Annotated in this window: 118 protein-coding genes (2 of these 118 running past the window's edge); 48 read left to right on the top strand and 70 right to left on the bottom strand. The window is 41.1% G+C overall.

Annotated elements, in window-relative coordinates; genetic code table 11:
* Positions 1–1,046, bottom strand: the 5' portion of a protein-coding gene (locus OFN98_RS01815; RefSeq protein ID WP_442867877.1) for a S41 family peptidase. It extends 301 nt beyond the left edge of the window; 1,046 of the gene's 1,347 nt are visible here — the first part of the coding sequence; it begins with the start codon at positions 1,044–1,046; the stop codon falls past the left edge of the window.
* A 184-nt stretch (positions 1,047–1,230) separates the two neighbouring features.
* On the opposite strand from OFN98_RS01815, the gene OFN98_RS01810 reads away from it, so the two are divergent.
* The gene (locus OFN98_RS01810) at positions 1,231–3,807 is read left to right on the top strand and encodes an ATP-dependent Clp protease ATP-binding subunit (RefSeq protein ID WP_270874785.1); all 2,577 of its coding nucleotides are present in this window, start codon (positions 1,231–1,233) and stop codon (positions 3,805–3,807) included.
* A 33-nt stretch (positions 3,808–3,840) separates the two neighbouring features.
* Here the strand turns inward: OFN98_RS01810 and OFN98_RS01805 are convergent, their stop codons facing one another.
* Both OFN98_RS01805 and OFN98_RS01800 read right to left on the bottom strand, forming a co-directional pair.
* Positions 3,841–4,185, bottom strand: coding sequence for a hypothetical protein (locus tag OFN98_RS01805; RefSeq protein WP_270874786.1), 345 nt, complete (start codon positions 4,183–4,185; stop codon positions 3,841–3,843).
* A 14-nt stretch (positions 4,186–4,199) separates the two neighbouring features.
* The gene (locus tag OFN98_RS01800; protein ID WP_270874787.1) at positions 4,200–5,240 is read right to left on the bottom strand and encodes a hypothetical protein; all 1,041 of its coding nucleotides are present in this window, start codon (positions 5,238–5,240) and stop codon (positions 4,200–4,202) included.
* A 111-nt stretch (positions 5,241–5,351) separates the two neighbouring features.
* Here OFN98_RS01800 and truD point away from each other — a divergent pair, with 111 nt between their 5' ends.
* The 4 genes from truD (at position 5,352) to OFN98_RS01780 (ending at position 8,200) form a co-directional block, all read left to right on the top strand.
* Entirely contained in the window at positions 5,352–6,452 is a 1,101-nt protein-coding gene (truD, locus tag OFN98_RS01795; protein WP_270874788.1) for a tRNA pseudouridine(13) synthase TruD, read from the top strand.
* 37 nt (positions 6,453–6,489) lie between these two features.
* The gene (locus OFN98_RS01790; RefSeq protein ID WP_270874789.1) at positions 6,490–6,915 is read left to right on the top strand and encodes a hypothetical protein; all 426 of its coding nucleotides are present in this window, start codon (positions 6,490–6,492) and stop codon (positions 6,913–6,915) included.
* Between the two features lie 115 nt (positions 6,916–7,030).
* The gene (locus OFN98_RS01785) at positions 7,031–7,468 is read left to right on the top strand and encodes a hypothetical protein (RefSeq protein WP_270874790.1); all 438 of its coding nucleotides are present in this window, start codon (positions 7,031–7,033) and stop codon (positions 7,466–7,468) included.
* Between the two features lie 81 nt (positions 7,469–7,549).
* Positions 7,550–8,200: a hypothetical protein gene (locus OFN98_RS01780; RefSeq protein WP_270874791.1), complete on the top strand. Its 651-nt coding sequence runs from the start codon at positions 7,550–7,552 to the stop codon at positions 8,198–8,200.
* 110 nt (positions 8,201–8,310) lie between these two features.
* Here OFN98_RS01780 and OFN98_RS01775 read toward each other — a convergent pair whose 3' ends face one another.
* The 3 genes from OFN98_RS01775 to OFN98_RS01765 form a co-directional block, all read right to left on the bottom strand.
* Complete coding sequence (locus tag OFN98_RS01775; RefSeq protein ID WP_270874792.1) at positions 8,311–8,946, bottom strand: hypothetical protein; 636 nt, start codon at positions 8,944–8,946, stop codon at positions 8,311–8,313.
* A 112-nt stretch (positions 8,947–9,058) separates the two neighbouring features.
* The gene (locus tag OFN98_RS01770) at positions 9,059–10,438 is read right to left on the bottom strand and encodes an FAD-linked oxidase C-terminal domain-containing protein (protein WP_270874793.1); all 1,380 of its coding nucleotides are present in this window, start codon (positions 10,436–10,438) and stop codon (positions 9,059–9,061) included.
* Positions 10,431–11,156 carry a plasminogen-binding N-terminal domain-containing protein gene (locus OFN98_RS01765; RefSeq protein ID WP_270874794.1) on the bottom strand — a complete coding sequence of 242 codons (726 nt, stop codon included), beginning with the start codon at positions 11,154–11,156 and terminating at the stop codon, positions 10,431–10,433. The genes OFN98_RS01770 and OFN98_RS01765 overlap by 8 nt, the downstream gene beginning before the upstream one ends.
* 129 nt (positions 11,157–11,285) lie before the next feature.
* Between OFN98_RS01765 and OFN98_RS01760 the strand changes: the two genes are divergently transcribed.
* Genes OFN98_RS01760 through OFN98_RS01720 form a run of 9 tightly spaced genes read left to right on the top strand, consistent with a single transcriptional unit; the run spans position 11,286 to position 18,918 of the window.
* Entirely contained in the window at positions 11,286–12,455 is a 1,170-nt protein-coding gene (locus OFN98_RS01760; protein ID WP_270861835.1) for a peptidoglycan DD-metalloendopeptidase family protein, read from the top strand.
* 8 nt (positions 12,456–12,463) lie between these two features.
* Positions 12,464–13,846 (top strand): magnesium transporter, encoded by a 1,383-nt coding sequence (mgtE, locus tag OFN98_RS01755; protein ID WP_270868286.1) that lies wholly within the window; start codon positions 12,464–12,466, stop codon positions 13,844–13,846.
* Positions 13,831–14,421: an NUDIX domain-containing protein gene (locus tag OFN98_RS01750; RefSeq protein WP_270859030.1), complete on the top strand. Its 591-nt coding sequence runs from the start codon at positions 13,831–13,833 to the stop codon at positions 14,419–14,421. Before mgtE ends, OFN98_RS01750 begins: the two co-directional genes overlap by 16 nt.
* Positions 14,422–14,470: 49 nt before the next feature.
* A complete protein-coding gene (locus OFN98_RS01745) occupies positions 14,471–15,094 on the top strand; it encodes a trimeric intracellular cation channel family protein (RefSeq protein ID WP_270859031.1) in 624 nt (207 codons plus the stop codon).
* Positions 15,091–16,257, top strand: coding sequence for an aspartate aminotransferase family protein (locus OFN98_RS01740; protein WP_270874795.1), 1,167 nt, complete (start codon positions 15,091–15,093; stop codon positions 16,255–16,257). Before OFN98_RS01745 ends, OFN98_RS01740 begins: the two co-directional genes overlap by 4 nt.
* Positions 16,254–17,210, top strand: a complete 957-nt coding sequence (locus OFN98_RS01735; RefSeq protein WP_270874796.1) for an SAM-dependent methyltransferase — start codon at positions 16,254–16,256, stop codon at positions 17,208–17,210. Before OFN98_RS01740 ends, OFN98_RS01735 begins: the two co-directional genes overlap by 4 nt.
* Positions 17,210–17,566 (top strand): hypothetical protein, encoded by a 357-nt coding sequence (locus OFN98_RS01730; RefSeq protein ID WP_270874797.1) that lies wholly within the window; start codon positions 17,210–17,212, stop codon positions 17,564–17,566. The genes OFN98_RS01735 and OFN98_RS01730 overlap by 1 nt, the downstream gene beginning before the upstream one ends.
* Positions 17,553–18,128 (top strand): 16S rRNA (guanine(966)-N(2))-methyltransferase RsmD, encoded by a 576-nt coding sequence (rsmD, locus tag OFN98_RS01725; RefSeq protein ID WP_270874798.1) that lies wholly within the window; start codon positions 17,553–17,555, stop codon positions 18,126–18,128. Before OFN98_RS01730 ends, rsmD begins: the two co-directional genes overlap by 14 nt.
* 28 nt (positions 18,129–18,156) lie before the next feature.
* Positions 18,157–18,918: a TIGR02757 family protein gene (locus tag OFN98_RS01720; protein WP_270874799.1), complete on the top strand. Its 762-nt coding sequence runs from the start codon at positions 18,157–18,159 to the stop codon at positions 18,916–18,918.
* A 25-nt stretch (positions 18,919–18,943) separates the two neighbouring features.
* On the opposite strand, the gene OFN98_RS01715 is transcribed toward OFN98_RS01720, so the two are convergent.
* The 5 genes from OFN98_RS01715 to brnQ all read right to left on the bottom strand — a co-directional run bounded on the left by OFN98_RS01715 (position 18,944) and on the right by brnQ (position 23,719).
* A complete protein-coding gene (locus OFN98_RS01715) occupies positions 18,944–19,099 on the bottom strand; it encodes a hypothetical protein (protein WP_270859037.1) in 156 nt (51 codons plus the stop codon).
* A gap of 9 nt (positions 19,100–19,108) precedes the next feature.
* Positions 19,109–20,062 (bottom strand): UDP-3-O-(3-hydroxymyristoyl)glucosamine N-acyltransferase, encoded by a 954-nt coding sequence (lpxD, locus tag OFN98_RS01710; RefSeq protein ID WP_270874800.1) that lies wholly within the window; start codon positions 20,060–20,062, stop codon positions 19,109–19,111.
* An 8-nt stretch (positions 20,063–20,070) separates the two neighbouring features.
* Complete coding sequence (ilvN, locus tag OFN98_RS01705; protein ID WP_270859039.1) at positions 20,071–20,541, bottom strand: acetolactate synthase small subunit; 471 nt, start codon at positions 20,539–20,541, stop codon at positions 20,071–20,073.
* Positions 20,542–20,550: 9 nt separating this feature from the next.
* Entirely contained in the window at positions 20,551–22,239 is a 1,689-nt protein-coding gene (locus tag OFN98_RS01700) for an acetolactate synthase large subunit (protein WP_270874801.1), read from the bottom strand.
* A gap of 163 nt (positions 22,240–22,402) precedes the next feature.
* Positions 22,403–23,719, bottom strand: a complete 1,317-nt coding sequence (brnQ, locus tag OFN98_RS01695; RefSeq protein ID WP_270874802.1) for a branched-chain amino acid transport system II carrier protein — start codon at positions 23,717–23,719, stop codon at positions 22,403–22,405.
* A 145-nt stretch (positions 23,720–23,864) separates the two neighbouring features.
* On the opposite strand from brnQ, the gene radA reads away from it, so the two are divergent.
* The 4 genes from radA (at position 23,865) to OFN98_RS01675 (ending at position 28,962) form a co-directional block, all read left to right on the top strand.
* Positions 23,865–25,214, top strand: coding sequence for a DNA repair protein RadA (gene radA, locus OFN98_RS01690; RefSeq protein ID WP_270869621.1), 1,350 nt, complete (start codon positions 23,865–23,867; stop codon positions 25,212–25,214).
* Between the two features lie 43 nt (positions 25,215–25,257).
* A complete protein-coding gene (locus OFN98_RS01685) occupies positions 25,258–27,642 on the top strand; it encodes a heavy metal translocating P-type ATPase (RefSeq protein WP_270874803.1) in 2,385 nt (794 codons plus the stop codon).
* Positions 27,639–27,863, top strand: coding sequence for a cbb3-type cytochrome oxidase assembly protein CcoS (ccoS, locus tag OFN98_RS01680; RefSeq protein ID WP_270859044.1), 225 nt, complete (start codon positions 27,639–27,641; stop codon positions 27,861–27,863). The genes OFN98_RS01685 and ccoS overlap by 4 nt, the downstream gene beginning before the upstream one ends.
* Before the next feature lie 325 nt (positions 27,864–28,188).
* Positions 28,189–28,962, top strand: a complete 774-nt coding sequence (locus OFN98_RS01675; protein WP_270874804.1) for a hypothetical protein — start codon at positions 28,189–28,191, stop codon at positions 28,960–28,962.
* A 478-nt stretch (positions 28,963–29,440) separates the two neighbouring features.
* On the opposite strand, the gene thyX is transcribed toward OFN98_RS01675, so the two are convergent.
* Positions 29,441–30,064, bottom strand: a complete 624-nt coding sequence (gene thyX / locus OFN98_RS01670; RefSeq protein ID WP_270874805.1) for an FAD-dependent thymidylate synthase — start codon at positions 30,062–30,064, stop codon at positions 29,441–29,443.
* A 129-nt stretch (positions 30,065–30,193) separates the two neighbouring features.
* On the opposite strand from thyX, the gene OFN98_RS01665 reads away from it, so the two are divergent.
* On the top strand, positions 30,194–31,546 hold the full coding sequence (locus OFN98_RS01665) for a sodium-dependent transporter (RefSeq protein ID WP_270874806.1): 1,353 nt from the start codon (positions 30,194–30,196) through the stop codon (positions 31,544–31,546).
* Positions 31,547–31,572: 26 nt separating this feature from the next.
* Positions 31,573–32,910, top strand: coding sequence for a sodium-dependent transporter (locus OFN98_RS01660; protein WP_270874807.1), 1,338 nt, complete (start codon positions 31,573–31,575; stop codon positions 32,908–32,910).
* A 53-nt stretch (positions 32,911–32,963) separates the two neighbouring features.
* Here OFN98_RS01660 and OFN98_RS01655 read toward each other — a convergent pair whose 3' ends face one another.
* The 23 genes from OFN98_RS01655 to OFN98_RS01545 form a co-directional block, all read right to left on the bottom strand.
* A complete protein-coding gene (locus OFN98_RS01655) occupies positions 32,964–34,028 on the bottom strand; it encodes an acyltransferase family protein (RefSeq protein ID WP_270876575.1) in 1,065 nt (354 codons plus the stop codon).
* A gap of 559 nt (positions 34,029–34,587) precedes the next feature.
* Positions 34,588–35,112 carry a hypothetical protein gene (locus tag OFN98_RS01650; RefSeq protein ID WP_270874809.1) on the bottom strand — a complete coding sequence of 175 codons (525 nt, stop codon included), beginning with the start codon at positions 35,110–35,112 and terminating at the stop codon, positions 34,588–34,590.
* A 15-nt stretch (positions 35,113–35,127) separates the two neighbouring features.
* Positions 35,128–36,660 (bottom strand): bifunctional phosphoribosylaminoimidazolecarboxamide formyltransferase/IMP cyclohydrolase, encoded by a 1,533-nt coding sequence (gene purH / locus OFN98_RS01645; protein WP_270874810.1) that lies wholly within the window; start codon positions 36,658–36,660, stop codon positions 35,128–35,130.
* A gap of 39 nt (positions 36,661–36,699) precedes the next feature.
* Entirely contained in the window at positions 36,700–37,593 is an 894-nt protein-coding gene (locus OFN98_RS01640; protein WP_270874811.1) for a DnaJ domain-containing protein, read from the bottom strand.
* A gap of 2 nt (positions 37,594–37,595) precedes the next feature.
* Positions 37,596–39,788 (bottom strand): phosphoribosylformylglycinamidine synthase subunit PurL, encoded by a 2,193-nt coding sequence (purL, locus tag OFN98_RS01635; RefSeq protein WP_270874812.1) that lies wholly within the window; start codon positions 39,786–39,788, stop codon positions 37,596–37,598.
* A gap of 53 nt (positions 39,789–39,841) precedes the next feature.
* Positions 39,842–40,594 (bottom strand): glycosyltransferase family 2 protein, encoded by a 753-nt coding sequence (locus tag OFN98_RS01630; protein WP_270874813.1) that lies wholly within the window; start codon positions 40,592–40,594, stop codon positions 39,842–39,844.
* A complete protein-coding gene (locus OFN98_RS01625; protein ID WP_270874814.1) occupies positions 40,591–41,382 on the bottom strand; it encodes a polysaccharide deacetylase family protein in 792 nt (263 codons plus the stop codon). Before OFN98_RS01625 ends, OFN98_RS01630 begins: the two co-directional genes overlap by 4 nt.
* A complete protein-coding gene (locus OFN98_RS01620; protein ID WP_270874815.1) occupies positions 41,379–42,374 on the bottom strand; it encodes a glycosyltransferase in 996 nt (331 codons plus the stop codon). The genes OFN98_RS01625 and OFN98_RS01620 overlap by 4 nt, the downstream gene beginning before the upstream one ends.
* The gene (locus OFN98_RS01615; protein ID WP_270874816.1) at positions 42,371–43,420 is read right to left on the bottom strand and encodes a glycosyltransferase family protein; all 1,050 of its coding nucleotides are present in this window, start codon (positions 43,418–43,420) and stop codon (positions 42,371–42,373) included. Before OFN98_RS01615 ends, OFN98_RS01620 begins: the two co-directional genes overlap by 4 nt.
* A complete protein-coding gene (locus OFN98_RS01610) occupies positions 43,417–44,598 on the bottom strand; it encodes an O-antigen ligase family protein (RefSeq protein ID WP_270874817.1) in 1,182 nt (393 codons plus the stop codon). Before OFN98_RS01610 ends, OFN98_RS01615 begins: the two co-directional genes overlap by 4 nt.
* Positions 44,595–45,686: a glycosyltransferase family 4 protein gene (locus tag OFN98_RS01605; protein ID WP_270874818.1), complete on the bottom strand. Its 1,092-nt coding sequence runs from the start codon at positions 45,684–45,686 to the stop codon at positions 44,595–44,597. Before OFN98_RS01605 ends, OFN98_RS01610 begins: the two co-directional genes overlap by 4 nt.
* Positions 45,683–46,576 carry an ELM1/GtrOC1 family putative glycosyltransferase gene (locus tag OFN98_RS01600; RefSeq protein ID WP_270874819.1) on the bottom strand — a complete coding sequence of 298 codons (894 nt, stop codon included), beginning with the start codon at positions 46,574–46,576 and terminating at the stop codon, positions 45,683–45,685. Before OFN98_RS01600 ends, OFN98_RS01605 begins: the two co-directional genes overlap by 4 nt.
* Positions 46,576–47,457, bottom strand: coding sequence for a lysophospholipid acyltransferase family protein (locus OFN98_RS01595; protein ID WP_270874820.1), 882 nt, complete (start codon positions 47,455–47,457; stop codon positions 46,576–46,578). The genes OFN98_RS01600 and OFN98_RS01595 overlap by 1 nt, the downstream gene beginning before the upstream one ends.
* A gap of 57 nt (positions 47,458–47,514) precedes the next feature.
* Positions 47,515–48,846 (bottom strand): tRNA uridine-5-carboxymethylaminomethyl(34) synthesis GTPase MnmE, encoded by a 1,332-nt coding sequence (gene mnmE / locus OFN98_RS01590; RefSeq protein WP_270874821.1) that lies wholly within the window; start codon positions 48,844–48,846, stop codon positions 47,515–47,517.
* Complete coding sequence (locus OFN98_RS01585; RefSeq protein ID WP_270874822.1) at positions 48,846–49,583, bottom strand: Jag N-terminal domain-containing protein; 738 nt, start codon at positions 49,581–49,583, stop codon at positions 48,846–48,848. The genes mnmE and OFN98_RS01585 overlap by 1 nt, the downstream gene beginning before the upstream one ends.
* Positions 49,573–51,156 (bottom strand): membrane protein insertase YidC, encoded by a 1,584-nt coding sequence (gene yidC, locus OFN98_RS01580; protein ID WP_442868107.1) that lies wholly within the window; start codon positions 51,154–51,156, stop codon positions 49,573–49,575. Before yidC ends, OFN98_RS01585 begins: the two co-directional genes overlap by 11 nt.
* 2 nt (positions 51,157–51,158) lie before the next feature.
* Positions 51,159–51,488: a membrane protein insertion efficiency factor YidD gene (yidD, locus tag OFN98_RS01575; protein WP_270859068.1), complete on the bottom strand. Its 330-nt coding sequence runs from the start codon at positions 51,486–51,488 to the stop codon at positions 51,159–51,161.
* On the bottom strand, positions 51,485–51,790 hold the full coding sequence (gene rnpA / locus OFN98_RS01570) for a ribonuclease P protein component (RefSeq protein ID WP_270859218.1): 306 nt from the start codon (positions 51,788–51,790) through the stop codon (positions 51,485–51,487). The genes yidD and rnpA overlap by 4 nt, the downstream gene beginning before the upstream one ends.
* Positions 51,791–51,804: 14 nt before the next feature.
* On the bottom strand, positions 51,805–51,939 hold the full coding sequence (gene rpmH / locus OFN98_RS01565) for a 50S ribosomal protein L34 (protein WP_270859069.1): 135 nt from the start codon (positions 51,937–51,939) through the stop codon (positions 51,805–51,807).
* A 101-nt stretch (positions 51,940–52,040) separates the two neighbouring features.
* Entirely contained in the window at positions 52,041–53,399 is a 1,359-nt protein-coding gene (locus OFN98_RS01560) for a TolC family protein (protein ID WP_270874823.1), read from the bottom strand.
* 2 nt (positions 53,400–53,401) lie between these two features.
* Positions 53,402–55,330, bottom strand: coding sequence for a MacB family efflux pump subunit (locus tag OFN98_RS01555; RefSeq protein ID WP_270874824.1), 1,929 nt, complete (start codon positions 55,328–55,330; stop codon positions 53,402–53,404).
* A gap of 16 nt (positions 55,331–55,346) precedes the next feature.
* The gene (locus OFN98_RS01550; protein ID WP_270874825.1) at positions 55,347–56,531 is read right to left on the bottom strand and encodes an efflux RND transporter periplasmic adaptor subunit; all 1,185 of its coding nucleotides are present in this window, start codon (positions 56,529–56,531) and stop codon (positions 55,347–55,349) included.
* A 132-nt stretch (positions 56,532–56,663) separates the two neighbouring features.
* Positions 56,664–57,521 carry an EamA family transporter gene (locus tag OFN98_RS01545; RefSeq protein WP_270872831.1) on the bottom strand — a complete coding sequence of 286 codons (858 nt, stop codon included), beginning with the start codon at positions 57,519–57,521 and terminating at the stop codon, positions 56,664–56,666.
* A gap of 155 nt (positions 57,522–57,676) precedes the next feature.
* On the opposite strand from OFN98_RS01545, the gene glmU reads away from it, so the two are divergent.
* The 9 genes from glmU (at position 57,677) to OFN98_RS01500 (ending at position 65,483) form a co-directional block, all read left to right on the top strand.
* Positions 57,677–58,978, top strand: a complete 1,302-nt coding sequence (gene glmU / locus OFN98_RS01540) for a bifunctional UDP-N-acetylglucosamine diphosphorylase/glucosamine-1-phosphate N-acetyltransferase GlmU (protein ID WP_270874826.1) — start codon at positions 57,677–57,679, stop codon at positions 58,976–58,978.
* Positions 58,971–60,152, top strand: a complete 1,182-nt coding sequence (coaBC, locus tag OFN98_RS01535; RefSeq protein WP_270874827.1) for a bifunctional phosphopantothenoylcysteine decarboxylase/phosphopantothenate--cysteine ligase CoaBC — start codon at positions 58,971–58,973, stop codon at positions 60,150–60,152. The genes glmU and coaBC overlap by 8 nt, the downstream gene beginning before the upstream one ends.
* Before the next feature lie 3 nt (positions 60,153–60,155).
* Positions 60,156–60,833 (top strand): polyprenyl diphosphate synthase, encoded by a 678-nt coding sequence (gene uppS, locus OFN98_RS01530; RefSeq protein ID WP_270874828.1) that lies wholly within the window; start codon positions 60,156–60,158, stop codon positions 60,831–60,833.
* Positions 60,833–60,961 carry a hypothetical protein gene (locus OFN98_RS01525; protein ID WP_270874829.1) on the top strand — a complete coding sequence of 43 codons (129 nt, stop codon included), beginning with the start codon at positions 60,833–60,835 and terminating at the stop codon, positions 60,959–60,961. The genes uppS and OFN98_RS01525 overlap by 1 nt, the downstream gene beginning before the upstream one ends.
* A 5-nt stretch (positions 60,962–60,966) precedes the next feature.
* A complete protein-coding gene (locus OFN98_RS01520) occupies positions 60,967–61,986 on the top strand; it encodes an acyltransferase (protein WP_333720402.1) in 1,020 nt (339 codons plus the stop codon).
* 109 nt (positions 61,987–62,095) lie between these two features.
* Complete coding sequence (locus tag OFN98_RS01515; RefSeq protein WP_270864535.1) at positions 62,096–62,848, top strand: prepilin peptidase; 753 nt, start codon at positions 62,096–62,098, stop codon at positions 62,846–62,848.
* Entirely contained in the window at positions 62,841–63,872 is a 1,032-nt protein-coding gene (locus tag OFN98_RS01510; RefSeq protein WP_270874830.1) for an LptF/LptG family permease, read from the top strand. The genes OFN98_RS01515 and OFN98_RS01510 overlap by 8 nt, the downstream gene beginning before the upstream one ends.
* Before the next feature lies 1 nt (position 63,873).
* The gene (truA, locus tag OFN98_RS01505; RefSeq protein WP_270864537.1) at positions 63,874–64,575 is read left to right on the top strand and encodes a tRNA pseudouridine(38-40) synthase TruA; all 702 of its coding nucleotides are present in this window, start codon (positions 63,874–63,876) and stop codon (positions 64,573–64,575) included.
* Between the two features lie 92 nt (positions 64,576–64,667).
* Complete coding sequence (locus OFN98_RS01500) at positions 64,668–65,483, top strand: hypothetical protein (RefSeq protein ID WP_270864538.1); 816 nt, start codon at positions 64,668–64,670, stop codon at positions 65,481–65,483.
* A 293-nt stretch (positions 65,484–65,776) separates the two neighbouring features.
* Here the strand turns inward: OFN98_RS01500 and OFN98_RS01495 are convergent, their stop codons facing one another.
* From OFN98_RS01495 to OFN98_RS01470, 6 genes are all read right to left on the bottom strand, one after another.
* Entirely contained in the window at positions 65,777–66,583 is an 807-nt protein-coding gene (locus OFN98_RS01495) for an energy transducer TonB (protein ID WP_270874831.1), read from the bottom strand.
* Complete coding sequence (gene exbD, locus OFN98_RS01490) at positions 66,576–66,959, bottom strand: TonB system transport protein ExbD (RefSeq protein ID WP_270866139.1); 384 nt, start codon at positions 66,957–66,959, stop codon at positions 66,576–66,578. Before exbD ends, OFN98_RS01495 begins: the two co-directional genes overlap by 8 nt.
* 1 nt (position 66,960) lies before the next feature.
* Positions 66,961–67,374: a TonB-system energizer ExbB gene (exbB, locus tag OFN98_RS01485; protein WP_270859086.1), complete on the bottom strand. Its 414-nt coding sequence runs from the start codon at positions 67,372–67,374 to the stop codon at positions 66,961–66,963.
* 217 nt (positions 67,375–67,591) lie between these two features.
* Entirely contained in the window at positions 67,592–68,167 is a 576-nt protein-coding gene (locus OFN98_RS01480) for a cytidylate kinase-like family protein (protein ID WP_270859087.1), read from the bottom strand.
* A gap of 9 nt (positions 68,168–68,176) precedes the next feature.
* Positions 68,177–68,869 (bottom strand): LrgB family protein, encoded by a 693-nt coding sequence (locus OFN98_RS01475; protein ID WP_270866138.1) that lies wholly within the window; start codon positions 68,867–68,869, stop codon positions 68,177–68,179.
* Positions 68,866–69,249, bottom strand: a complete 384-nt coding sequence (locus OFN98_RS01470; RefSeq protein ID WP_270861882.1) for a CidA/LrgA family protein — start codon at positions 69,247–69,249, stop codon at positions 68,866–68,868. Before OFN98_RS01470 ends, OFN98_RS01475 begins: the two co-directional genes overlap by 4 nt.
* Positions 69,250–69,394: 145 nt before the next feature.
* On the opposite strand from OFN98_RS01470, the gene OFN98_RS01465 reads away from it, so the two are divergent.
* Positions 69,395–70,582 carry an ammonia-forming cytochrome c nitrite reductase subunit c552 gene (locus OFN98_RS01465; RefSeq protein WP_270874832.1) on the top strand — a complete coding sequence of 396 codons (1,188 nt, stop codon included), beginning with the start codon at positions 69,395–69,397 and terminating at the stop codon, positions 70,580–70,582.
* Positions 70,583–70,656: 74 nt separating this feature from the next.
* Here the strand turns inward: OFN98_RS01465 and OFN98_RS01460 are convergent, their stop codons facing one another.
* The 8 genes from OFN98_RS01460 to OFN98_RS01425 form a co-directional block, all read right to left on the bottom strand.
* Positions 70,657–70,896 (bottom strand): hypothetical protein, encoded by a 240-nt coding sequence (locus OFN98_RS01460; RefSeq protein WP_270869658.1) that lies wholly within the window; start codon positions 70,894–70,896, stop codon positions 70,657–70,659.
* Positions 70,897–72,936 (bottom strand): TRAP transporter permease, encoded by a 2,040-nt coding sequence (locus tag OFN98_RS01455; RefSeq protein WP_270874833.1) that lies wholly within the window; start codon positions 72,934–72,936, stop codon positions 70,897–70,899.
* 8 nt (positions 72,937–72,944) lie between these two features.
* Positions 72,945–73,886: a TAXI family TRAP transporter solute-binding subunit gene (locus OFN98_RS01450; RefSeq protein ID WP_270874834.1), complete on the bottom strand. Its 942-nt coding sequence runs from the start codon at positions 73,884–73,886 to the stop codon at positions 72,945–72,947.
* Between the two features lie 74 nt (positions 73,887–73,960).
* Complete coding sequence (folP, locus tag OFN98_RS01445; RefSeq protein ID WP_270874835.1) at positions 73,961–75,097, bottom strand: dihydropteroate synthase; 1,137 nt, start codon at positions 75,095–75,097, stop codon at positions 73,961–73,963.
* Positions 75,097–75,714 (bottom strand): DNA polymerase III subunit delta', encoded by a 618-nt coding sequence (locus OFN98_RS01440; RefSeq protein WP_270874836.1) that lies wholly within the window; start codon positions 75,712–75,714, stop codon positions 75,097–75,099. Before OFN98_RS01440 ends, folP begins: the two co-directional genes overlap by 1 nt.
* On the bottom strand, positions 75,711–76,244 hold the full coding sequence (locus OFN98_RS01435; protein ID WP_270874837.1) for a HobA family DNA replication regulator: 534 nt from the start codon (positions 76,242–76,244) through the stop codon (positions 75,711–75,713). Before OFN98_RS01435 ends, OFN98_RS01440 begins: the two co-directional genes overlap by 4 nt.
* Positions 76,244–77,449 carry an aspartate kinase gene (locus OFN98_RS01430; protein ID WP_270861890.1) on the bottom strand — a complete coding sequence of 402 codons (1,206 nt, stop codon included), beginning with the start codon at positions 77,447–77,449 and terminating at the stop codon, positions 76,244–76,246. Before OFN98_RS01430 ends, OFN98_RS01435 begins: the two co-directional genes overlap by 1 nt.
* Positions 77,449–77,913, bottom strand: coding sequence for an RNA pyrophosphohydrolase (locus OFN98_RS01425; protein WP_270859098.1), 465 nt, complete (start codon positions 77,911–77,913; stop codon positions 77,449–77,451). Before OFN98_RS01425 ends, OFN98_RS01430 begins: the two co-directional genes overlap by 1 nt.
* A gap of 113 nt (positions 77,914–78,026) precedes the next feature.
* Between OFN98_RS01425 and hemW the strand changes: the two genes are divergently transcribed.
* The 5 genes from hemW to OFN98_RS01400 are packed head-to-tail and all read left to right on the top strand — an operon-like array spanning position 78,027 to position 82,494.
* Entirely contained in the window at positions 78,027–79,085 is a 1,059-nt protein-coding gene (gene hemW, locus OFN98_RS01420; RefSeq protein ID WP_270874838.1) for a radical SAM family heme chaperone HemW, read from the top strand.
* A 57-nt stretch (positions 79,086–79,142) separates the two neighbouring features.
* Entirely contained in the window at positions 79,143–79,643 is a 501-nt protein-coding gene (tatB, locus tag OFN98_RS01415) for a Sec-independent protein translocase protein TatB (RefSeq protein ID WP_442868106.1), read from the top strand.
* Between the two features lie 3 nt (positions 79,644–79,646).
* The gene (gene tatC, locus OFN98_RS01410) at positions 79,647–80,432 is read left to right on the top strand and encodes a twin-arginine translocase subunit TatC (protein WP_270871982.1); all 786 of its coding nucleotides are present in this window, start codon (positions 79,647–79,649) and stop codon (positions 80,430–80,432) included.
* Positions 80,432–81,448, top strand: coding sequence for a tRNA preQ1(34) S-adenosylmethionine ribosyltransferase-isomerase QueA (gene queA, locus OFN98_RS01405; RefSeq protein WP_270874839.1), 1,017 nt, complete (start codon positions 80,432–80,434; stop codon positions 81,446–81,448). Before tatC ends, queA begins: the two co-directional genes overlap by 1 nt.
* The gene (locus OFN98_RS01400) at positions 81,445–82,494 is read left to right on the top strand and encodes a hypothetical protein (RefSeq protein WP_270859102.1); all 1,050 of its coding nucleotides are present in this window, start codon (positions 81,445–81,447) and stop codon (positions 82,492–82,494) included. The genes queA and OFN98_RS01400 overlap by 4 nt, the downstream gene beginning before the upstream one ends.
* 45 nt (positions 82,495–82,539) lie before the next feature.
* On the opposite strand, the gene rpsR is transcribed toward OFN98_RS01400, so the two are convergent.
* The 6 genes from rpsR to OFN98_RS01370 form a co-directional block, all read right to left on the bottom strand.
* Complete coding sequence (gene rpsR / locus OFN98_RS01395) at positions 82,540–82,800, bottom strand: 30S ribosomal protein S18 (protein ID WP_270859103.1); 261 nt, start codon at positions 82,798–82,800, stop codon at positions 82,540–82,542.
* A 13-nt stretch (positions 82,801–82,813) separates the two neighbouring features.
* Positions 82,814–83,401, bottom strand: a complete 588-nt coding sequence (locus tag OFN98_RS01390; RefSeq protein WP_270861896.1) for a single-stranded DNA-binding protein — start codon at positions 83,399–83,401, stop codon at positions 82,814–82,816.
* Positions 83,402–83,412: 11 nt separating this feature from the next.
* Positions 83,413–83,820: a 30S ribosomal protein S6 gene (gene rpsF / locus OFN98_RS01385; protein ID WP_270859105.1), complete on the bottom strand. Its 408-nt coding sequence runs from the start codon at positions 83,818–83,820 to the stop codon at positions 83,413–83,415.
* A gap of 109 nt (positions 83,821–83,929) precedes the next feature.
* A complete protein-coding gene (locus OFN98_RS01380; protein ID WP_270874840.1) occupies positions 83,930–84,913 on the bottom strand; it encodes a DNA polymerase III subunit delta in 984 nt (327 codons plus the stop codon).
* Positions 84,913–86,835 (bottom strand): RNB domain-containing ribonuclease, encoded by a 1,923-nt coding sequence (locus OFN98_RS01375; RefSeq protein ID WP_270874841.1) that lies wholly within the window; start codon positions 86,833–86,835, stop codon positions 84,913–84,915. The genes OFN98_RS01380 and OFN98_RS01375 overlap by 1 nt, the downstream gene beginning before the upstream one ends.
* The gene (locus tag OFN98_RS01370) at positions 86,832–87,632 is read right to left on the bottom strand and encodes a hypothetical protein (RefSeq protein WP_270874842.1); all 801 of its coding nucleotides are present in this window, start codon (positions 87,630–87,632) and stop codon (positions 86,832–86,834) included. The genes OFN98_RS01375 and OFN98_RS01370 overlap by 4 nt, the downstream gene beginning before the upstream one ends.
* A gap of 108 nt (positions 87,633–87,740) precedes the next feature.
* Between OFN98_RS01370 and ilvC the strand changes: the two genes are divergently transcribed.
* The 8 genes from ilvC (at position 87,741) to OFN98_RS01330 (ending at position 95,349) form a co-directional block, all read left to right on the top strand.
* A complete protein-coding gene (gene ilvC, locus OFN98_RS01365; protein ID WP_270861900.1) occupies positions 87,741–88,763 on the top strand; it encodes a ketol-acid reductoisomerase in 1,023 nt (340 codons plus the stop codon).
* A gap of 2 nt (positions 88,764–88,765) precedes the next feature.
* Positions 88,766–89,857, top strand: a complete 1,092-nt coding sequence (locus tag OFN98_RS01360) for a divergent polysaccharide deacetylase family protein (protein ID WP_270874843.1) — start codon at positions 88,766–88,768, stop codon at positions 89,855–89,857.
* Complete coding sequence (locus OFN98_RS01355) at positions 89,841–90,632, top strand: DNA-processing protein DprA (RefSeq protein ID WP_270874844.1); 792 nt, start codon at positions 89,841–89,843, stop codon at positions 90,630–90,632. Before OFN98_RS01360 ends, OFN98_RS01355 begins: the two co-directional genes overlap by 17 nt.
* A gap of 19 nt (positions 90,633–90,651) precedes the next feature.
* Positions 90,652–91,044 carry a Holliday junction resolvase RuvX gene (gene ruvX, locus OFN98_RS01350; RefSeq protein WP_270864924.1) on the top strand — a complete coding sequence of 131 codons (393 nt, stop codon included), beginning with the start codon at positions 90,652–90,654 and terminating at the stop codon, positions 91,042–91,044.
* A 36-nt stretch (positions 91,045–91,080) separates the two neighbouring features.
* The gene (gene proB / locus OFN98_RS01345; protein WP_270874845.1) at positions 91,081–92,199 is read left to right on the top strand and encodes a glutamate 5-kinase; all 1,119 of its coding nucleotides are present in this window, start codon (positions 91,081–91,083) and stop codon (positions 92,197–92,199) included.
* Positions 92,200–93,447 (top strand): glutamate-5-semialdehyde dehydrogenase, encoded by a 1,248-nt coding sequence (locus OFN98_RS01340; protein ID WP_270874873.1) that lies wholly within the window; start codon positions 92,200–92,202, stop codon positions 93,445–93,447. It abuts the gene before it with no gap.
* A gap of 10 nt (positions 93,448–93,457) precedes the next feature.
* On the top strand, positions 93,458–94,231 hold the full coding sequence (gene proC / locus OFN98_RS01335; RefSeq protein ID WP_270874846.1) for a pyrroline-5-carboxylate reductase: 774 nt from the start codon (positions 93,458–93,460) through the stop codon (positions 94,229–94,231).
* Positions 94,232–94,458: 227 nt separating this feature from the next.
* Positions 94,459–95,349, top strand: coding sequence for a DMT family transporter (locus tag OFN98_RS01330; protein WP_270874847.1), 891 nt, complete (start codon positions 94,459–94,461; stop codon positions 95,347–95,349).
* Between the two features lie 9 nt (positions 95,350–95,358).
* Here the strand turns inward: OFN98_RS01330 and OFN98_RS01325 are convergent, their stop codons facing one another.
* The 15 genes from OFN98_RS01325 to mnmG all read right to left on the bottom strand — a co-directional run bounded on the left by OFN98_RS01325 (position 95,359) and on the right by mnmG (position 111,011).
* Positions 95,359–95,922, bottom strand: coding sequence for a hypothetical protein (locus OFN98_RS01325; protein ID WP_270874848.1), 564 nt, complete (start codon positions 95,920–95,922; stop codon positions 95,359–95,361).
* A gap of 35 nt (positions 95,923–95,957) precedes the next feature.
* Positions 95,958–97,553: an arginine--tRNA ligase gene (argS, locus tag OFN98_RS01320; RefSeq protein ID WP_270874849.1), complete on the bottom strand. Its 1,596-nt coding sequence runs from the start codon at positions 97,551–97,553 to the stop codon at positions 95,958–95,960.
* A 3-nt stretch (positions 97,554–97,556) separates the two neighbouring features.
* Complete coding sequence (locus tag OFN98_RS01315; RefSeq protein WP_270874850.1) at positions 97,557–97,760, bottom strand: Sec-independent protein translocase subunit TatA/TatB; 204 nt, start codon at positions 97,758–97,760, stop codon at positions 97,557–97,559.
* A gap of 9 nt (positions 97,761–97,769) precedes the next feature.
* Positions 97,770–98,384 carry a guanylate kinase gene (gene gmk / locus OFN98_RS01310; RefSeq protein ID WP_270861909.1) on the bottom strand — a complete coding sequence of 205 codons (615 nt, stop codon included), beginning with the start codon at positions 98,382–98,384 and terminating at the stop codon, positions 97,770–97,772.
* Positions 98,385–100,256, bottom strand: coding sequence for a hypothetical protein (locus tag OFN98_RS01305; RefSeq protein WP_270874851.1), 1,872 nt, complete (start codon positions 100,254–100,256; stop codon positions 98,385–98,387). It abuts the gene before it with no gap.
* A gap of 58 nt (positions 100,257–100,314) precedes the next feature.
* The gene (locus OFN98_RS01300; protein ID WP_270874852.1) at positions 100,315–100,956 is read right to left on the bottom strand and encodes an ABC transporter ATP-binding protein; all 642 of its coding nucleotides are present in this window, start codon (positions 100,954–100,956) and stop codon (positions 100,315–100,317) included.
* Between the two features lie 2 nt (positions 100,957–100,958).
* Positions 100,959–102,017 (bottom strand): translation elongation factor Ts, encoded by a 1,059-nt coding sequence (tsf, locus tag OFN98_RS01295; protein WP_270861912.1) that lies wholly within the window; start codon positions 102,015–102,017, stop codon positions 100,959–100,961.
* Positions 102,017–102,811 (bottom strand): 30S ribosomal protein S2, encoded by a 795-nt coding sequence (gene rpsB, locus OFN98_RS01290; RefSeq protein ID WP_270860623.1) that lies wholly within the window; start codon positions 102,809–102,811, stop codon positions 102,017–102,019. The genes tsf and rpsB overlap by 1 nt, the downstream gene beginning before the upstream one ends.
* Before the next feature lie 551 nt (positions 102,812–103,362).
* The gene (locus tag OFN98_RS01285) at positions 103,363–103,914 is read right to left on the bottom strand and encodes a uracil-DNA glycosylase family protein (protein ID WP_270874023.1); all 552 of its coding nucleotides are present in this window, start codon (positions 103,912–103,914) and stop codon (positions 103,363–103,365) included.
* Positions 103,915–103,977: 63 nt separating this feature from the next.
* Entirely contained in the window at positions 103,978–104,853 is an 876-nt protein-coding gene (locus tag OFN98_RS01280) for a polyphenol oxidase family protein (RefSeq protein WP_270876574.1), read from the bottom strand.
* Positions 104,817–105,440 carry a riboflavin synthase gene (locus OFN98_RS01275; protein WP_270876573.1) on the bottom strand — a complete coding sequence of 208 codons (624 nt, stop codon included), beginning with the start codon at positions 105,438–105,440 and terminating at the stop codon, positions 104,817–104,819. The genes OFN98_RS01280 and OFN98_RS01275 overlap by 37 nt, the downstream gene beginning before the upstream one ends.
* A gap of 54 nt (positions 105,441–105,494) precedes the next feature.
* Positions 105,495–106,469, bottom strand: a complete 975-nt coding sequence (gene bioB / locus OFN98_RS01270; RefSeq protein WP_270876572.1) for a biotin synthase BioB — start codon at positions 106,467–106,469, stop codon at positions 105,495–105,497.
* Between the two features lie 102 nt (positions 106,470–106,571).
* A complete protein-coding gene (locus OFN98_RS01265; RefSeq protein ID WP_270876571.1) occupies positions 106,572–106,895 on the bottom strand; it encodes a c-type cytochrome in 324 nt (107 codons plus the stop codon).
* A gap of 108 nt (positions 106,896–107,003) precedes the next feature.
* On the bottom strand, positions 107,004–108,566 hold the full coding sequence (locus tag OFN98_RS01260; RefSeq protein WP_270874028.1) for a cyclic peptide export ABC transporter: 1,563 nt from the start codon (positions 108,564–108,566) through the stop codon (positions 107,004–107,006).
* 573 nt (positions 108,567–109,139) lie between these two features.
* A complete protein-coding gene (gene mnmG / locus OFN98_RS01255) occupies positions 109,140–111,011 on the bottom strand; it encodes a tRNA uridine-5-carboxymethylaminomethyl(34) synthesis enzyme MnmG (protein WP_270874029.1) in 1,872 nt (623 codons plus the stop codon).
* 91 nt (positions 111,012–111,102) lie between these two features.
* On the opposite strand from mnmG, the gene OFN98_RS01250 reads away from it, so the two are divergent.
* The 5 genes from OFN98_RS01250 to OFN98_RS01230 form a co-directional block, all read left to right on the top strand.
* The gene (locus OFN98_RS01250) at positions 111,103–111,588 is read left to right on the top strand and encodes a YbaK/EbsC family protein (protein WP_270874030.1); all 486 of its coding nucleotides are present in this window, start codon (positions 111,103–111,105) and stop codon (positions 111,586–111,588) included.
* Positions 111,589–111,847: 259 nt separating this feature from the next.
* On the top strand, positions 111,848–112,111 hold the full coding sequence (locus OFN98_RS01245) for a hypothetical protein (protein ID WP_270874031.1): 264 nt from the start codon (positions 111,848–111,850) through the stop codon (positions 112,109–112,111).
* Between the two features lie 36 nt (positions 112,112–112,147).
* Positions 112,148–113,203 (top strand): class-II fumarase/aspartase family protein, encoded by a 1,056-nt coding sequence (locus OFN98_RS01240; protein ID WP_270874032.1) that lies wholly within the window; start codon positions 112,148–112,150, stop codon positions 113,201–113,203.
* A gap of 18 nt (positions 113,204–113,221) precedes the next feature.
* Positions 113,222–114,625 (top strand): anion permease, encoded by a 1,404-nt coding sequence (locus OFN98_RS01235; RefSeq protein WP_270876570.1) that lies wholly within the window; start codon positions 113,222–113,224, stop codon positions 114,623–114,625.
* 52 nt (positions 114,626–114,677) lie between these two features.
* Positions 114,678–115,343, top strand: partial view of a helix-turn-helix transcriptional regulator gene (locus OFN98_RS01230; RefSeq protein ID WP_270876569.1) — the 5' portion only. 300 nt of this gene lie beyond the right edge of the window; 666 of the gene's 966 nt are visible here — the first part of the coding sequence; it begins with the start codon at positions 114,678–114,680; its stop codon lies off the right edge, out of view.

Raw genomic sequence — 115,343 nt, 5'->3', positions numbered from 1 at the left:
ATTGTTAGTCGCAAGGCTTCTTTGTTTTCGATAGGCAAAATCACCTGCACGCTACCCTTGCCAAAAGTATTCTCGCCCACGATTACAGCGCGTTTTAGATCCTGCAACGACCCACTTACAATCTCGCTTGCACTCGCACTTCCGCCATTTACTAGCACGACAAGTGGCAGGTCGGTTACCTTTTTCTTAGGATCTGCATTATGCTCCTCGGTATCGGCTTTGTTGCGACCTTTTTGCGATACGATTAAGCCCTTATCCACGAATAAATTCACAAGTCCGATTGCCTGTTCCAAAAGTCCGCCAGGATTGTTTCGCAAATCAAGGATTATCCCCTTTGCCTCAGGGTGTTCTTTTATAAATTTAGCCGTATCAGCGGTAACATGCTGGTCGAAATTTGTTACACGCAAATACAAAATTTTCTCATCATCTATCATTTTAGAATACGCAGACTCGACCTTGATTATATCGCGCACGATCTCCACATCAAAGGGCTTACTCTCGCCTTTGCGAACTATTGTAAGCGTGATTTTGGTTTTTGGTTTGCCACGCATTTTGCTTACAGCTTCATCAATTGTAATCCCAAGTGTCGCATTTCCGTCGATTCGCAAAATCACATCATTTGCTTTGAGCCCCTTTTTATCCGCTGGTGTGCCCTCAATCGGCGAAATTATCGTTAGTGCGCCATCTTTCATACCGACCTGAATGCCCAAACCGCCGAATTCGCCCTGAGTTTGTACCTTAGTATCATTGTAAGCTTTTTGATCCATAAAGCTAGAATGGGCGTCTAAATTTCCCATTAATCCCGAAATCGTCTTATCCACAAGCTCCGAAAAACTCATCTGCTCGACATAATTATTTTCCACGATTGCTAGGGTTTTAGTAAGCTTTGCCAGCGCTTCAAGCCTTGTTTTTTCGCTGTCAGGTTTTTTGGTCGAATTTGCCTCTTTTGCCTCCAAATTTCCTACAAAAAACAGACCAAAAAGTAGTGAAAATACAAAACCAAAGCCAAAAAAGAGATGTTTTTGTTGCAAAAATTTGTCCTTAATTTGAAATAGGCGGAATTCTATAAAAATTTCGCTAAATATTAGTTAAATTTAAGCCATTTTTAGCGATAAAATTTTAAAATTCAGAGCGAAAAATTTGAAAGATTAAATTTATTTACTAAAAAACCTTGACATAATTAGACTAAATATATATAATACAGACAAAATCAACTTTAAGGAGTTTTTTATGAACGAAACACTTGAAATTTTAACCGACAAAATGCACTCACTACTCGAAAGTTCGCTCTCCCTAGCTATCCACTCCAAAAATGGCGAGGTTGCGAATTTGCACATTTTGTGGGCATTGTGCGTGGATTCAACCTCTGTGCTAAATCAAATTTTTAACAAATTTGACATCAGCAAAAGCGCAGTTGAATTAGAAATCAAAAGCGCGCTACAAACCCTGCCAACTAGCTCAAATGTCACGCGCGATAATATCAAAATTTCGCGCGAAGTGGTAAATTCATTAGAGAGCGCAAAAGGCCTAATGACGAGCCTTGGAGACAAATTTATCGCTATTGATACTTGGTTAGTGGCGAATTTAGACAAATCTCCGCTAAAAGAAATTTTGGCTAAATTTGCCGATCTTAGCGAGATAAAAAAAGAGCTAGAAATGCTAAGAGCGGGCAAAAATATCACCACCAAAACAGGCGATGACACCCTAGAAGCGCTTAGCAAATTTGCGCTAAATTTGACACAAAAAGCGATAAATGGCGAGTTAGATCCCATTATCGGGCGCGATGAAGTCATCACTCGTATGATGCAAATACTAATCCGCAAAACGAAAAACAACCCAATACTTCTTGGCGAACCAGGTGTGGGTAAAACCGCCATTGTCGAAGGTTTGGCGCAGTTAATCGCGCAAAAAGATGTCCCACTTAGCCTGCAAAACAAGCGCGTAATGGCGCTTGATATGAGCGCGCTCATTGCCGGTGCGAAATACAGAGGCGAGTTCGAAGACCGCCTAAAAGCCGTCATCGACGAGGTCAAAAAAGCTGGCGATGTGATACTTTTCATCGATGAAATTCACACTATTGTGGGAGCTGGGGCAAGTGAAGGCAGTATGGACGCTGCAAATATCCTAAAACCTGCCCTAGCTAGGGGCGAGCTACACACTATCGGCGCGACTACGCTCAAAGAATACCGCAAATATTTCGAAAAAGACGCCGCCTTGCAACGCCGTTTCCAGCCTGTCATCGTAGCTGAACCGACCGTGAGCGAGGCTACGGCGATACTTCGTGGCATAAAAGAGCGCTTAGAGGTTCATCACAATGTCACAATCACAGATAGCGCTCTTGTCGCTGCCACCAAGCTTAGCCACCGCTATATCAGCGATAGATTTTTGCCTGATAAGGCTATTGATTTAATCGACGAGGCCGCTGCTGAGCTAAAAATGCAAATCGAGAGCGAGCCTTACGAACTAGCCAAGGCAAAAAGGGAAATTCTAACACTCCAAGTCGAAAAAGAAGCCCTAAAAATGGAAAACGACGCCAAAAACGACAAAAGACTAAATCAAATCGACAAAGAGATTGAGAATTTAAACGAAACCAAAAATTCGCTTTTGGCTAAATTTGAGAACGAAAAGGCTGTATTTAACGGCATAAGCGAAGCCAAAAAATCAATAGATAGCCTAAAAATCGAAGCCGCAAACGCTAGGAGCAAAGGCGATTTAAGCAAGGCTGCCGAGATCGAATACGGCAAAATCCCAGCCGCAAACGCCAAAGTCAAAGAGCTAGAAGCCAAATGGGAGGGTATGAAGGAAAGCGGAGTTTTGCTAAAAAACCGCGTCGATGAGGAAATGGTCGCAGGAATCCTTAGCAAATGGACAGGAATTAGCGTAAGCAAAATGCTCTCATCAGAGCGCGAAAAATACCTAAATATCGAATCTCACCTAAAACAAAGCGTCGTGGGTCAAGACGCCGCGCTTCACGCCATAGCGCGCGCTGTGAAGCGAAATAAGGCTGGCCTTGCTAGCGCAAATCGCCCGATTGGAAGCTTTTTGTTTTTAGGACCTACTGGCGTGGGCAAAACAGAGAGCGCTAAAACACTAGCGAAATTTTTATTCGACGATGAGCGAGCGATGATACGCTTTGATATGAGCGAATATATGGAAAAACACAGCGTCTCACGCCTGCTTGGTGCGCCTCCTGGATATGTGGGATACGATGAGGGTGGTCAGCTAAGCGAGGCTGTGCGCCGCCGTCCATATAGCGTGCTACTTTTCGACGAAATCGAAAAGGCGCACAAAGATGTCTTTAATATCCTACTTGGCATTTTAGATGACGGGCGCGCGACCGATAATAAGGGCGTGGTCGTGGATTTTAAAAACACCATTATAATCCTTACGAGCAATATCGGCTCGGATAAGATTATGAGTCTGGGCGAAAATGAGCGCGAAAACGCCGTAAAAGACGAGCTGAAAAACTATTTCAGACCCGAGTTTATCAACAGGCTCGATGACATTGTGATTTTCAACGCCCTTAGCGAAGACAATCTCATCGATATCGTGGGAATTATGTTTAAAGAGCTAGCGCATTTGCTCGAAGAGCGCGGTATCAGCGCAACTCTAAGCGAAAATGCCAAAAAGCTCATTGCTGGGGCTGGATTTGACGCAGAATACGGCGCCAGACCGCTAAGACGCGCGCTTTATGATTTGGTCGAGGATAAGATCGCCGATATGATTTTAAACGACGAGCTAAAAGAAGGAAATGCAATCCTAATCGACGCCAACAGCGAGGATATCGAAATCAAGGTCGTTTCATAGGTAAAATTTAAGGCGCGAATTTGCGCCTTAAATTTAATCCATTTCATCGATACTGTCTTTTTGGTTTTTAAATTTTACATTTTTCAAATTTAACTTATTTTTTGGTTTATCAAATTTGACTTTTTCTCCTTTTGGTTTTTTGGGTTGCTTTTTGGTTTTGGGCGAAATAAAATTAAAATTTTTGTTGTTAAATTGCTTTTTTGGTTTGTAAAAAATACCTAAACATATAAAAATTAAACCAGTAACTAAATAAAATGCAGATAGTTCATCAGACGGCTCAACCCAACCACTAAATTTACTCCAAGTTTTGAAACCAAGTGATGAAAATATTCCAAGAATTAATAATATTATTCCACCTAACAGCATTTGAAATTTCATATTCACAAACCGCACTACACCAACGCGACTTTTAGTTTATGCGACGCCAAAGTTTTTGGTTTTTCACCCTGGGCAAGGGCGATAAACTCGTCCGTGCTAAGCAAGTAAAAATCAATTAGCTCGCGCCCCATTAGTGCGCAGATTTCGGCACTTTTACCATCAATAAAGCCAAGTGCTTTTTTAGAATTTACCAGCAAAAAATCAGCCCCGCTATCAAACGCGTCAAAGAGAATTTCCCCAGCCACCCTTAGCGCGCACTCCTTTTCGGCGCCGTAAATTTCAGCCCTTAACGCCTCGTTTTCGCGCTCAAATCTCACGACATCTCCGCCAAATCTGCGCACCAAATCCCGTGCGCCCTCATCGCCCCAAACAGCGATTTTAAAGCCCGTGTAGCGGTGCGGGGCAGTATTTGCGTCTATCTCGGCTAGACTTTGTGCGCTATAAATTTTATCCACGCGCGCTGGATCAATCCCACAAAGCTCGCAAAGCCTATCATAAATCAAATCGCAATCATAGTCCAAATTTAGGGCATTACACGGCGTGAAATAAACAAGCTGTGGGCGGATAAAATCTAAAATTTCGCCCCTTTTTTGCGGGAAATTTTCGAGCAAAAAATTCGCAAAAACAAAGGCGCTGTTTCCCAAAAAAACCTCGCTAAACTTCCTTAAATTTGAGCTGTAAAAATACGGCGCTAATTCCTTGTAAAACTCGAAAGTATCGCTATTGGCGATAGCAGAAAAACTCTGAAATTTAGAATAAAAACTCTCAAATCCACACTCCAAATCCTTGCGCGCCTCGCTCTGGCTAAGTGGCGCAATGTATAAAATCCTACCAAAGCGCGCCAAAATCCCACCAAATGGCTCCTCTACGCTTGCGACTACGCCATTAATTTTGACAAAACTCACGCCCTCATAGCTAAAATACGGATCGCCCGCTTTTATCTCGCCTAAAAGCTCGCCCACGCTAGCGAAATTTTCGCGCTCAAAAATATATGGCTTAAAATAGCTTAAAACATCGATTTTAGGGTCAAATCTGAAAAGCCTGATCTCCAACATAACTGCTCCTTTTTGCGCCCAAAATTCTACTAAAATTTGGCTAATAATTAGATTTTTAGGCGCGATTTTATATAATAATCGCTTTTATTTTAGCCAAAAAGTGAAATTAATATGAAATTTTTATATACCTTAAACCACGCGCCCATAAACGCGCATTTTAGCAAAAACTCTGCCGATTTCGTCGTGCGCGAAGTCCCGCTGTATGCGGCTAGCGGTGATGGCGAGCATGCGATGATACATCTGCAAAAAAAGGACCTTACCACCTGGGAAGCCTTGCAAATTTTAAGCGAACATTTAGGCGTTAAGATGCGCGATTTTGGCTATGCAGGGCTTAAAGACAAAGAGGGCTTAACTAGCCAGTTTGTTACATTTCCTTTCAAATTTGCGCAAAATTTAGAGAGTTTTTCGCACGAAAAAATCAAAATTTTAAGCCTTAATCGCCACAAAAACAAGCTAAAAATCGGACATTTAAAGGGAAATAATTTTTTTATCCGCCTAAAAAAGGTCTTGCCAACTGACGCTTTAAAACTGCGTGAAGCTCTTGAAACACTCAGCGCGCAGGGGTTTGCGAACTATTTTGGCTTTCAGCGCTTTGGCAAATTTGGCGACAATGCTAAGACAGGTCTAGCGATACTGCGTGGCGAAAAGCGCATTAAAAACCCTAAAATGCGCGACTTCCTAATCAGCGCATATCAAAGCGAGCTATTTAACGCTTGGCTAGCCAAAAGGGTTGAAATTTCAAAATTTGCTAGCGAATTTAGTGTGAGTGAGTTTGCCAAAATTTACGGATTTGACAAAGCCCTTGCCAAATCTATCGCCACTCAGGCGCAATTTTACAAGCTACTTCCGGGTGAGATTTTAGGGCATTTCCCGCATGGGGCGTTTTTTACCTGCGAGGATTTGGGCGCGGAGGTAGAGCGGTTTGTGCGCCGCGATATCACGAGCGCTGGGCTCATCGCTGGAGCGCAAAAACTGCGCGCAAGTGGCGTGGCGAATAGATTTGAGAGCGAGATTTTCGCCGAGGCTGAGGCGTATTTGGCGCAAACAAACGGCTCGTATCGCTATGCGTGGAGCTATATAGAGGATATCTCGCACAGCTACGACGAGGAAAAGGCGCAGTTTGGATTTAGCTTTTATCTGCCAAAAGGCTCGTATGCGACGGTGATTTTGGAGGAAATTTTACATAGAGAAATTTTCGAAAATTTTGTATAGTTTCGGAGTTTTTTGAAACAGTATTTAAGGAATTGACTTGATAAATATAAATTCAAATACCATTATTAGAGGATTTATAGGATTATTTATTTGCATTATATTATTTATCATACATTCTGTAAGTATGGTTTTTCTACTTTGGTTGGTTGATAATATTATTTATTATGAAGAAATAAAGCAAAAGATTTTTGGTTTTTTTGCAATATTCTTCGGACCCATTATAAGTTTTTTTGTGTGTTCTTATGTTTATTTCTTGTTTTCACATAAAAAAAGTATTTATGTGTTTATGCTTATTGTTCCTATATTTGTATTTTTTACGATGAAAATAACGAAAAACAAAATAATTGATTATTTCGATATACCAGAAAATTTGGGTATAGCAGAAATTATTGATATAACGATAGCAATTTTATTATATGTAGTTACAAAAATATTAATAGAAAAATTAATTTTAAGGGATTAAAAATGATAAAATTTTATAAAAATACAAAATTCGGTGGCAAGGATACCCACCCTACGGTGCTTTTTACTTGCTCATCCGGTGATAAGATTATTGAATATTTTTAAGAGGAATTGATTTGAGTAAATTTATAAAAATAATTTTTTTGTTTATTTTGTCAGTATTTCAACCATTTGGATTTGCGATATTGTATAAATTTTTTATGGCTGGTAAAGTATCTAATGATCCAAATTTATCTGATGAATTATTTCCAGATTTTCACATTTATGTTGAATTAATGATTTTATTTGGATATGGTATTGTTTTTGCAATATTTTTGTTGGTTATTGGAAGCTATCAAATTTATAAGGATATAAAAATTAATTCTTTTTTACTATTATTTGCATTTTTTATTTTATATGCGACGATGATAACGATATTGTGCAATATGAATTTAAAAATCGAAAGTTTGCATATGATAATGCAGTGCAATTGGTTTGTTTTTGGATTTAGTATTATTTTGGCATTACTTACAATATTTTTTAAATTAAAAATTTTAGATAGGAAACAGAAATGATAAAATTTGATAAAAATATAAAATTTGGTGGGCAGGATACCCACCCTACGGTGCTAGAATTTCAAAAATAAAGGAAAAAGTTTGAAAAATAAAGAAAAAAACAACATATCGAAAGAACCTATAATCATAAAAAATGATTGGTTTTTTAAAGCAGAAATAGCTAATAGGGTTTTTTTAATATCAATATTCGCGCTTATGTTGTGCTTCTTGCTGTGTGTAACAAATGAGGATGTATTGCGAGAAACAAAAAGAAAAATAGGCATTGCAATTTGTATAGGTGGCATTTTTTACGCGATTTTTAACAATTTAAAATATTTTTGGACGATGAAAAATACTGCCTTATTTTCCAAAATTTATGTAGATAGAATTGAATACGAGTATTTGAAATTTGATGGCAATAAATACACACATACTATGCCATTAGAAAACGCAAAAATTAGCTATTCTTATGTGCCAATATTTGGCAATTTTAAAGTCGAGGACAATAGTTTTTTAGATGTTTTTCTTAAACCGGTAATTTTTGTTGCAAACTTGGTAAAAAAAATTATTTTTTGGGTTTTAAATGGAGTTAGACGGGAAAAATATTTGGTTTTTTTCTATGAAGGGATTTTTATAAGTATGAAATTTAACGATTTTTTGATTGAAAAGTTTAAAACAGAAGTTTTTTGCGAAACGAGTAAATTTTCTAGCATGATAGGGTATTTTTTAATAGAAAATAAAAAAGCACCGTAGGGTGAGCACCTTGCCCACCGCAATGGTTATTTAAATGATTAAAAATGATAAAATTTGATAAAAATATAAAATTCGGTGGGTAAGGATACCCGCCCTACGGTGCTAGGAAATTAAATTCTGGCTTTATATTCCAAAATTCTATCTACTATTATAATAATACTTGGAATAACCAAAACAAACAAACCCACAAAAATAGAAAATACCCATAATGCCTTTTCGCTACCTTTAACGAAATATATAAGTATTGTTGAACTTAAACACATAATAATCAATGGAATTGTATGTTTTGAAAAAAATAATACAGCAAGCGTATCTCTATAACTTAATTTTATGTCATAAATTTCATTTATAAGACCATATTGTTTCGCAATTTTTAATATTGGGATAGCATAACCTTTCTGTTCCAAAATAACCTCTAATCTTAATTTTGCAATGATTTTTAAAATATTTTCTGGTTTTTCCTTGTCTTTCAACATATAAAAAATAGCTTTGTGACAATTGTCTTTATTAATGTCTGAAACATGCATACTTGTTAATTTTTGAAAATCGCTGTAAATTTTAGTATATCTAGGTGTGGTTAATTTAAAAAATTTTGTAAAATTTATATCATATATTTCAAAAATAAATTCAAAAATACCATAAAGAGCACCAGGCAAACCAACCACTAGCACAAATTTAATCCCTTCAATCCAAATAATAAGCCCAAGTATTAATACAAAAAATAATACAGATAATACATCCTTCATAAAAATCCAGAAATTTAAAATTTAAGAAATTATAAAATTTGAATTTAAATATTAAATTTATTGATTTTAAAAATTTTATTAATCAATTTAGCCCATAAAAATGAGCTAAATTTCATAATCCCATTTTGTTTGGATTTAGGATATTGTTTGGATCAAAGGCCTTTTTAATCGCACGGAAAAGCTCCATTTCAGCCTCGTTAAATGCCATTTTCATATATGGGGCTTTTGAAATGCCAATCCCGTGTTCCCCACTAAGCGTGCCACCAAGCTCCACGGTCGCTGCGAAAATTTCCTCGATAGCTAGGTGAGCCTTTTTGACCTCTTCGACATTGCTTTTATCAGCCATGACATTTGTATGGACATTGCCATCGCCAGTGTGCCCAAAACACGGCGTAACAAGCCCATATTTAGCCGAAATTTCAGCGATTTTATCCAAAAGCGCAGGTAAATTAGAGCGTGGCACGGTGATATCTTCGTTTAGCTTCAAAGAGCCGTAGCAGGTGATTGATTGCGAGCAGTTTCTGCGCGCAAACCAAATATCCGCACTCTCTTTTTCATCTTTTGCCACACGAAATTCGCTAGCTCCATTTGCCATAAAACTATCTTTTATCACGCGCAAATCGGCTTCTAGGCTATCTTCAATATTGCCATCTACATCGCAGATTAGTATCGCCCCAGCGCTAGTTGGCAAGCCTTTGTGAAATTTCTGCTCGACAGCCTTTATGCACAGATTGTCCAAAAACTCCATTGCCACGGGCGTTACGCCACTTGCCATTGTCTTATACACGGCGTCCATTGCATTTTTAACACTTGGGAAAATTCCCATTGCGGTCTTTTTAAATTTTGGCATTGCGATGAGTTTTAGCGTGATTTCGGTAATCACGGCAAGTGAGCCCTCGCTAGCGATCAAAATTCCAGCTATATTATACCCAGCGACATCTTTTATCGTGCGTTTGCCAGCGCGTATGATTTCGCCACTAGGAAGCACAGCGCGTAGAGCCATGACATAGTCTTTGGTAATGCCGTATTTCGCCGCTCTCATACCGCCTGAGTTTTCAGCGACATTGCCACCAAGCGTGCTGTATGCTTCACTCGCAGGATCTGGCGGGTAAAACAGCCCCATTTTGGCGACTGCATTTTGCAAATCTTTGTTTATCACGCCCGGCTGAACGACGGCGACTAAATTTTGCAAATCAATCTCTAAAATTTTATTCATGTGCTTTTCAAAGCCTAGAATTATCCCGCCCTCATGCGCCAAAGAACCGCCCGTAAAGCCACTTCCAGCCCCGCGCGGGATAATTGGCAGATTGTGAGCGTTGCAGTATTTTAAAATCTCGCTTACATCGCTCTCATCTCGCGGGAAAAGCACAGCGTCTGGCTTAAAGCGCCTTCTAGTCGCGTCGTAGCAGTAGGCGATTTTATGCGCTTCGTCGAAATAGGCGTTTTGCTCGCCTAGTAAATTTGTAAAAAATTCTATATCAGAATTATTCATCATCTAAGCCCAAAAGATATGAGTAGTGTCTGTCATAGTCGCTAATCGGACCATTTGTGAAATCCCAAAACACGGTTTTGATATCCCCTACTCGTGAATAAAACGGAAGCGTGTAGTAAGCGACCTTGCCACTTTCATAAGTGCGAAGTGGTTTGAAGCTGCCGCAGTCTGCGAATACGCTCTTTTCGTTCATTGCGACAAAAATTAGCCCAGTGCTGTTTTTCGCGCAAATTTTGCGGAAATCATCACGGCTTGGGTTTGGTTTAGAATTTAGCCTCAAATACGCTCCGCCAAGATCAGGGTGAATAAACTCGATATTTGGGAAAGCCTGCACGATTTGTGCGTAAATTTCGGCATTTGGAGCCACGATTAAGGCGCGGTCATAAAGGTAGTTTAAAATCACCTTATCGCCATTAGCTGGCAAAATTTTTGGTAGCGGCAGGGCTTTTTGCTCCAACATACCAAAGACTTCAAATCTGATTTTTGCATTGTTGCCGTTTTTTTCTGTAACGACTGCGCGCGCGATGATAGCGTTTTCGCCGTTACCGAAATCATGCATTACAATCCCAGCGCTTCCTACCATGATAGCGGGATTATCAGCGATTACGGCTTCGCCATTTTGCACATCAAAAATCAGCGTTTCATAAGGTGGCATGTAAAACTCAGCCCCAAAAACAGATGATAAAAATAGCCCCAAAGCAAGTAAAATTCGTTTCAAATTTAACTCCTAAAATAAAATTTTCGCCAATTATACATAAGAATTTACAACAAACGGCAAGGGATATTTGCCAAATATAAACCAAATTTGGCTAGAATTGAGGTTTTAATTTCAATTTTAAAGCGGTTTATGATGAGAATTTTTGCACTGATTTTTTTACTTTTTAGCCTTTCATTTGCCAGTTCTTCGAGTGTGGAAAAATTTAAATGGCCCTCAGGCGTGAGCTTGCTACAATTTATGGAAAATTTCTCTATTCCGCTCTCGACATATTATGATTTAGACAAAGAGGACCAAGAATTAGCCGCCGAAGTGCGCGCAGATGTCGAGTGCATGATGCTAAAAGACCCGCTTGGCAAAATCGTCCAAGTCCTAATCCCCATAAACGATGAGCTTCAAATCCAAATTTACCGCGACAAAAAGGGGATTTACAAATTTATCTACACGCCGATTGTTTATGAGCAGCACTCTTACGCTTTAAGCATTGAGATTACTTCATCGCCCTCAAACGATATTTTAAAAGCTACTGGAAGTATCGCGCTGGCAAACGAATTTTCGAGCGTTTTTAAAAACGAGGTAAATTTCAAAAAACTGCAAAAAGGCGATCGCCTTACGATTTTATACGAGCAAAAAACAAGGCTTGGCAGACCGTTTGGCGGGGTTAAAATCCTAGCCGGCACAATCGAGGAAGCCAAAAAGCCAAAATCGCTTTATTATTTCGAGGACAAATACTATAACGAAACCGGCAAAAAGGTCGAGCATTTCGTGCTTACCACGCCACTTGTTTATACTAGAATTTCATCTCGTTTTACACCCAAACGCTTTCACCCGGTGCTTAAACGATATCGCGCGCACCTAGGCGTGGATTATGCTGCGCCAAAAGGGACAAAAGTAAATGCCGCAGGCAATGGCAAAGTAACCTTCGTAGGGCGCAAAAACGGCTATGGAAACACCGTCGAAATCAACCACGGCGGAGGTTTGGTTACGCTGTATGCGCATTTAAGCGGATTTGCCAAAGGGCTAAAAGTCGGCATGAGCGTAAAACAAGGCCAACTAATCGCCTATGTAGGCTCCACAGGCCTAAGCTCGGGACCGCATTTGCATTTGGGTCTGTATCGCAACAACCAGCCAGTCGATCCCCTAAAAACCATAAAAATCACAAAATCAAATTTCGTAAGCGAGGAAGAGCGCAAATTTAAGGCGTTAGTAAAGGATATGAACGCTAAATTTGACGCGGTTAAAGACGGCTCGAAAAACCCAGCGAAATTTGAACCTTATGAAAATTTAGTCAGCATAAATTAGAGGCAAAAATGGAAGCAAAAGATAAAGAATTTTTGACAGATTACGAAGAGGCCGAGGCTCTTTTAGAGGCGCATATCGGCGATACGATAGAAGAAGAGCTAAGCCCAGCGGACCTTGCAGATCACTTAAAGGCACTTAAAAAACATGACGAGGAAAAATATGTCGAATTCCTAGAAAAACTCGACCCTGAGGACCTCGCTGACGCTGCGCTTGAAATGCCAGATCACATGCTCGAAGATATCATCGAAACCCTTCCTAGCGAGAAAATCGTCGAAGCTATCGAAGAGCTAGAAAGTGATGATCAAGCAGAACTACTCCAAAGTATCGAAGAAATCGACGAGGATAAGGCAAAGGAGCTTTTTTACGGGCTTGATGAGGACGATCGCCACGATATTTTGACGATTAACAAATACGACGATGACGAAGCTGGCGCGTATATGCAAACCGAGGTTTTTAGCGCACGCGAAAACCAAACCCTAGGCGAAGCTGTCGATATGCTAAGGGTAATGCGCCAAAACGGCGATATCGAAAATGTCTTTCAGCTCTTTGTTTTAGATGATAAGGGTCACATGCTAAGCGCGTTTTCGACCTCGGATTTGATTTTATACGATTTTTCGCTCACACTAAAAGAAATTTCACAAAAATTTAACGCAGACGCAAAGGTGCATTTCGCCACCGATACCGATAAAATCGAAGATGTCATCAAGGATTTCGAGGAATTTGACCTAAATGTAATCCCTGTTTTGGACGCAAACGGCGTGCTGATTGGGCGAATCACAGCCGATGATGTGCATGATTTGATTCAAGAGCGCGCCACAGAGCAAATTTACAACCTTGCCGGTGTCGATGATGAGGCTGAGGAGGAAGATACTGCATTTTCAGCTGGAAAGGCGCGTGCATCGTGGCTGGGCGTGAATTTATGCACGGCGATTATTAGCTCGATTATCATCGGACTTTTTGACGCTACAATCGAGCAACTAGTCGCCCTTGCCGTGCTTATGCCAATCGTGGCCTCCATGGGTGGCAACACAGGCACGCAGGCTCTCACCGTTACGGTGCGTCGCCTAGCCCTTGGCGAAATCGAGGCGCGCGATATCCGCTCGGTAATCACGCGCGAAGTTACCATTTCGCTAGTAAATGGCTCAATTTTTGCCGTGGCAATGGGAATTGTGGCGTGGGTATGGTTTGGTATGAAGCTTCTTGGCGTCGTGATTGCGATGTCAATGGTGATAAATTTGACCTTGGCTGGATTTTTTGGCGCGATTATTCCGATTGCCTTGCGCCGTTTTGGAATCGATCCAGCTGTGGGAAGCTCGGTTTTGCTGACCACGGTTACTGATATAGTGGGATTTTTTAGCTTTTTAGGACTTGCGACATGGATATTGATATAAAAAATTTTAAAATTTCAAAACTCGAACACTCGAATTTCATTAAGCCATTTAGGCTAAATTTCGAATTAAATGGCGAGGCGCGAGCGTGGGATTGCGTCAAGGTGCATGATAGCGTCTCAATACTGCTGTATCACAGCGAAAAAAAGGCGTTTTTGCTCGTTAAGCAGTTTCGCCCAAGTGTGTGGTTTTACCAAGACGAAAATTTAATAAACTGCGATGAAAAGGGCTTTACCTACGAGCTGTGCGCTGGGATTTTAGACAAAGGCATTAGCGAGGAACAAACCGCAATCGAGGAAATTTACGAAGAAACTGGATATGAGCTTAAAAATTTAGAGTTTATCACGAGCTTTTACAGCGCGCTTGGTTTTGGCGCAAATCGCCAAATTTTATTTTACGGCGAGATTGATGAGAGTATGAAAAAAGGCGCAGGTGGCGGGGTCGATGGCGAGAATATCGAGCTGTATTTTTTGCCGTTAGATGAAGCTAAAAAATTTATGTATGACGAAAAAATCGTGCGAGCCTCTGGGTTAGTGGCGGCGTTTTTGTGGTTTTTCCAAAACAAGGGCGAAATTTAATGCAAATTTTAGCCCAAATTTCACTAAATTTTAGAATTTATCCACGCCGATGACACAGCATAATATCATTTTATATATCGAATACATCGGCATTGCCTCAGCTTCTTTGAGCGGATTTTTATTCGCGGTTAAAAGGGATTGCGACTGGCTGGGGATTTTTTTGGCTGCGTTTTTAACCGCACTTGGTGGCGGGATTGTGCGCGATATCACGGTGGGCAGACCGCTGTATTCCTTCACGCACTATATGCCAGTAATCATCGTCATTGCGGTGCTTATCGCCTCGCATATTTTCGCAGCCCAGACCAAAAAACTGCAAGGCAGATTTATATTTATTTTCTCCGACGCAATCGATGTGATTTGCTTCTCGATTGTCGGGGCTATGGTTTCGATCGAGTATGGATTAAATGTTTTTGGGGCGATACTTATCGCCTTTTTTAATGGCGTTGGGGGCGGAATTTTGCGCGATGTGCTATTAAACGAGGTGCCGTGGTTTTTGCGCACGGGGCTTTATGGGACGATAAGTATGGGTGTCGGGCTGGTTTATTTTATCTTAGACTGGCTTGACTTGGCGAATATCTACACGATTTTAGCACTATTTTTCGCTGGGATTGTGGTTAGAATGTTTGCGTATTATAGGGGTTGGCATTTGCCAAAAGTGGAGTATAACAAATGAAGTATTTAATGAGTAATTTTTCTAGGGTCGATGTCGCTTTTACTAGGGGTAAAGGCGCGAAGCTATGGGATAGCAACGGCGAGAAATACATTGATTTCGCCGCTGGAATTGGGGTGTGTAGCCTAGGGCATGCAAGCCCTGTGGTGATAGAGGCCATAAATACGCAAAGCGCGATGATAATCCATAGCTCGAACATTTATAGAGTCCTGCCACAAGAGGTGCTAGCCAAAAAAATCAGCAATCTTTTGGGCTATCAAACATACGCTGTGTTTTGCAACTCTGGGGCAGAGGCGAACGAAGCAGCCATAAAAATGGCGCGCAAATACGGCACGACTAAATTTGAGAGCAAAAAATATGAAATTTTGACTTTGAAAAATTCCTTCCACGGTCGCACTATGGCTACTTTGAGTGCCACAGGACAGGATAAATTTCACCCTGAAATTTTCGCTCCATACATTGAGGGATTTAAATTTTACGACGGAATTGATGAAATCATCGCAAATATCAGCGATAAAACGGTCGCTGTGATGATAGAACTAATCCAGGGCGAGGGCGGAATTTGTCCGCTGGATAAAAAATCAGTCCAAAAACTAGCCAAAGTTTTGAAAGAAAAAAATCTACTTCTTATTACAGACGAGGTCCAATGTGGCGTCTATCGCTCAGGCGAGTTTGTCGCAAGCAAGATTTATGGTATCGAGCCCGATATTATCACCTTTGCCAAAGGGCTAGCAGGTGGCGTGCCAATCGGTGCGTGCGTGGCTAGGGAAAATATCTTTGCCCCTGGCGAGCATGGAAGCACATTTGGCGGCAACCACCTAGCCACATCGACCGCAAACGCCGTTTTGCGCGAGCTAGAATACCTCTACGAAAGCGGCGAGCTTAAAAAAACTATCGATGAATTTGTGGAAAATTTAGACAAAATTTTAAAAGATTTCCCAAATTTCTTCGAATCTCGCACAGGACTTGGACTAATGCAAGGCTTGGTTTTAAAGGATAGCACATATCTAAGCATAATCTTTGCCGAGTGCCTAAGAAACGGACTTTTGGTGCTAAAATCAGGTAGTAAAACGCTAAGATTTTTACCGCCATTAAACATAAAGAAAAAAGAGATAAAAGCAGGATTTGAAATTTTGCGCAAGACTCTTGAAGAGCTTCAAGATTGAAATTTAGCGATTTTTTCGAGGCGTGGCTAAATGAGAGCTACTACGCAAATGGCGTTAAAATCGGCAAAGAGGGCGATTTTTACACCGCTGTTAGCGTGGGAAGCTTTTTTGGGATTTGCTTAGGGCGCGAAATTTTGCGCCTTAGTGCGAATTTTGCTGGCAAAATTTCACTCGTCGAAATCGGCGCAAACGAGGGATTTTTGCTCGCTGATATAGCGCAAGCGCTTTTTACTTTCGACCCAAATTCTTTGGCGAAATTTGAATTTGTCATCATCGAGCCACACCAGAGGCTGCGCCAAATCCAAAGCGAAAATTTCGCTAAAAAATTTGGCGATGAAATCACGCTAAAACACTTCTCTTCGCTAAAAGAGGCGAAATTTAGCGAGGCGATTTTTATCGCAAACGAGCTTTTTGACACCTTCAAATGCGAGGTCGTAAAAGATGCCAAAATGCTTTATATCGAGGATTTTAAACAAATTTGGCGCGAAATTTGCGATAATGAAATTTTAAAATTTAGCGCTGGGGGCGCAGAAATTCCGCTTGGATACGAGGAATTTGCTAGTAGCATTAATGCGCAAAAATTCGCCTTTTTGGCATTTGATTATGGCAAAATGGGTGCGAGCGGGGAAATTTCGCTTAGAATTTACAAAAATCACCAAGTCTATAATTTTTTTGAAATTCAAAATTTAGCCGAATTTTACGGGGTAAGCGACATTACTTACAATGTAGATTTTGAAATTTTATCGCGAGCTTTTGAGAATACTGGCGCGAAAATTGGCAGATTTATGAGCTTTGAAAAGGCTTTGATTGAATTTGGCGCGACACAAATTTTGGAGCAATTTGCGCAAAATTTGGGTCAAAACGGCTATCAAAACGCCCTAGCCCAGTTTAACCACCTGCGCCACGAATTTGGCGAAAAGTTCAAATTTATCGAGTTTTTAAAAGGATTTTAATGAGAGTTTTTATCGATTGCGAATGCGAGATTATGCAAAAAAGCCTCGAAATGTTTTTGGCAAATTTTGCCGTGCGTAATTTAGGCGAGGCCGATTTTGTCGTGACAGACACTGCCAGAGCAAGTGCCAAACCGCTCTTTATCATCGCCAAAAACGGCGATTTAGAATTGCCGTTTTCAAAAGAACAGCTTGTTTTGGCGCTTAAAAATTTTAGCGCGAGCGAAATCGTGCAAGCTAGCTATAATAAATTTGAGTTTTCACAAAATTTGGATTTAGAAGCGCAAATCGGCGCAGTATTTGATGAATTTAAGGCGCAAATTTTAGAAATTTTAAGGAAACAAAGTGGCGAAATTTAGAGGCAAAATTTCAAGCGGAATTTACAAAGGAAAAAGCTTGGAACTCCCAAGCCTAGGGACTACGCGCAGCACAAAATCAATCGTAAAGGGCTCGTTTTTCGACTCATTTAGGTATGAATTAGAGGGCAGCTGCTTCATCGAGGGCTTTGGCGGAAGCGGCGGCATGGCGCTCGAAGCCCTTAGCAACGGCGCAAAAGAGGTTTTTGCTATCGAAAAAGACCGCAAAGCTTACGAAATCACAAGGCGCAATTTTGCCCTTTTTGGCGTGGAAAAAAACGCCCTAAATGGCGATTGTTTCGCGCTTTTGCCACAAATTTTGGCGAATTTAGACAACGAAAAAATTTTTATCTACCTTGATCCGCCATTTGATATCAGAGATGGTTTTGCTGGAATTTACGAGCGCGTAGTGGGCCTAATCTGCGAAATTTGCGAGTGCGAGAGGGTGAAATTTGTGATAATCGAGCACGCAAGTGAGGTGAAATTTGAGGCAAATATCGCAAAATTTAACCTTTTAAAATCCAAAAAATTTGGCGCTACAACGCTATCTTACTATGCAAAATAAAATTTCAAAAAACCTTAGTAATTCCGAAATGAAGGCGCTTTTGGAGTATTATTCGGCGCGTAGTAATACTGATGAAAATCTTTTTAGCGCCCCAGATCCCTTGCAAGTGCTAAAACCTCTCGCCCGCACCCCGCACGCGCCCGTAATCGCGCTAATTTGCGCACTTTTTGCCTATGGAAACGCAGGGCAGATAGTGAAATTTTTAAATTCGCTAAATTTTGATTTGCTTGGAAGCGATGAAAAGACGATAAAATCAGCTTTACAAGGCAAAAAATACCGCTTTCAAAGCGAGCAAGATGTGGCGGAGATTTTTCTCGCGCTTCGCAGACTTTGCGAGTGCGATATAGAAAAAATCATTTTAAATGGTATGAAAAATGGCGAAATCATAAACGGCATAAATGCGCTCATAGCCCAAATTTACGACCTTTCAGAGTATCGCTCGGCTGGATATGAGTTTTTCTTCGGCAAAAATTTCACCGCTAAACCGACCTCGCCGTATAAACGCTACAATCTGTTTTTGCGCTGGATGGTGCGCAAAAGTGATATAGATTTGGGGCTATTTTCGCGCATAAGTTCATCAAAACTACTCATACCGCTCGATACTCACACGCACAAGGTCTCGCTAGCCTTGGGCTTAATAGATAGAAAGGTTTATGATTTTCGCGCTGTTAGCGCTCTTAGCGCAAAACTGCGTGAATTCGACCCGCACGATCCGATAAAATATGATTTTGCGCTGTATAGACTAGGACAAAGCAGAGAAATTGAGGAATTAATAAAAAATTTGAAGTGAAATTTAGCCCATTTTTGGGCTAAATTTAGATTTCTACGACTATTTTTCTGGCGTTTTCATCGACATAGATTGCGAAAATTTCGTGTTTTTTCTCGCCCACGACTTCCACTTCACAACCCCTAAGCTCGGGGCTTTCTAGCAAAATTCTAGCGATTGTATCATTTAACTCTTCTAGTGTCATTTTTAATCCTTATTTATCTTTGAAAAATCGCGCGATCTTGGCTTGGAGTTTAAACCACTCTTTTAGCTCCATTATTGGGTGGCCGGCGAAATTTTTACCAGCTGGCAGGTCTTTGCTAATCCCGCCTCTGGCTGCGACTTGGACGAAATCCCCTACCCTGACATGTCCGCCACTGCCTGCTTGACCGCCGAGGACGACATTTCTACCAAGTATAGTTGATCCTGCAAGTCCCACTTGTGAGACGATTAGGCAGTTTTGACCTAGCTCGCAGTTGTGTCCGATTTGGACTAGATTGTCGATTTTGGTGCAAGCAGAGATTATCGTAGAGCCAAAAACCGCCCTATCTATCGTGGTATTCGCGCCGATTTCGACCTCATCTTCGAGCACAACATTTCCATTGTGATAAATTTTAACATGCGTGCCGTCGCTTCTGTGCGCGTAGCCAAAGCCGTCCGAGCCGATAACTGCGTTTGCTAGGATATGGCAGCGAGCTCCGATAATCGTGTCATTGTAAATCACGACCCCTGGGTGAATCACACAATCATCGCCGATAACAACATCATCGCCAATATACGCACCAGCGCAGATTACGACTCTCTCTCCGATTTGGGTATTTGAGCCGATATAAACGCCCTTTGCGATTTGCGCACTTTTAGCAATCGCGCTTGGGCGAGACTCCCTAATAAGCGGTTTTGCGAAATATTTGCTCAGTATAGCAAAGGCTAGGTGTGGATTGACACACTCGACTTTGATTATGTTTTTTGGAACCTCTACGCCCTTTTTTACCAAAATCGCGCACGCCTTGCTATCGGCGATAAATTTCTCATTTTTTTCGCTATCGCAGTAGCTAAGCTCGCTCCCACTTGCATTTTGCAATGAATTTATCGCTGTGATTTCGGCATCTTCGATCCCCAAACTAGCAAAATCCATCCTTAAAATTTTAACAATTTCAGAAAGTTTCATATATTCTCCTACATATCAAGTGCGACGCTACCGCTTCTGACGATATCGATTGGGTTGTATTTTTTCACGGTCTTTAAAAAACTCTCGATTCTATCAGCGTCATCGCACGCCATAAGCACGATATGGTTTTCGTCGCTGTTTGCGATAGAGCCATTATACGCTTTTAGCAAAGCGTCAAGTCCGGCTAAATTTTCGTTTAATGCGATTTTTATTAAAACCATCTCTTTTTCGACAAAATTTGCCTCCTCGATTACTTTATAAATCGGGATTAGCTTGTGAAGTTGCTTCGTAATCTGCTCTATAATGCGCTCATCGCCCAAGGTTACAATCGTAAGCCTAGATAAATTTGTATTTGGGATAGGTGCGACGGTTAGGGAGTTGATATTATATCCGCGCCCTGCAAAAAGCCCAGAAATACGAGAAAGCACGCCGTGTTCGTCCAAAACTATGACTGAAATAATTCTTTTTATACTATTCATAATCAAATCCTATTCAAATATCATATTATATAGCGCGCCACCTGCTGGCACCATTGGGAAAACATTTTCGAAGCGATCGACCTTAACCTCGATAAAGCAAACCTTATTGCTTTCAAGCGCAGTTTTTAGCGCGCTTTCAAACTCAGCTTTTGTGCTAACACTAAATCCAAGCCCGCCAAAGCTCTCTACGAGTTTTACGAAATCTGGCTGTTTGCTAAGATCCGTCGATGAAAATCTCGCACCATAAAACATACTTTGCCACTGTCTAACCATACCTAAAAAGTTGTTATTAAGTATGATATTTACGACACCAAGATTATTTTCGCTAAGCGTCATTAGCTCTTGGATATTCATTAAAATTGAGCCATCGCCTGTGAAATTTATAACCTGCCTTTTCTCGCCAGCGTAAGCTTTCGCTCCCATTGCAGCAGGCAAGCCATATCCCATAGTGCCAAGCCCACCGCTTGTAAGAAGCGTGCGAGGGCGCTTAAATGGATAAAACTGCGCTACCCACATTTGGTGCTGTCCGACATCTGTGACGATGATAGCGTCATCACTTGCGATCTCGCCAGTTTTTTCCACTACCCATTGTGGTTTTAAAACCTCATCGCTATCTGTGTATTTTAGCGGGTGAATTTCTTTATAAATTTTGATTTGTTCGCGCCATTTGGCGTAGCTTGCAGGCTCTGCTTCGTCCTTTAATCTAGGATTTAGCTCTGCTAAGACCGATTTTACATCGCCTACGATTGGGAAATGCGCATTTACGATTTTTGAAATCGAGCTCGGGTCGATATCGACATGGATTATTTTTGCGTTTTTAGCGAATTCTTCGAGTTTTCCAGTTACTCTATCGTCAAATCTTGCTCCAAGGCAGATTATAAGATCAGTTTCGCTAAGCGCCATATTGGCTGCGTAGCTTCCATGCATTCCCACTAAGCCCAAATTTAACTCGTCATCACTTCTCATCGCGCCAAGTGCCATTAGGGTCTCTACTACTGGGATTTGCGTGATATGCGCTAGCTGTCTTACTTCCTCGCTAGCCTCGCTTAAAATCACGCCACCGCCGATATAAATTATCGGGCGTTTGGCCGCCATTATTAGCTCAGCTACTTTTTTTATCTGTTTTGCGTTGCCTTTGTAAGTCGGGCGATATGTTTGCATTTTTATCTCATCTGGATAGATAAACTCGCCAAGCTTAGCCGTGACATCTTTTGGCACATCGATATGCACTGGGCCTGGTCTGCCAGAGCGTGCGATATAAAACGCTTGTTTTAGCACCATTGGAAGCTCTTCAACGGTTTTTACTAAGAAATTGTGTTTGACACATGGTCTTGAAATTCCAACCGCATCAATCTCTTGAAATGCGTCAGTTCCGATAAGCGAACCAGCAACCTGTCCGCTAATTAGCACGATTGGGATAGAATCTGCATACGCAGTGGCAAGGCCTGTGATTGCATTTGTAAAACCAGGACCGCTTGTTACGATAGCTACGCCTACTTTGCCACTAGCACGCGCGTATCCGTCAGCCGCCATAGCCGCAGCTTGCTCGTGGCGCACCAGAATATGTTTGAAATATGTTTGTTTGTATGTTTCATCATATATGTTTAGCGCAGCGCCACCAGGATATCCAAATACTACCTCAACGCCCTCTTGATGAAGCGCCTCGATAATCATCTGCGAACCGTTTAATTTCTCCATGTTCAATCCTAATTATGAAATGACTGGGTATTTTATTATTTTTTAGATTAAATTCTAAGAATTTTTTAAAGAATTTGATTAAATTTTATATTTTTGTAAGAATTTGATTAAATTTAAGGCAAAATTTAAAAAGGCTTGCGAACGCGCGCAAGCCTAAATTTGGTTAAAATGATTTTTTCGTAAGGATATGTATCAAAAAACTAATCACAAAAGCTACTACGCTAGGCACAATCCAGCCAAGCATAGCATCATAAAATGGAAAGCTACTAACCCAGTTAGTAATACCTGGAATTTTGATTTTTAAGACATCTAGTCCATTTACGATACCCACAGCGAAGCTCGCATACACGCATGCTCTATAAACTAGCTTGCTTGTATCAATTAGCGGATCGATTAGCGATAAAATTATAAGCATAATCGCAGCTGGATAAATCGCGATTAGCACAGGGATACTCGCGCTAATAATCGTTGTAAGTCCGAAATTTGCCACACCAAATGATACAAGGCAAAGTATCACAACCCACGCTTTGTATGGAATTTTGCCTTTGACCAAATTTTCAAAATACTGACTACATGAGCTAATCAAACCCAAAGTCGTAGTAAGGCAGGCTAGGAAAAATGCAAGCCCTAGCAAGGCTGTGCCGACACTGCCAAAAAGATAGTGGCTGATTTTGCTAAGGTATTGTGCGCCGTTTGTTACATCAGGGAAAAGGCTAGCCGCACTCGCACCAAGATATGAAATCATCAGATAAATCACGGCTAAAAGCGCGCCCGCAAACATACCCGCTTTTATCATAGATACGACGATATGTCCCTCATCACTAACACCGCGCGCTCTCATCGCATTTGCGATAATGATACCAAAGGCTAGTGAAGCCAAAGCGTCCATAGTCTGGTATCCATCGACGAAACCACTTGCGACTGCGTGATCTCTATACGCTTCGTTTGGAGCGACGAATTCGCCCATAGGGGTGAAAAACGACGATACGAAAAGCCCCAAAATCAAAATCAAAAGCACAGGCGTAAGGTAGCGTCCGAGCAAATCGACGAGTTTTGATGGATTTAAGCATAAAACAAAATTTAGCGCAAAATACGCAGCCGAATAGATCAAAAGCCACATCTGCACCGATGTTTCGGCGACATTTTCGCGCACGACGATATCAAATGGCATATTTGCAGCACGCGGTATCGCAAAAAGCGGTCCGATTGTCAGATACAATGCGACTGTGAAAATCAGCGCAAAGGCTGGATCTACGCGCTCGACTAAATTCGCTAGACCCTTTGATTTAGCCACAGCTGCGACACCAAGGACTGGGATTAAAATCGCGGCACAGCAAAAAAACATAATTCCCACGAAAAAGTTATCACCTGCATTTTTGCCCACAATTGGCGGAAAAATGAAGTTTCCAGCACCAAAATACATAGCAAAAAGCATTAAAGCAATGGTAAAAAACTCTTTTTTGGTAAGCTTTCTGTCCATGAAATCTCCTTATCAAAAATTTAACCGCTCATTTTCTCATTATTTAATTTAAATTTCATTTAAATTTTATTTTTACTAAAAATTTAAGGCAAAAATTTTTGCTATAATCGCGCGAAATTTAATAAATTTATCAAGGTAAAAGAAAATGGCAAAATCAAAATCAACACTTTTCGAGTGCCAACACTGCGGAAATCAACAATCCAGATGGCTTGGCAAATGCCCTGATTGTGGCGCATGGGATAGTTTCGTGGAGCTTAAAGCCGAGCAGATTAAAACCCTAAAAGAGATAGAAAAATTAGAGCAAAAAAAAGGCGCGAGCGGCGCAAAAGCAATCGATGAAATCCAAATCGAAGATGTCGTGCGCATAGACACCAAAGACGCTGAGTTAAATTTGGTTTTAGGTGGCGGGCTTGTAGAGGGCTCACTCGTGCTAATTGGCGGAAGTCCAGGGATCGGCAAATCCACGCTTTTGCTCAAAATCGCTGCAAATTTAGCCAGCCCAAATTCGCCCGCACTCTATGTCAGTGGCGAAGAAAGTGCCAGCCAAATCAAAATGCGAGCCGATCGCCTAGGCGCAATCAACAAAAATTTATTCTTGCTAACTGAGATAAATTTAAACACGATTTTAGATGAAATTTCAAGCAAAAATTACAAAAGCGTCATCATTGATAGTATCCAAACCCTTTATAGCGACAAAATTTCATCAGCCCCAGGCTCCGTGACGCAGGTGCGCGAGATCACATTTGAGCTAATGCGATTAGCCAAAGAGCGCGGGATTAGCATTTTTATCATCGGGCATATTACCAAAGAAGGCTCGATCGCAGGGCCTAGGATTTTAGAACACATGGTCGATGTGGTGCTGTATTTCGAGGGGGACGCAAGCAAGGAACTACGAATTTTGCGTGGTTTTAAAAATCGTTTTGGTTCTACTAGCGAGGTTGGGATTTTTGAAATGAGCGAAAAAGGGCTAATTAGCGCAAAAGATGTCGCAAGTAAATTTTTCACTCGCACCAAACCTGCCTCAGGCTCAGCAATCACCGTGACTATGGAGGGCTCGCGCGCCCTAGTAGTCGAAATCCAAGCCCTAGTTTGCGAAAGCTCATATCCCAAACGCTCTGCCACAGGATATGATAAAAACCGCCTCGATATGCTTTTAGCGCTTTTGGATAGGAAGCTTGAAATCGGTCTTGGTGGATACGATGTCTTCGTAAATGTCATCGGCGGGGTAAAAATCACCGAAACCGCCTGCGATTTAGCCGTGGTCGCTGCAATCGTAAGTAGCTTTAAAAACCGCCCGCTTAGCAAAGAGAGCGCATTTATTGGCGAAGTTAGCCTAAATGGTGAAATTCGTGAAATTTTCAACCTCGATGCGCGTATAAAAGAGGCGAGTTTGCAAAAATTTAAAAACATAATCTCGCCAATGAAACCGCAAAATTCGCTAGGGCTTAAAATTTTTCACGCCACGGAAATTTCGCAAATCCTTGATTGGATGTAAAAAAATGCTATAATCGCGCGAAATTCTTGGACGGACAAATTCAATGGAAAAATGCGATCACTGCCACGGCTCATTTGAGAGCGCGGAGCTTTTTAGCGATGAGGCGGGGCATAAGTTTTGCTGTAATGGGTGCAAAAATGTCTATTATCTTTTGCAGGGGCAAAATTTGGGCGAATTTTACGAGCGCCTTGGCAAAAATACCCTGCGCCCAGCCAAACAAAACGCCCAAATTCAGGGACCAGCTAGCAGTATTTACAAAAACTATGTCACCAAAGATAAAGACGGATTTAACCAAATTTCGCTTTTAATCGACGGAATTCACTGCTCAGCATGCGTCTGGCTAAACGAAAAAATCCTAAATAACGCCACTGGCATAATCGAAGTAAGCCTAAACGCAGCCTCGCACAAAGCGCGCATTGTATGGGACGAAGATCAAATATCCTTAGCCGAAATTTTAAATCTAATCCGCTCGATTGGATACGATGCCTACCCTTATGACACAAACACCCAAAACGCCAAAGACACGGCAAAACGCAGGGAATTTTACGCTAGGCTTTTGGTTGGAATTTTTTGCGTGATGAATATAATGTGGATCTCAATCGCGCTGTATGGCGGGTATTTCACGGGGATCGAGCAGGGCACGAAGGATATTTTGCACTTTGCTGAGTTTATCCTAGCTACGCCTGTGCTTTTTTATACTGGGGCGGTATTTTTTAAGGGGGCATTTTATGCGCTCAAAACTCGCACCCCGAATATGGACTTGCTCGTTGGTCTTGGAGCTTTGGTAATTTATATTTATTCGCTTTATGTTATGTTTTCGCGCAATGGCGAGGTATATTTCGAATCCGTAGCGATGATAATCACCTTTGTGTTTGCTGGAAAATATCTGCAAATTTTAAGCCAAAAAAGGGCTGGCGAAAATTTAAGCTCGCTCTCAAACATGCTTCTTGGCGAGGTTTGCACGCTAAGCTCTGGCGGAAGCTATACAAACAAATCCCCAAACGAGGTGCAAATCGGCGATGAAATTCTCATAAACCAAGGCGATCGCGTCCTAATCGACGGCGTGATAAGCAGCGGTGAGGGAAGTTTCGATTATTCGGGCATTTCGGGCGAGAGTATCCCAGTATCGCTAGGCAAAAACGATGAAATCAAATCAGGCTCGCTCTGTCTATCTGGCTCGCTAAAATACCGCGCAAACGCCGATTTCAAGGGCTCATTGCTAAGCAAAATCGTCGAGCTTTTAGAAAACGCAAATCTAAAAAAACCAAAATTTGAAATTTTGGCTAATAAAATTTCAGGCTATTTTTCGATTTTTGTCATAGCCGTGGCGTTTGTGGCGTTTGTGTTTTGGTATGCCAAAGCAGGCTTTGCAAGCGCGCTACTAATCAGCGTTAGTGTCATCATCATCGCCTGCCCTTGCGCCCTAGCCCTTGCCACGCCGATTGCGACGCTGTGTGCAATCTCTGTGGCGCTAAGGCACGGCATAATCTTCAAAGAGGCCAAAATGCTAGAAATCCTCTCCAACGCCGATACTATCGTCTTTGACAAAACAGGCACGCTCACAAGCTCTGCGCTAATCGTCAAAAAAAGCGAAATTTCGCCCCACTGCGATATCGGCGCGCTAAAAGGGCTTTTGCAAAGCTCCAACCACCCTATTTCCGAGGCCGTGCTTGAATTTTTAAATTCGGGCGAATTTGCAAAATTTGCGCCTGCGAATTTAGAAAATATCACAAACCACCCAGCCAAGGGCCTTAGCGCGAAATTTGGCGAAAATGAAATTTATGGCGGAAGCGCGAAATTTATGTGCGAGCTTGGTGCAAATGTCGCTAGCGGGGATTTAAGCGAGTATTTTTTCATGCAAAATAGGCAAATTTTAGCCAAATTTTGGCTTCTTGCGCCACTTAAAAATGATAGCAAAGAGGCCATAAAAACGCTACAAAATTTAGGTTACGAGCTTCATATCATCAGTGGCGATCACCAAAACGCCGTTAGTGCGATAGCGCGTGAGCTAGAAATAGTGAAATTTGGCGCGCAAATTTTGCCAGACGAAAAGGCTAGCTATATCCAAAACCTCGCTAAAATGGGCAAAAAAGTAGTAATGGTAGGCGACGGGATAAACGACGCAGCCGCGCTTAGCCTCGCTCACGCTGGGATTTGCCTAGGAAGTGGCGCAAATCTCAGCGTGCAAAAAAGCGATGTCGTGCTTATCAAAGACGATATGACAAGCCTCGTGCGCGCCATGCGTATCGCGCGCAAAACTGGCAGTAAAATCCGCCAAAATATCGCTATTTCGCTACTTTATAACCTAATCACGATTCCGCTTGCGTTTTTGGGATACGCAATCCCGCTGTTTGCGGCACTCTCGATGAGCCTAAGCTCGGTAATCGTAGTCGCAAACTCAATGCTTTTAAGAAGGATAAAACTATGAGTAACGCCGTGCTAATGACTATGGTTACGATTTCGCTAATACTTGGATTTTGCGTGTTAGGCGGGCTTTTATGGGCGCTGAAAAATCATCAATTCGATGATTATTCTAAATTTCTTGGCGGGACAGAATTCGACGGCGAGGACGCACTCAACGAAGCTGTGAAAATGGAAGAAAAACGCAAAGAGGCGTTAAGGCGAAAAAAAGAAAATTTGGATAGTTGAAATTTAGAGTAAAATTCCACATTAAATTTTGCAAAAATACTGCGCCGAAATTTCTTACTCGTAGATTGCCACGAATTTTGCTGACGCAAAATTCTCGCAATGACAGATTATACAAATTTTGCCTAATTTGTCATTGCGAGAAGCGAAGCGACGAAGCAATCTACGAGCATAAAATTTAAAGCGTGTAAATTCGCTGTCATTGCGAGGCGATTTATCGCCGAAGCAATCCAGAGATTGCAAAATTTAAAACGCCTGACGGCGTGCTGGATTGCTTCGAGTTTTTCAAACTCTCGCAATGATGGAAATTTTATAAAAAGGATAAATTTTGGAAAATTTAAATTCTAAAAACGACTTTTTTAACAAAAACAGAAATTTGAGAGATTATGATAAAGAGCCATTGATTTTACGCGATTATAGCAGAGAAATTACCTTTCATAATATTTTAAATTCTATATTTTTTCTTATTTCTTTGATAATTTTTATGGCTATTTTAGGAATAAAAAATTATGCAGATTTTAACGATATAATGGAAAAAATTCTTATTTGGCTTACGATATTTATAGTGCTTTTATTGATTGATTATTTGATTATTTTCTTATCAAAAGAACGCCGTGTATCGCTTTCTAATACAAAAGCAACTTATTATAATGCCGATTTGAAAATATACAAAATTTATAGTTTGCTCGGAAATAAGGAATTTTCATCATTTTTATATGCGATAAATAGAATAAAAAATGTATTTATTTATCCATTTTTAATCTTTTCTATAACTGGCTTTTTATTTACTTTCGATAGTGATTTTATTATAGGCTTGCTTGTGTGCATATTCGTTGTATTTTCAGCGACTATGTATGATGTTTTATTTCGTATGTTGGTTTATAAAAAATCAAATAAAAATCTTACAAATTTTTGGGAATATTCACAGAAATTTGTAATTGATATAGGTTGGATTGATGGCGGGAGAATTGTAACTGCTGGTGCAACAATTTGCTTTTTTAATCAAAACGATCACGATTTATTGAAAGAATATTTTTTCACAATTTTTCATCTGAATTTGGATAAAGATATAAAAAAACTTGAAAGAATAAAAATTTTCTAATAAGGAGACACAATGAGTAGAGAAGCAGTTGCTCAAATCGAGCTAGACAAGCTAGAAGCAAGGCTACAAATAATAAATATAAACAGTTGGTAAAATTTTGCAAATTTAAACCCTAACTATCAAATTTGAGTTTAAATTTGTGAATTTGATAAATTCGGTATTTTAAAATACTGACCGAGATTAAATTTACATAAAATGTCATTGCGAGCGAGTGCAACGAGCGAAGCAATCCAGGGAAATTTAAATTCAAAATTCAATCAAAATTTAGCATTGAACGATTTTAGGAATTTAACCTGTGCTGTGAAATTCTCCGTAAGGGGGAGGGCGCGCTTTTTAGGAGACGCTACCCTCCCCCTTACCAACCCCCACCCCTGTAAAACCTTAGAAGTGGCTAAATTTTAAAAAGCGTTGCTTTTTAAAATTTAGCTGGCTTTATTTTTACTGAAATGCTTCGCATTTCTTTACAATGACACAAATTTTACAATTCTTGCGGATTTGCCTTATACATACAATGCTCGAAGATAAATTTATGCTCTTCTGGCAGTGCCGTAAAGAGCGCATTTGCGAGTGCGCGTATCTCCCAAAGTGCCGATTTGCTAGAACGAAGAGAGAGGAAGTTTTGCAGGCTTCTAGCATTTATGCTCCACGCTAGCTCGGTTTTGTAGCACTCTGGCAGGCAGTATTTGGCGATATCTAGGCTAGTGTTTGCGCCTAAAATTTCCCTTAGATTATTTAAAGCTTTTATGCTTGCGCTATCGACGGCGTCATTGCCTGTTAGCACGATGTATTTTGCGGCGCTATCGCTTGTGATTTCAGGTTCATTTCTTAGCTCTTTTAGCGTGTAACGAGTTGATTTTACGCTCAGACTTGCCATGCGATGCCTCGCTAATTCTTGCAAAAGCGCGCGCGAAATACCCTTAATATAAAAATTATAAAAAATGTGTTCGAGCGTAGATGAGTGCTTCATTTCATTTCCTACGCGGTTGATTAGCGCTAAGTCCTTTTCGCCGCCGTTATCGCCCCGCTCGAAGCTTTGCCAGCAAGTTCTTATGGCGTTCGAACATACCCAAAGTGGCGTGAAATTTAGTAATTTTACTTCCATAAATTTTCCTTGATTAAATTTTATAACGCGTGATTTTAGCCAAAATTTTATAAATTTAATCAAATTTAAATAGCTTAATGTAAGCTAAATTCTGATAAAATTGGCAAATTTTTTACCAAAAGGAAAAGTATGAACGACAAATTCACACGCATTGGTTTTATCTTGGCGGTCGCAGGCTCAGCCGTGGGACTTGGAAACGCTTGGAAATTCCCCACACTCGTAGGTCAAAACGGCGGTAGCGCATTTATTTTGCTCTATCTTTTGCTCACATTTTTGGTAAGTTTTGTCATTTTTATCGGCGAAATCACCATTGGACGCCTTGGCGAGAGCGATCCAGTCGATAGCTACCGAAGACTTGCCCCTAACAACAAAGAGCTTTGGAGCAAGGCTGGATTTTTGATGATTACTGCGCTTTTGATTTACTCATTTTACAGCGTCGTAATGGGCTGGATCTTGAAATACACAGCCACATCGATTTTCTCACTACCTCAAAATTTAGACGATAGCGGTGCGATGTTTAACGCTTTGATTTCAAATTCACCGCTCGTAGCGATTATTTGCTTTACGATAATGTCGCTTGTGTGCTTTTTGATCGTCTCAAAGGGTATCAAAAACGGCATTGAGAGATTAAATATCTGGATGATGCCTAGCCTTTTTATCCTGCTTGTGCTTATGGTTTTGTATTCGGCTAGCTTCGACGGATTCGCACAAAGCGCAAAATTCTTGCTTTTGCCTGATTTTAGCGCGCTAAATTCACAAAGCGTGCTTGACGCGCTTGGGTTAGCGTTTTTCACACTTAGCCTTGGCGTAACTACGATTTTGACATACGCTGCGAGCCTGCCAGAGCGCACCAATATCCTAACTTCGAGCATTAATATCGTTTTAATCAATGTAATGATTGGCGTTATGATGGGTCTTGTTGTTTTCACATTTATTTTCGAATTTAACGGCGATCCAGCCCAATCAGGTCCTGGGCTGATTTTCGTTTCCCTTGCCGTGCTATTTAGCAAACTTGGCTTTATCGGGCATATTTTGGCGTTTGCATTTTTCTTAACCCTACTTTTCGCCGCCATTACCTCAGCGATTTCGATGATTGAACCAGCTGTTTATTACCTAGTCAAATCCCGCGCATTTTCTCGCGCGAAAGCTTGCGTGGCGGTTTTTGTATTTACCTATGTGCTAGGGATTGCCTGCATTTTGGGATACTATGGCGCGACAAGCGAGTATTTCGTCATCGCAGGACAGCCGTTTTTCGACGCGCTGGATTATTTGACATCTAAAATTTTAATGCCACTTGGCGGATTAATCATTGTCATTTTCGTAGGATATGTCATCAAAAAAGACGGCGTTTATGCCCTACTTTCGCCATATATGGGAGATTTCGGATTTAAGATTTGGTACTATGTCCTACTTCGCGTGGTATCTCCGCTTGCGATTTTTGTAATCGCGCTAAGAGAGCTTGGAATCGTAAATTTTGGATAGTCAAATTTGAAAATTAAAGAAAGATTATGAACGATAAATTTAGCAAAATCGGCTTTGTTTTAGCAGTCGCCGGCGGTGCTGTGGGGCTTGGAAATGCGTGGAAGTTTCCAACCCTAGTCGGTAGCAACGGCGGAAGCGCGTTTGTGCTTTTATACCTCGTGCTCACGCTTGGGATTGGGTTTAGCCTATTTTTAGCCGAAATGGCGATTGGGCGCATTAGCAGAGCTGATTTGCCTAGCGCGTATAGATATCTCGACCCCAAAAACGGCGAAAAGTGGAAATTCGCTGGAATTTTCATAGTGGGCGGAATTTTTGTTTTGTCATTTTATCTCGTAATCCTTGGCTGGGTTATGAGATACATTTTCATCGGTTTTAGCGCGCTTCCTGCCTCAGTAGATGAGGCTGGCGCACTTTTTGGAGGCGTGATTTCGCACTCGCTATTTTCAAGCCTTGCATTTTATGCGTTAGGGCTTGCGCTGACACTTTTTGTGGTATCGCGCGGAATCAAAAGCGGCATAGAAAAGCTAAATTTGATAATGATGCCCCTGCTTTTCGTGCTTTTGCTTTTAATGCTAGGATATGCGGTTTTTATGGAGGGATTTGGCGAGGCGGTGAAGTTTTTATTCACGCCTGATTTTTCCAAAATCACCGTCGCTAGCGTGCTTGACGCGCTTGGGCTTTCACTTTTTACCCTTTGTATCGGGATTGGCTGTATCGCTGCGTATGCTGCTAGCCTAGGAGAGGGTGTAAAGCTAGTAAAAAGTTGCGTAAATATCGTATTTATCAATATCGCAATCGGGCTAATGATGGGGCTAATCGTATTTACATTTATCTTCGAATTTAACGCAAGCCCATCTCAGGGCGCAGGGTTGGTGTTTGTATCCCTAACCACAATGTTTGCCAAACTTGGCTTTATGGGGCAAATTTTAGCGATTTTGTTTTTTGTGTCGCTGTTTTTTGCTGGGATTACGAGCGCGGTTTCGATGATAGAGCCATTTATCTTGTATCTTGTCAATCATTTTGGCATTTCTAGAAATAGAGCGTGTGGGTTATCAGGCATAGTCGTAGGCGCGCTAGGAGCGTGCTGCACGCTATCAATGAACGCGGAATTTGGCGAGAGTTTTACATTTTTTGGCAAGGGTTTTTTCGATATTTTAGACTTTTTGACCTCAAATATCATGCTTCCTCTTGGCGCGCTAAGTTCGGCGATTTTCGTCGGATTTGTGATGAAAAAATCCCTTTTAGCGGAGTTTTTTGGCGAGGATATGGGCAAGGGTGCGTTTGAGATTTGGTATTTTTCACTAAGATTTATCGCCCCTCTTGCAATAATCATAATAATGGTAAATTTGCTATTTTTTAGTTAAATTTGGAGAGTAAAATTTAAAATTTGGGCTACCGAAATTTCGGTAGCCTTTTTTTATGCTTTGCGAATTTTTGAGTAAATTACCGCCACGATGTATGATAGCACGCTCACGGCTACAAACATTAGTAGCACAGGATTCATATCCCACTCTGCTTCGTCGCCAAAAACAAGCACAGCAATATAAATAATAAAAATGTATTGCAACACATAAAACGGCGTTACAAGCACACTTATCGTTTTTAAACACGACATAATGAGATTTGGAAGCACTTTGGCTACCAAATACATTAGCCCAATCCATGCCAAAACAAAGGCAATAAACATTATGTTAAAAAATATGTTTTGGTGATAGTATGGATCGCCGTCCATCATATCGTCCCACGCATAAAACTTCGCCAATACCACAGCAGAGGCGATGAAGATAACCGCGCAAACAAGGCTTAGTTTCGTGTATAATGCGCCTTTGTCTTCTGGGCGAGTGTAGATTAAAATATCAGCGAATAAATATCCAGCTATCGGGTAGGCAATCCAGCTTAAAAATGGAAAATAGCTTCCCTCGTGTGTGCCCCAAAATAGCCCTGTTATGGCTTGTAGGCAGGTTGATTCAAACTCTGCGAAATTCTCACCTAGATACATTGCCGCACCTGAGCAGATGATTCCCACTATGAGATAGCCTAAATTTGGTAAATTTAGCTTTTTCATTAGCGCAAAAAATATAAACGCAAGTCCCGCAAACTGCAAAATATCCGCATCGTAAATCTGCGTCCAATTTTCTTCGAAAATTTCAGCGTCATCATTTAGCTTGGAGCTAATGTAGTATGGAAGCACATACACAAGCGCATTAAAGACATAAGATAACACCAAAAATATCACGCCACGCTTAAAAAGTAGTCCCGGCGCACTACGCCTAGAATACACAATACCGCAACCCAAAATAAACATAAAAACAGGCGCGGCAGGCGGTGAGCCTAGGAAGTTTGCGACCTTGAAAAACACGGAATCTTCGCCGTTGTAGAAGTATTCCACGCAGTGGATTAGCACCATAAAGATTACAGCAAGACCCCTTGCTATATCCAACTCGTTTTGTCGCCCGGCATTGGGCAATGATAAGAAATTCATCTGCTTAAAACCTCTTTTTTATTGGTTTGAAAAAGCCCAAATTATAGCCTTTTATATGTTTAAATTTACTTAATAGCGTAGTGAAATGCTATGGCTTAGAAATGAGATAAATTTATAAGGAATTTGGGCTTAGTTGTTTGGTTTGTCATTGCGAAAATTTGCGTAGTTTGTCATTGCGAGGCGACTTGTCGCCGTGGTAATCCAGTAAAATTCCATAATCTCTAATTTATCATTGCAAACAAAGCGAAGCAATCCAAAGAATAATCTATTGAATTTTAAAATTTTTATTCCAGTAACACTGCTCCGAAATTTTAAAATTCAAAAGCCCTTTAAATTTCTCTGGATTGCTTCGGCGTTTCACGCCTCGCAATGACAAGCAAATTTAAATTTTGATTGATTTGAAAAACTCGCAAACGCTGACTTCTAGGACATTTGCGATTTTAACCAAGTGTTCTATGTTGAAGTGTTTTTTATTTATGCCAAGTTCAGCCATAGAAATCGTGCCGACTGCCTTATGTCCAATAACAGTAGGTGGGAAAACCCCACCATACTATATTTTTTATAATTCATAATTAAAAACAAATTCTCCACCAACACGCATATTTTTATAACAAGTGCAATGGTCATCTACAAAATCAGCTAAATCGTCATTAATATCAAATTTCTTTCCATTATTGCTTTTACAAAATTCACAAGTTCTTTCATCATCGACACAAAAAAATTCTATTTTCTTGATATTCATTTCTTTAAATTTTTTTATCTTTCTGATTAATGAAAAATAATGAAATAATCTTAAACAAAGTTTATTTACTTCATCTTTTGGATTTAAACCTTTTAATTTATCAAATTCAAAAAAATCAACTAATCCTTTCGAAATTTTTAGTCTAGTATTAAGTCCTAAATTTCTTTTTTCTTCAATAGATAAAAGCAAATTTTCATCGAAATTAGCTTCACCTTTAATTATGCAATCTGTGATTAATTCTATTTTTGACATATCAAAAATATTAGATTGTATAATATATTTTTTTACTATCTCACGAGTAAAAATAGTATTTTCAATAATATCGCTACAACTAAAAAACATTATACACCCTTCAAATTAATGCAAAAAGTGGCGAATTCCCGTAAAATACATCGCCATGCCGAATTCATCTGCCGCTGCGACGACTTCATCATCACGGATTGAGCCACCCGGTTGGATTACCGCTTTTACGCCCACTTCATTAGCGATTTCTATGCTATCTTTGAAAGGAAAAAACGCTTCACTTGCCAGCGCACAACCTTGCAAATCTAAGCCCAAATCCCTTGCTTTTGCCACAGCAGCGCGCGCCGCATCGACACGGCTTGTCATACCCATGCCAATCGCCACCATTGCCGAGTTTTTCACATACACAACGCAGTTTGATTTAGTCAGAGCTGCCACCTGCCAAGCGATTTGCAAATCGGTAAATTCGCCCTCATTTGCCGAACGCTTCGTAACGCATTTGGCATTTTTGACCTCATCAGCACCCACATAGTCGCGTTCTTGATAGACAAATCCGCCGTCTATGAATTTAAAGTCATATTTATCATTTTCACGCATTAAAAATTTATTCTCTTGCGTGAAAATTTTAATGCGTTTTTTGTTTGCAAATACTTCAAGTGCGGCGTCATCGACATTGGCTGCAATTATGACTTCCACAAAAATTTCATTGATTTTTTCAGCTAATGCTTTATCAAGTGTGCCATTTATCGCCACTACGCCACCATAGGCTGAAACAGGGTCGCATTTAAGCGCTTCGGTGTAGCTTTCTAGCAAATTTGATTTTATGGCAAACCCGCACGGATTTGCGTGTTTGCAGATACTCACTGCTGGGGCTTCGCCAAAGCTACTTGCCAACATAACTGCGCCGTGAATATCGGTCATATTGTTAAAACTTGCTTCGCCTTTTAGGGCTTTGAAATTTAGACTAAAAAAGTTTTCGAATTCATACAAAGCACCTTTTTGGTGCGGGTTTTCGCCGTATCTTGTCGCCATGACTTTTGAGCCTGTGATAAATTTTTTAGCACCAAAACCGCCGTTAAATCGCTCGTTCATATAGTTTGCTATCATGCTATCATACGCGGCAGTATGCTCGTAGGCTTTTATCATAAGGCTTCGGCGAAATTCCAAATCATCGGCTTTTGCTTTGATTTTTTCCACAACTAAATCATAATCCAAAATGTCCGTTACTATCAAAACATCTTTGAAATTTTTCGCCGCACTTCGCACCATGGCAGGTCCGCCGATGTCGATATTTTCGATAATCTCATCAAAATCATCTGTGCGAATCGTGGTTTGTTTGAAAGGATATAAATTTACACAAACCAAATCGATCCCGCCAATGCCGTGTTTTAGGGCTTGTTCGGCGTGATTTTTGTCGTCCCTTTTATGCAAAATTCCGCCATGAATTTTGGGGTGCAGGGTTTTTACTCTGCCTTCAAACATCTCAGGGCTTCCTGTGTAAGCACTCACTTCCACAGCATTTACGCCGTTTTCGCAAAGTAGCTTATAAGTGCCACCCGTGCTTAAAATTTCCCAACCCAAATTTGCCAAATCTTTTGCAAATTCTACTACGCCGTCTTTGTCGCTAACGCTGATTAACGCTCTCATGCTCACTCCTTATAAATTGAAATTTTTAAATTTTAAAATTTAGCTTTCGCCCAAACGCTCTTTTAGGCTCTCATACGCTTCGTTGATTTCTTGAAGCTTTTTCGTGCCTTCTTGGATAATCTCATCATCCGCGCCCTTGCCCATTAAAATATCTGGGTGGTATTTTTTGACAAGCTCTCTATATTTTTTCTTTATTTCGCCAAAACTAGCACCCTTATCCACGCCCAGGACTTCGTAAGGGTCTTTTTTCGAGCTTGTATTTCGCGCAGAGCCACCATATCCGCCACCAGAGCTAGAATTTTGATATCCGCCGCCATAACTACCACCACGACTATCGCCGTAACCGCCAGAATTTCGGCTATTTTGGTAGCCACCATGCCCGCGGTTGTCGTAGTTTTGGCTAGAACCGCCGTATGTGCCATAATAACTCGCCTCAAACATAGCAAAAATTTGACTTACCACATGGGAAGGCATACCAAATCCGCGCGCGATTTTGGCGATTATATCTCGCTCTTGCTCGCTAAATGAACGATCAATATAGGCTATGTTTAAGAAAAAATAAATTAGCGCCGCTTTTCGGCTCGAACTTAGGTGAAATTTTTGATTGTAATGAAACGCGAGAGAGTAGATATCGTGCTCTTTGTCTTTGTTTATCTTATAAACTTGCTTCAAAAGTTTTCTCTCGTTTTCGCCACCGCCCATTTTGCGAACCAAATCGTCCAAAATCTCGCCTATCATCGTGGCTTCTGTCTCATTTACCACGCCGTCGCTTTTGGCGACCTTTGCAGTTAGAGTGATTAAAATTTTCGCCTCTTCAAGGCTCATTTTTGGCTCTTTTCTCTCATAGCCGGAATTTCCGCCCAGACCACTTATAAATCCCTTTATAAAATGATAAAGAAAAAAAGCCAAAAATAGATAAAAAATACTCGACACTATTAATCTTCGCTTCTAATGATTTTTGCAAATTCGTTGAAATAAATTTCGCTCAACTCTCCCAAATCGCGCGAAATGCTATTGATTTGGAAAATTTTACCGCCAGTAATGCCAAGTTTTACGAAATTTAACCCTGCTTCGCGCGCCAAGCTTTCAAATTTCGCCTCGTCGCTCACGCCAAAAACAGCCCTCGTAAAGCTCTCGTCGAAAATATCTCTCTCATCGTCGCACGGCATTTTAAACTCGCCACCCATTTTACCTACACACGCCATTTTGGCTAGTGTGATTGCCACGCCACCGATTCCTACGGAGTTTGCGAAGCGCAATGCGCCCTGTTGGCCTGCTTTAATCGCAAAGTCCCAAAGTTTGCGCTCTTTGGCTAAATCTAGCTTTGGTAGCATGCCTCCGATTGCGCCTTTTACGGCTTGTTGATACAGCGAACCTGAAAACACGCCGTATGTATCGCCCACCAAATAGACGCTAGTATCAGCCTGAGTGAAATCGCTAGGGATAATCTCGCCGTTATTTACGCCCACGGTTACGATCGCAGGGGTCGGCTGGATACTCACACCCTCTGTTTCGTTATACAAGCTCACATTTCCGCTCACAACAGGCGTATTTAGAGCCTTGCAGGCCTCTTTGATACCCTCTGCGCCCTGTGCGAACTGCCACATAACCTCTGGGTTTTGCGGATTGCCGTAGTTTAGACAGTCAGTTATAGCTAATGGTGTCGCGCCACTAAGGGCCACCTTGCGTCCGCTCACAGCCACAGCAAGAGCCGCGCCAGTGAAGGGATCGATATAGTTCATGCGGGTGTTGCAATCCATAGCGATTGCGAGTTTTGCGCCATTTTCTTTGACTCTCATTACCGCAGCGCCTAGTTTGCCCGGGCGTTTGGCTGAGTTTAGCCCGACATTTGCGTCGTATTGATCGTAAATGAGTGATTTATTTAGCACATCTGGGTGCGAAAAAACCTTATCGAAATCGGCGTTTATGTCAAATTTATCAGAGCATGTGCATAAATTTTGGTTTGCGATTTCGTCCAAATACGCTGGGCGTCTTGTAGGGCGGTCTAAAACAGGTGCTGCTTCGCTTAAAGGCTCGATCGGAATCTCGCCAGCTAGCTCTCCATGCCAGTAAAGCTCCATTTTACCGGTATTGGTTACTTCGCCGATGACTTCTGCATCTAAATCCCACTTCGCAAAAATCTCTTTTATCTTATCTTCGCAACCTTTTTTCGCGCAAATTAGCATTCTTTCTTGGCTTTCGCTTAGCATTAGCTCGTATGGCGTCATGCCACTTTCACGCATAGGGACACGATCAAGGTGCATTTTCATACCGCTTCCGCTTCGTCCTGCCATTTCAAAGCTACTAGAAGTTAGCCCTGCTGCTCCCATGTCTTGAATTCCGACAACATAATCAGTTTTAAAAAGTTCCAAGCAAGCTTCCATTAAAAGCTTTTCGGCAAACGGATCGCCAACTTGCACGGTTGGGCGAAGAGATTTGTTTTCATCGTTAAAGCTATCACTTGCCATGACAGCTCCGCCAAGCCCGTCCCTGCCTGTTTTTGAGCCTACATAGATGACTGAGTTACCCACGCCTTCTGCCTTGCCGTAGAAAATTTCATCACTTTTTACAATTCCAAGAGCAAAGGCATTTACCAAAATATTTCCGTTAAAACTGCTATCAAATGTCGTTTCGCCACCTATCGTAGGGATTCCCATGCAGTTGCCGTAATGTGCAATACCGCTAACTGCGCCTTTGACTAAATATCTTTGGTAGCGATTTGTCTTACTATCACCAACGACATCGCCAAAACGAAGCGAATTTAGATTTGCTTCGACCCTTGCGCCCATTGTGAAAATATCGCGCAGTATTCCGCCTACGCCCGTGGCTGCGCCTTGAAACGGCTCGATGTAGCTAGGGTGATTGTGGCTTTCCATTTTAAAAACAGCTGCCATTCCCCCGCCAATGTCGATGACACCGGCATTTTCGCCGGGACCTTGTATGACCCACGGGGCTTTGGTCGGAAAGCCGTTTAGGTATTTTTTGCTTGATTTATACGAGCAGTGTTCGCTCCACATAGCCGAAAAAATGCCAAGTTCTAGCAAATTTGGCTCACGCCCTAGAATTTCTAAAATTTTCGCATATTCGTCTTCGCTGATTTTGTGTGCCGCAATGGTTTTTTTATCCATTTTATCGCCCTTTTAGTGGAATTTAATAACTTTTTATAATAGCTAAATTTTGCTTAATTTCCTTTTTTGTTAAGCCAAATTTCATACAATTTCGCCTCTTTCATAAATGCGTAAAATGCGTTTATAACGGCGATTATGAAGCCTTTTTTGCCGTCGAAAAAACTTCGCCTTAAAAAATACGATTTGAAAAAGACAAGCGGAAAGATAAAAAGCAGTTTGGCTAGGCTCGGTTTTTTGCCTTTTTCAAATTTTTGCTGTGCGCGCAGGCTCGAATAGTTGTTGTTTTTGCTCACTAGCTCTTTGATTGGTTTATCGCTGAAATGATAAATCACGCCACGAGATTTTCGCACCTTGCCATTTATGCTAACTTGCGCATGAACGCCCAAATTTCGGTATTCGCCAGAGCTTTTGCGAAAAAATCTGATATGAGTGTTTTTGCGCACCCTATCATCGACGATCCCGCCCATGTAAAATTCATGAAATTTAATATCAAGCCCGTCAAATTCACTCTGCGCCATAAACTCGCAAATTTCAGCTTTTAGCTCAGCGCTTACTTCCTCGTCGCCATCTAAATTTAGCACCCACTCGTGCGAACACAGGCTAAAAGCGTAGTTTTTTTGCACGCCCTCGCCTTGCCAATCGTGGTGGTAGATTTTCGCGCCGTATTTTTGCGCGATTTGAAGTGTCTTATCGGTGCTACCGCTATCGACGATGATGATTTCTGCGAAGTCAGCGACACTTTTTAGCATTCGTTCGATATGTTTTTCTTCGTTTTGCACGATTGCATAGACACTTGCATTTATCATAGTTTATTCCTTATGCGCGTAAATTTCAGCCAAAAATCAAAAAAACTCTCCGTCCCCAAAACGCCAATTCGCTTAATGGCAAATTTATCATCACCCGCTTCATAAAGCCCACGCTTTACCACGACCGCGGCGCAGTATCCTGAATTTCGCGTAAGCGATAAAATTTCATCATTAAATTTGCCGTAAGGATAGGCAAAAACTCTACACTCTCGCCCGGTGATTTTCTCTAACTCTTTTTTGGATTTTTCGATTTCATCTCGCGCTTTTTCGGGCTCACTCGCCCACAAACGCTCTAAATTCGCGTGGCTTAGCGTGTGCGAGCCAAACTCGATTAAATTTGAGCAGTGCATTAAATTTATCTCATCGCTAGTTAAAATTTGGCTTAAATGCTCGGTATTTCCGCGCTCCCAGTCGTTTTGCGTAGCAGTAGCTACCACAAAAATCGTGGCTTTGAAATTATATTTTTTCAAAATTTCAAAGGCGTTTGTGTAGTTATCCATAAATCCGTCATCGAAGGTAATACAGACCGATTTTGGCGGGATTTGGGCTAAATTTGCTAACTCGCTAAGCGTGAAAGTAGTAAAGCCGTTTTTGGCTAGCCACGCGATTTGGGCCTCAAAATCGGCTGGACGAACGCGCCATTTATCAAATTTATCGCCCTTATGCTCGCTTATGCTATGATACATCAGCACGCGCGCCTTATCCCAGCCCTGCGGGATCCGCCACCAGTTATACCTGCACGAAAAGGCTATAATCGCCACGGCTAAAATTGCGAAAAAATATATCATTTTTTAAAATCCTTTATCAAATTTTCATAAGCATTTATGTAATTTTGCGCCATTTTTGCTACGCTAAATTCGTCTTTTTTGGCTTTGATAGGGGCGAAAATTTCTACAAATTTATCATAGTTTTCGTAAATATCGTTTAGTTTGTGAGCTAAATTTTCTGGCGTGGCGCTAAATTTTAACTCACTAGGCAAAATTCGCTCACAAATGCCAGTATTCGTTGAAATCATAAGTGGCGAATAATAAACCCCGTCAATCGCCACAAGTCCGTAAGCTTCGAATTTCGAAGCTATGATTTGCAAATCGCAGCTTGCTAAATAATCATTTATATTATCCACGAAACCGCGCAAAAAGACCTTTTTATCAAGTTTTAGCTCACTAATTAGCCTTTCTAGCTCGCCTTGCTTCTCACCCTGACCGAATATCTCGCACACAAAGTCAAATTTCACCAAACTAAGCGCTTTGATGACCACATCCATTTGCTTAATGGCGCTTAATCTGCCAGAGCTGATGATGTGAAATTTATCTAGTTTTTTAATCTTTTCTGGCTTTTTATACAAAATTCCATTTTCGATAATTATAGAATTTGGCGGTAAAATCTTTTTTGTCTCATCTAACACAGCCACGCACAAATCAGCTAATTTATAATTTTTTTTGAATTCCAAAGTGTGTTTTGTGGCGATTAGCGGAATTTTTTTCTTCAAAAAAACCTGCATATAGCGCATGATTTCAAGCTCTTTTGTGTTGTGACACTGGATAATGTCCGGGGAAATTTTTTCTATAAATTTCGCTGTTTTATACAAAAAAAGCGGATTTCTGCGATTTTTTTCAAAATCAAAATTTACAAATTTGATATTTTTTTGCAAATACTCGCTGATATCTTTATTGCTTAGCAAAATTACTTCATTTTGCCTTGACATTTCGTTGCATAAATCCACGCAAACCCGCTCAGTCCCCGCAAACTGCACCCAATGAAGAGTATGTAGTATCCTCAAATCTTCTCTCCATTTTGGTAAATATATTCGCGCCACTCGTAATTTTCGCTAAATTTCTCACTAAAAATCATTTCAATCATAAATTTGGTTACTCGTTTCGCATTTGCCAAATTTAGAGCCTTTTCTCTCCCCGCTTTGGCAATTTGGGCGTATTTTTCAGCGCATAAATATTCCAAAATTTTCTCGAAGCAATCGCTTGGATTTTTGAAATACACTATCTCTTTTTCGTGCGTGAAAAATCTCTCAAACCCCGCAATCACTGGCGAAAAAGTGCAAACTCCACACCCCATAAACTGCGCCATTCTATCACTTGCCCCAAGCAATTTTTGCGATTTTTCGCACTCTAAATCATCGTCGCGGTTGAAATTTATGGCGATTTTGCTTTTTGCGATTGCTTTGTGAAATTCATCGCCAAAAATGGTGCCGTTTCCTAAACTAGCGTAAATTTCGCATTTCACGCCATTTTTTTTGCAAAATTCATCAAGCATTAGGGCGAATTTGTGGCGATTATCCTCTTTGTAATCCCTTGAAATGTAGATTATATCGTTTGTTTTTTCGCGCTCGTAAAATCTATCAAAGGCGGCGTCGGAAATGTTTGGAAAAAAGGCGAATTTGGCGTTTTTATAATCCTTGGAAAGCTTTTGCAAATTCAGCGCATTTGCGTAAAAAAAGCAGTCGATTTCTCTCAAATTTTCCCAAAACTGCGAAACTTCGTTTAAATGATCGACATACCAAAGTGCGATTTTTAAATTTGGGAGCGCCTTTTTTAGCTCTTTTAGCGTGGCAGTTGCGATTTTTTCACCTTTACCGATTAAAAGCAAGTCGGCGTTTATGTTTTTGCAAACCCTAATCAATTCTTTATTCATTTTATCTAAGCCACTATTTTTTATTTTTAGAAATCTTGATCTTCTTTCGACATCCCTATAACTAAAATCATAGACAAAATGCCCATTTTGGTGCAAACCATGAGAAATTTTTCGGTCTATGTTGTAAAAAAATTTACCGTATTCTAACTCTCTAAAAACAGCACAATGAACAATATTCATATCTGCCTACCTTGTATTTTTTTAGAATACACAAGAAATGTAAAAATTGCCAAATAACTCAATGCTTCTTTTGAAGTAAGCGTAGAACTATCAAACTGCATAACGACGAAAAAATATGTAAAAATAATAAAAATTTCAAATTTTCGCTCTTTTATACAAAGCCAAAAGTTGCTTAAAATTGCGCTCATATAGATAATGAAACCAAAAATTCCAGTATGAAGCAAAAGCTCTAAAATCATATTGTGAGTGGCGTTAAAATCGCTTCTTGTAATCGCTGGCGAGTTTGGCAAATGCCTAAAACTATCAACTCCCCAGCCAAAAATCGGATGCTCACCAATCCTTTCAAGCGAGTATGCCCAAATGACATTTCGCCCACTAGTTCGCGCATTAGCTAGGTCGCTAAAACGCTCTGCGACACTATCGAAACCAAAATATGTGACCAAAGCAAACGCCACCAAACAAACAAAAATCGACAAAATAAGTTTATAATTTTTGATATTAAAAGCACAAAATAAAATCAAACAAGCAAAACACCCAACCCACGCACTTCTAGTAAATGAAAAAATGACAAAAAATAGAAAAATAATGCTAAAAATCGCTTTAAAAACATAGTTTTTCACTAAGGTTAGAGAAAGCACAAAACCAAGTCCTGCAAAAAATCCAAAAGCAGTTCTCGTAGAGAGTCCCCCGGTAATGCCACCACCTTTAAGTTTGGTTAAAATTTGTGGATTTTGCACAATATAAAAAATCGCATTTGCCAAAAGCAAAAAAAGTCCCGCGAAAACGAGCACTTTAAGCTCTTTTTCGCCAAAAAATTTAAGTTTGTAAAAATAGCAAAGCCCCACAAAAATAAGCCCATATCTAAATGGAAAAAGCGCTATTATCTCCCAGCTTTTTTTGCTTAAAAACTCGGTATTTAGGGAGTTTGAGATTATCATAGCAATTAATATTCCAACAAAGCAAAAAGCCAAAAATTTAACGCTTTGTAAAATTTCTTTTACCAAAGCAAAATTTTTAAAATATATCAAATGGCTTAAAAAAACTAAATCAAAAAGCACAAAGCCCACTTGATACACCGCGTTTTTAAACGGCAACGACATCGTCCAAACCGCCAATGCAAAGAGAAAAATCGCTTTGAAAAAGTCGAATTTACCCTCAGTCTTAACCAAATTTATCACACTATCTCCTTATACACACTCATAGTTTTCTCCACCATTTGCGCTAGGCTGAAATTCTCCGCTATGTAGCCGTATCCGTCAAATTTATAATCCTTCGCGCGCTCTATCATCGCAGCTAACCCCCTCTCATCGCCCACGGCAAAAAACTCGCCATTTTCGCCAGATTTGATTATGTCTAGCACGCCACCGTGATTGCTCGCCACCACAGGCGCATTTAGCGCGATCGCCTCAGCCACGCTTCGCCCGAAACTCTCAGGTTTTTTCGACGCACTCACGACGACATTGCTTAGCGCGTAAATCTCAGGGATTTTGCTTTGCGAACCCGTAAAAATCACGCTTTGCGCCAAATTTAACTCACGCGCTAAATTTTGTAGCCCCAAAAAATACTCTTTTTTATCATCGCGCACACCGCCCACGATTAAAATTTTTAGCCCCTCACCAAAGCTTTGCTTTAAAATTTGCCCCGCTTTTATGAGCGTTTCATAGTCTTTGAGTTGCGTTATGCGCCCGACACTTGCGACGATAAAATCGCCCTGTTTTAGCCCAAATTCGGCGCGAAATTTCGCCATAAATTCGGCATCTAAATTGCTAGGATTAAATTTTTCTAAATCAATTCCGCGCGGAATTACCCTGATTTTGCTGACATCTGCGCCGAAATTTCGCACCACATAATCCTTCGTAGCGTTGCTGACACAGATGATTTTATCGGCTTTTACCATAATTTTGCTGTAAAAATTCACGGAATTTAGCCCATGCACGGTGCTAACTAGCCCAAAATTTAGCCCCCCTTTGGCGAATTTCACTAGCCACGCAGGCACGCGAGAGCGCACATGCACGATATCTGGGGCGATCTCGCGCAAAATTTCTTTTAGCGCACTAGCGCGAGAAAGCGCTGTAAATATATTTTTGGAGCAAACATCGAATTTTATGTGGCGCACGCCGTTTTTTTCTAGCTCGCTTACTAACTTTCCGCCATTGCTTATGACGAAATTTTCCACGCCAAATTTAGCAAATTCGCGCGTGAGCTCGACCACACCGCGCTCGACGCCACCTTCGTTAAGTTCTGGCAGTATTTGCACCACTCTCATAAGCTAATTCCTTGTAAAATTTGGCTTAAATTTATCTTTTTTGTCGGTTTTAACTCGCTGTTTTTAGCGTAAATTCGTAAACACTCATTTTGCGCCAAATTTGCGATAAAATCGTCAAATTTATTATGCGAATTTTTGCGTGGAAGCGCCAAAACAGCGACATTTGCCACGCCATTACACACCGCTTCGCTTATCATCGAAACAGAATCTTGGGTGATAAAAATCCACTCGCAACCCTCCAAAAAATCACCGATTGGATTAATCTGATTTTTGCTATAAATCACACTAAAATCGAAATTCGCGCGCTCAAACTGCGCTTCGATATCGCGCGGGGTGCGTGGGCTAGTGGTCAGGGCGTATTCGTGGCGTGGAAATTTTGCCTTGATTTTCTCCACAATCTCGCAAATTTTGCTATTCATATCAAACGAAGCGTTTGGCCCACCGATGACAAAGCCAATCGCGCTTTTTTTGGGAGTGTAGAAATTCGCTACTTTGCTAAGGTTTAAATTCGTCGGCAAAATCACCACATTTGGCGCAGTTTGCGTGGTATCGTGAGCGTTTGCGAAAATGAGTGAAAAGTCCTTTTTATAGCCTTTTGGATACATTAGCGCGACGCTTTTTTTGCCAAATTTCGCGGCGCAGTATTTTAAGGGATAGTATGTCACAGACCCAGCTCCCACGAAAATGTCAAAATTCGCAAAATTTTTGTTTTCGCACTCGAAAATTTTAAATTTCAGCCCCAAAAAATCCAAAAAATATGAGAGAATTTTTAAAATTTTGTTTTTATAGCTAACTTTGCAAAACTCAAATTCCAAGCCTTTTAACTCGCAAAACGCCACGCTTTGGCTCTCATGCCCCTTGCGTCCGTCGGTAAAGATAAGCGCTCTCATTAGCCAACTTTCCAGCGATTATGCATCCAAAACCACTGCTCGGGTGCGCTTCGCACGACCTCTTCAAAGATATCGTTGCACTGCTGGGTTATGAATTGCTCGGCCTCTGATTTATCCAAATCCGCGCTTGGCGGGGTGAAATCTTTGATGACGATTTCATAGCGTCCATCGCTCATACGACACGCAAAAATGGGGATTAGGACTGGGTTAAATTTCAGATACAGCGACGCAATCGTCTTTGTGGTGTAACACTCGCGCCCAAAAAATGTGGTTTTTAGGCTGTTTTTTCCGCCCGGCTTTTGATCTGGCAGGATTCCTACATTTTTGCCCGCCCTTAGACGCTCGACAAGTCCGCGCATGGCGTTATCTTTGTAGATTAGCTCGTTGCCGTATTTTTTGCGAAATGGCGTAACTAGGCGATCTTCGATGAGTTCGTTATTTCCCCTGCGTCCCACAACCGCCATAGGAAAGCCGTTTGCGCCGCAAAAATGGGCTAAAACTTCCCAGTTTCCAAAATGCGCCGTGAAAAACAAAATGCCGTTTTTGCTATCGCCTTTTAGCGCTTTTACCTTTTCTAGTGCCTCGTCTTTGTTAGCAATAAGTGCGCTAAAATCGAGCCTTTCATGGTAGAAAAGCAGGGTTTGGGTCAGGGTTTTAGCCACAGAGCGGAAATTTTCGCGCGCTAGGGTTTTAATCTCGCCAGCTGATTTTTGTGGGTAGGCAAGGCTAAGGTTTTTTATAGCGATTTTTGCGCGTGATTTTAGCGCAAAAAAGGCGAATTTCGCCAAGAAATCAAAGAAAAAATATAAGAAATTTGTCGGTAGAATTTTGGCTAATTTTATCAAAATTACGGCTAGGAAATATTCAAATTTTTCTCTCATTTTCACCCTTATTAAAAGGGGTGATTATAGTAAATTTTGGCTAAATAAGATATAAAATCACTTTCCTAGGCAAAAATTCCCAAACATTTCATCTAAAATTTCGTCCCTTTCAAATGGCCTAGAAATCGATGAAATCTGCTCTATGGCGCGATTCATTTCATAAGCGAAAATTTCAAGCTCAGCCTCGTTTAGCTTTTCGCGCGCGCTTTTTAGGGCGTTTAGTGCGTTTTGGCAAGCATTGATTTGGCGAGTGTTGCTTAGCATAAGTCCGTCGAAATTCTGCGAATTTAGGTAAATTTCAAGCTCTTTTAAAATCTCATCGACGCCGTTTTTGGCTGAAATTTTAAGCGGTTTTTGCGCAAAATTATATGCAAAATTTTGCGCTAAATCAGATTTATTTAAGATATAAAATATTTTTTTATCGCTTTTTTGCTCCAAAATTTGGACGATTTTTTCATCTTCATCGCTAAAATTTGCAGAGCTATCAAACACAGCCAGAATAATATCCGCCTCATCAATCGCCTTGATTGAGTATGAAATGCCGATATTTTCGGTCTTGCTCTCGCCATGCCTAATGCCTGCTGTATCAATGATACGGATTAGGTGGGTGCCGATTTTAAGGCTCTCTTCGATTCTATCCCTAGTCGTGCCAGCCTCATCGCTGACGATTGCGCGCTCGTAGTTTAAAAGCGCGTTTAAAATACTGCTTTTGCCTACATTTGGTTTGCCTACGATTGCGACCTTAAAGCCCTCGATTAGCCCTTTTCTGCTCTTGCTAATCTGGGTGATTTTTTCTAAATTTTCTATGTTTTCATTTAGCATTTTTAGCGAATTTTCAAGCACATCGCGTGGTAAATCCTCTTCGGCATAATCTATGCAAACCTCGGCAAAAGCGAGAGTTTTGACAAGCTTAGCGCGCAGGTCATTTACAAAGCCTTCAAGCTCGCCGTGCAGGTTGCGAGATAAAATCTTAGCCGCACTTTCCGAGCGAGAAAGTATCAAATCGCTAATCGCCTCGGCCTTGCTTAAATCCATTTTGCCGTTTAAAAACGCCCTTTTGCTAAACTCCCCAGGCTCAGCGATACGCGCTCCTAGCGAAACCACGCTATCAAGCGCCATAGACGAGCTAATAAGTCCGCCGTGTGTTTGAATCTCTACTACATCCTCGCCAGTGAAGCTATGTGGGGCTTTGAAATATATAAAAATTGCCTCGCCAAATTTCACCCCGTCTGCGCCGTATAAATTCGCCAGTGTAGCGTGGCGCGGTGCGAAGTCATTTTTATACGAAATTTCGCGCGCGATTTGCAGGGCGCCTGCCCCACTTATGCGCACGATTGATATTCCACCGACTCCATGAGCGGTGGCGACAGCAGCGATTGTTTGATTCATTAATTTTTTTCGTCGATTATGATGATTTTGCCATTGCGAGTGGATTTGATACCGATCGTGCGATCTGGGAAGCTTTCTTTAATCTTGTCGCTAGCGATTTTGACAAATGCCCCGTCAAATGGCTTAGTTACGATTTTTGAGCCGTTTGCGTTCGCCTTTAATGCGCCCACATACGAGTCGATATGTTTGCTTTGGTTTTGCAAAAATTCAGCCACTTCGAAAACGACAGAGAGGTTGTATTTCATACTAATCCAGTTATAAATCATATACGAAAACGCCTTGTATCTGTGGCCTTCCTTGCCGATTAAAAGCGCGCTATCATCGCCGTCGATTTTGATATAGACGCTGTTTTCATCGTGAATTTTAACCTCGCAAACGCTAAGATTAAATCCACTTTGTGCGATTAAATTTGTGATTTTTTGCTCGATATCTTTGCAAATTTCATCATTTATGGTAGCTTTTGGCTTTTCTTTGCGGGCTTTGTGCGAATTTGCACTTCTAGTTTTTTGCGAATTTTGCGATTTTTTCTCGTCATTTGGTTTTTGGCTTAAATTTTCGCTTTGTGGAAATTTCTCGCCTTTTTTAACAACCTCGATAATGGCGTTTTTCTTAAAAAAGCCCAAAAATCCGCTACTTGGCTGTTGAATTACCCTGATATTTAACTCAGTAATCGAACACCCAAACTCATCTGCTGCTTTTTGGTAAGCTTGCGTTAAATTTATCGCTTCAATTTTCATGTTTTTTCTCCGAAATTTGGGCTTGCTTTTGGCGAGCAAAGATTTTGTTTATGACATATTGTTGCACTATCGAACACATATTATTCACAGTCCAATACAGCGTAAGACCCGCTGGGAACATTAGGAAAAACACACCAAACATTAGTGGTAAGAATTTCATTACCTTCTCTTGCATTGGGTCTGTAAATGAAGTAGGCGTGATTTTTTGCTGTAAAAACATAAGCGCTGTCATCAAAATCGGCAAGATATAATATGGATCTTTTAGCGATAGATCGTGGATCCACATAGCCCACTCGGCACCTTTTAGCTCGATTGCGTTTAAAAGCACGCGATAAATCGCGAAAAATACCGGAATTTGAAGTAGTATCGGCAAACATCCGCCCATTGGGTTCGCGCCATTTTTGCGATATAGCTCCATCATGTGCATTTGCAATTTTTGCGGATCGCCTTTGTATTTTTCTTGCAACTCCTTCATTTTTGGGGCTAAATCTTTTAGCTTATTCATTGATAACATACCCTTGTAGCTAAGCGGAAAGAGTGCTGCGCGAATAATTAGCGTAAGTATCACAATCGCCCAGCCCCAGTTGCCTACATGGCTATAAATCCAGCGCAAAAATTTAAACATAGGCCTTGCGATGAAGGTGAACCAGCCATACTCAATGACATTAGTTAGCTTTGGATCTACCTCTTTTAGGGTTACATAATCCTTCGGTCCGATATAGCCAATGCTCTTAAAATCGCCATTTGCTCTAATGAAGGCTTGCGAAATATCGTTCGCGCTAGTAATCGTGGTGTTTAAATTTTCGCCAAAAAATAGGCTTGTATAGTATCTATCTGAGCTGGCCACAAATATGGCGTTTTCGACGCGCTCGTTTTCGCTCACATCGCCGTCTTCGAAAATCTCGACTGTATCGTCGCTTTTGCCCACTGTGATACCGTGGATTGTGTATCCATCTACCTCGACATCAGGGCGAGAGCCAGGTGTGATAAAATACGAAGTCGGGCGGTTAAATTTGATATCGATTTCGTAACTTCCATTTGGGTTAAATTTCAAATTTTTGCTAACGACAAAATCGCCTAAATTTTGCGTCAAAACCACGCTAGCTGCGCCATTTGTAATATCTAGCCTATCCGCAGAAGCAGTATATGGCGTCGAAAATGCTAGCTCGTTTAAATTAGCGTCTTCGAATCTGATTTCAAGCGGTTTTGAATCGCCATCTTTGCTGATTAAATTTATCGGTTCGCCATCTTTTGTAAATTTTTTATCATTTAGCGTGTATGAGCTAATGCGACCGAAATTATCAATCGTAAAATTCGCCTCTTTGCCGACAATTTTGACTAACTGATTTTGTGCGCTCGCACCCGCGCTTGCGCTTGGAGTTATGCTAGCACTTGCGCTAGTTGGGGCTTGTTTTGCCACGCTTTGCGCACTTTGTGTGGCAGTGGCTGTTTTGTTCGCCTCCATAGCAGCTCTGACTTTTGACATATAAAAATGGTCGTATGCCACAAAAAACAAAAAAGCTAGCAAAATAGCTAGTCCTAGGCGTTTTTGTTGGGATATTTGATCTAACACGATTATCTCCTAAATATTATATAATACTGATTTTTTGAATATGGTATAAACCAAATTTTTGGTTTTACGCCCAAAGCACTGTTTTTGCATGCCCAAAAAAAATTAAATTTAAAATTATGCTTGATGATAGGGTGATCTATTCCGCCCTTGAAAAAAGGGTTGCACTTTAAAATTCTAATTAATGTAGCAAAAAATGCGTGTAAGGGGTGGTTAAATTTAAACTGATAGAGCGCGTAAGTAGAGCATGTGGGATAGTAGCGACAACTCGCAGGTAAAAGAGGTGAAATAAAGGCTCTGTAAAATTTAATCAAAAAAACACAAAAATTTCTCATTTTATCGAACCTATCTTTTTAAAAGCCCAACGCAAACTTCGCTCTATCTCTTTAAAACTCATGTTTTCAATCTGTTTTTTTGCGATAATGATAAAAGTGCCATCTTTTAATAAATTTTGCTGATTATAAAACGCCGCTCTTAGCAGGCGTTTGGTGCGATTTCGCTTAACCGCATTTCCAATCTTTTTACTAGCTATCGCACTAAACCTGCGCTCGCCGTCCATAAAATACACGACAGCGCAATCACAGTGCCATTTCGCAGCACTTTTATAAACTTCTGAAAAAACCTGATTTTCGCTTATCGGAGCGAAACTACCTACGCAGCCAATCTTGCTCTACCTTTGGCGCGTCTTGCGTTGATAACTTTGCGTCCATTTTTTGTTTTCATTCTTACACGAAAGCCGTGTGTGCGCTTTCTAGGGGTGTTGTGTGGTTGATATGTTCTTTTCATATTCTTCCTTTTTTAAAAAATTTAAGGTGTGGATTTTACAAAAATTTTACTTAAAAAGCATTGAAAAACTAAATTTTTCAATGCTAAACAAATTTTAAAATTTAAAATTTTTGGCGAAATTTACCAGCCATAGCGCGGTAAATCGAAATTTCATTTTGCATACTCGCATATCTTTGCGCAAGTAGATTGATTCGCGCCGAAATCGCACTCGATCTAGCCTCCAAAAAATCTTTTAGCTCGCTAGCACCTGCGTCGTATTTGACGCGGTAAATGCGCTCGATTTCACTAGTCGTTTTGTAAGTATCGGCTAAATTTGCAAGCCTTGCGCGGTTGATTTCGTAAATTCTATACAAATTTAGCGTCTCATTTACTGCGCCGCTTAGGGTTTTTTCGTAAGAATTTCGGTAAGCGTAAAAATCCACCTCAGCTATCCTTAACTGCGATTTTAGCCGTCCATAGTCCAAAAACGGCAGACTAATACTGACATTTCCGCTCAAAAATTTCAAATCAAATCCATCGCTAAATTTATCTGTATTAGCTGAATTTAACCCTGCGCCCAAATTTACGCGCGGGAAGAAATTTAGCCTTGCGCGTCTGTGGTCATAAAACGCCGCATTTAACCTAGAAATCGCAGCTCTAATGTCTGGGCGATTATGCAAAGCAGTGTAAGGCACACTAAGGTCTGCACCTAGAAATTTCACGCTCTCAATGCTTGGTAAATCTGTGCGAAACTCCAAGTCAGGCGAGATTAAATCACGCATAAATTTGCGGTTATCCTCGATATTTTTCTCGATTTCCAAAACGCGGTTTTTCAAATTCAAAATGCTGTTTTGCACCTGCTTGTATTCGATAAGCTCAGATCTGCCATAATCGTATTTTGCCTTGACGATTTGCTCGATTTGTGCATAATCTTTTAAATTTTGCTTCGTCCATTTTAGCGCATCGTTTAGATAAAGCATCTCAAAATACCCGCTCACGACCGAATTTATCAGCGTCAAACGAGCATTTTGCAAGTCAAACACACTCGCACTCGCGTCCCACTCGCTAGCATTTATGTTCGAGCGAATCCGCCCGAAAAGATCGAGCTCATAGCTGACATTAAAGCCAGAGCTATAAGTCTTGCTCCACTCATCACTTCTGCTGATATCACGGCTCGCACCAGCCCCCCACGAAGCCCCAAGCGTAGGGAATAAATCCTCTTTGCTAAGGCCTAAATTCACATACGCGCGCTCCAAATTTAACGCCGCTGCGCGCAAATCGTGGTTTTTCGCCAAAGCCTCATCAACAAGGGCATTTAAATATGGCTGATTGTATCCCTTATACCAATCCTGCGCGATTTCATAGGTTTCGTTTTCGTCTATAAAGCTATCTTGCACTTCGTAATCAAGGTTGCTATTTATCGCGGCACACCCGCCAAAAAACGCCACGAAAACTGCGCTTACAAATATATTAAATTTCATCTCTACTCCTGTGCTAATGCGTCGATTGGGTTTAGTTTGCTTGCACTTCTTGCTGGCAAATACCCGAAAATTATCCCGATAGCAGATGAGGCCGCAAAGGATACGAGTATCGGCGCAATGGTAAATTTCATCGAAAAATCAGGGCTTAGCGAGTTAAAACTAAATCCAATTAAAAGCGCAAACAAAATTCCCAAAATTCCGCCAAACCAGCATAGCAAAATCGCCTCGATTAGGAATTGTTGCAAGATATTGCCCTCTTTGGCGCCGATTGCCATACGGATTCCGATCTCTCTGGTGCGCTCGGTAACTGAGACTAGCATGATATTCATTACGCCGATTCCGCCCACGATTAGCGAAATAAAGGCGATTGAGCCGATTAAAATTTTCATCGTGCCTGTCGTGCTCTCTATCGTTTGCTTAATCGTATCTGAATTTCGCGTGTGAAAGTCCCTCGTGCCGTGGCGCTGGATTAGTAGCTGTGTGATACTCTCCTCAGCCATTGCGGTGCTGACATCGTCTTTGATTTTGACCGTGATTGAGCTAATCTGCCTATCGCCTGAAATTTTATCAATCACGGTCGTATATGGCGCATACACGCGCAAACTCTCGCTACTGCCAAAGGCGTTTTTATCCTCGCCAGCTATGCCGATTATGCGTAAAGCCCTGCCGTTGAATAAAATTGTATTTCCAAGTGGTTCCACGCCTTTAAATAGCGTTTTTTTGGTGTTTTGATCGATAATGATGACAGAATTTGAGTATTTTATATCATCTTCGTTGAAATTTCGCCCCTCTACCACATCTATTCCGCTGACTGCGAGCGAATTTACATCACCGCCAAAAACCTGCCCCGTCGCACTCATACTAGCGTAAGTTAGCGTTCCACTCGTGCGTGAGTTTGGCGTAGAATAATCCACATAAGGCTGGTGCGCTAATGCCAGGGAGTCGTTTTTGGTTAGAGTATTTATCCCGCCTGCTCTAATATCGCCGAAATTTCGCCCCGGATAGACACTGATAGTATTTGTGCCAATCGAGCGGATATTTGATAAAATCCTCTCCTCCGAGCCGTTTCCTAGGGCAACGACGCAGATAACAGAGGCAATTCCGATTATAATTCCAAGCATTGTCAAAATCGAGCGCAACTTATGTGAAAATATCGCGCTGACTGACATTTTAAAGCTCTCTATAAATTGATCTTTGGCAGAAAAAAGCGAGTTTTCTTTTTCTAGCTTTTCTTTATGCAAATCAAAGGTGCGCCCCATTTTGACATTATCGCTTAAAATTTGGCCGTCTTTGATCTCGACAATCCTATCAGCGATTGAGGCAACATTGCTATCGTGGGTTACGACGATTATGGTATGACCTTCTTCGTGGAGTTTTTTTAAAATCTCCATTACCATGACGCCAGATTTGCTATCAAGTGCGCCTGTTGGCTCATCGGCCAGGATTATCTCGCCACCATTTATGAGAGCTCTTGCGATAGAGACGCGCTGCTGCTGTCCGCCTGAGAGCTTGTTTGGCAAATTTTTCGTGCGGTCGCCTAGCTCTAAACCTTCTAAAAGCTCTATTGCGCGCTTAATCCTAGCATGAGATGGCACACCTGCATACACGGCTGGTAGGGCAACATTTTCGGTAGCGTCGATTGAGGCGATGAGATTGTATTTTTGAAAAACAAAGCCAAATTTCTTGCTTCTAAGGCTTGCAAGCTCATCTGAACTAAGCTTAGCAACCTCTTTATCGTCGATTTTATAGCTTCCGCTAGTTGGGGTATCGATACAGCCGATGATATTCATCAGCGTGGATTTTCCACTACCACTTTGACCGATGATTGATACGAATTCGCCGGCTTTTATATGCAAATTTATATCTTTTAGGATATGAACCTCATTATCGCCGAGTTTGAATTTTTTATTTATATTTTCTAACTTTATCATGGCTAAATTTTAAATTTTAAAATCTCATTCTAGGAGCGCGTCCGCCACTGCCATCGCCGATTTGATTGGCGTTTGAACCATCTGCGATAATAATCTCATCATCATCGCTCAAACCACCCAAAATTTCGGTATTCAAATCATCGCTAATACCCTTTTTGATATAGGTTTTCTCTGAGCCAAAAGCCCTTTTTACCATGACATAATCCCCATTTTCATCGCGTTTAATCACAGAGGTTGGCAGATAGTTTGTGTCTTCTGCGTGATTTACGATGATTTCACACTCTGTCGTCATGCCGATTTTTAGGTAATTATCTCTATTATCGATTGAGGATTTGACATAAAAATAAACAGCGCTTTTTGATGAGCTCGCGCTCGTGCTAGCCTTGTCGTAGCTACCATCACTTAGCGTAGTAAGACCCGGGTCTATGTGCGAAACATGGGCTTGGCGCACATCGTTTAAATTTGAGAGAATATAGTATTCTACTGGCGTGCCGACGCTGATTTTAGAAATATCGCCCTCGGCGACTTCCATTTTTATCTCCATTTTGCTTAAATCCGCGATTTTTGCGATTGTTGGCGTGGTTTGGTTAGCATTTACGGTTTTGCCCTCTTCTACCGGCACCGATACGATTGTCCCACCAGTAGGGGCTGTGATTTTGGTGTAGCCTAAATTTGTCTCAGCCGTGCTTAAAGAGAGTTTGGTCTGCTCGATTTGCGCTTCGATCTGTTTTTTGGCTGCCTCTTTTGCAGCGAGATTGTTTTTGGCGTTTTCTAGGGCTTCTTTTGAGGTCGCGTTTGCTTTGTAGAGTTTAAGCTCGCGATTATACTGCGTCTGGGCGTTATCGCTAGCGATTTTGGCTGAAACCAAATTTGCCTCATAGATATTTAACTGCGCCTTTTCCTTGGCGATATTGTTTTCTTGGGTAACTGAGTCGATTTGAGCTATCATATCGCCAGCTTTGACCACATCGCCGACTTTGACATAGAGCTTTTTGATCTGACCGCCTACTTGCGCACCCACATCGACTAACTCTTGCGCATAAACCTCGCCAGTAGCTGTCACGGTGCCACGGATATTGCCTTTTTGCATTTTTGTGGTTAGGATTTTTGGGGCTTCATCTTTTGCGCCAAATTTTTTATACGCGAAATATCCGCCCAAAATCAGGGCTAAAATAACTAAAATTTTGACTATTTTTTTCATATTCTCCAACTTTTTTTTTAAATTCAAATCCGCAATTTTAGCGAACAAATTTAAACCTAATGAAATTTTGCGAAATTTTAATTACAATTTCTATCTCTAAATTTTACAAAAGCTAATCAAAACTAACCAAATTTAGGCTTTTGCGTAAAATTTCATTATTTTTTTGTGCAGGATTAGTGAAAATGCGATTATCACGCTACCGATTAGGAATTTGCCAAGCTCGGCGTCCTTGTGCCAAAGGGCTAAATTTACGATAATCGCGGCTGGGATTAGAGCGTTATTCATAATCGCAAGCACGCCAGCATCGACTTCGCAAGCACCTTTGTTCCACAAAAAATAGCAAAGCGCGGAGCTTACCACGCCCATAAAAATTATGATTGCGACCTGCTCTGCGTTTGGATTAAATTTCGCTGCGTTTCCAAAAAGCGCCGCCACAAGCGCGCAAGCAATCACCGCGCCTAGGAAAAAATAGCCAAAAAGCTCTTTTTGCTCGCCAAGGCCCTTGCTTTCGCAGAGGTATTTATACGCGCTCTGACCTGCGCCAAAGCACAAATTCGCCCCTTGAATCAACAAAAATCCAGTTAAAAACTCAGAATTTATGCCATTAAATTTAATCACAAACGCCCCCAAAACCGCAAATGAGACGCTAAGCAGATAAAGCGAGCGAAAACGCCTAGCAAACGCATCATATATCAGCGTTACATAAAACGGCGTAAATATCGTAAAAAGCGCGACTTCATAGACTTTGAGATACGCAAAACTTTTGTAATAAAAAATATACATTATGCCGATTTGCACTGCGCCAATCGCGCAAATTTGCCCTGCTAGGCGCAAATTTACACCCCTAATTTTCATAAACGGCACGAAGCACACAAACGCCAAAGCCACGCGCGAAAGCGCCAAATACGCGCTATCAATCCCGCGTAAAAACTCGCCAATTAGCGAAAAGCTAAACGCCCAAATAAATGTAACTATGATAAGTTTTGTCAAAATTTGCCCCAAAATTTTAAAAATTCTAAGGATTTTATAAAATTTGAAATTAAAATTTTATTAGTAATAAATTTTAAAAATTCAGCCCGCAAAAGTAATCTTTTATTAATCTTTGCTGTGATAAAATCCCTAAATTTTTATTTTTTAGGAAAATTATGAGTGAAATTTCAGTAGTAATTCTAGCCGCTGGTTTTGGCACGCGTATGAAGTCAGACCGCCCAAAAGTCCTATTTGAGCTTTGCGGAAAGTCGATGCTAAGCCATGTTTTAGAGCGCGCGTATGAGATTAGCGATGATGTGAGCGTGATTTTGCACTATCAATTTGATCGTGTCAAAGAGGCAGTTTTGAGCGAGTATCCAAACACCAAAATTTACAAACAAGACCACGAAAACTTCCCTGGCACCGCAGGCGCGCTAAAAGATATCAAATTTGATAGCCAAAAAACTCTAATCGTGTGTGGCGATATGCCACTAATCGACAGCGCAGATTTGCGCTCGCTTTGCAGTAGCGACGCAGATGTCGCCCTAAGCGTATTTCGCGCAAAAGATCCATTTGGATATGGCAGGGTTATCACAAAAGACGGCGAAATTTTAAAAATCGTCGAGCAAAAGGACGCTAGCGAGGAAGAAAAGCTGGTTTGCGACGCTAATGCTGGGTGCTACTGCTTCGACACAAAGGTGCTAGAAAAAATACTGCCTCAAATCACACCAAACAACGCACAAAAAGAGTATTATCTCACAGATAGCATACAAATCGCCAAAAATATGGGCTTAAAATGCAAAGCTGTATGGGTCGATGAGCAAAATTTTATGGGAATAAATGACAAATTTGCGCTTAGCATAGCTGAGGAAATTATGCAAAATCGCATAAAAGAGCGTTTGATGAAGGCTGGTGTGCTAATGCGCATGCCAAGCACGATTTATATCGATTGTAGGGCAAAATTTATCGGCGAGTGCGAATTACAAGAAAACGTTAGCATAATCGGCGAGTGCGTGATCGAAAACTCTATAATCAAAAGTTCAAGCGTGATCGAAAATTCGCTAGTTGCAAACTCAGATATCGGTCCAATGGCACATTTGCGCCCAAAATGCGAAGTGATTGGCACACATATTGGAAATTTTGTCGAACTAAAAAATGCCAAAGTCAATAAAATAAAAGCAGGTCATCTAAGCTATCTTGGAGACTGTGAGATCGATGAAGGCACGAATATCGGCTGTGGCACGATTACATGCAACTACGATGGCAAGAAAAAATACAAAACAATCATCGGCAAAAATGTTTTTGTCGGCTCTGATACGCAGTTTGTAGCCCCAGTTAAAATAGGCGATGATGTCATCATAGCAGCGGGCTCAACTATCGTCTCAGATGTCCCAAACGGCGCACTAGCGATAGCTAGATCAAAACAAACAAACAAAGCTGAATTTTTCTATAAATTTTTTAGGAGCAACAATGAGTAAGAAGAAAATTTTACTAGCAGTTTGTGGAAGCATTAGTTTTTATAAAGCGTTTGAAATTCTCTCTGCGCTTAAAAAGGCGAATTTCGATGTTTATGTCGCACTTAGCGAGGGCGCGAGCGAGTTTGTGAGCTACAAGGCTTTCGAGGCTTTGTGCGATCACCCTGTGCTATGCAGCGGCAACGAAGACTGGCAAAAAGGGGTAAATCACATAAACTACTCAAAAGTAGATTTAGTCTTAATCGCTCCTGCTACGGCAAATACGATAAACAAGCTTGCTTGGGGAGTTTGCGATAATGTATTTTTACAAACCATAAACGCAGCCTTCGCCAAAGCCAAGGTCGTAATCGCACCAGCAGCCAATCCTGCGCTACTTGAAAACAACATAACCCAAAACTGCATTGAAATTTTAAAAAGCAATGTCAAAGCCTTGTTTGTCGATCCAATCGAAAAAATGCTAGCTTGTGGCGAAAAGGGCAAAGGCGGCCTAGCCACCACAGAGGCGATACTTCAAACCGTAAAACGCGCAATCCATAAGGATAAATTTTGGGAAGGCAAAAATGTCGTCATCACAGGCGGCCCAACAACCGAGAAAATCGACAATATCCGCGGAATTACAAATTTTTCTAGCGGAAAAACCTCAAAGGCAATCGCAGACGCATTTTATTATCTAGGCGCAAATGTAACGCTGATTTCGAGCGTGGATTATCCAAATTTGCCTTATAAACTTACGATTTTTGAGAGCACAATCGGCCTAAAATCAGCCCTTGATAGCACGAAATTCCCTGATGGCTCATACCTGATAATGGCAGCAGCTGTTAGCGACTACACTCCAAAAGTCCGCTACAAAGGCAAGGTCAAAAAGACAGAAATCGGCGATGTATGGAACCTGCGCCTTGGCAAGACCGATGATATCCTAAGCTCAGTGCATGCAAATATCAAAAAAATCGGCTTCAAGCTAGAAACCGACAAAGAGACCGCACTAAACGAAGCAAAACGCATGCTAGATGAGAAAAATCTCGACGCAGTATGCCTAAATACGCTAGATGATGTGGTAAAACTAGGTGGCGATGTCACGAGAATCACGCTTTTGACAAACGATTTTATTACTGAGCTAGACACTGCGAGCAAAGATGAAATCGCGCTAAAACTGGCAAACGAGCTTAAAAAAATCTAAATCGTGAATCAATTAAACCATTTAGCAATCATTATGGACGGCAATGGGCGCTGGGCTAAAAAACGCGCCCTATTGCGCACTGGCGGGCACGAAGTGGGCGCGCAGGTCGTGCAGAGAGTCTGCGAATTTTGCATAAAAGAAAAAATCCCAAATTTAACTCTTTACGCATTTAGCACCGAAAACTGGAAGCGGCCAAAAAGTGAAGTTGAGTTTTTGATGAAACTTTTGGCGAAATTTTTGGTTGATAAAAAAGAGAGTTTTTTGGCAAATGGGATAAATTTCAAAGCCGTCGGCGATATAGAGAAATTTAGCGATGATTTGAAAAGCAAAATTTATGATTTGCAAAATTTTACGCAAAATTGTGCGAATTTAAATCTAAATTTGGCGATAAATTACGGCGCGCGTGATGAAATCGTGCGAACGTGTCGTGAAATTTCACGCTCTGGGAGCGAATTTAGCGAGAGCGAAATTTCAGCGCATTTGGATACTGCGCGCAGTGGCGATGTGGATTTGCTAATCCGCACAGGTGGTGAAAAGCGCATTTCAAATTTTTTGCTTTGGCAGGCAAGTTACGCCGAACTTGCTTTTAGCGATACTTTGTGGCCTGAGTTTTCTAACGAAGAATTGTCACAAATCATCAGCGAATTTAAAAATAAAAACCGAAGATTTGGGGGAGTATAATGCCACAAAATGAGAAAAACGCACAAAATTTGCAAGATTTAAAAATTTCTACCACTTCGCAAACTCACGGCGTTTCTGACACACACACACACACACACCGCAAAGGGTTTTTTATCCTGATTTTTTAAGAGTAATCGCTGCATTTGCTGTTATTTGCATTCATGTATCTTCTGCTCGTTTTTATCGAACACCAATAGCTACATTTGAATGGTTTATTTTAGATATTTTTCATAATTCATTAGCTTATTGGTGTATTCCGATTTTTGTTATGGTTAGTGGTATGTTTTTGCTTGATTACAATAGATATAGTATGGATATAAGAAAAAATTTTAAACAAATTTTTAAAAAAAATATTTTAAAAATAAGCATTGCTTTGATTGTTTGGAGTATTATATATAGATATTTTCATGCTTATATTTATGATGAGCCTATGCTTTTTACTTATAATTTTTCCTTTTTATTTAAACATACATATCCGCATCTTTGGTTTTTGTATCTTATACTAGGTCTTTATGTTTTAGCGCCTTTTTTGCATATTTTGGTACGAAATTTAACCAAAAAAGATTTTGAATTTTTACTTATAGTTTTTGCTATTTGTTCTTGTGGTTATGATTTTATGAGTTTCATAACCGTTGCTATTGTCGAACATCCTTTGTATTTAAGAAAATATATTCCAGAATTTAGTGGTTTTTTAATCTTTTTTTTGGCAGGATATTATTTTTCTAAATTTGAAGTTTCAGATAAAGCAAAAAAGAAAATTTATTTATTGGCTATTATTTCATGTTTTTTTGCCGTATTAAATTCGTTTTGTGTATATAAATTTAATGTTGGTTTAAAAATCAATAATGCAAATAAGGTATTGCATACTATGTTTATTGCTTTTGGGCTTTTTTTATTTGTCAAAAGTAAATTTTCAAAACCAAGTGTAAATACCATGTTTTATAACAGAATTTCTTTTTTATCTAGTATTAGTTTTGGAATTTATCTTCTTCATTTTATTGTTTTACATTTGATTGTTTTTAGACTTGGCATAGATGCACTTACACTAAATCCTATCATAATGGTTCCGCTTTTAAGTGTTAGTGTTTTTATAATTTCAGCGTTCTTAGCCTTTATACTCTCAAAAATTCCGATTTTACGCAAAGTGGTCTAAAAAATTTTAAGCCTAAATTTGCAAATTCACTCCCGAATTTGCCCAAAATTTAGCCAAAAAATTGTAAAATAGCCGTTTGCAAAATTTATCAATTTAATAATGGATTTTTATGGAATACTACCTTTACATGGCGATTTTCGCCCTTTTTGGCATCTGTGTCGGCTCGTTTAGCAATGTCTTAATCCACAGGCTTCCGCGTGGCGAGAGTATCAACTTCCCTGCTTCGCACTGCCCTAAATGCGGCACTCCGCTGAAATTTTACCACAATGTCCCACTGTTTTCATGGCTGTTTTTGGGCGGAAAATGCGCATTTTGCAAGGAAAAAATCTCTATCCGCTATCCAATCGTGGAGTTTCTAGCTGGCGCGCTAGCGCTGTGCGCGTATATCTGTGAGCCAGATATCATCAAAGCCGCCATTTTAGCGCTACTTTTCATACTTTTGCTAGCACTTTCGGCAATCGATTTCGAGTTCAAAGCAGTGCCAGATAGCCTGCTTTTCACAGCTACCGCACTTAGCTTAGTCTATCCTTTGCTTTATGATTTTGACATTAGCTTGCTGTATCCAGCCGCTGGGTATGGGCTAGCGTTTTTCGCGCTTCGCTTAATCATCACAAAGGTCTTAAAACGCGAAGCCATGGGCTCAGCCGATATTTTTATCGCCATAATCATAGGCGCGATTTTGGGCTGGAAGCTAGGCGGTATCGCGATTTATATCGGCGCGATTTTGACCCTGCCAGCATACGCAATCGCCAACAAAAAAGGCTACGAACTGCCGTTTGTGCCATTTTTGTCAGCTGGACTTTTGCTTACGATTTTATTCAAAGCTCAAATTTTAGAGCTTTTGGAAATGATTTATGGATAGAGTTCAAAAATACCTATTTAGCAACTTCATAAGCTCGTTTGCGTCGCTATTTAGCACGCTTTTTATCATTATGTCGATTGTGTTTTTCTTGCAGATTGCGCGCATTACCTCTTTTATCGAGATAAATTTGATAGAGCTAATCAAACTCTACCTTTTCATGCTACCGCGAATTCTCATTTTCACCGTGCCGATTGCCTTTTTTGTCGCCCTTAGCATGGCGCTTTTCCGCCTTTCGAAAGAAAACGAAACAATCGTGCTTTTTACTATCGGCTATGTTACGCGCAAAATCGCTGTGTTTTTCGGCGTGATTGCGGCGATTTTTTCGGTTCTTTTGCTCTTTATTTCGCTTGTGATGATGCCAATCGCCGAAAATCTCAAAGACAATTTCATCGACTACAAAAAAGTCAGCGCCACGCTAAATATCAAAGCTAGCGAATTTGGGCAGAAATTTTCAGAGTGGATGGTTTTCATCGAGGGCGAAGACGAGGGCGAAAACGGCAAAATTTATAAAAATTTAGTATTTTACAACCACGGCAAAGGTGGCGAAGATGAGCGCATAATCATCGCCAAAAAAGGCGAGTTTGTAAGCGAAAATCAAAGTTTTTCCGCACTTTTGCATGATGGCAAAATCTACACCGTGGATAGCGACGAGTGGCATATTACTGAGTTTGACGAGCTTATCATACGCACACTTTCTAAGAGCAATATCCGCACAGGGAGCGATGTGCTAGGATACTGGCGCGAAATGCGCAAAAACGACAAACGCAAAAAAGATTTCAGCATTTATGTGCTTGTTTCGCTATTTCCGCTAGCAAGCGTGCTTTTTGCGCTAAGCTTTGGAATCGTAACTTACCGCTACGAAAAGGGCTTTATTTACGCTGGGATTTTCGGGGTGCTTTTTAGCTATTTTGCACTGATTATGATACTAGCCAAACGCCCACAAATCGCCATTAGCGTGACATTTGCGCTGACATTTATCCTATCTTGGATTTATTATAACTTCAAAATCAAACCGCGATATTAAAATGCAAAATTTACTTCTTACCTACGCTTATAACGGCGCGCGATTTTGTGGCTCGCAGTCCCAGCCACATGGTCGTAGTGTCGAGGACGCGCTCAAAATCGCGCTAGGCAGAGTCGGGATTTTTGGCGCGCTCACCACTAGCTCTCGCACCGACAAGGGCGTGCATGCCCTGCGCCAAACAAGCACCGTAAAATGCGAACTCTACCAAAGCCTACCGCGCCTTAAAGAGCTCATCAATCGCCACTGCGCGCCATATATTTTCGTGCGCGACCTGCGCGTGGTAAGCGATGAATTTCACCCAAGATACAGCGCCAAAGCTAGGGCGTATCGATACATCATCAACCACGGCGAATTTAACCCATTTCTAAGCGATTTTCAAATTTTTATGCCCAAATTTGACACCGAAAAGCTAAATTTAATTCTTGCGAAATTTATCGGCGAGCACGATTTTAGCGAGTTTATGAAGGTTGGAAGCGAGATAAAAAGCCCGGTTCGTGAAATTTTCGTAGCGCGTGCGTATTCGCATGGAAATCTCAGCGTGGTAAATTTCGTCGCAAACGGCTTTTTGCGCGCGCAAGTGCGATTAATGCTAGCAAACGCCCTTGCCTCACTCAAATCAAATCGCCCCATAGACCTCTCCCACGCCCTCACCCGCATACCAGCCCCACCAAATGGACTTTATCTTGCAAATGTGATTTACTAAATTTTACATTTGATTAAGCGGGGTTGAATTTGTAAAATTTGATAAATTCAGTATCACAGATACTGACTGGGATTTTATAAAAAGGATTAAATTTGGATAATGAAAAAATAATGCGAGAAAAAGCAGAGCAAATGACTAAAAAAGCCGAAATGAAAATTCAACAAGCAAAAGAAAAAGAAGCTAAATATCAACAATGGCTAGAAAATAAAAAACAAACCGATCCAAATTTTAGGGATTATGATAAAGAGCCGCTCATTATACAAAGTTATGAAGAATTTTTTGTGCTAACGCTATGGATTTCATCTTTCGTTTTTGCTGGAATATTTGCTGGAATACTCAACGAATTGCGTTGGGGTAAAGTGCCACAAGAGTTGCTTTGGTTAAGTTTGATACCAATAGGTTATATTGTTATTGTTGCGATTTTGCAAAAATTCAAATTTAAAAATCATAAAATTAAATTTACAAATCATCATATCGAATTTTATGATTATGGAAAATTAAAAAGAAAATGTAAAATTGTAGAAGATGAATTAGGCAGAACATTTTTTTCTAATTCTTGTGTTAAAACAGAGACCTTTCATATAATCGTGTATTTTATAGCAATCATTTTATTAATTGTAGGTGGCGGTAAATTGCTGTTGCCTTTTATTTTGCTCTATCTTTCAAATTTGATGTTTAAATTCATCTTTTACTTATTTATAAATAAAAATTTAAAATGTTTTACGGCATTACCTTTTATAAGAATATCAAATGAAGTCTTTACTGTATCTATGTATGCTACCCCGGTTTCAGGTAGATATTTTATGATTTATTTATATAACGATGAAATTTATAAGGAAGTAAAAAAATATTTTTTACAAAAAAATATAAATATTGATAATTTACCAAAAAGTTACAAAGTATTTTAATAACAAATTTTTTTTAAAGGAGAGAACTATGAGTATCGTAGGGTGGCGTCCTTGCCCACAAAAAAAAGATAAAATAATTTAATAATCATTTAAATAAAGCTTCTTTGCTTTGCAAAGCTTTACTAAAAAACCAAATCGTAATTTAATCTCGTAGATTGTTTCGCTTTCTGCGAAAGCTCGCAATGACAATGGCTGGCAAATTTTCCTTAATCTGTCATTGCGAGCGAGTGAAACGAGCGCGGCAATCTACAAATTTAAAATTTAAAATCGCTAAATTTGCAAAATTTTGAAATTTATTTCAGCACAAAACGCACATTTACGACAAAAGTTCGCGCGCTTGTCGTGGGCGGGAATTTCGATTTCGTGCGCTCTATCGCCTTCAAAACAGCCTCATCGAGCGCCTCCACACCAGAGCTAGCTGTGATCTTTGCGCCCTGCACCGCGCCACCGGGCAAATACGAAAACTCCGCCTTTACCACACCGGTTTGCTTACGCATTTTCGCGCTTTTTGGGTAGTTTTTTTGCGCGTAGGCTGCGATGATTTTTTGTATCACGCCACCGATATTATCGCTCTTGGCATTGCCTTGTATGTTTGCCATGCCCGCTTTTGGTGCGCCTGCGCTAGCATTAGTTTGGGTTAAATTTGGCAAATTTGAGCTAGTTTTGTTGCTATCGAAATTCTTTTTTACAGCCTTTTCTTTTGCGATTTTTTTTGGTTTTGGTTTTGGTTTTGGCTCAGGTTTAGGGAGCGGTTCAGGCGTAGGCTCTGGCATAGGCTCTGGCTCTGGCTCTGGCGTAGGCTCTGGCTCAGGCTCAGGCGTAGGCTCGGGTTCAGGCTCTGGTTCAGGCGCAGGGGCAGGTTCTGGCGCAGGCATAGGCTCTGGGGCAGGCTCTGAGGCAGGCTCAGGCTGTGAATTTTGCTCAGCTAAATTTTCATCATTTATAGATACTTCATCTGCCGAAGCAACGAAACTATCAATTCTAATCACGCTTAGAGCTTCATCTTGCATCAAATTTGGCGCCCTGAAATTCGCAAAAGCGTAGCAAAGCAAGGCAATATGCAAAACGAGCGAAGTAAAAAATCCGATTGCGCTATTCATCTTTTTTCGTCACAATTGCGAAATTTTCGTGATTTAGCTCTTTTAGGGCGTCCATTACGATGACGAAAGCCTCGAATTTGGAGTTTTTATCATTTTCTAAAACAATCAAATCATGCTTTTGCAAATGCTCTAAATTTGACTTCAAAGCCTCGCTATCTACGGCGATATCATCGATGAAAATTTGCGAGTGCTCGTCGATTTTAATGGTGATTTTCTTCTCTTCGCTTGGGCTTTGCGCGCTTTTGGCACTTGGCAAATCGACCTTGATAAGGCCCTGGGCGATGAAAGTCGAAACGCTAAGCGTAATCGCTAGCAAAACCAGCATAATATCGATAAATGGGACGATATTTAGCCCCTCTTTCCTAGGTAGTCGCATTTTAGCCCTCGTAGCGATTGAGCATGACATCGACTTTGCGCAAAAAGCAGTTATAAATCATCAGCGTAGGCACAGCGACCAAAAGCCCCAACGCAGTGGCTTTAAGCGCGAGAGAGAGGCCTTGCATAATAGCCTTTGCGTCGATATTGGCACTAGCGCCCATGTCATAAAATGTAATCATAATGCCAGCCACAGTGCCCAAAAGCCCGATATACGGGGCGTTAGAATACACAATATAAAGCGCAGTGAGATTTTTGCTCAGCGCCTCTTCATACAGCGCCTTGCTTTTGTAGTCTTTTGGCGATACTCTTCTGTAAAACAGCACCCGCTCTATGCTAAACCAAACGACCAAAAAGCTCATAAAAACCAAAATAGAAATAATTATATAATCAATATAGTCTTTTAGAAAATCCATAAATTTCCCCCGTGGATAAAATTTGTAAATTTTGCTTATCAAAAATACAGTGATTTTGAAAATAGCGAAAAATCTGGGTATTTTAACGAAATTTAGAATATAAGTCAATAACTTTTATCAATATCAATCAATTTTGAAAGCAAAATTTTTAATAAATTCTCTCAAAATTGATTGTATAAAATTTTATACTACGCGCTGTAAGTTTTGAAAATTTAAATCATTTATCGCTCAAATTTTCTTTAAATTTAATCAAATTTTCCACGATTTGCGCCGCGCCATCGACACCGCAAAACGATGTGTTTATGCAGATATCATAGTTTTGCGACGCGCCCCAAATTTCGTTCGTGTAATACCTATGAAAGCTCGCTCTGCCAGAGTCTGAGTTTTCCATAAATTCCCTGACATCGCCCTTGGTTTCGCTAGCAAGGCGAGCGAGTTTAAATTCGTCCTCAGCGCGCAAAAACACACGCAGCAAATCCCCCCTACTGCGCAAAAAATACCCAGCGCAACGCCCCAAAATTATGATATTTCCGTCATGTGCGATTTGGCGATAAATTTTGGCTATGCGTTCGCGCTTCTCTTCGTTTGCGATTTCATTGTGCGAAATGGCATGCAAGAGCATATTTATGGGCATTTCGTTGTAGAATTCATACATCATCTCAAAGCACCCCAAAGAATCAGCTCGTTTGAGCAAATCGGCCTTTTCGAGGTAAGTATATCCCAGCCTAGCTGCCAATTTTTGGGCTAGTTCGCGCCCACCTGCCCCCGTTTGTCTAGCGATTGTGATTACCATAAAATTTCCTTAAATAAAGTTTGCAAAAATACTGGCCCCGACCACGGTAAAAAGCCCAGTTACAGCCATCGCCAAAGACGCCATTGCGCCCTCGATATCTCCGATTTCAAGGGCTTTTGCTGTTCCCATAGCATGGCTTGCGCACCCAAGCGCAATCCCCTTTGCTACGGATTTTTTTATGCGAAATAGCCTTAAAATCGCCTCTCCAAATATATTTCCCAAAATCCCTGTTGCTATTATGCACGCCATGGTCAAATTTACGATTCCGCCCAAACTCTCGCTAATACCCATGCCAATGGGCGCAGTTACGGATTTGGGTAGCAGTGTTACATAGAGCGCATGGTCTATGCCAAAAATCAAAGCCAGCGCGTAAATACTGCAAGTCCCAGCCAGCACGCCCGAAAACAGCCCTGCAAAAATCGCGACAAAATTTTTGCGCAAGAGCGAGAGTTGCTCGTATAATGGCACCGCCAAACACACCGTAATCGGCGTGAGAAAAAAGCTCACATGCGCGGCGCTGGCGTTAAATTTATCGTATGGGATATCCACTATCACCAGCGTCAAAACCGTCAAAATCGTCCCCACCAAAAGCGGGTTGAAAATCGCTAGTTTGAAGCGTTTTTTCAGATAAATTCCAGCCTGAAACGAAATCAAACACAAAAAAACGCCAAAAAACGCCGAATTTATAAGTATCTCTCTCATTTTTCGTCCTCGTAGAGCTTTTTGCGCTCTTTTTCTAGCGTTTTTTCGTAATAAATCTGCGTTACAAATCCGCTAGCACCCATTACCAAAATCGTAGAAATCACCACAATCACGATTATCGCCCAAAAATTCGCCATCAAAACATCGCCAGCTACGATGATAGCAGCCCCTGCCGGGATAAAAATCACAGGCATTATCTGCATGAAAAACGATGCACTCTCCCTGATTTGCGAGATTTTAACCACCCTAAAAATCAAAGCCAAAAGCATAAGTATCAGCCCATAAATACTAGCCGGTATGCTAAGCGGGATAAGTTTGGATAAAATTTCAGCGCACAGAGAAATTCCTAAAATAATGCTAAATTGCTCTAAAAATTTCAAATTTCAACCTCCAAAAATTCGTCGAAATTTAGCGCAATTCGGATAAATAAAATATTAAATTTATCTAAAAAGTGTAATTTGACTAATATAAAATTTTAAGAATTCTTTTGCTAGAATAGCCCAAATTTCGATTTGGAGGGAGATTATGAGGTTTAAATTTTTAGGGCTTTTGGGACTAGGTTTCTCATTTTTGTTTGCCGCCGAGGCTGATTTCGCTGATCCAAATGTCTGTGCCACCTGCCACAGCGATGTGCATGAAGCTTGGGTCAAATCCCTACACGCGCTATCGCATGAGGATTCTAACGAACTTTACAAAAAATCAATTTCATTAATCGCCAAAGAAACGGGAAATTTAGAAGAGAGTCTAACGCTATCATGCGGTCAATGCCACAACGCAAAAATGAAAATCAAAGAGCTAGATGTATCGATGAGCGTGGCACTGTCGCTTGATTTGGACGAAAAGTCAAAGGTCAAAGAATTTACCAAAAGCGAAGATGTCAAAAACGGCATTTCGTGCTACATTTGCCACAATGTCGATAAAATCAAACCAGACCAAAGCGATCCGAGTATCTCTGGATACAAAAGCTTCTCGTGGAGCGAGGATTATGTAACCGGTCCATACGATGTGAGCGAGGCTGACGCGCTGTATCACCAAAGCCAAAAACGAGATTTTTTCCAAAACAACGACGAGCTTTGCAACTCTTGCCACCAAGGACAAGGCGGCAAATCTAAGCTTTCGATTTATAATACGCAGGCTGAGGGCGCAGGCGTGCAAAACGCCAAACTTTGCGTGGATTGCCACATGGGCAAATCGAGCAAAAAAATCATCGCCCCTGGCGCACCTAGGGAGGGCGCGGTTATCAGAGATATCAGATCTCACTTTTTCAACGGCGCGCGCAATTCAGATATCCTAAAAGAGGCGATTGAGCTTAGATTTAATCGCTTAGGCGGCGACAAAGCGGTGATAAATTTAAAAAATTTAACCACTCACAAGGTTCCGACAGGATTTAGCGGGCGTTCGGTTGAAGTGCATGTTAGATTCAAAGACAGGCTTGGCAAAATTTTATCAACGCAAAATTTAGGCGCGCTTCGTGCGATTTATACAGACAGCAAAGGCGATGAAACCCTATCGTATGCCGCAAAAACTTTGAAGGAAGATACAAGATTAAACGCTGGGGAGAGCAGAGAATTTAGCGTAACTATGCCACAAAACACCTACACTGTCGATGTCAAAATCGTCTATTATGTCCTAGCGCCACAGCTTCAAAACCTGCTCGAAGTCAAGGACGAAAGCTTCACTAAGCCTTATGAAATCATAGAAATAACTTTCTAACTCTGCTTTAAAAAGCACAATGGGGTCAAATTTGACCCCATTTTTAAATTTTAAAATTCACAAAAATATCAAATTTATCCGAGTGTGATTTTTATACCCAAAGCCCTGCACACCATATCAAAAATTTCGATATCTAAATTTGGATTATATTCATCGAGTATGGCAAACACCTCCGCTCTCATATCCTCGCTATGACCTGGGTGCGCCTCGTCGTAGAGGGCCCCAACCAAATCAACAAGGCTAAAATTATCGATATTTTTCTGCCTCATTGCAGTTTTTAACTGCTTTGAAATTTGCCATTTGAAATTTTGCATTTAAGCTTGCTCGCCCTCTGGTTTTGCGAACCACTGCTTAATAAAAATCCCCACATAAATCGCCAAAGCAGCCCCGTAGCAGATATATTCACTACTGATGAAATCGAAATATCTCACGCACATATTTGGCACGAGCATTAGCGGCACGACGCATAGTAGCAATGCACGCTCTAAGGCGTTGCATTTTTTTACAAACCAGCCTTGAAGCACGGAGCTAAATGCAAACATACCAATGAGCGCGCTAGTAAAAATAAGCGCGATTTGGGCGGGATCTGAGATCCATGTAATGCCCTTTGGATCCATTGGGGTGGTGATTGACTCGATTAAAAGAAGTTTGTTGTTGAAAAAAAACGCAAACGGCAAAATCGCTGTTCGCAAATCATAAATAAATCCCTGCACGCCCACGATTACAGGGTTTGCCTTTGCAATACCTGCGGCGGCATACGCCGCAATTCCCACAGGCGGAGTATCATCGGCTAAAATTCCGAAATAAAACACAAACAAATGCACCGCAATCGCAGGCACAAGCAAATCATTTCTACCAGCCAAAATCAAAATCACAGGCGCAATTAGGCTAGAAACCACGATATAATTCGCCGTAGTCGGAAGCCCCATACCTAAAATCAAGCTCATTATCGCCGTCATTAGCAAAATCAGCAAAATATTATCCCCAGCCACAGCCTCGACTAGATCAGATAGCACAGCCCCTAGACCAGTTAGCGAAATAGAGCCGATGATGACACCAGCTAACGCAGTGGCGACTGCGACTGTTACCATATTTTTCGACGCTGCGACCATAGCCCAAAAAATATCGCTAAAACCTTGGATAAAATCTTGCCTTAAAATTTGCTCTTTGTAGATTAGTTTGCGAACCGGCTCTTGCAAAACCATTATGATAAATAGCACACCAATCGCATTAAATGCCGCTGCAAAGGCACTTTGCTTCAAAATCAAAAGTGTGTATAAAAGCACCATAATCGGGATTAAAAAGTGAATTCCGCTCAAAATTAGTTTTAGTTTTGAAACTCTTTTGTAGTTTGAATTTCCTTTAAGCCCTAGCTTACAGCTCTCCAAATGCACGATAAAAAATAGCCCCGCATAGCACGCAAACGCAGGAATTAGCGCAGCAATCATAATGTGCGTGTATTCCATACCCAAAAACTGAGCAATGATAAAAGCAGCCGCACCCATGATAGGAGGCATGAGTTGGCCATTTACGCCAGCTGCGACCTCGATTGCGCCTGCTTTGACTGGGCTAAGACCTGCTTTTTTCATAAGCGGAATCGTAAAGGTTCCCACGGTAACGACATTTGCAGTCGAGCTTCCGCTAACCATGCCAGTTAGCCCACTAGCAATAACGCTAGCTTTGGCTGGTCCGCCACGAAATCTACCCAAAAGCGCAAACGCTACATTTATGAAATACTGCCCCGCACCAGCGCGCTCTAAAAGCGAACCAAAAAGCACAAATAGATAAATATAATTTGTGCTAACTCCCACAGGCACGCCAAAAACGCCCTCTGTGGTAAGAAACATGTGGCCGGCTAGCTTTTCGATACTTGCGCCGCGGTGCGCGATGACATCTGGCATATACTGCCCAAAATAGCAATACAGCAAAAACAAAAATGCAATTATCGGAAGTGCTAGACCCATCATACGGCGCCCAGCTTCGAATAAAACAAAAATTCCTAAAAACGCAATTACCACATCTCTTTGCAAATAATCGCCTGGTCTTTGCGCAATCCCGTAAAAATCAATCGCAGGATAAAGTATCGCAAATGTCCCCACAGCCAGCAAAATATAATCATAAAATGGTATGTAAAAATGCGCCTTAGAGTGCGAACGAGCAGGAAAAAGAGCGAAAATGATAAAAATCGCAAATCCTAAGTGGATAGATCTAGCGCGCGTGCCATTTATCGGAAAATACGCGATATAAAGCTGAAAAACAGCCCACGCGAAGCACACTAGCGTAACAAGCCAAAATAGCTTTTTCGACGAAAATTCTCTACTTTTTACCTCTAATACCTGCTCGTCTTTTTTCATCTACTGCCTTATTTTAAAATTCCAGCTTCTTTAAATACCGCCTCAGCCGCTGGGTGAAGTGGTGCACTAAGACCTTCGATTAGGGATTCTTTGCTAACCAAATTTAGCGCAGGGTGAAGCTGTTTATACTCGTCAAAATTATCTAAAATAGCCTTTACGATTGCTCTTACAGCTGTATCGCTCTCGCTCTCATCAGCGACTAACACAGCCTTTACGCCAATCGTCGTAGTATCGTAATCAATCCCCTCATAAAGCCCTTTTGGAATCACGCCTTTTGCGAAATATGGGTATTTTTCTACGATTTTATCAGCTGTGGCTTCATCGATACTGACCAAATCAACCGGCATAGATGTCGCTACATCGATGATATTTGCAGTCGGGTGTCCAACCATAAAGAAATATCCGTCGATTTTCTTATCTTTTAGCGCCATTGGGCACTCTTGCACGGTTAGCACGCTTCGTTGCGCCATTTTAGCTAAATCAATGCCGTATTCATTAAAAATCAAGGTGCTTGTTACTTCGTTTCCGCTACCCGGATTTCCTAAATTTATCTTTTTGCCATCTATGTCAGCATAAGCCTTGATTCCGCTATCGCGTGCGACTACAAACGCCAAAAGCTCAGGATAAATCGAAATAACTGAGCGAAGTTTTGGATTTGGCTCGCCCTCGAATTTGCCTTTGCCATTGTATTTGTCATAAACGACATCGCTTTGAACGAAGCCGAAATTTAGCTCTTTTTTAAGGACATTATTGACATTATATGTCGATCCGCCTGTGGATTGAACTGAGCATTTAAAATTTTTATCGGTATTTACAAGGCGACAAATCGCAGTGCCCACAGGATAGTAAGTCCCTGTCATTCCACCTGTGCCGATATTGATAAATTCTTTCGCACTCAAACTACTTGCAAACATCGCTAACGCAGCGACACCAACACAAATTTTTCTCATATTCCCTCCTTGTGAAATTTAAGCTGATAAGTATTGCTAAATTTGGATAAAATTCTAATAAAATTTAGCCATTTTCACAACAAAATTTTATCATAAGCAGATTTTAAATCCAGCATTTGCCTGTGTTCTTTCACATCATGCACCCTGATGATACTTGCGCCATTTTGTGCAGCCAGCAAATGCAAATACAAAGACCCAGGCAATCTCTCTTCTACGCTTGATTTGTGATAAAAATCAATCACGCTTTTTCTGCTAGCCCCCACCAAAAGCGGTTTTTCGTGGTGCAAAAAATGCTCTAAATTTTTGATTAAAATCAAATTTTGCTCAGCCGTTTTGCCAAAGCCAATCCCCACATCCAAAATCACATCTTCCACGCCAAGCTGGACGATTTGCGCCAAATTTCGCGCGAAAAACTCATCAATCTCGCCTAGCAAATCATCGTAATGTGGCGAGTTTTGCATATTTTGGGGCGAGTTTTGCATGTGCATTAGGCAGTATTTCGCGCCGTAATTTTTGATAACACTGATTAAATTTAAATTTGCGCTAATGTCGTTTATAAGGCTAAATCCGTGATCTAGCGCGAAACGGGCGCAGTATTCATCAAAACTATCAAGGCTAAATTTGACCTTTTTGTGTAAATTTTGCCTATAAATTTCGCTTATTACGCCATTTATGCGCGCAAACTCTTCCTTCCCGCCACAATACACGCTACCTGGCTTCGAGCTAACCCCGCCAATGTCGATATAATCGGCTCCATCTTCAATCATCTTTTCGATTTTTGCGATTGCTTCGGTTAAATTTTGGGTGCGAGAAGCGGGATTGAAACTATCGAAATTTAGATTTAAAACCCCCATAATCTCGCAAATTTTGGGTTTTTTGAAATTTTGCCCCAAAAACTGCGCCAAATTTTTTAGCCCAAAATCCTGCGCCTTCTCTTTTTTTGAGAGAATTTCAACCTGCTTATCGTTTGCAATCAAAAGCGCGTCTGAGTTTGCCCCGCCTGTGATCACATGCTCAGCCGTTACGAGCTCTGCGCCTATGCTAAGGGCATCTTGCTTTAAGATATTTGCCGCAGGGGTGCGTAAATCTTTGATATAAAAAAAGTTCAAATTTGATTTTTTGCGCATGATTTTCGCACCCTCTTTTGTGCAATTAATGCGCGCGCAAAGCGCCATAAAATCGGCACTATTTGAAATTTTAAAAATTTTCATTATTTGCCTTTGATTATCAAAAATAGCGGTGGCAATACAGCGTGGGATTTGGCGTTGTGTTCGACGAGATAGACGAGCTTGTTTATGTGTTCTAGCTCGCTAGCGCTAAATTTTATCCCAGCTTCGAAGCACTCGATGACAAGTTGCATGACAAGCGATTTTAGGGCAAATTTATCGAGCGAGCCGACGCGTTCTTTATTTATGCACTCGTTAATAAACGCATCAATCTGCCTCAAATCGATTTTTCGCAAATTTAGCCCCGTGCGCTCGCGCTTTTTCTCGCCAAGCAAATTTTGCACCATTAGCCTAGATCTAATCGTCGGCAATAAAAGCGTAATCGAGGGCGCAACGAGAAAGAAAATCGTATTTCGCGGTGGCTCTTCTAGGATTTTTAAAAGCGCGTTTTGCGCCTCGTCGCGAAATTTAACCGCGCTAATTACGATGATTTTGTTTTCTACCTCGGCGATATAGGCTTCGTCGATTATCTTCCTAGCTTCGTCGATTTTGAGCTCATCGCTTTCGAAAAAGCGCAAATTTTTAGGGGAAAATTCAGATAGAATTTTTGCTTTAAAACCCGCATAATCGTTTGTTAGGAAAATTTGGTTAATGAGTTTCAAAGCACAACTTCGCCAAAAAGCACCGCGTCGATACTTTTGTTTAAAATTTTAAAGAGTTGAAGCAGTTTGATATCTAGGCTCTCATCGTTTTCGCTTAGCTGAAAGCTATTTGGCAACGCCTCGTCGATGAGCCACAAATAGCTGTCCTCGTGGCTTTTGGCTATTTTGGCGTAAGTATGATCGCCTCTGCCTATGTAAAAATAAATAAAGCCGTTGCTAAATGAGAGCGAGAGCATATCATTTACCAAAGCGACCTGTTCTTGGGAGGTAATCTCTTGATTATAAAGCGATGAAAACTCGAAAAATGGCAGAAGCGGTCTGGTGTTTTTGCTATCGTTTATCTTGCTGACGATATATTCGCCAAACCACCTTCTCTCATCATCGCACATTACCACAAACGAATACCCGCTATATAGCAGACGCATTTTTGTCGCCAATAGCGGTATCCAATGCTCTTTGCGATTTTCGAGCCACTCCATATCTCGCTCGTTTTGCAGAGTTTTAGCACTCCAAGTGTATAAATCTTGCATTATTTATCCAAATTATATGCTTTATGCAAGGCTCTAACTGCTAGCTCGCCGTATTTTTCAGCCACAATCATCGAAATTTTAATCTCGCTAGTTGAGATCATTTGGATATTGATACCCTCAGCAGCTAGTGTGCGAAACGCTAGCGAAGCGATACCGCTGTGGCTTTTCATACCCACGCCCACGATTGAGACCTTTACGACCTCATTATCGCTTTCGATTACGCATTTTGGATTAGAAATTACTGAACGCATGATTTCTAGGGCTGGTTCCATTTCGTTTTGTGGAATCGTAAAGCCTAAATTTGTCGCTCCGTCAATGCCGATATTTTGGACTATCATATCTACATTTATCTCTTTTTGCGCCAAAGACGAAAAAATCTCAGCCGCAACGCCCGGTCTATCATCTACGCCTCTGATTGTGATTCTTGCTTGATTTCTATCTAATGCTATTCCGCTGATTACTGCGTCTTCCATATTTTCTTCTCCTGTTATTAGTGTTCCTTGGTTGTTATTAAAACTACTTCTAGTTACCAAATTTACTTTAAGCTTTTTGGCTAACTCTACGCTACGATTTTGCAAAACCTTAGCTCCCATGCTAGCTAGCTCTAACATCTCTTCATAGCTGATTTTATCGAGCTTTTTCGCCTTTGGTTCAATGCGCGGATCGGTCGTATATACTCCATCGACATCTGTGTAAATTTCGCATGTATCAGCGTTTATCGCCCCAGCTATCGCCACAGCAGATAGATCGCTTCCACCTCTGCCAAGAGTAGTGATATCGCCCTCTTCGGTAATGCCTTGAAATCCCGCTACTACGACGATTTTGCCCTCTTTTATGGCTTTATTCATATTAGTCGGATCGATAAAGCTAATGCGAGCTTTGGTGTGCATTGTATCGGTTACGATACCAGCCTGTCTGCCAGAAAACGCCACCGCAGGGTAGCCTTTTGCATTTAGCGCAAGGGCTAAAAGTGCGCTAGTAACCCTCTCGCCAGCACTTAGCATCATATCCATTTCGCGAGTGTTTAGATCTTTTGTAAAATACTCTCCATACTCGACCAATCTATTTGTAACGCCACTCATCGCAGATACAACTACGACTAAATCATGGCCTTCGTTTTTAGTCTTTATCACGCGCTCGACAACCGCTTCTATGCGCTCTAATGTGCCTACGCTAGTGCCACCGTATTTTTGAACTATAAGCATTAAAGGTATCCCTCCTCTTTAAAATATTTTAAAACAAGCGCATAAATCGGCTTTTTGAAGTGATTTACATGCTTTAAAACTTGATTTGCATTTACAAATTTAAAATCATCAAATTCAGGCTTATGCGTTTTGATATCAAGCCCTTTTAGGCTTTTTAATCTTAGTAAAAAATACTTTTGCATTTGCCCGTCCCATGGGCGCATTTTTTGCGCCACAGCCTCCGGAAAATCGTAGCTGTGCCACTGCGGACACTCAGCTATGATATCGACATCATCTGTGCCTATCTCTTCTTTTAACTCGCGTAAAATCGCCATTTTTGGCGTCTCGCCCTTGTCGATACCGCCTTGGGGAAACTGCCAAGCCCCGCGTATATCACTGCGCTGGGCGATAAGCACATCACAACTAAACGGATACGAAGGCGCAAGCACGATAGCTGCGACATTTGGTCTGTAATTTTTCTCCATATTAGCTCTTTGAAAAAAATTTGCAAAATATTAGCGAAAATAGGTATAAATTTGGCTAAAATTCAAAGAATTTTTGCTAAATTTCGCCCTTTAAATTTGGCTAGGAAGAAATTTTGCATATTTATATTCATATTCCGTTTTGCACTTCAAAGTGCCCGTATTGCGCATTTGGCTCACGCATGGACGCATTTAAATTAGCCAAAAACTACTTTGACGCGCTGAACTATGAAATTTCAATTTTCATTAAAAAAAATAAAAATTTCAAAATTTCAACCCTTTTTATCGGCGGTGGCACGCCAAGTTCGATTTCGGCGCAGTATTATGAAAAGATTTTTGAAAAACTCTCGCCAAATTTCGCCCCAAACGCTGAGATTACAACCGAGGCAAACCCAAATTCTGCCAAGCCCAAATGGATAGAGCAAATGCGAAAATTTGGCGTAAATCGCATAAGTTTTGGCGCGCAAAGTTTCAATGATGAAAAACTCAAATTTCTAGGTCGCGCACACGGGGCTAGCGAGATTTTCGAAGCCGTGGATAACGCCAAAAACGCGGGAATTTCAAATATAAATTTGGATTTGATTTACGCTAGCAAATTTGATGATAAGCAAAATTTAGAATTTGAGCTTGCGCAGTTTGCGCGCGCGAAGGTAACGCATCTAAGCGCATACGCCCTTACCTTAGAGCCTGGCACGCCATTTTTTGGGCGCGCAGAGTTTGCCAAAGATGATGAAAATTTGGCTAAATTTTTCTTTAAAAAAGCTAGCGAGCTTGGCTTTACGCAATACGAAATTTCAAATTTCGCCAAAAATGGCAAGCTGTGCGCGCACAATGTGGCGTATTGGAGTGGCGAGGATTACGCTGGATTTGGCGCGCACGCTGTGGGCACGAGCGGATTTGTGCGATACAGCGGCGCAGGTAGTATCGAGGAATACATACAAAATCCGCTTGCAAAAAGCGTGGAAAATTTAAGCTTAGAGGATAAAATTTTGGAGAAAATTTTCCTTGGATTTCGCTCGTTTTTGGGCGTGAGGGGCGAAATTTTGCGCGAAAGAGAGCTTAAAAACGCCCAAATTTTAAGCGCAGAGGGCAAGTTGGATTTCAAAAACGGCGTTTTTTATAATCCAAATTTCTTGCTAGCCGACGAAATCGCCCTATTTGTGAGCGAGCATTAAATTTAAGATTAATGAAGTTTTAGCTAAAATACGCAATCTTTTTGTTTAGGAATTTTAATGTTTGGTATCAGTTTCCCTGAAATTACGATAATTTTAATCGTCGCAGTCATCGCCCTAGGCCCTGAAAAGCTCCCTAGTGCGCTAGTTGAGATTGCAAAATACTTCAAAGTCATCAAAAAATCAATCAACGATGCAAAGGCCACTTTCGACCAAGAAGTCCGCATAGCCGAACTCAAAGAGGACGCCAAAAAATACAAAGAAAGCATTAGCAAAACCACAGAAACCATGCGCAAAAAGCTTACCTTCGAAGAGCTTGACGAGATAAAAAGCGGGCTAAATTCTGTCAAAGATACGCTAAATGCAGGGCTTAGCGATATAGAAAGCTCTGTTAGTACCACGCTAAATGAAGCGGAAAATTCGCTAAATTCTAAGCAAAATTCTACGCAAAATTTAGCGCAAAATTCTACGCCAAATTCGGCGCAGGAGCAACCGCAAGCGCAGTCGGACGCGCACCCGCAGGCGCAAAATTCAAATCCAACACAAAATTCAAAAGAGTAAAATATGTTCGAAGAGTTAAAACCACACCTTGCCGAGCTTCGCAAACGCCTAGTTATCTGCGTAATCACGGTAATTCTTATGTTTGTCGTATGCTTTAATTATTGGGAAATAATCTTAGATTTTATGAAAGCCCCACTCGTCAAAGTCCTTCCAGATGACGGCAAAGTCGTATTCACCCAACTTGGCGAAACCTTTTTTACAGCAATGAAGGTTTCGTTTTTTACCTCGCTTTTGCTCTCTATGCCGATAATTTTCTGGCAAGCGTGGCTTTTCGTCGCCCCAGGGCTGTATGATAACGAAAAAAAATATGTAATTCCATTTGTGCTAAGCGCTAGTGTGATGTTTTTTTTAGGGGCTGCGTTTTGTTATTATTTCGTAATTCCAGTAGCTTTTAACTTTTTGATAAATTTCGGTGGCGAGGCATACTCTGCTATGCTTAAAATCGGCGAATATGTCGGGTTTTTTACAAAATTAGTTGTGGCTTTTGGCATTAGTTTTGAGCTTCCAGTAGTTACATTTTTCCTAGCCAAACTAGGGCTTATCACAAACAAAAGCTTGACTAGTTTTTTCCGCTTTGCGATCGTTATAATCTTCGTTTTTGCCGCGATTATGACACCACCTGATGTTTTGAGCCAATTCATGCTAGCTGGCCCGTTAATCGTGCTTTACGCCCTTTCAATCCTCATCGCAAAAATGGTAAATCCATACAAAGCCGATGATGATGAGGACGAGGCAGACGAGGACGAAGAGAGTGAGAAAAGCGCACAAGGCGCAGTAAAAGAGGCGTAATGGATCTAAATTTAGTAGATAGCTATGATTACCACCTGCCACCAAATTTAATCGCAAACGCCCCGCTAATGCCAAAAGAGAGCGCAAGGCTTTTGGTTTATGAGAGAGAAAAAAATAAAATTTCACACCTTAAATTTGGCGATTTGGCTGAAATTTTGCCACCTTGCGAGATTATCTTTAACGATACCAAGGTCATAAAAGCGCGAATTTTCGGGGCTAAATCAAGCGGTGGCAAGATTGAACTTTTGCTAAATTCGCCGTTAAATGATAATAAATTTAGCGCATATATCAGAGGGCGAGTAAGTGTAGGTAGTGAGCTAATCTTTGATAAAAATTTGCGCGCACGGGTCGTAGAGTGCTGTGAAGACGGGCTTAGAGTGGTGGAGTTTAGCCGTGATAATCGGGCGCTTGGCACACACGAAATTTTCGCCCTTACCGATGAAATCGGCCATGTCCCGCTACCACCATATATCAAGCGCGAAGACACCAAAGACGATGAGAGCTGGTATCAAAGCATTTTCGCGCGCGAGGCTGGGGCTGTGGCGGCTCCGACTGCGAGCCTGCATTTTAGCGAGGAAATGCTACGCGCGCTTAGAGCCAATCACGGGATTTACTACATTACCCTGCATGTGGGTGCTGGGACATTTAAGCCGGTTGAGGCAAGGGATTTAAGAGAGCATAAAATGCACTCCGAATTTTACAGCATTGCGCAAGATACGGCTGGTATTTTAAAAAGCGATAAAAAAATTTTAGGTGTAGGCACCACGGTTACTAGAACTGTGGAAAATTTCGCACGAAATGGCGCGAGATGTGGGGCTTGCGAGCTGTTTTTGCACCCAAATAATCCGCCTATTAGGCAAAATTATCTGCTTACAAATTTTCACTTACCAAAATCTACTTTAATTATGCTGGTTGCTAGCTTCATCGGCCTTGAAAAGACCCTTGAAATTTACCGCGAAGCAGTGGAGCAAAAATATAGATTTTATTCTTATGGCGACGGGATGATAATACTATGATTAAAGATTACGCGTTACTTGGGATTTTAGGGCTTTTGGCATTAGTTTTGGTGTATAGAATCGTATTTCGCAAGGCACTTAGGCGCAGGGCGTATAAGGGCGATATTTTCCCTAAAAAAGAGCCGGTCGAAATAAAACCTGTAAAAAAGAAAATTATCCCGATAAATCAAGTCGATATCTTAAAACCGCTTAAATTTCAAAGCGAAATTTTATTCGAAGAGTGTAGCAGATACGATAGCTCAGTCTTTATCAAATTCCCGCCAGACGCGCCACGATATTATGACGGATATGTGATAAATCTCTCAAATGCGATTTACCATATCTGCCTATTTTTCTTGCAAAATGTCAAAGACCCTACCCTAATCAAAATCGTATTTTCCGTGCGAGATGATAAGCCAGGACTATCAAGGATGCAACTCTTAGTCGATATCAGCGTCAAAAAAGAGATCCGCACCACATATATCCACAACCTAAAAACTGCCCTCATAAGCGGTAAAGTCATAAACGACCCATACATTTCCAAAGCCAAACAAAGCATAGGCGATGTCGGCAAAATCGCGGAGCTAAGCAACGATAATGGCGGAACCCATATCAAATTGCATGCTCAATGCTCGTATTTGGAGCAAGAAAACAGACTTAGAAGCAAAAAATACAATTATCAAATTTTAATCGCGCACAAAGATAAAGAAATTTTCGATGATTTGAAGGATTTTTTAGATAGCACGGGTTGTAATGTAGTGCCAAACAACACCTGGGAAAATCTCAAAACACACCTAGCAGACCGCATTTACAAGGCCGATATCGTGCTAATTGATAGCGAGATTTTGCGCACAGACTCAACTGCCATTGCTTATTTAAATTTAATCGACAAGGAAGAGGCACATTTCGTATTTTTGCGCAAAAATGCAAATTCGCAAAAAGCACTAAATGATTTGAAATTTAACTTTTTCAAGCTGGATATGCCGTATTTCCACGATGAAATTTACGCTATTTTAGATTTAGTCAAACAGCTTAAAATTGATAAAGACTTTTTGAAAGTAGAGTAAAAAAGAGAAAAAAATAGGCTAGGAAAAATCCTAGCCTAAGAAAAATTATAGATTTTCAAATGGGTTTGTAACGACTTCGTTGTGATCTACGACATAAGGGATAAGAGCTGCTTGGCGAGCGCGTTTGATTGCTTTCTCAACCATCTCTTGGTATTTTTTGCTAGTGCCAGTTAGGCGTCTTGGCATGATTTTAAAACGCTCTGAAAGGCAATATTTTAGTAACCCTGTGTCTTTGTAATCGATAAATTCGATTTTAGCCTCTGTAAATCTGCAATATTTTCTGCTATATTTTCTTTTTTCTGCCATTGTTTTTCCTTAATTAAAATGGAATTGTATCGTTGCCTTCGTCATATTTGTCCGAATCAACATCATATTCTGGAATTTGGCTCTCATAGCTCTCTTTTTTCGGTGCTTCATAGTGATTTTGTGCAGTTTGGTTCGCGCCATATCCGCCAGAGCTTTGGCGATTTGGGTTAGAATAGTTTGAGTGTTGGTTGTATCCGCCACCATAACTATTACCGCTATTTGCTCCGTAATTTCCACTATTTGCGCCGTAGCTATTGTTTCCGCCATTTCCACCTTGTGGAGCACTTAGCATTTCCATAGACTCTACCACTACGCTGTGTTTTGAGCGGTTTTGACCATTTTGGTCTTGCCATTGATCGAGCTTCAAACGCCCCTCAACTAGCACTTTTGAGCCTTTTCTTAAATATTGATTTGCGATTTCTGCTGTGCGTCCCCAAAAATCAATGTCAATAAAGCAAGTCTCTTCGCGTTTTTCGCCATTTCCGCTATTAAATTTACGAGTTACAGCAATGCCAGTTTTACCGATTGCGGTGCCAGTTTGTAAATATCTAAGCTCGATATCGCGAGTTAAATTTCCAACCAAAACTACTTTATTAAACATCTAAAATCCTTTTATTCAGCGGTTTGCTCTGCTTGCTCTTTTGCCTCAGGTGCTACGCGTGGTTCGCGCTCTTTTTTAGCTGGGCTAAGTTTAATGCCTTTGCTTAATTTTTCCCATGCCAAAACCTCGCGTTTTGTCTCGTATTTCACAGTCAAAAATCTAATAATATCCTCTGTGATACGCAAATTTCTAACTAGCTCAGCAATCAAGCTTGGCTCGGCAGTAAAATAAATGACAAAATAAACACCGCGCTCATATTTATCGATTTTATAGGCAAGTTTGCGTGCGCCCATTTCGATGACAGAAGCGATATTTCCGCCATTTTTTGTAATGATTTCTTTAACGAAATCAACTTTTGTTTTTACTTCATCATCAGTCAGCGTAGGCTTGACAATGAATAAAACCTCGTAATTTCTCATAAATTCTCCTTATGGATTTTTAGCTCGCAAATGTAATCTGCGGGCAAGGATTTTGCAAAAAATGCAACCTGTATATTACAAAATTTTGACTTAATCTTTGCTTTTTAGCCTAGTTTTTCTTTGATAAAATTCTTTGCAATTCCAAAAGCGAGGCGAGCAAATACTCATCTTTGATTAAATTTTTCTCGCTTTTTAGCGCAAATTCGAGTTTATTTAAATGGATAAAAATTTTGCGAAATAAATTTTCATTTAAACTTTGAGCGTATGTTTTTAGCTTGTTTGCGATATTTGGCGGCGGAGTGTATCCGAAAATCACCTTAAAATCGGAATTATTCGCGGTTTTTATCGAGATATGAAGCCTAAAAATTCTATGCAAAAATCTGTAAAATTGATTTATCAGCTCCATGTCGTTGTATCCGCCATTTTGAGCCAATCTATAAAAATCCTTGCGAAAATCGCTAAGGGTGAAAATTTTATCGAAAAGCTCCTCGTAGCTTATCTCGCTCAGTCCATAGACCATATCATTTACATTTTCCAAATTTAGCTCAATCCCCAAATTTGCGAATTTTTCAATCTCGGCTGCGCTTAAATTTAGGTTTTCGTTGTGAATTTGATAAATTCTATTTAGCGCGGCGCTGTTTGCGAAAATCCCCACCATTTCGCACTTTTGCGCTAGCAACCCCATGGCTTCCTTCATACTGCTTGGGCGGAAAAACCTCACCTCATTTCCGCCAAACTCCCGCACAAAATCGCTACTTGCCGCACCCTCACTCTCGTTTAATTCATAGATTAAATGGTTGTTTTCGTCGTTTTTACAATACTCAATCAAACGGCGAATTTCATCTTTTTTTATGCAAGAGTTTGTTTTTATATGAAGCGTGTTGCTCTCGCCAAAAAGCGATGGCTCCAAAAAGCTCTTTGCCACGCTAAATTCATACTCGCCAAAATACAAACTCATAAAATTTTCGGCCCCATAAATTTGCTTTAATCTCCAAGCATAAAGCTCGTTTTGAAAGTCATCGACACCGCGAAGTAGAACAAAATTCGCCACATTTCCAGAAGCAATCCTAGCGTCAAAATCTCTTTTATACATTATATTTTTTTCACCACTCTTCCCATAATCACGCCACTTGCGATATTTGCGTCTGTGATTTCGACCAAAACTGGCGTTAAAATATCGGCGGTAAAATTTGTAATAAAAATTTTCGCACCCTTAAATTTATCATCGAGTTTGGCAGTTACGACATTTGCATTTTCGTCGATATAACAGCGAAATTTAGCCCCCAAATTCTCTCTCGCCCAGCGCGCAAATTTACGATCCATAAAGTCAAATGCGACCTTATCAGCCTCTCTTTCTAGCTCATTTAGCCTCTCGCAAGTCGCGTCTATGTTTAAAAGCAAGTAATTATAAAATTTCTCATCGCCCCTGCTTTGCGCCTTTAAAAGCCTGTGTAAAATCAGATCCGAATACCGCCTAATCGGACTTGTAAAATGAGTGTATGTATCAAAACCAAGCCCAAAATGGCCGCGTGAAATCGAGCCGTATTCGGCGCGTTTTTGCGCTTTGATTATGAGTTTATCTACCTCTTCTCGCATGCCAAGCGCGTCAGCTTGGGCTTGGATTTCGCCTATCATTTTTGCCAAATTTGGCTTATAAATCGCGTCTATTCCAAACAGCGCCAAATCGTCCAATAAAGCGAAAATTTTCTTTAACTCAGCTGCGCCGTGATTGCGGAAAACGCCCGTTTCTATGCGCTTTGCGGCGGCTTTGTTAGCTAAAAGCATACAATCTTCTATTAGCTTGTGCGAGGGCGTATCGCTCTCAAATCTAGTCGATTTCAAAAGCCCAGCCTCATCGATACTCATGCGAAGTTCTTTTGTGCGAAAGTCAAATCCATGCTTTAATCTTTGCGCTCTAAGTTTTTCGCAAAGCTCATTTAGCGGGAGTAGCCAGTCTAGTATTTCGCTCTGGCAGCCACTTTTTGTGCGCAAAATTTCATCGACCTCATCGTAGTTAAAACGCCTTTTTGATTTGATTATGCCTGAAAACAGCTCCTCGCTAATCACGCTCAAATTTTCATCAAGGCAAATTTTAAAAACAAATGCTAATCGCGGTAAATTCGGCATTAGCGAGCAGATATTTTCGCTAAGCTCGCGCGGAAGCATTGGGACGGATTTGTGCGGGAAATATATCGAAAACCCTCTTACCTTCGCTTCTTTGTCAATCGGCGAGTATTCGCTGACATACTCGCTTACATCGGCGATTGCGACATAGACTATGCGATTTTTTTTATCATAATAAATCGCGTCGTCAAAGTCCTTAGCATCGATTGGATCAATCGTGCAAAAGCTCAAATTTTGCAAATCCACGCGATCTGGGTAGAGCGTGGGATCGACCGATGAGCCAAAGCTAAGGGCTTGTTCCTTGCAGGCTTCGTTAAATTCGTCATTTTTGTTATAAATCGCAAGTGAAATTTTCTCATCGACCCACGGATCGTCTAAATTCCCTAAAACTTCGCAAATTTCATTGCTTAAATTATCAATTTTCAAAAGCGTGCCAGGTGGAAGCATTTTAAGCGATTTTTGCGTGGCTTTGAGCGGGTTTGCAAGGCCTGTTTTGACATTTACGCCCAAAATTTCGCGCCCAAAATTCTTCGTATAAACCACGCTTGAAGAAAAGGCAGGTTTCACACACATTAGCACTTTGGCGTGAATTCTGGCCTTTTTTGAGTTTATGATTTTTGCTAGGATTATATCGCCCAAATGCACGCCATTTAGGTATTTGTTTTCGATTATCAAATCTTTTTTGTATCTATCATCGTAGCTTTGCAAATACCCAGTCCCATCGCGCGCGATATCAAGCCTACCAAAAACATAGCTATTATTTAGATAAATTTTGCCTTTGTGAGAGCTCAATGCGCCTAAATTTAGCAAATTTCGCACCAACTCTTTTTGGTCAGAATTTAGATTTTTTTCCACCACTCCAAGGCTAAGCGAGCTTAAAAATTCCTTCATAATCCAGCCCTTATTTTAGCTTCGAAAAACGCCTCTTGCTCCAAGCCAAATTCCACTAGCAAATTTAGCGCATTATCGATACTGCGCTCATCGAAGCAGTGATAGATCCCCATTACGGTTTTGGCTACTTTTAGCATTTCGTATCGCCTCGCACTCTCAAATGGCGCTTCGTCGATTAAATCAGAAAAATATATGTCTTTGGCGATTTTTTCTAGCCCAAAATGCTTAAACAAAACCTCCCCCACGCTCTCTCTACTCATACCGGTAAATCGCATTTCCACATCGGTGAAATCCTGCGGGAAAAGGCAGTTTTTGATATGCAGATAAAACTCGCTATTTTTATCGTGCTTAGCGATATATTCGCTGATAAAAACCCTACCAAAATCCATTAAAATCACGCTAGATAGGATATCGGGCGAAATCTCTGGGTAAAATTTAATCCACTCTTTTAAAAACAGATGTCTTTTTAGCGAAATTTCATTGAACCTAGCGCGATCTGTCTTATAACACTCGAAATTTAGCTCAAATTTACCCTTAAAAATGCTAAACAAAAATAGCGCCCTAACCCCCTCTCGCCCGTAAAATTTAAAGGCGTTTGAAAGGGTTTTTTCCATGCTAATTTGCGCAAAAGTGCTAAATGCGTAGTCTAGTATCCTACTCTCAAATTCTGGGTTATTCATAATCTGAAAAATAATCTCATCATCGCTACTAGCATTTTCAAATGAGCTTAAAATTTTTAAAATTTTATCGTTAAATTTAGGCATTGAAGCGATTTTTTCGCTAATAAAGCTTTGCATATCTACATTTTCCGTTCATAAATTTTGCGTTTATAATATCACAAAAAAGCTACATAAAAGCATTTTTGCGCTAAAATCACGCAAAATTTTTTTTGAAAAGGATGGCTCATGGCAATTACTGTGTATTACGACAAAGACTGCGATTTAAATTTAATTCGCTCAAAAAAAGTGGCTATGATTGGCTTTGGATCACAAGGTCACGCTCACGCTGAAAATTTACGCGATAGTGGCGTAGAAGTAGTAGTCGGACTAAAAAAAGGTGGCGCAAGCTGGAAAAAGGCCGAGGATAAGGGCTTTAAAGTATTAAGCGTAGCTGATGCGACAAAAGTGGCAGATGTCATAATGATACTAACCCCAGATGAATTTCAAGCCGAAATTTACAAAAACGAAATCGAGCCAAATTTAAAAGACGGCGCAGCAATCGCGTTTGCTCACGGATTTAATATCCACTTTGGACAAATCAAAGCTCCAAAAAACATAGATGTAATTATGATAGCACCAAAAGCCCCAGGACACACTGTGCGCAATGAATTTGTAAATGGTGGTGGAATCCCAGATCTAATCGCAGTAGAGCAAAACGCTTCTGGCAAGGCAAAAGAGATCGCTTTAAGCTATGCTAGCGCGATTGGTGGCGGCAGAAGCGGTATCATCGAGACTACATTTAAAGACGAAACCGAAACAGACCTATTTGGCGAACAAGCAGTTTTGTGCGGCGGTCTATGCTCGCTAATAAATGCTGGTTTTGAGACCCTAGTAGAGGCTGGATATGCCCCAGAAATGGCGTATTTCGAGTGCTTACACGAAATGAAACTAATAGTGGATTTGATCTATCAAGGCGGTATGGCTGATATGAGATACTCTATCTCAAACACAGCTGAATTTGGCGATTATGTCAGCGGACCACGCGTCATCAACGAACAATCAAAAGCCGAAATGAAAAAAATCCTAAAAGAGATCCAAGACGGAACTTTTGCGAAAAACTTCATTTTAGAGCGCCAAGCTGGCTATGTCAAAATGAACGCAGAGCGCAATATGACCGCAAACGCGCTGATTACCAAAACAGGTGAGAGACTTCGTGGTATGATGCCATGGATCGCAAGCGGCAAAATCATCGACAAAGATAAAAACTAATCTTGGCTAAAAAACGCACCAAAGGGCGCAAAAACGCGCCCTTATTAAATTTCAATCCAAATTTCATAAAATACATTTTAATCGCAATTTTTTGCTTTACCTGCGCCGCTCTTTCGTATGCCGTGCTAAATAAATTTTTCAAAGACGAGCCAAAAATTGTGCTTAAACTCCCGCGCGATGAGAATAAAAGCGAAATTTCAAAACCCATAATTCAAAAGGATAAAAATTTGAGCGTGGCAAAACCTGCCCCCCAAATTTCGCCTGAGATAAAAGAGCAAAATTTAACCCAAATTTCAAAAACAAAAGATGAAATTATCGAGGAAGAATTAGCCAAAATCGCAGCCCAAAGTATAGGCGAAATCACGCCAAAATCACAGAAAAAAACAGAGCCAAAAATTTCAACCCCTAGCAACAAACCAGCCAAAACCCTGCCAAAAGGCTCAAAACCAAAACTAGCTATCATAATGGACGATATCTCCACAAGCGCGCAAATAGCGCGTATCAAGGCTCTGCCGATAAAGGTTACGCCATCAATTTTCCCGCCGGCGAAAAATTACAAAAACACCCCGGCTCTGGCTAAAAATTTGCAAAATTTCGCAATTCACCTGCCAATGGAGGCAGAGGTCTTCGCTCACGATGTAAGGGCGCTAAAAGTGGGCGATAGCTACAAAGAAATCGAAAATTTTCTAGCGCAAATCAGAGCTGATTTCCCGCACGCTAAATTTATCAACAACCACACAGGCTCGAAATTCACGGCAAATTCAGCCTCGATGCGAAATTTAATCAAAGCCATGCAAAAATACGATTTTTATTTCGTCGATTCTCGCACGAGCGCGCAGACAAAGGCACCCGACGAGCTTAAAAGGCAAAATTTGCGCTATGTTTATAGAGATGTTTTTATCGACAACACTGACGAGGTAAAAGCTGTGCGCCAAATGCTGCAAAAAGCCGTGCAAATCGCGCAGAAAAGGGGCTTTGCCATAGCTATCGGCCACCCCAAAAAATCCACCTTCACCGCTCTTGAAAATAGCGCAGATATTTTAAAGGGCGTCGAAGTCATCTATCTAGGCGAAATTTATGAATACTACAAATGAGCTAAATTTCAAAATCCATGCCCTATCCAGACTGGGCAAAACAGAGCCAAAGAAGCTGTATTACAAGGGAAATTTAGAGCTTTTAGATATGCCAAAAATCGCAATCGTAGGCTCTCGCAAAATGAGCATTTACACCAAAAATTTAATCACAAAATTAGCCCAAAAACTCTCAAACGCTGGTATTTGCGTGGTCTCAGGGGCAGCACTTGGCTGCGATATCACGGCGCATGAGGGTGCATTTTCGCGCACGATTGCTGTTTTTGCAAACGGGCTAGATGAAATTTACCCCAAACAAAACGAGGATATGATACGCAAAATTTACGCTAATGCCCTTGCACTGAGCGAATACGAAGACGGCACGCCTGCGCGAAATTTTCAGTTTTTAGAGCGCAACCGCATAGTTGTAGCCCTCTGCCAAGCCCTAATCGTAGCCCAAGCCGAGCCAAAATCAGGCTCACTTCAAAGCGCGCGTATCGCAAGAGAGCTTGGGATTCCTGTCTTTGTCCTGCCACACAGAATCGACGAGAGTATCGGCACCAACGAGCTTTTAGCCAAAAAAGACGCCACGCTAATTAGCGATTTGGATAAATTTGTGGCTAAATTTAGCGGAAAAGAAAAACCCAAAAATCTCTTTTCGCACAGCGACGAAATTTTGGATTTTGTCGCGCTAAATTCGAGCCTAGATGAAGCATTGATGAAATTTGGCGAGCGCATTTACGAATACGAATTAGAGGGAAAAATCATAATCGAAGCGACGAAAATTTCGCTTGCTTAACCCAAAAAAAGGATTAAATTTGATAGTAGCTTTCGATGTGGGACTTAAACGAATCGGCGTAGCAATCAGCCCAAATGGCGCACTAGCCCTTCCTAGTGAGCCTATTTTGCGCAAAAACCGCAACCAAGCCGCCAGGGAAGCTAGCGAGTTTTTGCGCACAAGGGGAGCGCAAAAGCTCGTCGTTGGCCTCCCCAAAGGCGGTGCAAGCGAAGAAGAAATGGAGCGTCGCATAAAGCATTTTGTCTCGCTTCTAGAATTTAATGGCGAAATTTGCTACCAAGACGAGAGCTTTTCTAGTGTCGAGGCGAAGGAATTCGCGCTAAAAAGCACGAAAAAAGGCGGTGTAAATGAGAAATTTGACAGCGTCGCAGCGATGATAATTTTAGAGCGATTTTTAGCGAAAAATGGCTAAATTTAGGTAAAATACCAAAATTTCAAAAGGCAAAAAATGAGAAAAAATCTACTAAAAAACACCAAACGAATCGTCATCAAAGTAGGCACCAGCACGCTAACTCATAGTGACGGCTCGCTAAATGAGGGCTTTATCAAATCGCTCGTGGCTCAAATTTGCGAGCTCAAAAAACAAGGCTTTGGGGTCGTGCTCGTAACCTCTGGCGCGGTTGGGGCTGGTATGGGCATACTAAAAATCGAGCAAAAACCAAAAGAGCTAAGCGCCAAACAAGCCCTAGCCGCCGTGGGACAGGTCGCTTTAATGCACCTGTATGAGAGGCTTTTTTGGGCGCACGATGAGATTATCGCGCAACTTTTGCTGACGCGCATTGATTTTAGCGACCGCGCGCGCTACCTAAGTGCGCGAAATGTCGCTACCGCCCTGCTTTCGCAAGGCATTATCCCTATCATCAACGAAAACGACCCAGTCAGTGGCGATGAGCTTAAAATCGGCGATAACGACACAATGAGCGCGCTAGTAACCGGGCTAATCGACGCTGATTTGCTCGTGCTTTTAAGTGATATCGACGGACTTTATGATAAAAACCCTAGCACGAACCCTGACGCAAAACTGATAAAAATCGTAAATTTTATCGACGAAAACACCCTTAAAATGGCAGGCGATGAGGGGTCGAAATTTGGCACTGGTGGTATGGCAACGAAGCTTGGTGCTGCTAAAATGGCTAATAAAATCGGCGCAAATATGATAATCGCAAATGGAAAAGAGAGTAAAATTTTAGCCAAAATCATCGCTGGCGAGGAGGTCGGAACGATTTTTTGCAAAGAGGAAAAATCCATTAGTGCGAAAAAATACTGGCTCGCTTATGGTGCCAATGTGCGTGGCGCAATCAGCCTTGATGAGGGCGCGTGCAAAGCCATAAAAAACGGCAAAAGCGTGCTAGGCGTGGGAATTGTGGGCGTGAGTGGCGAATTTGAGCGGGGCGATGTCATCGAAATACTAGGCGCGGATTCACAGCGTATCGCGCGCGGTATCGCAAACTACTGCGCCTCTGAAATTTCGCTGATTATGGGGAAAAAATCGAGCGAATATGAGAAAATTTTACCTAGCGTGAGCGATGATTATATCGTGCATGCAAACAATATTGTCTTAGGATAGATTATGGAAATTTTAGAATTAGCAAAACGCGCAAAACGCGCAAGCAACGAGGTCGCAAAGCTAAGTAGTAAGCAAAAAAATCAAATTTTGCTAAGCATTGCTGATGAGCTAATCACTCAAAAAGAGTTTATCAAAGAGCAAAACCAAATCGACATAAAAAATGCGCGCGAGGCAGGTATCTCCGAGGCTCTCGTTGATAGGCTCACGCTAAATGATAGCAGGATTAGCGCAATGAGCGCGGCTTTAAAAGAGTTAGCCAATTTTCCTGATCCAATCGGGCAGATCGTGGGAGGCTGGCGACACCAAAACGGCATGAGTATCGCCAAAGTGCGTGTGCCTCTTGGCGTAATCGCTATGATTTACGAAAGCAGACCAAATGTCAGCATAGATGCCGCCGCACTCGCGCTAAAAGCGGGCAATGCGATAATCTTGCGAGGCTCTGCTAGCGCTCTTGCCTCAAATATCTGCCTAAGCGAAATTTTTTGCCGTGTGGGAGAGAAATTTGGCCTGCCTAGCGGCGCAGTATCACTCGTAAAATCCAAAGAGCGCGAAGATGTGCTAAAACTAATCCAGCTAAAAGAGTGGATCGATGTGCTAATCCCTCGTGGTGGCAAAAATCTCAAAGATTTCATCACGCAAAATGCGCAAATCCCAGTCATCATCACAGGGGCTGGCGTGTGCCACACCTTCGTCGATGAGAGCGCGAATTTAAGCAAGGCAGTAGAGATTATCAAAAACGCAAAAACCCAGCGCCCAAGTGTCTGCAACGCCCTAGAATGCTTAGTTTTACACGAAAATATCGCAAAGCAAATTTTACCGATTTTATTAAAAGAAATGAACGAAGTAGAATTTCGCCTAGATGAGAAAATTTACGCGAAATTTACAAATTTCGCAAACACCAAAAAAGCGGATTCTAGCGACTTTGGGACGGAGTTTTTATCGCTAATAATGGCTGTTAAAATCGTAAAAAACACCGCCGAAGCGATTGAGTTTATCAACGAAAATTCCAGCGCGCACTCAGAAGCGATTTTAAGCCAAAATTCCGCCAATATCGAAAAATTTCTAAACGAAATAAATAGCGCAGTCGTCTATGCCAACGCTTCGACCAGATTTAGCGACGGTGGCGAGTTTGGATTCGGTGGCGAGATCGGCATAAGCACACAAAAACTTCACGCACGCGGTCCAATGGGCGTGGAGGCGCTCACTACCACGAAATACATCGTGCGTGGCGAGGGACAAATCAGATAAGGAAAATGCGATGAAAATAGGATTTATAGGCGCAGGAAATATGGGCGCAGCGATGATAGAGGCGCTCGTGGGAGCGAAATTTGCAAAGGATAAAATTTGCGTTTATGGCAGAGAAAAAGGCGAGAAGCTCTGCGCAAAACTAGGCATAAAATCCGCCAAAAATGAGGCAGTGCTTGCAAATTTTGCCGATATTATTATTTTGGCAATCAAACCTGCCGTTTATGAGAGCGTCCTAGAAAAAATAAAATATAATTTGGAAAATAAAATTTTAATCTCGCTTGCGCCAAATTTTAGCATATCACGCATTGGCGAGCTTTGCGGGGCGCAAAAAATCGTTCGCGCCATGCCAAATACTCCTGCTAAAATTTCACTTGGAAATACTGCGCTGTGTTTTAGCGGAGTTAGCGAGGACGAAAAAGCCAAAATCAGGGAAATTTTTAGCGCATTTGGGCAGACTTACGAGATTGATGAGAGCAAATTTGCGATTTTCACAGCCATTAGCGGAAGCTTGCCAGCGATGATTTTTAACCTAATCGAAGCCGCTAGTGACGGGGCTGTGCGCGGTGGGATAGCGCGCGAAATGGCGCACGATATCATCGCTAATGCCGTGATTGGCTCAGCTAGCCTATGCGCTCGCACCAAAGCCCACCCACGCGCACTCAAAGACGAGGTCTGCTCGCCGGGAGGCACCACCATAGAAATGGTCGCAACACTCGAAAAAATGGGCTTTGCCACCGCTATCATCGAAGCGATAAAAGCTTGCGAAGAAAAGGCAAAAGGCTAAATTTGGCTTTTTGCAAAATTTCGCCAAATTTGCATTTTTACAAAAACTTGCAATTTGGCGAAATTTAAAATTTCAACCACAAAATTCAAATTCCGGCGCAGGGTTGCGGGCTTGCGAAGCGGAAAATTTATAATTAATTCTTGATTATTTTGTAAATTTAATTACATTTTAAAATTCCAAATTTAAGCCAAATTTGCTAAATTTTTGCAAATACAAAAAGGGTCTTTATGAAAAATTTAAGCATGGAATTTAGAGCAGATATCGGCATGATTTTTGTGGCGATTGCCTTTGGGTTGGGGTATTTGCCCACAGCATGGGCGATTGAGAGCAACGATGTTTTTGTCTTGCTTTTTTGGCGATTTTTTATCGCTAGCGTGATTATCGCGGCTCTGTTTTGGCACAAAATCAAATCTATCTCGCGCACGCAAATCCGATATGGCGTGGTTTTGAGCCTGTTTTTGTTCGCGGGGTTCGTAAGCCAAGCCTTTGCGATGAAATTCGCCGCTAGCTCGTCGGTGGCCTTTATCGTGGGGCTAAATGTCGCGCTCGTGCCATTTATCGCTAGCATTTTGTTTGGATACAAAATCTACTCATACGCCTATATCGGCGTTGCTTTCGCTGTGGCGGGGCTTTATCTCATCTGCCAAACCGAGCTTGGCTTTGGGGCGGGCGAAATTTTGGCACTCGTTTGCGCGAGCGCGTATTCGTTTCATATCGTGCTGACGGCGAATTTCGTGCGCAAATGCGAAATTTTTGGCATGGTTTATGTCCAAATCGCCTCGCTTAGCCTGTTTTGTGCATTGGCAAGCTACTTTGTCAGTGGCGTGAGTGTCGCGCCCGTGCTGGATACGAAATTTTTCATCGCGATGATTTTTATTTGCCTTGTGGGGACGGTTTTTGGGTTTTTTGCGCAGGCTTTGATGCAGCGATACACCACGCCGATTAAGGTCGCTCTGTTTTTTACGCTAGAACCAGTAACTGCGGGTATTATGGGGGTTTTCGTAGGTGGAGAAATCCTAAATCGCTGGCAAATTTTGGGCGCTGTTTTGATAATCGCAGGCGTGCTAATCAGCGAGATTGGAAGCTATTTTAAGGCGAAAAATCAAAATTTGGGCTAAATTTAAAATTTATTTTAACGGAAATCTTAAATTTAAGGTTTTTAAAAATTTATCAGATTTGCGTTTGTAGTAGATAAAACTAAAAAATACTTTAAATTTGACATAGGCATTTACCACGCCCATGCCATAGACGATCGCGACAATACAAAAGAAAAGAAAATAAACTAGCTTGTCGTAAAAATACTCTATCCGCGCGATTTCTTCCACGCCAGATACGATGACTGCGCTCATAAATGCGACGAAAAGTAGCGAAAATACCACGCCACAAAATCGCTTTATCAAGTTCCAATTTCCCCAATAAGCCGTGGTCGAATAGCTAGTAACACTAAGCGCGCTATAAGTGCCCTCCTGCCAGCCTCTGGTGTAAATCACATCGATCAAATCGCCGTTTTTTGCCCACCATTTGGCGAAAATCGAGCTAAACCTAAGCCCTCCTACATGAAAAATCACGACAAAAAAATTCTCCCTCACCTCGCAGGCACGCACATCGCTGATAATTCCGCTGATTTTGCGCGCACCCGGCGGGAGTGGTTTTTTGATTTTATAAAGTAGAGTTTTGATAGGATTTTTCATTTTGAAATGAAATTTTGCCGAAAATTCGGCAAAATTTACATGCGCTCTTTCGCACTTAGCCCCATTAAGCCAAACGCCGTGCGAATACTAAGCGCGACAAGGGCAAAAAGTTTGAGTTTGGCATTTTCGTTTTCGCTGCCAACCACGCGGTTTTCGTTGTAGTATTTGTGAAAATCTGCGGCTAGGATTTTAAGGAAATCAGGGATTTTTTGCAGTCCCCTGCTAGCAAAGGCTTCGTTTAAAACCTCATTTAGTGTCATCGCCTCAAAAGCCAAATTTAGCCCAGCTTCATCAAGCGTGCTAAAATCTGCGCCCAAAACCTCGCTATCGCTCATATGTTTGCCAGCTTTGCCAAAAATTTGGTAAATTCTAGCGTGAGCGTAATTGATATAAAAAATCGGGTTCGAGCTGTCTTCCTTGCCAAGCTCGTCAATGTCGAATTCTAGCGGTGTTTCGCCCTTTTTGCTAATAAACATAAAACGCAAATTATCCTTGCCAATCGCGCTTAGCACATCGCTCATTAGCACGCTTGTGCCTGATCGTTTGCTCATTTTAAACGCTTCGCCGTTTTTTAGCAAATTTACCATTTGCATAAGCACGATTTCTAGGGCATTTTCATCGTATCCTAGGAAGTGAATTGCCGCCTTTAAGCGCGCGATATAGCCGTGGTGATCTGCGCCCCAGACATTGACATATCGCTCAAATCCGCGTTCAAATTTGTTATTGTGATATACAATATCGCCCGCTAGATATGTCGGACGGCCGTCCTCGCGGATGACGACGCGGTCTTTTTCATCGCCCACGGCACTGGATTTAATCCAAACTTTGCCGCCTTCTTTATACATTTCGCCACTTTTTTCAAGCTTGGCAATCGTAGCGTCAAGCTCGCCATAAAGGCTCTTTTCGCTAGCCCAGTTTTGTATAGAAATGCCACAATCAGCCAAATCTTTTTTGATGATTTTCAAAACCTCGTCTTTGGCAAATTCTGCAAGTTCTAAAACTCTGCCCTCATCATAAAAAATCTCTTTGCCAAATTTCTCTACGCTTAAATTTACCAGCTCATCGATATACTCGCCGCGATAGTATTTCTCAGGATACTCGACGCTCTGCCCGAAAATTTCCTTCGCGCGCAGTATCATTGAAATACCAAGCAATTCGATTTGATTGCCAGCGTCGTTTATATAATACTCTGTGCAAACCTCGCTACCTAGGTAGTTTCCTACCTTAGCAAAGGTATCGCCATACACTGCGCCCCTGACATGGCCTATGTGAAGCGGGCCAGTTGGGTTCGCGCTAATGTATTCAAGCAGGATTTTTTCGCCTTTATGCTCTGCGCTATTTTTCGCAAAATTTTCGCCCAAATTTAGCGCATTTTTGGCTAAATTTCCAAGCACGCTAGGTTTTATATGAAAATTCAAATACCCATTTATCGCGCTTGCTGATAAAATTTCGTTATCGCTAAATTTAGCCGCTAGCTCTTCTGCTATGATTTTAGGGGCTTTTCTAAGCTCTTTTGCGAGCGAAAAAGCCACAGGCGAAGCATAGTGAGCTAGGGTTTTGTCTTTTGGTTTTTCGATGATTACCTCGCGCCCTAGGACGCGAGAGATTTCGTTTATAGCTAAATTTTTCAAAAACTAAGCCTTTTGAGATTCGTCAGCTTTGGTAGTTTCGCTCTCTTTTTTCACGCTCTCTTCAAGCTTTGGGTCGTCTTCCATCTCTTTTTTAAACGACTTGATACCCTTGCCTACGCCTTTTGCAAGCTCAGGGATTTTTTTCGCTCCGAAAAGCAACACTATAATAGCCAAAATAACTAGCAATTCTGGACCATGAATACCCATTGTTTCTCCTTATTTCCAAGATTTCATAACCGCTGAAATATCGCATCTAGCGGTTTCTAATCTGATTGTTTTGTAGATTGATTTAAAATTTAAATACGCGCTTTCTAACTCGTCGTTGATTACGAAATAATCGTATTGCGCGAGATATTTTATCTCGTCTTTTGCGTTTTGCAAACGCGTAGCGATATCGCCAGAGGCTGTATCTGCCCGTGCTAGCAGACGCTTTTCTAGCTCTGCTGGGCTCGGAGTGGTTACGAAAACCGTAGTAAGCTCGTTTTTGCTTATTTTTTGGCGAACGATTTCGAAACCTTGCACATCGATATCAAAAATCACGATTTTGCCCAAATTTAGCGCCTCTCGCACGGCTTTTAACGATGTGCCGTAGTAGTTGCCATGCACGAGCGCCCACTCTAAAAATTCGTCATTTTCTATGCCGGCTTTAAATTCGTCTTTGCTGATGAAATGGTAATTCACGCCGTCTTTTTCGCCATCTCGCATATCTCTTGTGGTAGAACTGATAGAAAAATATATCTCATCTGTACCAAACTCAGCGATAAGCCTCTTTATAAGGGTGCTCTTACCGCTGCCGCTTGGACCTGAAACTAGTAAAATTTTACCTAGCAATTATTTATCCTCAAATGAGATATTAATATTTATTCTAAGGTCTTTAAGTGCTTCTTGTATGTTTTCCTCGCCAGAGAATTGCTCCAACACACTAGCGATATTTGCCTCTAAATCGTAGCGCAACTGCTCTTTTAGCTCATCGACGCTTAAAAATCTGCGCTCTTGCTCTAAAATTCGATTAACTTCATCGCGAGTTTTTGGTGCGACATGTGCAGGAACTTCACTTTGAGCGGTCGGCTCGACACTGACATCGACAGCTGGTTTGATATCAGGTAACTCTACGCCACTTGCGACTTGCGGTAAATCCAAATCATCAAAATTTGGTTTTTCATCTTTTTTCTCATCTTGCGCTGCCGCTTTAACAGGCTCGGAAGCGACTTTTTTATCTTTTTCAAGGGCTAAAATATTATCAAAAAGCAAATCATCATCGCCAGTTTCCTCATCGTCCTCATCTGGGGTCTCATCTTGTGAAATTTGGGCTTCTGGCTCAGCCTTTGCCTCGTCCTCGCCGTGCTCTACACTCTCAAATGCTGGCTCTAACGAAACATTTGCCAAAGGAATTTCTTTGTCGCTAGCTAGCGCGATTGGAGCTTCACTCTCTTTTTCGCTCTCTGCTTTATCCTCTGGCTCATCATCACTAGAATTATCAAACATCGAAGAAAACATCGAACCAAAATCACTATCTGATGAATCGTCACTCTGCTCTTTTGGCTCTTCTTTGGCTTCTTCTTGCGCTTCTACTTTTACTTCTTCTTTTTGCTCGTCTTGCGCCTCTTCTGGCTCGTTATTTTGCGCAATCTCGCTAAGTGGCATATCGTCTGAAATTTGATCCATAACAGCACTTAGTGGCATGTCATCATCGATATCATCTAGCGAAATTTCATCTGCTAATGCGCTTAAAGGTTTATCATCGTCAAGATCATCAAGCGAAATTTCACTTAACGGCGTATCATCATCGATATTTTCGGCTAATGCAGATAGCGGAACATCGTCATTTACATTATCTAGCATAGCAGAAAGCGGTGTGTCATCATCGATATTTTCAGCTAATGCAGATAGCGGAACATCATCGTCAGAGTTGTAAAAATCATCTAAAAGGCTTTCGAAATTTTGCGTGCTAGCCTCGCTTTGGCTAGCTTCACTGCTTTCAGAAGCTGGCTCTACGCTAGCTTCTGCGGTAGTTTCAGGCTCGTTTGCAGGCTCACTAACGCCCTCATCGCTTGGTTTAGCTTCTGGCTCGCTAGGGGCAAGTTCTAAAACCAAATCATCTAAATTATCAGGAATTTCGATATTAAAAGGCTCATTTTTTGCAGGTTCAGATTTTACTTCGTTTTGCGTCTCATCGCCAGCTTCTGCGCTAGTAGCAAGAGAGATTGTATCGCCAGCATCGATATTTAGGGCTGATTTTGGTTTTGGCGCAGGGTTTTCAGCTTTTGTTTCCTCGTCTGCGCTATCATTGATTGGCGCTAGGCCGATTCCCATATCAGCGCCCTTGTCGCCCTTTTCATCGATTGACTCGATCTCTTTCATCATCGAGCTGACATCGGCGAATTCTTGTGCCATTTTTGATTTTATCTCAGGATTTGGTTTTGCAGATGAAAATCCGCTAATAAATTTAATCAATTCAGCAGGCGCAAATGGCTTAGTCAGCGTGTGTGTCGCGCCTACGATAATATCGTCTTTGGAGATCAAAAACAGGGTTTTATCGACATCAAAATGAGAAATGCTATCCTCTTCGCTATAATCTTTTATTACCAAATCATAATCTTGTTCGTCCATGCTATATTGCGCTAAATCAGAGTGTGTGCGTTCGCAACAAATATTAACTACTTTTGCAACTTGTTCATTTGTGCTATCAAGTAAAATTTTCATTTTTAGCCTTTTTGAAAAAAAATTTCCCTATTTTAGGATAATTTTGGTTAGTGATTGCTTATATTTTAGCTAAATTTTGATTATTTAGGCGATAAATCGACGAACATTTGCCAGCTAAGCTTTCATCGTGGGTGACAAGCACGAGTGCGCCGTCATTTTTGGCGATATAATCAAATATCACCTCCATGACCTCATTAGCGGTGTTTTTGTCCAAATTTCCAGTTGGTTCATCGGCAAAAATAATGCGTGGGCGTTTGTTTAGCACCCTAGCGATACTGACGCGCTGCTGCTGACCACCGCTAAGCTCGCCGATATTTTGGGATAGCGTCCCTGTAATTTTTAGTTTTTCTAAAATTTCATAATCAATTTTGTTGTTTGTGAGCTTAGCTGCAAGTTCGATATTTTCTTTGACAGAAAAACCCTTAAAAAGATAATGCGATTGAAAAATTATGCCAAAATCATGCCTGCGAATTTTAAGCCTTTCATCGGCATTTAGCGAGTATAAATTTGTGTCATTGTAAAAAACTTCGCCCGAATTTGGCTTTAAAAGTGTGCATAAAATATGCAAAAGTGTGGATTTACCGCAACCACTCACGCCCAAAATGGCGCTAGTAGAATTTGAATTTATTGTGATATTTATATCGTTAAAGAGCGTATAATCATACGCATGAGTAAGATTAACGCCCTTTAAAAGTGTCATTTTTAGCCGATTTGTGCTGCGACTTCTGCTGCGAAGTCATCGACTTTTTTCTCTAAACCCTCGCCTACTTCGAAGCGGACATATTTTACGATTTCGATTTTGCCACCGAGTTTCTCAGCTGTCTCAGCCACTACTTGCTCGATAGTTTTTTTATCGTCCATTACGAAAAATTGTCCCATAAGCGTAAGTCTTTGGTCGATTTGAGTGTTATCAGCGATAAATCTATCGATTTGACCTGGGATAATTTTGTCCCAAATTTGCTCAGGTTTGTTTTGTTTTTTAAGTTCTGCTTTTAAATTCTCAGTCTCAGTCGCCAAAACCTCATCAGTGATTTGAGCGCGTGAGCCATATACTGGGATTTTGTGCAAAGGTTTGCCTAGTCTTACTCTCTCTTCATTGTCTTTTTCTAACTCGCCCACAAGTGCTGCGAATTCTTTTTCGATAAATTCTTTATCCAAATCCTTGTAGCTAATCACGCTTGGTTTCATAGCTGCTGCGTGCATACAAAGGTTGCGGATTAGATCTTTTGCGCCTTCGGCAGTTTTTTCGCTATCGCAAGCTGCTGCGATGATGACGCCCACACGGCTGTTTGAGTGCAAGTATCCTTGGACTACGCCGTTTGCGCCAGCTTTGACGGTTTCAAATCTGCGAACAACCAAATTTTCGCCGATTGTTGCGATTTGAGTTTTTAGGTGATCTTCGAATTTCACGCCGTCGATTACGCTCTCATTTAGCGCTTCTACTGTTTCAATGCTATTTTTTTGGACATGAATAGTGATATTTTTAACCAAATCAATGAAATTTTGGTTTCTTGCGACGAAGTCAGTTTCTGAATTTACCTCGCTGATTGTTGCAGCGTTGCCATTGACTTCTACGCATACTAGACCCTCGCTTGCCAAGCGATCTGCTTTTTTCGCAGCTTTACCAAGACCTTTTTCGCGTAGTAGATCTACGGCTTTTTCCATATCGCCGTTTGTTTCAACTAATGCTTTTTTGCAGTCCATCATACCTGCGCCAGTGCTTTCGCGCAGTTCTTTTACCATTTGTGCTGAAATTTCCATTATTCTGCGTCCTCTGCTGTTTCGAAATCTTCTTCGCTCATCGCTTCTTCTACGATTTCGTCTTTTTCTTCTTGGCTTACTTCTGCTTTTTCTTCGCTTACTTCGCCGTCTTGATCTCTTAGAGCTTTTCCTTCATTGATAGCCTCAGCCATTTCTTGGCAGAAAAGTTGAACCGAACGAATAGCGTCATCATTGCCCGGAATTGGGAAATCTACAACATCAGGGTCGCAGTTTGTATCTAGTGGTGCTACAACAGGGATTTTCAGTCTGTTTGCTTCTGCTACGGCAATTTTTTCTTTAACTACATCAATGACAAAAATCATATCAGGCAAGCTTTTCATATTGCGAATTCCGCCTAGATATTGTTCTAATTTCTCTTTTTTGCGGCGTAGCATTAGGGCTTCTTTTTTTGTTAAAAGGTTGATTGAGCCGTCTTCTTCCATAGCTTCGATGACTTCTAGTTTGCGGATTGATTGTTTGATAGTGCTGAAATTTGTTAGCATACCGCCTAACCAGCGATGATTTACAAATGGCATTCCACATTTTTCAGCATATTCACGCAAAGTCGCACCTGCTTGTTTTTTAGTGCCGACAAAAAGCACCGTTTTGCCCTCAGCTGCTGCGTCGCGAACGACATTGTAAGTGTAGCGGAAGTAGCGGATAGTTTTTTGCAAATCTATGATATAGATACCTTTTCTCTCGCCGAAAATGAATTTTTTCATTTTTGGGTTCCAGCGGCGTGTTTGGTGACCAAAATGAACGCCACATTCTAATAAATCTCTCATTGTAACCATGAGTTTTCTCCTTGTGGGACTAGCCCGAAATTTAGTTTCTTCCTCCGCATTTTTTAGCAAATTTAGGGCTTTTTGGGCGTGAAATTTGCTTTCACAACTTGCCAAATTTGCAACTAAATAAGGATAAATGCGTGTGAAATGAAACTTGGATTATACTGAAAAATTTATAAAATTAAGCTAAATTTATGTTTGAATTTTGGGTTTTCGTCATTGCGAGAATTTGCGTAGCAAATTCGAAGCAATCCAGCAACGCCGTAAGGCGTTGAAAAAATAAAATCAGCTAAATTTTAAAAAGCAACGCTTTTTAAAATTTAGCCACTTCTAAGGTTTTACAGGGGTGGGGGTTGGTAAGGGGGAGGGTAGCGTCTCCTAAAAAGCGCGCCCTCCCCCTTACAGAGAATTTCACGGCGCAGGTTAAATTCAAAAAATAATTCAATGCTAAATTTAGGTTGAATTTTGAATTTAAATTTCCCTGGATTGCCACGCGAGCAAAGCTCGCTCGCAATGACAATGGAAAATTTTGGCAGGCAATAATGCCCACCCTACGATACTTATTTTTTTAGATATTTACTAATATCTCTCCACTCATTTTTTCGTTTTTCATTATTTCTGCAATTGGCACCACTTGAACTATTTATAGCGATGACCATCTTATTATCTAAAACAATTTCTTGTTTTTTGATAGCTTTTTTAAATTCATTGTTTGTCGTTGTTTTACCATTAAGCACGATTACATCAGCCTTTTTGATTAAATCTTGCAATTTTTCATTATATACTATGCTATCTCGGATTATTCCACGATCACTTGAATTTGTCGTATTTTCGCAACTTTCTATAATATCTGAAACGCCAATATTAAAATTCTCTAATTTTGCAATAATATCTTTTTTTATACTATCTCTATTTTGAGAATTTTTTATATATTCATCTCTTTTAGAAGTAAAAAAACCATTTGTCAAACATATTTCGTCAATCAATTCCCAAAATTTATTTTTTTTATCCATATAATAAAAACCGTAATCCATTGAAGTTTTTCCAACGCAAGTTCCTAAAAACAACACTTTTCCAAAAATAGGTTTAAAACCATTTAATTTTTCTGCCATATCTTTCCTCCAATAACTTAAAATTCGCACCATTATAACACATAACAAAAAAACAAAGTAAATTTAGCTGTTATTTTTCACCACAAACCCGCAAAAACGCCCTGTTTGCTTCTCTCGGCGATATGAGTAAAGATGATTTTCGCAGTGCGAACACTCATCGCTAAAAATAAATTTCTTTATACCAAGTTCGCTAAATTCGGACTTTAAAGCTAAATTCATATCAAAATTTAGAAAATTTTCGCCAGTTTTTGGATTAGCGTAGCATTTAAATTTATTAAATTCGCCCAAATCCAAATCCCCAACTTCGTAGCAACTGCCCCTTATATTTGCCCCCACAATCACGCTTAAATCGCAAATTTTCGTGCCGTAAATTTCACTCATTTTAATGGCTGTTTTGGTTACAATTTTTTGCGTAACCCCAGCCCTGCCAGCGTGCGCCACGCCCACTGCGCCGTTAATTTCATCGAGCAGCAAAACAGGCGAACAATCCGCCACCATTACACACAGCCCCACGCCATGCAAATTCGTGACCATTGCGTCGCACTCAGGGAAAATTTTCACAAATTCGCCTTGCGTTTTTTCGCCAAAATCTCTAAATTCGCCAAATTCAAAGAATTTATCAAATTTCACCCCAAATTCAGCCATAAATTTTTCATCTACAACGCAAATTTTATCGCTATGAATTTGGTTCATAAAAATCAAATTTCGCAACTCTAAACCCAGCAAATTTGCCATTTTCAGGCGATTTTGCAAAACGCTTTTAAATTCATCGCCGACATGAAAAGCAAGGTTAAATTTGCCAAATTTTCCCAAATTTTCGCCGTTCAAATTTTTCGGCGCAGTATCCTTAAAAATTGCGTTAGCTAAACCAAATTTATCGGTAAAGCCGAATTTAAAGGCGTTTAGTAAAGGCTTGAAATCAAATTCACCTGATCCCACGACAAACTCTCTTTTTTCTCGCCCACAAAGCCCAAAATTCGCGCTGCGTATCTTGCAAGCAAATCAGTCTCTACATTTACCTTTCGCCCCGTTTTAAACTCGCCAAATAGCGTATCTTTCATAGTTTGCGGAATTATGGTTAGGCGAATTGCGTTAGGCAAGACTTCGTTTATGGTAAGGCTAACGCCGTCAATCGCCACGGAGCCCTTGTTTGCGACAAACGGCATTAAATTTTTTGGCAAATTTATAAAAAAATCATATCCGCTTTTTAGCTTTGTGATTTTTGTGATTTCGCCCACGCCGTCGATGTGCCCTTGCACCAAATGCCCGTCAATTCGCTCTCCAAGTCGCATAGCAGGTTCGATATGCACTCTGCCTCTGAAATTTTGCGTGGCTATCAGCCCTGCCGTTTCGCTTGAAATCTCCACGACAAAGCCGTCAGCTAAAATTTGCGTTACGCTAAGACACGCGCCGTTTATAGCGATACTATCGCCGATATGCTCAGGGCGAAATTTAGCGCGAATTCGAAGCGAATTTCCGCTAAAACTAACGACTTCGGCGATTTCTCTGATTAGTCCGTTAAACATTTTTTCTCCAAAATTTTTGCGAAATTTTACAAAAAACAGCTTAAATTCGCAAATTTATATCCTAAACCCAAGCGCAGAAACAAGCGCCATATCGCCACTTATGCTATCTCCGGTGGTGGTGAGAAAATCCCCTGTAATCGCCGAATTTACGCCGGAATTTAGCGCTTTTTCGATACTTTTGCCAAGCTTTACGCGTCCGCCCGCAAAACGCAGATAAACGCGTGGTAAAATAAATCTATACACGGCGATTGAGCGTAAAATTTCTTCTTCGCTAAGTGGAGCGCAGTTTTGAAGCGGAGTGCCTAAAATCGGCATTAAAATGTTTATCGGCACGGAGCTTACGCCAAGTTCTCGCAACTCAAACGCCATATCTATGCGGTCTTCCACGCTCTCGCCAAGCCCAAAAATCCCGCCGCTACACACATCAAGCCCGACAGCGTGGCAGTTTTTGATAGTTTGCACCCTATCATCATAGCTGTGCGTGGTGCAAATTCGCGGATAAAACCTGCGTGAAGTCTCTAAATTATGATGATAGGTTTTCACGCCACTATCTTTAAGCTTTTGCAAAGCTTGCACGCTCGCAAGCCCAAACGAAGCGCAAAGGTGCAAATTCGTCTGCTCTCTTAGCGCACGATAAATTTGCTCGATTTTTGGCATATCTTTGTCATTTTCGCTTATCCCGCGACCACTGGCAACGAGCGAAAAGCGATGAACCTTTGCCTTTTGGTTTTGCTGTGCCATTTGCAAAACGGGCGCAGGGTTCAAAAGCGAGTAAGTTTCGCAACCTGTTTTAAAATGCGCAGACTGAGCGCAATATTTGCAATCTTCCGAGCATTTGCCAGAACGCGCATTTATAATCGAGCAAAAATTAAACTCATCGCCACAGCAAATTTGCCTAATCTCATTTGCCGTGCTCAAAAGTGCGTCCAAATCGCTAGTTTTGGCTAAATTTAACGCTTCATTTTTGCTTAAACACTCACCGGAGATAGCCTTGTTTTTCATCTCATTTATAAAATTTAAATCGCTCATAAAAGCTCCAAATTTTGAAAATTCAAGGATTATAAATTTGATTAAATTAAAAAAGCCTGACGCAAGGGGGACGCGCCAGGCTAGAATTGATTAAAAGGGGGATTATTTTTTAGTTTCGATGAAATCAGCCAATGCTGCGATTGACTCATCATCTAGTGTTGCGACTTGGCCTTTCATTACGCCACCCATGCCGTATTTGCCCTTACCGCCGTCGCCGACTGTGCCTTCTTTGTAGCCTTTTAGGCTAGCTACGATATCGTCTTTTGCGAGTGTGTTTAGCGCTGGAACTTTACCGCCTAAATAAAGTTTATCAGCGTTTGGGCCGTGGCATGTTGCGCATTTTTTGAATAGCGCCTCTCCGTCAGCAGCAAAAGCACTTGAACTAATTGCTGCTAATGCAGCACATGCGATGAAAACTTTTTTCATTTTCGATCCTTTCAGTTAAATTGCGTGTGAAGTATAATCTAAATTTTGTAAATTAAAATTAAATTTTTATCAAAGAAAAATTAATCCGACAAAATTTAAGCCAAAATTTCAGCGAATTTGCGAAATTTCGCCCCCGCTCATTTTATAAATTTTATCCGCCACACCGAAATATTTATCATCGTGGCTTATCGCAAATATCGTGTATCCGCGCTCTTTGAGCCTTGGGATTATGCACTCGTAAAAGTGCGCGCGAAAGTGCGGGTCTTGATCTGCTGCCCACTCATCGAGCATGATAAATTTGCGCCCCTCGCTTAGCGCAGCCGCGAGTGCTAGGCGTTTGCGCTGACCTGCGGAGAGATTTATGGTGCTAAATTTGCCCCCTTCGATACTGACCTTTTGCGAAATTTCCATGATCTCTAACCACTCGCGCGCAGTATTTTCATCGCCCACGATATAATCAAACAGATAAAAATCGCTAAAAACCGCGCTTATGTTGTTGCTATACGCGCGAAGCTCATCTGCGCATATAGCGCGCCCATCAGCTCGTATTTCGCCACTTTGTGCGCCATAAAGCCCAGATAAAATCATAAACAGCGTCGATTTGCCGCTGCCGTTTTCGCCGACTAGAAACACGACCTCGCCCGAATTTATGGCTAAATTTAGGTTTTTCACGCCAAATTTGCCGTTTTTATAGGTAAAGCTTACATTTTTTAATTCGAGTTTTTCCCACGCAGGCAAATTTTTTATTTCAAATCCCGCCACATGCGGATCTAGCCCTAATTCCTCGATTTTTTGGTAAGCGATTTTGGCGCGCAAAATGCTTGGGAAAGAGAAAACAAGCATCATTAGTGGCGCGCGCAAAAATAGTATCGTAAGTGCGATTGTTACGGCATTTGCGAGAGCCTGAGCGCCACCATTTAGCCCCCAAAACAGCACCACGCCCACAGCGCCTAGCATCATCACGCTCATAAAATTCCCCGCAAACGCCTGATAAACCTGCGCTTTTAGCGAGGTTTGGCGCAGATTGTTTGCGTTTGGGATAAACTCGTTTTCGTAAAGATAGCGCGCTTTTTTTATGTTTAGCGAAAGCTCCTTGTGCCCCTCAATCGCCTTAGAATAGTTCTTGTAAAGCTCGTCCTCGTTTTTGCGATAAGCGTCGAAATTTTGCATTACTTTGCGCATGATTAGCTGGTTTAAAATCATCAGCGCGCCAATCCACACGAACAAAAACAAAAACATTTTCGGCGAAATGTAAATCGTGTAAATTCCAGCGAACACGACCGTCATACCGCCCTGGATTAGCTCGCTAATGCGCATAAATCCATCAGTCAGGCGCGAAATATCAGAGCTTAGCGACGCCAGCAAATTCGCCTTTGACGCGGCCTCGATGCGCTCAAATTTCGTATCAATTATCTGCTTAATGACCTTTGAGCGCAGGTTGAAGACGAAGTTGTTCTCAATCACACAAAGCACGGCGCGCGAAGCGACCGAGAGAGCCAAAAACAGCACCAAAAGCCCAAAAAACATAAAAATTAGCGAGGTCGTTTTCTCGCCTTCACCTAACAAATATTTGTTGATAAACGCCAAAATCGCGATTCCGGCGCCACTATAAACGGCATTAAAGATAATCATTAGCAAAATTTGCTTGCCAAAACCTTTGTAGTGTTTCAAAATTTTGTCCTTGAATTTGTTTAATCGCGGAATTTAAGCACAAAAAATTTTATAAATTTTAAATTTAGCAAATTTGAAATTTTAAAATTTCACATTTCGCTAGCGCAACCCCCAAACACTGCCCCGAAATTTACTCACAATGACACGAAATTTGCGCACTTTAAATTTTAAAGTCGTAGATTGCTTCGTCAAGGCTACGCCTTTCCTCGCAATGACAAATTAGGCAAAATTTGTATAATCTGTCATTGCGAGAATTTTGCGTTAGCAAAATTCGTGGCAATCTACGACTTTAAAATTCCTTACGCTAAATTTTGCTGTCATTGCGAGCGAGTGTAACGAGCGAAGCAATCCAGTAAAATTAAATTCAAAATTCAACCTAAATTTAGCATTGAATTATTTTTTAAATTTTAGGCAAAATTTTGCTTTTCTCGTAAGGGGGAGGGCGCGCTTTTTAGGAGACGCTACCCTCCCCCTTACCAACCCCCACCCCTGTAAAACCTTAGAAGTGGCTAAATTTAAAGCTTCGCTTTAAATTTAGCTGATTTAATTTTTCGGAAATGCTTCGCATTTCCTTTATTTTTTCCCGCGCATTTTGATATAAATGTGCAAAATATCAATCGCGGCAGGTGTTACACCTGAAATCTCACTTGCAGCAAACAGCGTCGGCGGAGCAAATTTTTCGAGTTTTTCAACCACTTCATTGCTAAGCCCGCTAACCGCGCGAAAATCGAAGTCCTCAGGGATTTTCACGCTTAGCATATCCTTCATTTTATCGATACTGGCGCGCTGTTCGGCGATGTAGTGTTTGTATTTGCACTCGACTAAAATTTGCTCCAAACTCTCATCGCAAAATCCCGCAAAAATCGGATCAAGCGACTTTAATTTCTCTTTTGTAAAGCTCTTTCTGGCTACGATTTTTTGCAAGCTTACATTTTGGCTTATCGGCTCTTCGCCAAGCTCAGATAAAAACGCCAAATTTGCCTTGTTTGGCGTGAGTTCTTTGGCCTCTAAAAACTCCACGCCAGCCCTCGTCTCGCTCTCAATCTTACAAATTTTGCTATAAATTTCATCATCAATCAGCCCTATTTCGTGGCCATATTTACCAAGGCGCAAAATCGCGTTATCCTCGCGCAAAAGCAGCCTAAACTCGGCGCGCGAAGTGAACATTCTGTATGGCTCTTTCGTGCCTTTGGTAACCAAATCATCAATCAGCACGCCGATGTAGGCCTCATCACGGCGCAAGATTAGCGGCTCTTTGGCGCGCACGGCAAGGCCTGCATTAATACCCGCTATAAGCCCCTGCGCCCCAGCCTCCTCGTAGCCTGTGGTGCCATTAATCTGCCCGCCAAGATACAGCCCCGAGACCTTTTTGCACTCCAAAGAGTGTTTGAGCTCGGTAGGATCGACATAATCGTATTCGATAGCGTATCCTGGGCGCACGATTTTGGCGTTTTCAAAGCCCTTAATCGAGCGAATAAAGCTAACTTGCACATCGTAAGGCAGCGAAGTCGAAAGTCCATTGACATAATACTCGCTAGCCTGCGCCGTTTGAGGCTCAACGAAGACATGGTGGCGTTCTCTGTCTGGGAATTCGTAAATTTTGGTTTCTATGCTAGGGCAATACCTTGGCCCCGTGCTTGAAATTTGCCCAGTAAACATCGGCGCACGGGCGAAATTTGAGCTGATTATCTCGTGGGTTTTTTCGTTTGTGTAGGCGATGTAGCATGGAAGCTGATTTGGCGCGAAATTTTCGGTGCGGAAGCTAAATGGCTTTGGATTTTCGTCGCCGTCTTGACGCTCCAAGACGCTAAAATCAATTGTTTTTGCGTCAATTCTAGGGCAGGTGCCGGTTTTGAGCCTGCCCATTTTTAGGCCAAAAGATTTGAGCGAATTTGAGAGATTTTTCGATGGTAATTCGCCCACGCGCCCCGCTTCTATGGTGCTTTCGCCCACATGCACAAGGCCGTTTAAAAATGTGCCTGTGGTGATGACGACCTTTTTGGCGGTGTATTCGTTGCCAAGGTGGGTTTTCACGCCTCGCACGATGATTTCATCACCACGATTTTCGCTTAAAATTTCGGTTGCGATCTCTTGCGTGAGCTCCAAATTTGGCGTGTTTAAAAGCAAATTTCGCATATAAATGCGGTATTTATCCATATCGATTTGCGCGCGCGAACCACGCACAGCCGGGCCTTTGCTCTCGTTTAGTATGCGAAATTGGATCCCGCACTCATCGGTGGTGCGCCCCATTTGACCCCCAAGAGCGTCGAGTTCTTTGACCAAATGCCCCTTAGCTAGGCCTCCGATTGCAGGATTACAGCTTGCGGCGCCTAATTGCTCAACCAAAATCGTAATCAAAAGTGTGCGCACGCCCATTTTCGCGCTTGCTAGCGCAGCCTCGATTCCAGCGTGTCCTCCGCCTATAACTATCACATCATAATTCATATTTTTCCTTTAAAATTTTGCGTGCGATAGTATCAAAAACTCTATGAAATTTTGGTAAAATTGAGCTTTTAAAATTTAAAAAGGATTGAAAATGAGCGAGAAAATTTTTAATAAAATCGTTGAAATTTTAGAGGCTAACGGAGCGAAATTTCGCGTCGTAACTCACGATAGCGTAGGCACTAGCGCAGAGGTTGCCAAAGCAAGAGGCACCAAGCTTGGACAAGGTGCAAAAGCTCTAATTTGCACCTTAAAAGGTGGCGGAGAAAAAATCTATGCCCTAGCCGTGCTTCCAGCCGATATGCAAGCGGATTTGAGCGCGCTAGCAAGGGCATTTGAGCGAAACCGCGCTTCGCTAGTATCGCCAGCAGAGGGGTTGGAGCTAAGTGATTGCGTTTTTGGCTCTGTGCCGCCGTTTAGCTTCCACGAAAAGCTAGTTTTAGTCTGCGACCCTGCGCTTTTTGAGCGATATGACGAAATCGCATTTAACGCAGGCTTGCTCGATCACTCGGTGATTTTAGACGCGAAAGATTACCAAAAAATCGCAAATCCAAAGCTAGTAAAATTCGCCAAAATTTAGCCAAATCAAAATTTGGCTTTTTTAAATTTAAACGGACAAATTTTGACACTATTTTTAAAATTATTCCCTAAATTTGGGCTTAAATTTAAATAAATCAAATTTAGCCAAATTTCAGAAAATTCCCAAAACAGCGCACTTTTTTAATTAAAATTTCGACAATCCAAATTTTTTAAAATCCAAACGGACAATTTCTGACATTTTTATTCAGTAAAATTTTGCCAAGAAAATTAGACAAACAAATTTTTTTAAGGAGTGCAAAATGGCATCAGGTGTAGTAGATAGTAGAGTTTTTAGAGTTATGTTCGTCAGCGAAGAAATGAGAAAGATTTTCAGCGACGAAAACAAAGCGCAAAAATGGCTAGATACCGAAGCTGCTCTTGCAAGAGCGCAAGCAAAATTAGGCATTATCGAGCCAAGACGCGCCGAGCAAATCACAAAATTTGCCAAAGCCGAGCTTTTAGATTTAGACGCGATAGGTGAAAACTACAAAAGCTCTATCACAATCGTTCCTTTGCTAAAATAATTTAAAAAGGTCTTTGATGATGATAGTGGCGAATTCGTGCATTGGGGTGCGACAAGCCAAGATATTATGGATAATGGTATGGTTTTGCAAATCAAAGAAGCCTTACCGCTTATCAAAAAACTTTTAGAAAAAACCTACAAAGAGACATTGAGAATTTCAGCCGAGCACAAAAACACCGTTATGGCTGGACGCACACATGTAATACACGCTTTGCCTATCACATTTGGTTTTAAAACTGCAATGTGGGCGCAAGAAATTCGCAGAAGCCTTGATAGATTAAAAGAGATTACTCCAAGAGTTTTAGTTGGTCAATTAAGCGGTGCGGTCGGTACTATGGCAAGCCAAGAGGGCAAAGGCTTAGAAATGCAAAAACTTATGATGGAGGATTTGGGCTTAAATATCCCTGTGATTTCATGGCACCCAAGCAGAGACCACATGGCTGAGTATGTATCTACGCTAGCGATAATCGCAGGAACAATCGGACGCATCGCAAGAGAAATTTTAAGTCTTCAAAGAACCGAAATTTGCGAGGTTGAAGAGCCGTTTTTCATGGGAAAAGTAGGAAGCTCTACTATGCCACACAAACGAAATCCGCAAGTTTGCGAGGGCGTAATCGCTCTAACTAAAATTGTCCGCGCACAAGCACCTTTAATGGTAGAGGCTATGGAGTGCGAAAACGAGCGCGACTGGGGTTGCGAGGCGGTCGAGTGGGACGCAATTCCAAAAAGCTCTATTTTAATCGCAGGTGCGCTTGAAAAAATCAACGATATTTTAGAAAATTTACTTGTTTATCCACAAAATATGAAAAGAAATCTTAATGCACTAAAAGGCGCAATGCTAAGCGAAGCCGTAATGCTACACCTAGGCGAAAAGCTTGGTCGTTTAACTGCGCACGAAATCGTTTATGAAGTTTGTATGAAAGCCTTCACAGACGGCAAACCAGTAATCGACGATCTTTTAGAGCGCGAAGAGGTTAGTAAATATTTCACAAGAGCAGATTTAGAAGAAATCATGCAACCTGAAAAATATGTCGGATTGAGTGCTACTTTTGTAGATAGAGTTATCGAAGATAGTAAAAAATACTTCGGATAAACTTAAAAAGGATAAGCTATGAATAAGCTTACAAAAGGAATTCTAGTCGTTATTATAGGGCTTCTTATATGGTTTTGTCCGCATCCTGAGGCTGTGAGCGATCAAGCATGGCATCTTTTTGCCATAGTTTTTGCCACAATTTTAGGTCTTATTCTCCAACCGCTTCCAATCGGAGCGGTTGCCTTTATCGGTGTTACGATTACGATTTTAACTAAAACGATGAAACCAGCAGAAGCATTAGCTGGTTTTGGGAATTCGACTATTTGGTTGATCGTAAGCGCGTATATGATAGCGCGCGGATTTATCAAAACAGGGCTTGGTAGGCGCATTGCTTATAAAATCATCTCGCTTTTGGGAGATAGCACCTTAAAGCTAGGTTACTCCATCGTCATAAGTGATGCGATTATCAGCCCTGCTATGCCAAGTAGTGGTGCTAGGGCTGGTGGAATTTTATTCCCTATCGTAAATTCGTTAGCTAAGGCGTTAGGTTCTGAGCCTGATGAGGGAAGCAGAAAAAAGGCAGGAGCATATTTTATGCAAACGCTTTGGCAAGGAAACACCATTACAAATGGTATGTTTCTAACCTCTATGGCAGGAAACCCGCTAATTGCAAGCTTAGCGTTAAGCTCATTTGGTGTGGAGATTAGCTGGACATTGTGGGCGCTTGGTGCGATTGTTCCTGCGATTTGTTCGCTTATAATAATCCCCTTTGTGCTTTATAAAATTTATCCGCCTGAAATAAAGGCGTTTCCGCAAGGCAAGGAAATCGCAAAAACCGAACTTGCAAAGATCGGACCTATGCAAAAAAGTGAAAAATGTATGCTAGGCGTTTTTATCGGCTCATTGCTTTTATGGGCAACCGGCACTCTAACAGGCATAAATGCGACCAATGTCGGCATGATAGCGGTTTGCGTTATGGTTGCTTTAAAAATTTTAGAGTGGAACGATGTCATCGGCGAAAAAGGCGCATGGGATACGCTAATGTGGATGGGTGCGCTAATCGCACTTGCAGGCGGTTTAAATAAACTTGGCTTTATCAAGTGGTTTTCAGACACCGTCGCAGGCGGTATGGGCGATATAAACTGGATTTTGATAATGGGAATTTTGCTTTTAATCTATGTTTATTCGCACTATTTATTTGCTAGTTTAACAGCACACATTACTGCGATGTATGCGGCTTTTGGTGCAGTTGCTATCGCAGCGGGAGCTCCTAGCGTTTTCGTGGCGCTCGTGTTTGCTTATGCAAGCAACCTTATGATGCCAATCACTCACTACGGCGGTGCTCCTGGACCAATTATCTTTGGTGCAGGTTACAACACCCAAAACGAGTGGTGGAGGCTAGGCTTTATCACAACGCTGATAAATCTGTTTATTTGGACGGTAATAGGCGGAATTTGGTGGAAAGTTCTAGGTTTATGGTAAAATAAAAGAGCGGATTTTTCCGCTCTTTTTGATTTTTAAATTTGGATTTTTCATGGCAAATAAAAAAGTTTTTGAAATTTTGGAATTGCTTAAAGATTTCGTTAGCGGAAAAGAGATAATCATCGAGGATTATGCCCTACAAACAGGCATTTCAACCCGCACAGCCAGAAGATATGTAAAAGATCTGCGAGAGATTTTTGGCGAAGAATTTATCGCAAAACTCGCCAAAGGAAGCTATATCTGCAAAAATACAGAATTTTTCAAAACCTTTATCAGCCCCAACAAATACCAAAACGAAAGCGAAAAACTCATCGATTTGCTCCATATCATAAATCCCGGATTTAGTAAATTTTTGCCTTCTGCGCACAAAAAAGTCGATGAAAAACTCGAAAAAGAGCTAAGCGAAATTTTTTTAATAAAAGGCTCACCACACGAAAAAACGCCGAATTTAGATATTTTTGCCAAACTTCAACAAGCGATTAAATTTAAAAAATATACAAATTTAAAATACGATAATGAAATTTTAAAAAATGTAAAAATTTTAAAGCTTATTTATTCAAAGGGAAATTGGTCTGTCGCAACGCTCAGGGATTGCGATAAAAACAGCGGTTTCGAGGTTTTAAGAGTGAATTTTATAGATGAGATTAGGTTGCTTAAAAACACTTTTTATACCGACAAATACACAGAAAATTTTATACAAAATTTAGAAACATTTTTT

This window comes from Campylobacter sp. JMF_15 NE4, assembly GCF_027737645.1.
In the GTDB taxonomy this organism is placed as follows: domain Bacteria; phylum Campylobacterota; class Campylobacteria; order Campylobacterales; family Campylobacteraceae; genus Campylobacter_B.
Note: the sequence above shows the minus strand (reverse complement) of the source record. Positions and strands in the feature narration are given on the sequence as shown.

Coding starts and splice junctions, on each gene's coding strand:
- OFN98_RS01475 (WP_270866138.1), bottom strand. CDS start 68,869: ATGAGAGAGATACTTATAAATTCGGCGTTTTTTGGCGTTTTTTTGTGT.
- OFN98_RS01655 (WP_270876575.1), bottom strand. CDS start 34,028: ATGAATTTCTTATCATTGCCCAATGCCGGGCGACAAAACGAGTTGGAT.
- OFN98_RS01550 (WP_270874825.1), bottom strand. CDS start 56,531: ATGAAAAAAATAGTCAAAATTTTAGTTATTTTAGCCCTGATTTTGGGC.
- rpsB (WP_270860623.1), bottom strand. CDS start 102,811: ATGGTTACAATGAGAGATTTATTAGAATGTGGCGTTCATTTTGGTCAC.
- OFN98_RS01775 (WP_270874792.1), bottom strand. CDS start 8,946: ATGAAGGATGTATTATCTGTATTATTTTTTGTATTAATACTTGGGCTT.
- exbB (WP_270859086.1), bottom strand. CDS start 67,374: ATGGATTTTCTAAAAGACTATATTGATTATATAATTATTTCTATTTTG.
- tatC (WP_270871982.1), top strand. CDS start 79,647: ATGTTCGAAGAGTTAAAACCACACCTTGCCGAGCTTCGCAAACGCCTA.
- tatB (WP_442868106.1), top strand. CDS start 79,143: ATGTTTGGTATCAGTTTCCCTGAAATTACGATAATTTTAATCGTCGCA.
- OFN98_RS01810 (WP_270874785.1), top strand. CDS start 1,231: ATGAACGAAACACTTGAAATTTTAACCGACAAAATGCACTCACTACTC.
- folP (WP_270874835.1), bottom strand. CDS start 75,097: ATGAAAATTTTTAAAATTTCAAATAGTGCCGATTTTATGGCGCTTTGC.
- OFN98_RS01355 (WP_270874844.1), top strand. CDS start 89,841: ATGAATACTACAAATGAGCTAAATTTCAAAATCCATGCCCTATCCAGA.
- queA (WP_270874839.1), top strand. CDS start 80,432: ATGGATCTAAATTTAGTAGATAGCTATGATTACCACCTGCCACCAAAT.
- OFN98_RS01455 (WP_270874833.1), bottom strand. CDS start 72,936: ATGAAAAAAGACGAGCAGGTATTAGAGGTAAAAAGTAGAGAATTTTCG.
- yidD (WP_270859068.1), bottom strand. CDS start 51,488: ATGAGAAATTTTTGTGTTTTTTTGATTAAATTTTACAGAGCCTTTATT.
- OFN98_RS01595 (WP_270874820.1), bottom strand. CDS start 47,457: ATGAGAGAAAAATTTGAATATTTCCTAGCCGTAATTTTGATAAAATTA.
- OFN98_RS01435 (WP_270874837.1), bottom strand. CDS start 76,244: ATGCAAGATTTATACACTTGGAGTGCTAAAACTCTGCAAAACGAGCGA.
- mgtE (WP_270868286.1), top strand. CDS start 12,464: ATGGAAGCAAAAGATAAAGAATTTTTGACAGATTACGAAGAGGCCGAG.
- tsf (WP_270861912.1), bottom strand. CDS start 102,017: ATGGAAATTTCAGCACAAATGGTAAAAGAACTGCGCGAAAGCACTGGC.
- rpsR (WP_270859103.1), bottom strand. CDS start 82,800: ATGGCAGAAAAAAGAAAATATAGCAGAAAATATTGCAGATTTACAGAG.
- OFN98_RS01495 (WP_270874831.1), bottom strand. CDS start 66,583: ATGAATAGCGCAATCGGATTTTTTACTTCGCTCGTTTTGCATATTGCC.
- OFN98_RS01305 (WP_270874851.1), bottom strand. CDS start 100,256: ATGAAAATTTTACTTGATAGCACAAATGAACAAGTTGCAAAAGTAGTT.
- rpsF (WP_270859105.1), bottom strand. CDS start 83,820: ATGAGAAATTACGAGGTTTTATTCATTGTCAAGCCTACGCTGACTGAT.
- OFN98_RS01250 (WP_270874030.1), top strand. CDS start 111,103: ATGAGCGAGAAAATTTTTAATAAAATCGTTGAAATTTTAGAGGCTAAC.
- rpmH (WP_270859069.1), bottom strand. CDS start 51,939: ATGAAAAGAACATATCAACCACACAACACCCCTAGAAAGCGCACACAC.
- OFN98_RS01805 (WP_270874786.1), bottom strand. CDS start 4,185: ATGAAATTTCAAATGCTGTTAGGTGGAATAATATTATTAATTCTTGGA.
- OFN98_RS01315 (WP_270874850.1), bottom strand. CDS start 97,760: ATGGGTATTCATGGTCCAGAATTGCTAGTTATTTTGGCTATTATAGTG.
- OFN98_RS01285 (WP_270874023.1), bottom strand. CDS start 103,914: ATGGCAGAAAAATTAAATGGTTTTAAACCTATTTTTGGAAAAGTGTTG.
- OFN98_RS01460 (WP_270869658.1), bottom strand. CDS start 70,896: ATGCAAAATTTCAAATGGCAAATTTCAAAGCAGTTAAAAACTGCAATG.
- exbD (WP_270866139.1), bottom strand. CDS start 66,959: ATGCGACTACCTAGGAAAGAGGGGCTAAATATCGTCCCATTTATCGAT.
- mnmG (WP_270874029.1), bottom strand. CDS start 111,011: ATGAATTATGATGTGATAGTTATAGGCGGAGGACACGCTGGAATCGAG.
- OFN98_RS01665 (WP_270874806.1), top strand. CDS start 30,194: ATGAACGACAAATTCACACGCATTGGTTTTATCTTGGCGGTCGCAGGC.
- radA (WP_270869621.1), top strand. CDS start 23,865: ATGGCAAAATCAAAATCAACACTTTTCGAGTGCCAACACTGCGGAAAT.
- OFN98_RS01715 (WP_270859037.1), bottom strand. CDS start 19,099: ATGACACTAGAAGAGTTAAATGATACAATCGCTAGAATTTTGCTAGAA.
- OFN98_RS01585 (WP_270874822.1), bottom strand. CDS start 49,583: ATGAAAATTGAAGCGATAAATTTAACGCAAGCTTACCAAAAAGCAGCA.
- OFN98_RS01650 (WP_270874809.1), bottom strand. CDS start 35,112: ATGTTTTTTAGTTGTAGCGATATTATTGAAAATACTATTTTTACTCGT.
- OFN98_RS01430 (WP_270861890.1), bottom strand. CDS start 77,449: ATGCTTATAGTTCAAAAATACGGTGGCACTAGCGTAGGCACATTAGAG.
- OFN98_RS01300 (WP_270874852.1), bottom strand. CDS start 100,956: ATGACACTTTTAAAGGGCGTTAATCTTACTCATGCGTATGATTATACG.
- OFN98_RS01700 (WP_270874801.1), bottom strand. CDS start 22,239: ATGGAGAAATTAAACGGTTCGCAGATGATTATCGAGGCGCTTCATCAA.
- OFN98_RS01450 (WP_270874834.1), bottom strand. CDS start 73,886: ATGAGAAAAATTTGTGTTGGTGTCGCTGCGTTAGCGATGTTTGCAAGT.
- OFN98_RS01245 (WP_270874031.1), top strand. CDS start 111,848: ATGGCATCAGGTGTAGTAGATAGTAGAGTTTTTAGAGTTATGTTCGTC.
- proC (WP_270874846.1), top strand. CDS start 93,458: ATGAAAATAGGATTTATAGGCGCAGGAAATATGGGCGCAGCGATGATA.
- OFN98_RS01740 (WP_270874795.1), top strand. CDS start 15,091: ATGAAGTATTTAATGAGTAATTTTTCTAGGGTCGATGTCGCTTTTACT.
- OFN98_RS01625 (WP_270874814.1), bottom strand. CDS start 41,382: ATGATATATTTTTTCGCAATTTTAGCCGTGGCGATTATAGCCTTTTCG.
- OFN98_RS01615 (WP_270874816.1), bottom strand. CDS start 43,420: ATGAATATTGTTCATTGTGCTGTTTTTAGAGAGTTAGAATACGGTAAA.
- OFN98_RS01660 (WP_270874807.1), top strand. CDS start 31,573: ATGAACGATAAATTTAGCAAAATCGGCTTTGTTTTAGCAGTCGCCGGC.
- OFN98_RS01800 (WP_270874787.1), bottom strand. CDS start 5,240: ATGTTGGAGATCAGGCTTTTCAGATTTGACCCTAAAATCGATGTTTTA.
- OFN98_RS01375 (WP_270874841.1), bottom strand. CDS start 86,835: ATGAAGGAATTTTTAAGCTCGCTTAGCCTTGGAGTGGTGGAAAAAAAT.
- brnQ (WP_270874802.1), bottom strand. CDS start 23,719: ATGGACAGAAAGCTTACCAAAAAAGAGTTTTTTACCATTGCTTTAATG.
- OFN98_RS01380 (WP_270874840.1), bottom strand. CDS start 84,913: ATGTATAAAAGAGATTTTGACGCTAGGATTGCTTCTGGAAATGTGGCG.
- OFN98_RS01720 (WP_270874799.1), top strand. CDS start 18,157: ATGAAGGCGCTTTTGGAGTATTATTCGGCGCGTAGTAATACTGATGAA.
- proB (WP_270874845.1), top strand. CDS start 91,081: ATGAGAAAAAATCTACTAAAAAACACCAAACGAATCGTCATCAAAGTA.
- OFN98_RS01685 (WP_270874803.1), top strand. CDS start 25,258: ATGGAAAAATGCGATCACTGCCACGGCTCATTTGAGAGCGCGGAGCTT.
- truA (WP_270864537.1), top strand. CDS start 63,874: ATGCAAAATTTACTTCTTACCTACGCTTATAACGGCGCGCGATTTTGT.
- truD (WP_270874788.1), top strand. CDS start 5,352: ATGAAATTTTTATATACCTTAAACCACGCGCCCATAAACGCGCATTTT.
- purL (WP_270874812.1), bottom strand. CDS start 39,788: ATGGATAAAAAAACCATTGCGGCACACAAAATCAGCGAAGACGAATAT.
- ilvC (WP_270861900.1), top strand. CDS start 87,741: ATGGCAATTACTGTGTATTACGACAAAGACTGCGATTTAAATTTAATT.
- OFN98_RS01745 (WP_270859031.1), top strand. CDS start 14,471: ATGACACAGCATAATATCATTTTATATATCGAATACATCGGCATTGCC.
- OFN98_RS01525 (WP_270874829.1), top strand. CDS start 60,833: ATGCCACAAAATGAGAAAAACGCACAAAATTTGCAAGATTTAAAAATT.
- OFN98_RS01275 (WP_270876573.1), bottom strand. CDS start 105,440: ATGTTTAACGGACTAATCAGAGAAATCGCCGAAGTCGTTAGTTTTAGC.
- coaBC (WP_270874827.1), top strand. CDS start 58,971: ATGAGTAAGAAGAAAATTTTACTAGCAGTTTGTGGAAGCATTAGTTTT.
- OFN98_RS01760 (WP_270861835.1), top strand. CDS start 11,286: ATGATGAGAATTTTTGCACTGATTTTTTTACTTTTTAGCCTTTCATTT.
- bioB (WP_270876572.1), bottom strand. CDS start 106,469: ATGAGCGATTTAAATTTTATAAATGAGATGAAAAACAAGGCTATCTCC.
- OFN98_RS01400 (WP_270859102.1), top strand. CDS start 81,445: ATGATTAAAGATTACGCGTTACTTGGGATTTTAGGGCTTTTGGCATTA.
- OFN98_RS01370 (WP_270874842.1), bottom strand. CDS start 87,632: ATGCAAAGCTTTATTAGCGAAAAAATCGCTTCAATGCCTAAATTTAAC.
- OFN98_RS01630 (WP_270874813.1), bottom strand. CDS start 40,594: ATGATAAATGCAAGTGTCTATGCAATCGTGCAAAACGAAGAAAAACAT.
- OFN98_RS01770 (WP_270874793.1), bottom strand. CDS start 10,438: ATGAATAATTCTGATATAGAATTTTTTACAAATTTACTAGGCGAGCAA.
- OFN98_RS01480 (WP_270859087.1), bottom strand. CDS start 68,167: ATGGTAATCACAATCGCTAGACAAACGGGGGCAGGTGGGCGCGAACTA.
- OFN98_RS01605 (WP_270874818.1), bottom strand. CDS start 45,686: ATGAGAGTGGTGCAAATACTGCCAGAACTTAACGAAGGTGGCGTCGAG.
- OFN98_RS01265 (WP_270876571.1), bottom strand. CDS start 106,895: ATGAAAAAAGTTTTCATCGCATGTGCTGCATTAGCAGCAATTAGTTCA.
- OFN98_RS01325 (WP_270874848.1), bottom strand. CDS start 95,922: ATGAAAAATCCTATCAAAACTCTACTTTATAAAATCAAAAAACCACTC.
- OFN98_RS01515 (WP_270864535.1), top strand. CDS start 62,096: ATGGAATACTACCTTTACATGGCGATTTTCGCCCTTTTTGGCATCTGT.
- mnmE (WP_270874821.1), bottom strand. CDS start 48,846: ATGAATCAAACAATCGCTGCTGTCGCCACCGCTCATGGAGTCGGTGGA.
- OFN98_RS01235 (WP_270876570.1), top strand. CDS start 113,222: ATGAATAAGCTTACAAAAGGAATTCTAGTCGTTATTATAGGGCTTCTT.
- OFN98_RS01730 (WP_270874797.1), top strand. CDS start 17,210: ATGAGAGTTTTTATCGATTGCGAATGCGAGATTATGCAAAAAAGCCTC.
- OFN98_RS01750 (WP_270859030.1), top strand. CDS start 13,831: ATGGATATTGATATAAAAAATTTTAAAATTTCAAAACTCGAACACTCG.
- ilvN (WP_270859039.1), bottom strand. CDS start 20,541: ATGAATAGTATAAAAAGAATTATTTCAGTCATAGTTTTGGACGAACAC.
- OFN98_RS01465 (WP_270874832.1), top strand. CDS start 69,395: ATGAGGTTTAAATTTTTAGGGCTTTTGGGACTAGGTTTCTCATTTTTG.
- OFN98_RS01600 (WP_270874819.1), bottom strand. CDS start 46,576: ATGAGAGCGCTTATCTTTACCGACGGACGCAAGGGGCATGAGAGCCAA.
- OFN98_RS01330 (WP_270874847.1), top strand. CDS start 94,459: ATGAAAAATTTAAGCATGGAATTTAGAGCAGATATCGGCATGATTTTT.
- ccoS (WP_270859044.1), top strand. CDS start 27,639: ATGAGTAACGCCGTGCTAATGACTATGGTTACGATTTCGCTAATACTT.
- OFN98_RS01425 (WP_270859098.1), bottom strand. CDS start 77,913: ATGGAGAAAAATTACAGACCAAATGTCGCAGCTATCGTGCTTGCGCCT.
- purH (WP_270874810.1), bottom strand. CDS start 36,660: ATGAGAGCGTTAATCAGCGTTAGCGACAAAGACGGCGTAGTAGAATTT.
- OFN98_RS01555 (WP_270874824.1), bottom strand. CDS start 55,330: ATGATAAAGTTAGAAAATATAAATAAAAAATTCAAACTCGGCGATAAT.
- lpxD (WP_270874800.1), bottom strand. CDS start 20,062: ATGAAACTTTCTGAAATTGTTAAAATTTTAAGGATGGATTTTGCTAGT.
- thyX (WP_270874805.1), bottom strand. CDS start 30,064: ATGGAAGTAAAATTACTAAATTTCACGCCACTTTGGGTATGTTCGAAC.
- OFN98_RS01510 (WP_270874830.1), top strand. CDS start 62,841: ATGGATAGAGTTCAAAAATACCTATTTAGCAACTTCATAAGCTCGTTT.
- OFN98_RS01390 (WP_270861896.1), bottom strand. CDS start 83,401: ATGTTTAATAAAGTAGTTTTGGTTGGAAATTTAACTCGCGATATCGAG.
- glmU (WP_270874826.1), top strand. CDS start 57,677: ATGAGTGAAATTTCAGTAGTAATTCTAGCCGCTGGTTTTGGCACGCGT.
- OFN98_RS01560 (WP_270874823.1), bottom strand. CDS start 53,399: ATGAAATTTAATATATTTGTAAGCGCAGTTTTCGTGGCGTTTTTTGGC.